The organism is Lewinella sp. IMCC34191, assembly GCF_003390935.1.
Taxonomy (GTDB): Bacteria; Bacteroidota; Bacteroidia; order Chitinophagales; family Saprospiraceae; genus Neolewinella.
Genome location: NZ_QNQZ01000004.1, coordinates 286,962 through 402,304, shown reverse-complemented (window position 1 = coordinate 402,304; position 115,343 = coordinate 286,962). Strand labels below are relative to the sequence as shown.

Below are 115,343 nucleotides of genomic sequence, written 5' to 3'. Positions count from 1 at the left end.
AAGCCGTCGCCGAACTCTTTGCTGACGCGCCCGAGCGCATGACCAAACGGCAGGAAGTCCAGCGGATCTACGAATTCGTCGCGGGTAACATCCGTTACATATCGGTGCCCTTCCTACAGTCCAACTACATCCCCCAAAGTGCCGCCAAAACCCTGGCGACCCGGCAGGGTGACTGTAAGGACGTGAGTTCTCTCTTCGTGGCTATGTGCGACGTGCGGGGCATCGAGGCCAACCTCGTTTTGATCAACACCCGTGACCGCAGCGTCCAGAATCTGTCGCTGCCGGGCATCGGCTTCAATCACTGTATCGCCCGCGTCGAACTGGACGGCGACCAGTACTACGTGGAGCTAACCGACGAAAACCTGCCCTTCGGCACCGGCGACTGGTCGGTAAACAATGCCTTTGCCGTTGCCATCCCCCGGCGGGGTGGGGCATTTGATGGTACGGCCGGTCGGATCAACCCTTCCTCCCGCGGGGTGAATGCCACCATCCGCAAGGGTAAGGTAACCTTCGACGGGAACGATGTAATCTTCGCCCTCGACAACCGGCAAGTAAACTCGGTGGCTTCTACCTACCGCCACCAGTACCGCAACGAAAGCCAGGATAACCGCAACCGCTACATGCAGGAAGCCATCAGTGGGGGGTATCCCCGGGTCGAGCTGACCGATCTGCAGTTCGGAGATGATCTCGACGATCTGAGCAGCAACCAGGTTTCCTACCACTATGCCTACCGCGTAGCGGACCCCGGCAACAAGATCGGCGGTATGTTGATCTATCCGTTAATCCTCAGCGATCGTATGGAAGCACAGCCCTATACCACCACCGAAGAGCGCAAGCTGCCGATCGACCTGTGGCAGACCTTCCAGGCCGAATACTACGAGGAAACCTTGGAGGTGATCAACCCCGAAGGCAAAAAGCTGGTCGAGGTGCCGGAAAGCATCCAGGTGAGCAACGATTTTATCGATTACGCCATCGAGTTTACCCCTACCGAGGACGGACTCCGCATCTTGCGTACCCTGCTGCTGAAGAAGGACGTTGTCGCTCCGGAGTACTACACCGATTTTCGGGAGGACATGTTCCGCATCGTGGAGGCGGATAAGGTGAATTTGGCTTATAAGTAGAGGGTGAAGCGGCTCACGGGCGGAGCTGGAGCTCCTCCACCCTGGCAGGGTCCCGGAGCTCCAGCTCCGGGCAACCAAATCAACAATACAAATCAGACCGAACGAATAGCGCAATGGGCGGCGGAGCGCAGGTAAAATGGCCGTTGTAACCGCATGCCTGCTAACCGGGTAGCAGATCGGATTACAGGTAATATATTAGCTTGATGAGAAAGCCTTCCGTGGTTTGACCAAGCTGTTATGCATCCTAATCCACTGTGAACCCGTACTCAACCCATTGACCAACCATGACACGAACCGAAAAGAAAATTACCGGCCGTGTGAAAAATGGCTTGCGGTACATTGGTGAGCACGATTTGCCCTTTTATCTAATCCTTTGGATAACATCCAGCTGTTTGTTTTCCATATGGTCTCATATAGACGAATTTGAATCGCTACCGGTCTTGCGTCCCCTATTTTTCGTGCTGGGAATAGGTGGGGTGATCTTACTCACGTCGGCTTACGTGGTGGCCAAATGGAGTCCGAACCGAGAAAGTAAAGCGTAGGTTAGTGCGCGTGCGTAGCCACCGGCAGCCGTGCACTGATGCGGAGTCCGTTTTTGCTGCTCAACAAACTACCCTCCGCATCCAGTTCCAGGTCTACCATATGGTTTACCCAGCTTTCCTCAGCGGGAAACTCGACTTTGATGTAATTGTCCGTGAAGCCGTAGAGTACACCGTCTTCCTTCCCCTTTTCCAGTAGCACCGGTCTTACCTCGCCCCGGTGTCGCTCGTAGAAGGCCCGGCGTTTCTTTTCACTCAGGATATGGAGCATTTTGTTCCGACGCCGACGCTCCGGTAGAGGAACGGCCCCGTCCATTTCCGCGGCGGGCGTATTGGCCCGCTCGCTGTAGGTGAACACGTGAAAGTAGGTGACGTCCAGTTCCTGCACGAAGCGATAAGTCTCCAGGAAGTCGTCCTCACTTTCACCCGGGAAGCCGACGATGAGGTCGACGCCGATACAGGCATGGGGCATTACCTGCCGAATATGCGCGACGCGTTCGGCGTACAGTTCCCGGCGGTAGCGACGCCGCATCCGGGCCAGTTGCTTATTGTTGCCGCTCTGCAGGGGCATGTGGAAGTGCGGGGCGAAACGCTCGCTGTGCGCGACAAAATCGATCACCTCATCGGTGCAGAGATTCGGCTCGATGCTGGAGATGCGAAACCGGTTGATGCCTGCCACCCGGTCCAGGGCACGCGCCAAATCCACGAAGAGCGCCTCCTTGCGGGGGCGTTTCCCCTCGATCACCTGGGTGCCGTTACCGAAGTCCCCGATGTTGACGCCGGTCAGGACGATCTCCTTAACGCCGCGGGCCGCAATCGCCTCGGCATCCTGGACGATCTGCGCCACCGTACTGCTGCGACTGGCACCACGCGCCAGGGGAATGGTGCAAAAGCTGCAATTGTAGCTGCAACCGTCCTGTACCTTGAGAAAACTGCGCGTCCGGTCGCCGAAGCTGAAGGACGATATGAAAGTATCCGCTTCCTTTACTTCACCGGCCTGGACGAGTCCCTTTCCGGTGCCGCCGCCGATACCATCAATGTAGTCCAGGATCCGAAACTTCTCCGCGGCTCCCAGGACGAGGTCGACCCCGTCGATCTCAGCGATCTCCGTAGGTTTGAGTTGCGCGTAGCAGCCTACGACAACGATCTTTGCCTCCTCGTTTACCCCTAAAGCCTTGCGTACTACGTTGCGGCATTTCCGATCCGCGAATTCCGTTACGGAGCAAGTATTGATCACGACTACGTCCGCCCCCTCGCTGAAGGGGACCTCCCGGTACCCCGCCCCCTCGAATTGGCGTCCGATGGCGGAAGTTTCACTGTAGTTTAGCTTGCAACCCAGCGTGTAGAAGGATACGGTGCCGATGGTGGACATGGGGCAAAATTACGGCCCTCCGCGACATTATGCACGACGGACGGATTCTTCAAAGTAGCCCAAACAACGCTCGCCGCGCTAAGGTTATATAGGGTCTTAATATCTTCAAGCTATGCGTGCGCCGTTATTCACTAGTTTGGTGTCGCTTTTCCTGTTCTTCACGTGTACGAATCCTGACCCGAGGCCGGCCAATTCACCGGAATCGGGTATAGTAGTAGATTCCATCGAGGCCGAACCGCCGCAGTACGTCATCCGGCAGAATCGGTTCTACCACCTCGTGGCCGGAGAACCCCTGGCCGATGCGGCGGATCGCTTGGAGCGAGGAACGATGAACGAGGGGGAGGGAAGCTATACCGTCTATGATATTCTGGGAGACGACGGAGAGCGAATCGGTTTCGTAGTTCCTTCCGTTACCGATTCAATGCTGATCGGTGACATTCACGTTACCACGCCCACCGCCGCCACGGAGGGAGATATCCGGGTAGGACACACCTTTGCCCGCCTCCGGATCGCCTATCCTAACGTGGAAGTGCGAGCTTCCGAGATCGCAGGCCGGACCTACGCTTACACGAAGAATAAAGCTTTCCGATTGGCGGACTTCAGTTTTTCGCAACAACAAATCGATAAGGAGGAGGTGCCTGCCGGAACGCGGATCAGCGAGATCATCATAATGGATCAGGTCCGTACGGCTCCGCTGGAGATCTAGGATGGGGCTATCGCGACGGACCAGCGAAGAAATTTGCAACAAGGTCCCTGTCTGCGCAGTTGCACCAAAAAAACAATATGGAACTATCCGGAAAAACCGCCATCATCACCGGTGCCAGCAGCGGCATCGGCGAAGCTACCGCCAAGAAACTCGCCGCCGGAGGCGCTAAGGTCGTCCTGGCCGCCCGCCGGGGGGAGAAATTGGAAGAAATCAAATCGGACATCGAGAAAGCGGGAGGATCCGCCCTCGTGGTCGAAACCGACGTCACCGATCGGGATGCGGTGAAAAAGCTGGTGAAGCAGGCCAAGGACAAATTCGGTCCCGTCGATATCCTGGTCAATAACGCCGGCCTGATGCCCCTCAGTTACATGAAAAATCTACACGTAGACGAGTGGATGACCATGGTCGACGTCAACATCAAAGGCGTTCTGCTCTGTCTGGCGGAGGTGCTGCCGGATATGACTGATCGCAAGCAGGGGCACATCATCAATATCTCCAGCGTGGCCGGCCGTGAGGTTATGCCCGGCTCGGCGGTATACTCGGCTACGAAGTTTGCCGTACGCGCCCTCAGTGACGGGCTACGCAAGGAGCTGGCCCCGAAGTACGGCATTCGCGTCACCTGTATCGAGCCCGGTGCCGTAGAAACCGAACTCCTGGATACCATTACCGACGATGAGCTGATGAACGACTTCAAAGATAGCTTCGGCAACATCGACTTCCTCGACAAGGAGGATATCGCGAATGCCATCCACTACGCCGTCAGCCAGCCCGATGGCGTACACATCAACGAACTGCAAGTGCGCCCCACTTCGCAGGGGTAAGGAACCCACGAAGTGGATGCAGCGGAGCAGGGTAGGCCGATAGAGGCAATGCTTTTACCTTTACGGTAATGTACAAGGACAAAAAGGTCGTTGTCGTTATGCCGGCCTACAATGCCGCCCTGACCCTGGAACGTACGTACCGCGAGGTGCCCCGTGACCTCGTCGATGAGGTCATATTATGCGATGATGCCAGTGCCGACCAAACGTCCGCCCTGGCCCGGCAACTCGGGGTAGATCACGTGATCGCTCACCCGAGCAACCGGGGCTACGGAAGCAATCAGAAGAGCCTGTACCGCAAGGCCCTGGATATCGGTGCCGATATCATCATCATGGTCCATCCGGACTACCAATACACCCCCAAGCTCATTCCCACGATGTGCAATATCATCGGAGAAGGTCTTTACCCGGTAGTCCTGGCCTCCCGGATTTTGGGTATGGGTGCGCTGCGCGGCGGTATGCCGAAGTATAAATACGTGGCCAACCGCTTCCTCACCCTTGTGCAGAACATCCTCATTAATTACAAGCTTAGCGAATACCACACCGGATACCGCGCATTCAGCCGGGAGGTACTGCAAACCATCGATTTTGAAGCCAATGACGATGACTTCGTTTTCGATAACGAGATGCTCTCCCAGATAATCTACCACCGCTTCGACATCGCCGAAGTGACCTGCCCGACGAAGTACTTCCCGGAGGCCAGCAGCATCAACTTCGCGCGCAGCAGCAAGTATGGTCTGGGGGTGCTCCGGGTATCGCTTATCCACCGCCTTGCCCGCTGGGGACTGAGCAAACCCGCTATTTACCGCAAGAAGCAATGATGGTGCCCCATCAGGCGGTGTAAAACTTTCCGTGCGACACGGCGTACCCCTAGATTGTAAATCGCGAATCCTATCCTCCCATGACCCCTATCCCATTCAAAGGCATTCTTTTCGATCTCGACGGTACGCTGGTCGATAACATGATGGTCCACCATCGCGCCTGGCAGCGAAAGCTGAAGGACTTGGGCCTGGAGTATTCGCTCGATCGCGTGAAAAATGAGATACACGGGGTCAATACCGAGATACTTGAACGCCTTTTCGGGGATCGCTACACCCACGAAGAACGCGTGCGGATCAGTAAAGAAAAGGAGGCGGAATACCGCGACATATTCGCTCCGGAACTGGAGACCAACACCGTAATGGGCGCGCTGGATTTCATCAAACTGGCGTACGCCGAGGATGTGCCGATGGCCGTGGGTACCGCCGGGCCGGAGGAAAATGCCTTTTTCGTGATCGATGCGCTGGATATTCGTTCCATGATGGGGCACGTTGTCCACAGTGGTATGGTCACCAACGGTAAACCGCACCCGGAGGTCTTCGAACAGGCTGCAGCCGGTATCGGCGTGGACCTGAAGGACTGCCTCATTTTCGAGGACAGCGTCACCGGTGCGCGTGCGGCGAATAACGCCGGCTGCCCGGTCGTCGTCCTCACGACGACTCACGATCGCGAGGAATTCGAGGGTCTAGACGTGGCGGCCTTCCGCGAAGATTTTCGGGGGCTGACCGTCGAGCGGCAACAAACCGGAGGCTTCCTGCTGGCCCAGTAGGCAGCCCTTTGCCGGGAGATCAGGCAATCTACTTCGCCGGTAGAAATCGCACCGCCTGAATCCTGCCCGATCGCCGGTTGCGACCATGGAGAAGCCATGCACAAACGTTACTTTGCCCATCATGTGGCGCACCTACTTCCGATCTTTCGAATCCTACCTGAAACTGACCCGGGGGTACAGTGACCACACCCTCGCGGCCTACCGAAGCGATCTGGAAAAACTACCGGCTTACCTAGAGTTGCGAGGGTGGGAAACCGGTGTCCGCGAGATCGAGCGGATGCACCTGGACGGCTTCTTACGCTACGTTGCCGAACTGGGGCTCGCCCCCCGGTCACAGGCAAGATTGGTTTCCGCGCTGAAGACGTTTTATGCCTTTCTGCTTGACGAAGGGGTAATCAATATTGACCCGACGGAACTATTACGCGCACCCAAGTTAGGCCGCAAGATCCCGGAAGTGCTGAGTTACGAAGAGGTCCGTTCGCTGCTGGGAGCTATTGATTTAAGTACTGACCACGGCCTTCGGGATCGTGCCCTGTTAGAAGTGCTTTACGCCTGCGGCTTACGAGTGAGCGAGGCGACCTCGCTGCGGTTATCCAATCTCTATTTGACGGATTCTTTCTTGCGCGTCACCGGGAAGGGAAATAAGGAGCGGATCGTCCCCATCGGGCCGGGCGCTATCAAGCACCTGGAAATCTACCTTCAACACGTAAGAAATAATTTGCCCGTCATAAACGATGAAAATACGGTATTCCTTAACCGCCGGGGAGGTGCGTTGAGCCGCGTGTCCGTCTTTACGGCGGTAAAAAGGTACGCTGTGGAGGCGGGGCTGCAAAAGCACGTTAGTCCGCACACTTTTCGCCATTCTTTCGCCACCCACCTTATTGAAGGAGGGGCGGATCTAAGGGCAGTCCAGGAAATGTTGGGTCACGAGAGTATTCTGACCACGGAAATCTATACCCACTTGGATACGGATTTCTTAAGGGAAACTATCCTATCGTTTCACCCGGCTAACAAAGCTTAAAAGAGCTTAGCGATACTCGGAATGAAAAACAGCGATAGAAGCACAACGGCCAGAAAAGCCAGGAAGAGAATGCGACCGAGATCGCCGCGGATTTCTGCTGAGTGTTTCATGGGGTTATTGATTAAAACGGTGTAGATACAATCATCTTAAAAACCCTTCGACCACGCCACAAGTTCGGTTCTGCGGCCTGTGAAAATGGCTTGCCGGGAAATTTTCCTGCCGTTACGTAACGCTTACCAAAGTGCCGGTATAAAGAGCTACGGAAACTTTAAGACCGACCGCTATGAAATACCGCATCACACTACTTATCCTTCTTCTTGCCTGTGTTTCCTTCACTGCCGAGGCACAGGGAACCGTCGAACGGGCTAAAAAGCGTACCGAAAAAAAAGCCAGCAACCGCGTCGACCAAAAGATCGACAATGAGGTGGACAAGGCCTTCAACGCCATCGAGGGGCTCTTCAAGAAAAAAAATAAGGCCGCCGAACCCGCCGAAGATTCCACCGAAGCGATGGACCCGGAAGAAGAACGGGCCGCCAACGCCGTGGCCGGCATATTTACCGGCGGGAACGAGGACTTTGAGCCCTTCCAGAACGACGAGCTCTTTACCCTGCTCATGGTCGTCACGGAAGTGAAACGCAACAAAGACAGTGAAGCCCGCATCCGGCTGGGCGCCTCCACGGATAAGATCGCCATGGCCACGGAAGATCCCGGGCAGGGCAGTTCCCACATGATCTTCGACACCCAGGATGGCAAGACCACCATGATCACCACCGACAAGCGGGGCAAGAAATCCGGCTACCGTATGCGCATGCCCAACCTCGGGAGGTTCATGGACAAGGCCCAGGAGGATATGACCGATCGCCTGGAGATCGAGCGGACCGGGGAGCGCCGCACCATTGATGGCTACGACTGTGAGCTCATTATCGTGGAGGATACCAAGGAGAATACCACTACCCGCTCGTGGATTACCATGGACATCCCCGTCAGCTCCCGGGAAGTATTCGGAACCATCAGCCGCATGATGGGGGGCAAGGGAACGGCCGGACAGGCGGGCATGCCCATCCCCCCCGGAATGGCGGATCTCATCGACGGCTTTCCCATCGAATCCTCCACCGTGGATGGAAATAAAACCTTCACCATGCACATCACCGAAATTCGGACGGGCGCGAACATCGACCGCTCTCTCTTTGAAGCCGGCGACGTGGAGATCCAGGAAATGGGATTCTAGTACGGTAGGGGGGGAGTGAATGGCTTTGCCGTTTGTGTAGCACGGTAGCGCGGAAATTCATTCCGTTCGCTACCGTTCTGCATTTAGCACTTACCGTACTACCCACTTCCCACTACCATACTACGCACTAACTTTGCGCCAAATTCCCCTGATGTCCGCTCCAGCCCCTATTCAAATGGTCGATCTAAAGACCCAGTACGAACGCATGCAGGAGGAGGTAGACCAGGCGGTACTCGACGTCATTCGCAGTGGCGCCTTCATCAACGGACCGGCCGTCAAGGATTTTCAGGCGGGCCTGGAAAGCTTCCTGCGCTGCGCGCACGTAATCCCCTGCGCCAACGGCACCGACGCCTTGCAAATCGCGCTTATGGCCCTCGGGCTCAAACCGGGTGATGAAGTTATCGTACCGGCCTTCACCTACGTCGCTTCCGCCGAAGTCATCGCCCTGCTCGGCCTGAGCCCCGTGATGGTGGACGTTGACCCCTTCACCTTCAATGTTACCGCCGAAATCATTGAGCCGGCCATAACGGAGCGCACCCGCGCGATCATTCCGGTCCATCTTTTCGGGCAGAGTTGCGATATGGAGCCGATCCGCCAACTGGCCCGCCGGCACGATATTTACATTGTCGAGGACAACGCCCAGGCCATCGGGGCCGAGTACACCTTTACCGACGGCTCCGTAGGGCGCACCGGTACCCTGGGTGACATCGGTTGCACCAGCTTCTACCCCAGCAAGAACCTGGGAGCTTACGGCGACGGCGGTGCCATCAATACGGACAGCGACGATCTGGCGGCAAACCTGCGGCGGGTAGCCAATCACGGCCAGAATCGACGCTATTACCACGACGTCGTGGGCGTAAACAGCCGGCTCGACTCCGTCCAGGCAGCCATCCTGAATTGCAAACTGCCCCACCTGGATGCGTACAACCGGCGGCGGCAGGAAGCGGCCGCGGTCTACGATGAGCGTCTCGCCGGTATCGACGGTCTGCTCACCCCCGCCCGTCTGCCCGCGAGTACCCACGTCTATCACCAGTACACGCTGCGCGTCTCCGGTGGTCGTCGGGACGCCTTACAGGAGCATCTGCAGCAGGCCGGCATTCCCAGTATGGTCTACTATCCCGTTCCGCTCTACGACCAGGCGGCTTTCCGGGGTACCGCGGCGAATAAGATCGACTTCCTGCCGGTCACGGATCAGCTCTGTAAAGAGGTCATCTCGCTGCCGATGCACAGCGAACTGGACACGGAAACACTGGCCTACATCTGCGATAGCACGCGCCAATTTTTCGCCGGTTAATTAAAACAAAAAGTTTTAAAAGGCCAACAAAATGATTGGGTGAGCCGTTATAATAAGGATAGTGAAAAACTGAAAATCACTTCCTTATGGCCCTTCCCATCGTTATGCAACAAGTCGACTCGCAGATGCTCTCCGAGATGGGTTATCTGCGCTCGGCCAGCACCCTTTTCGTCAAGTTCCGCAACAACGGTGCCGTTTACGCGTATTTCGGCGTGCCGTCGGAACATTGGCAACGACTGCGGGCCGTAGCCAGCATAGGTCGGTACATGCAGCGGCACATCTTCAAGAAGTATGCAGCCGCCCGCATCTCTGAGGGAGAAAAGCGAACTAGTTCCGAAACGGCGGAAGCAGCCTGATTCCTAGGCCGGCCCCAAACCGCGACCATTTGGTAAGGAGACCCCATGCGTCGCTGCTCTCTGATAGGGAGCAGAACATTAAGACGACTTTAATGAGGGGCTCAAAGCAAGCATACGCACGTGTTTGCTAGCATTTTGAAGAAAAACGCCGCCCAATGTTAACTCAATGTAAACTGTCGGTAAACTATGGTTTAACTGAAATCGTTGTATATTAGTACTGTTTACCTAAAGTTAACACCATGCCCAAGACCATATATAAAGAAGAGCAGCGTTTTCGCAATCCCGGGCTCATCGCGCTTTTCGCACTGATGACGCTCCTGCTGTTCTACCGCATCGGGATCGAACTCGTCAGCGGATCAACCACCTTCGACGTGATCGTCACCGCCCTGATCACCCTGGGTATCGCTTTCTGCTGGTACGGTGTCTATCACTCGCGCCTGAAAATCAAGATCAACAAAAAGCACCTTAAGGTGAAAATGAAGGGCCTTGTCGGCCGCCGCCTCAAACTGCGTGCCGATAAGATGACCTGCTGCGACTTTGTAGACGTCTCCCCCTCGGCCCGTTGGTCCGGCCTGTTCGCCAACCCCTCCTCCGACTTTAGTTCCATTGACTTCGGTGGACGCCGCGGCCTGTTCGTCGAGATGGAAGACGGCCGGTCCTACTTTATCGGTTCCGACGATCTTTTTGAGCGGCAGCACGAAATACCGTTTCAAACAACCGGTCAGGCCAGCTAAACGGACGCAGGTCGTCCAACCCGAGCACCGAAACCGCCGTAGTTATTTCTTCCTCCTCGCCTGCGTCGAAGCAGAACCCTTTTGCGGCGGAGCGCAGGTATTGAGCTGGTACTAGACCAATGAGTTCGGACCCCGTGATCCCGGTCCCCATTTCCTGAGCCAGATGGACGGCGGTGAGGTAAACACGTGCAAGGGATACACGATCCGGATCAACGACATTGCAACTCACCTGGTAGCGGTCATATTCATCGATGAACCATCCAATCGCCTTAAGGCCCGGAAAGAGTCCGGGCCTTTTTTTCGTGCCGCTCTCCCGCAGGCGGCCGGCCAGCTCCCGGGCCTGAGCGAGCGTCGCTCCGGGTGCTAGGTTGATGTTCCAGGCGATCAGGAATGGACGTGCGCCCATGATCGTAGCGCCGAGTCGGGGGTGGGGGAGAGCGGGCCCGAAATCCGGTTCCCATCCCGGTTGCCGCATCTTGTCGGCCAGCCCCTCGTATTCCCCGCGTCGGACGTCAGCCAGGTTGAACCGATCGGGTACGCTGGCACTGTTGGCGTAAAGGTAGATGGGCAGATTAAACGCTCCGGCTACGCGTTGGGCTAATACCTGCGCTCCCGCCGCCACCTCCTGCATGCTGATGCCGGACACGGGTACGAAGGGGCAGACGTCCACCGCACCGCTCCGCGGGTGCGCGCCCCGGTGCCGGCGCATATCGATCCGCTCGTCGGCCACGGAGAAGATGCGGAAGGCGGCCTCGTAGACGGCCTCCGGCTTACCCGCGAAGGTGAAGACCGTCCGGTGGGCGCCAGGACCGACATCGCGGTGTAGCAGGTAGCAATCCGGCGTCTCCCGAATGGCCGAAGACAGCGCCTCCAGGGTGTCCGGATTCCGCCCTTCGCTAACGTTTACGACACATTCTATGAGGGGATCGGCTTCGGACATGTGATTTTTCGGACCTTACGCGTTCGGCAAAGAAAAGAAAAACAACCATGCGATACGGTCTGCTCCTCCTAATGCTCACCCTGCTGGCCTGCGGACCCGACGGAGCGGCGGAAGAAAGCACCGCCACCACCGGGGATCCGGGTATCGACCGGCTGTCCGAAGCCATTCGCCAGGACCCGAATAACGCCAACCTGTACGGGCAGCGGGCCAGCATGTATTACGACCTGGATAACTTCGACTACGCGATCCAGGACCTGGAGAAGGCCCTCTCCATCGACAGCACCAACATCAATCTTCACTACAATCTGGCCGACGTTTACCTCGACTACTACCGCAGTCGCCTTGCCTTGCGGACCCTCGAGCGGGCCGTGGCGCTCGATCCCGATCGGCTGGAAACCCGCCTGCGCATCGCCGAGGCGCAACTGATCCTGAAGCAGTACGAGGACGCAACCGGTTCGCTTAACCAGGCGGTCCGCATCGACCCGCGTAACCCGGAGGCCTACTACCTGCTTAGCCAGGTGTTCGCCGAAACGGGAGATACCGTCCGCGCCATCAACTCCGCGGAGGAAGCCACGCAGATCGACCCCGACATGATCGATGCCTACCTGATGCTCGGTGAACTGCAGGCCGCCCGGGGCAACCCCCGCGCGGAGTCATACTACGATGCCGCCGTGGACATCAACCCCGACGATGTAGTTGCCATTCACGCCCGTGCCGATTATTACCGCGACCAGGGTGACCTGGATCGCGCCATCGCCCAATACCGCCGGGCGAGCACGATCGACCGCCAGTACGTAGCCGGTAATTTCAACGCCGGACTGTTGCTCATGGAGCAGGATAGCCTGCAGCGGGCCTACAATGAGTTCAATATCACGATCATGAACGATCCCGTTCACGCCCGGGCCTTCTTCTACCGGGGCTACGCCAGCGAACTGATGGATGACGCGGATGCCGCCCGGCGCGACTATGAAACCGCCCTGCGGATCGATCCGGAACTCACGCTGGCCCGGCAGGGCCTGGAACGCCTCGACGGATAAAGTCGTCGATGTCTTTCCGGTACCGGTTGCCGTCCTCGTAGGTCCAGCGGCCGGCGTCCAGGTGGCCGCCGCCGGGAATCGTGATCAGTTGAGCGCTCACGCCCGCCGCCCGCAGCCGTTCGGCGAAGCGTAGGGAGTGGTCCCGGTTTACGAAGCCATCGCGATCGCCGTGTAGTAAGAGCCATTCGCTGTCCTTCGCGGGGCCGGGGCCGTTACAGGGGCTGATCGCTTCGTACCGGCTGAACAGGATACGCGGGCGGAGGAGGTCCAGGTCCAGCGGGGCGGCAAACAACAGGGTTCTTCGGGGGCAGCGCGGCCAGCCCGCTTCGGCCCACCACTCCGGATGCAGCGCCAGCACCGCCGCGAGATGGCCGCCGGCACTGATTCCGGCCAGCTGCATCTCACCTAACGGCCGTCCCGAATCATCGGCCAGCCGGGCCGCCGCGGCCAGGGCGGAACGGCAGTCGGCGACGATATCGTCCAGGTTAGCCAGGGGCGGGCGGCGGTAACTCGGCAGCAGTACCCGGTAACCAGCCTCCAGCCAGGGGCGGGCGGCCGGTAAGAAAGCCTCGGGGGTGCCGAATGTCCAGGCTCCCCCGTGTAAATAGATCGCCCAGGGTAGATCATCCGACACCGAGGAAGCAAGCGGTTCCGCCAGCAGGAAATATTGCCGGCGCCCCTTACCGTAGGCGTGCCGACTCACCCGGGCCGGCATACGACGCCTAACCTTCCCGGTGCGGTACCAGTAGTAGGCCAGGCCGAACAGGTCGCGAAGGGCAAATCCTAATTGGCGAATCATTTGTTGGTATTTTCGTCGCTCTCCCCGGCAGCTTTCTATCCTGCTCTACAAAAACTGACGCGTGAAATTACCTTTCTTATTAGCCGCCCTGCTTTCCTTTGTTCAACTAACGGCCCAGGCGCCGGACCGGCCCACCTCCGGGGAACTCCACGCCGCCATTCAAAAACTGGGCGTCTTGGGCTCGGCGCTTTACATGGCCGCCCACCCCGACGACGAGAACACGCGGATGATCGCCTACCTCGCCAACGTCAAAAAGGTGGAAACGGCTTACCTCAGCCTCACGCGCGGTGATGGCGGGCAGAACCTCATCGCACCGGATATCAGCGAGCTGCTCGGGCTCACCCGCACCCAGGAACTACTCGCCGCACGGCGCATCGACGGCGGGCGGCAATTCTTTAGCCGGGCCAATGACTTCGGCTATTCCAAGCACCCCGACGAGACTTTCAACATCTGGGACCGCGAGCAGGTGCTGTCCGATGCCGTCTGGGTGATCCGTAAATGGCGGCCCGACGTGATGATCCTGCGCTTCGACCCCCGCGATCCCGGCTCCACCCACGGTCACCACACCGCCTCGGCGATCATCGGCCTGGAAGCCTTCGACCTGGCCGGCGATCCGACGGCCTTCCCCGAGCAGCTCGAGTACGTGGAGACCTGGCAGCCCAAGCGCGTATATTGGAATGCCTACAGCTGGGGCGGCCGCTCCCTGCCCGATCACGCCGACAGCACGAAGCTTATCGAGGTGGACGTCAACGAATACCTCCCCAAACTGGGCGAGAGTATCGCGGAAATCGCCGCCCGCAGCCGTAGCCAACACAAAAGCCAGGGCTTCGGCAGCTCCGGCAGCCGCGACCGCGCGGTCGAACAACTCGAACTACTCAAGGGAGATGATAACGACGTAGACGGTGACCCCTTCGCCGGTATCGATTTGAGCTGGGGGGCTTTGGGCGGCGGAGCGCAGGTAGAAAAGCAACTCACGGACATCGAGGCCAACTTCAACTTCGACGATCCGGCCGCATCCGTACCGGCGCTGGTTGCCCTCCACGAAACCATGCAATTGCTGCCGGACTCTTACTGGAAAAAGAAGAAATTGAACGAACTGGAAGAAGTGATCGCGGGCGCGGTCGGCCTTTACGCTACGGCCACGGTCGACCGTCCCTTCGCCACACCCGGGGACACCTTGCCCATAACCTTCGAGCTGACGAACCGCAGCCAGGTACCGGTAACCGTAAGCAGCGTAGCCGTCGAAGGAGCCGGGGATCTGCTGAATCACTCCCTGAATACTGCTCAGGATCTTGTGATGGGAGAACCTTTCCTCGATACCCTTTCCAAAGTGCTCACCTCCGAGGCTACGGACAGCGGGCCTTACTGGCTAGCCGAGGACTGGCAATTAGGGATGTACACGGTAGAGGATCAAGCCCTGCGCGGACTGCCCGAAAGTGCGGACCCCCTGCGGGCCCGATTCTCGTTGGAGGTCGACGGCCGGCAAATAGAGCTGGAGCGGCCCGTGCGGTTCCGCTATACGGATCCGGTCGACGGCGAGCAGTTCCAGCCCTTCGAGGTATTGCCCCCCGTATTCTTGGAGTTAGGCGAGTCGAGCTACCTCTTTTCCTCGGATGAGCCGCGAACCGTGACGGTGAAGGTCACCGCTGCCCAGGATGATCTGACCGGCGAATTGAGCCTGGAAATCCCCGATGGCTGGTCGGTCGACTCGCTCAGTCAGCAGATATCCGTAGACCGGGCGGGGCAGGAGCGCTTCTACTTTTTCGAACTGACGCCTTCCGCGGGCCAGTCACAGGGGCGGATCGAACCCCGCTTGAAGATCGGGGAAACGACCTACGGTCGCCGTCTCGTACGCATTGCCCACCCGCATATCCCGACCCAGCTGGCTACGCTAAACGGAGGCGCGGCGGTAGCCCGTGTCAAACTGGAAACCGCCGGTCGCACCATAGGCTACTTACCCGGGGCGGGCGACGCCATCCCCGAAGCGCTGACCTCCATCGGCCTGGACGTATCCATCCTAGACGATACCGAGGCTTCCATCGGTGATCTGCGTGACTACGACGCGATCGTGGTAGGCGTGCGGGCTTACAACACGCTCGATCGGATGTCCGTATACCAGCCCCGCTTACTCGACTACGTCAAGCAGGGGGGGACCCTCATCGTGCAGTACAATACCGATCGTCGGTTGATGATCGACGAGAAGGAGCTTGGCCCTTATCCGCTGCAATTGAGTCGCGACCGCGTAACCGTAGAGGACGCACCGGTGGAGATCCTGGCCCCCGACCATCCCGCCCTCAACTATCCGAATAAGATCACCGATGCCGATTTTGAGGGTTGGGTGCAGGAGCGTGGCCTCTACTTTCCGAACGAGTGGGCGGAGGAGTACACAGCCCTGCTGAGCAGCCACGATCCCGAGGAAGATCCCCACAACGGAGGATTGCTCGTAGCGGAATACGGTTCGGGCCACTTCGTCTACACGGGCTACAGCTTTTTCCGCGAGTTGCCGGCCGGCGTTCCCGGTGCTTACCGTCTGTTTGCTAACTTGGTTGCGCTGGGTCAAACAAAGTAACCATCATGCAACTGGGCTTCGTCACCGCAATTCTGCCCGAACTTTCGCTCGCTGAAGTACTGGAAATCGCCGCCGATATTGGCTACGATTGCGTGGAGGCCATGTGCTGGCCACCGGGTAAGGCCGAGCGCAGGTATGCCGGCGTTACCCACGTCGATACTTCTACGCTCGACGAGCGGGGCATGGATGAAATCCGGGAGCTGCAGGAACGCTTCGGCGTCTTTATATCTTCTCTCGGTTACTACCCCAATCCCCTCGGTGGTAGCGCTGCATCCCGCCGGGCCGCGTCGGAGCACCTGCATGCGTTGATCGACGCCAGTGCCGAACTGGACATTAATACCGTCACCACCTTCGTCGGTCGGGACAAGGACCGCACTATCGACGATCAGTGGGAAGATTTTCTGGATACGTGGCGACCGCTGGTCCGGCACGCGGAAGAACGGGGCGTCCGCATCGGTATTGAGAATTGTCCCATGCGCTTCACCGGCGACGAATGGCCCGGCGGCAACAACCTGGCCGTCAGCCCGGCCGTATGGGAACGAATGTGGACAGATATCCCCAGTTCCAGCTGGGGGCTCAATTACGATCCCAGTCATCTGGTGCTCATGCAAATGGACTACACCCGGCCCTTCCGCGATTACCCGGATCGGATGGTACACGTGCACGCCAAGGACCTCCGTATCGACCGGGAGCGCCTCGACCTCCACGGCGTATTCGCGGATCCCGCCTTGTGGCATACACCCAAGTTGCCCGGCCTGGGTGACGTAGACTGGGGGCAATTCTTCGGTCATTTGACGGATGCGGGCTACGACGGCCCGGTATGCGTGGAGGTGGAAGACCGGGCCTACGAAGGGAGCAAGGAGTTACGCCTGCGCTCGCTCCGGCAGAGCCACGACTACCTGCGGCAATTTATCGTTTAGTACGCCCTTCTATCGGCCCGGCTTACCTTGCGCCGGCTTCGGAGATACCGGAGCGCTAGAAAACGCAGACATGGCCCGCCGCAGAAAAAATCGCTTTCCCGAACGCATCGACAACGTTACCATAACCGGCCTCGCCGATAAGGGATTCTGCGTTGGGAAGACCCCGGAGGGTATGACGGTCTTCGTGGAAGATGTTGCCCCGGGCGACGTAGTCGACGTTCGTCCCTTCCGCAAGAAGAAAAAGGTACTGTTCACCGCTCCGTTGCGTTTCATCGAGCGGTCAGCCGAACGGGTGGAACCTTTTTGTCAGCACTTTGGCGTGTGCGGAGGGTGCAAATGGCAGCACTTCGCTTACTCCGGCCAGCTGCGGGAGAAGGAGCGGATCGTCCACGATGCCTTTCGGCGCATCGGAAAGGTAGAGGTAGAACAGTGGGATCCCATTTTGGGCAGTGAAAATATCGAATGGTACCGCAACAAACTTGAATTTGGCTGTGCCAACCGCCGCTGGCTCACCACGGAAGAGATCGGGACGGATATTGACAACGAGGTGCCCGTTATTGGCTTTCATAAAGCGGGTGCCTACGACAAGCTGATTCAGATCGAGAAGTGCCACTTACAGCACGGTCCGAGCAATGAATTACGCAACGGATTGCGTGAATTGGCCAAGGAGTTAAATGTGCCTTTTTTTGACATGCGTGAGCGTCACGGGCTGCTTCGGCAACTGATGGTCCGGACCACGACCACGGACGAATGCATGCTCGTCGTCGCATTTTTCGAGGACGACCGGGAGCGCATTACCACCTTCCTGGATGCGGCATTGGAACGCTATGGCAGCCAGATCAGCAGCCTCTATTATTGCATCAACCCGAAGGTCAATGAGTATCTGATGGACCTCGACATGGTGCACTACGCGGGTAAGGATCACGTGACCGAAAACCTGGGCCACGTGCACTTCAGGATCGGCCCAAAATCATTCTTTCAGACCAATACCAAACAGGCGGAAAAGCTCTACGCGATCGCACGAGACTACGCCGGACTGACGGGGGAGGAAAACGTTTATGACCTCTATACGGGCATTGGATCCATCGCGCTCTACGTTGCCGAACAGTGTAAATCCGTCACCGGAATTGAGGAGATTGCCGCTGCAATCGATGACGCGCGGGAGAACGCTCGTCAAAACAATGTCAGTAATACGACTTTTTACGCCGGGCAGGTACGGGATATACTGACGGATGAATTCGCCCGGAAGCATGGTGCGCCGGACGTTCTGATCACGGATCCACCCCGCGCGGGAATGCATCCGAAAGTGGTGGAAATGCTATTGCAGCTTGCCGTTCCCCGCATTGTGTACGTTAGCTGTAATCCGGCTACGCAGGCTCGCGATCTGGCGCTCTTATCGGAAAAATACGTGGTAGAGCGGGCTCGGCCAGTCGATATGTTTCCACATACCAGTCACGTTGAGAACGTAGTTAAATTAAGACGGATTAATTTGTGAACCATTCAGTTTAACCGCCCGCCCCAGGCGGTCGATGCGAGGAGACACTAAAATGGAAACGGACAACCATCAACCTTTAAAGGAGGAGTTGCTCAAGTTTGGGGTTCCGCCTGAGTCCGCCGACATATTCACCGCGGGCTTGTCCGGCAAATCCTATCAGGCCAAAGAAGAAATGTTCGTCGAGGGGGATAAGTACCCGGATGCGGCCTTTATCCTTTCCGGATACATGCGGCTATACGTCACGGATGCAGAGGGGGATATCACGACTCGTTTGCTCGCCGGTCCCGGCGATTTTATCGGTTGCATCATGGCCACCCTGTATGATCGGGAGGCACAATACACGGCGGAATGCATCACCGACTGTGAATTACTGATTGTGAATAAAAGTACCATTTCCGAAGCGAAAGAGCAGGTACATACCCGTGCCGTTCTGCAGGATATTGTCCTGCATCAGATGGTAAAATTGATGCAGGAGCGTGCGGTGATGTTGCCACTCAAGGCTACGGACCGGTACCTATATTTCAGAAAACGGTACCCCGAGATGATGGAACGGATACCCGCAGGAATCCTGGCCAATTACATTGGCGTCCGCCCACAATCGCTAAGTCGAATAAAACAAATGTTAAGGTAGACTAAATTTTTGTCGTGTTTTTAACCGATGTGAAATGGGAATCCAATAAATGTTCCCATCTTTGCAATAGATATTATAGGCTACATTGACACTTTGAACAAATCTCGGTTTTAGACCTTTTGTCGCCCGCCCCTTCTGGTGCGGGCGATTTTTTTTGCCTGCCTGCCGCTGAGGGGTCGTTTACCCTTTAGACGTTGTAGCCAACGATCAACTGCCAGGCGTTCAGTACAATTATTCCCGTAGACTAGGGAACAGTCATCATGTAAGTAGCTGATGCGGCAAAAACTCCAAAAGGAGGTTTTGATCGGCCGGCGGTGCGCGTCATATTCCAAAATACGAACGCTAACCATTGGCAGACGTGCGTGTTAAACGCGAGACAACCAGGGCCTATTGTGATCGCTTGCTCCGGTCAGCGGTTGCGGGACGCACGTCATCCCATCGACCCGAGATGGCCTTGGTAGACCCGGGTGCGTACACCTACGGTCCGCGTCGTATATTGAAACGAAGTAATCAAATCAAACATGGCCACGATACAATTGACCATCAACGGAAATCAGCGATCCGTTGATGTGGACCCCGAGATGCCCCTGCTTTGGGTAATCCGTGACGAGTTGAAATTGGTAGGTACCAAATATGGTTGCGGCATCGGCGCTTGTGGCGCTTGCACCGTCCATATAGATGGAATCGCGATGCGCTCCTGTAGTCTGCCCGTAGGAGAGGTAAAGAACAGTGCCGTCACTACAATAGAAGGCTTGAGCGAGAATGGCGACCACCCGGTGCAACTCGCCTGGCTTGAACATGACGTGCCCCAGTGTGGCTACTGCCAGGCGGGACAGATTATGACCGCCGCGTCGCTGCTCAGTAATAGCCCCGACCCGGACGATGCTGAAATCAGCGCCTCGATGAACGGAAACATTTGTCGCTGCGGTACCTACACCCGCATTCACGCCGCCGTGAAAACGGCCGCCCAAAAACTAAGCTAAGATGGCTACGAACCAAACAAATCGCCGCTCCTTCCTCAAGCTGACCGCGACTACCGGCGGCGGTCTGATGCTCGGTTTCAGCTACCTGACATCCTGCCGCAACGAACAGACCGCAAAGGCCAATCCCGAACTGGTGATGCCCGAGGAATGGGTCTCCGTAAACGCCTTTCTTAAAATAGGAGACAATGGCGTCGTGACCATCATGTCCCCCAACCCTGAGATAGGCCAGAACGTCAAAACCGCCATGCCTATGATCGTAGCGGAGGAGCTGGACGTAGACTGGAACAACGTGGTTGTCGAACAAGCCCCGCTAGACACGGAGAACTTCGAACGGCAGATCGCCGGCGGCAGCCAATCCATCCGCCACGGCTGGGAACCGCTACGGAAGACCGGTGCAACCGCCCGGCATCTTCTTCTAGCCGCCGCCGCCCAGCAATGGGAGGTGGAGATGGCCGATCTCCGGACGGAAAATGGAGTTGTCTATCATGATGGCTCCGACCGCAGTCTCGGATATGGTGAACTAGCTTCCGTAGCCGCCACCCTGCCGCTGCCGGACGAGGTTACCCTAAAGGACCCAAAGGATTTCCGCATCATCGGGAACGCGAAAAAGAACGTCGACGCGAAGAAGATCGTCACCGGACAACCACTTTACGGACTCGATATTCAGCGCGAGGGCATGAAATATGCGTCCATTCTCCATCCGCCGGTCTTCGGGCAGTCCCTGAAATCAGTAGACGATGCGGAGGCGAAAGCTCTGCCCGGTGTCCACAGCGTCGTCGTCATCGATGCCGCTCCCGAAGGGGTGCAGTTACAGTGGTCTGACGTCAATGCCTTTCCCAAGCTGGTCGCGGTAGTAGGGGACAACCCCTGGACCGTAATGCAGGCGCGCAAGGCACTCAAGGTAGAATGGGAAGAGAGCAGCCCCGCCGAATCTACCGCCGACCGACGGCTTGCGTTGGAACGCCAACTCGACGAAGGTAAAGCGGAGGTTGCCCGCCGTGACGGTGATCCGGAAGGAGCGTTCGCTGCAGCCGATCGGATCGTAGAGCGCACCTTTTATGCTCCTTTCCTGCCCCATAATACCATGGAACCCATGAACTTCTTCGCCCACGTCACCGACGAGGGAGCAGAGCTGATCGGGCCCATTCAGACGCCGGAATTTCTGCGTAAGTCGGTCAGTGCCCTGCTGGACATGCCGGAAGACAAGATCAGCATCGATATGACGCGTATGGGCGGTGGCTTCGGCCGGCGGTTGTACGGGAATTTCGGCGTGGAGGCCACGCTCATCAGCAAGGCCGCCGGTGTACCCATAAAATTGGTCTACACGCGCGAAGACGATATGACCCAGGGCACCTACCGCCCCGAATACCTTGTCCGCTACCGGGCTGCTCTCGATAGTGACGGCAACCTTACGGCTTTCCACGTGCGTGGTACGGGGGCAGGCGGGAGTCCGATATTCCCCAACCGGTATCCGGCCGGCACGGTAGATAATTACCTGGCCGAAAACCTGTCCAACGAATCTAATATTTCCACCGGCGCCTGGCGGGCTCCCCAGTCTAACTTCATCGCCGGGGCCGAGCAGGCTTTCCTGGACGAAGTTGCCGAGGCCGCCGGCAAAGACCCGATCGCTTTCCGGCTCGAACTCTTCGACCGGGCAATCAATGATCCGGTAGGGGAGGACAACGATTACGATGCCGAACGGTACGCCAACGTGCTATCGGAAGTACGCGATAAAGCCGGCTGGTCGGATGGCGACCAGCGCGGGGTGGCCGCCTATTACTGCCACAATTCCTACGTAGCTCAGGTGTTGGAGGCGGAACTCGTCAATGGCCAGCCGCGGGTCAATGAGGTTCATTGCGTAGTGGACTGTGGTATTGTCGTCAATCCCGAAGGAGCCAATAATCAGATAGAAGGAGGAATCATCGACGGTATCGGCCACGCCCTCTACGGCGCCGTTACCTTTGAGAACGGCCGACCTCAGCAGCAGAATTTCGATAGTTACCGCCTCATCCGGCACAACGAAGCGCCAAAGGCAATTCACACCCATTTCGTCGAGAACGGTATCGCGCCCACCGGATTGGGGGAACCCTCCCTGCCTCCGGTGATCGGTGCCCTGGCTAACGCGATCTATCGGATCACGGGGGAGCGGGTATCCGAGCAACCCTTTGCCGCGCCGCGTGAACTGAAAGGCTAAGTAAGTCTTCCACACGTTAGCGCAAGAAAAAGCCCGGTACGAATGGTTCGTACCGGGCTTCTTATTGTCCGGAAGGCCGTTCAGCCCGCTGCTTACAGCTTGACGAACTTCGTACTTACGCCGTAGCCGTCCTGGCTACGAACGTGGATCAGGTATACGCCGGACCGCAGGCCGGATACATCCAGCAGGGTCTGGCCACTATCGGCTGCCTTGCGTTGATGGAGAACGCGACCGGTGATATCCCTTACTTCGATGTTGACGTCACTGTCGTTGCGCTCCATAATGACCGGATTAGCAAACAGAGCCGTAGCGGCTTGCAGATTCCAGGTCACGGTTACCTCACTCTGGTTGCTCGGGTTAGGATAGACGGCTACCTCGGTCGTGGAAGAGGAAGTCAGCCTGCTAGCAGCACGAACGCTGGTTTCGGCGAAGCCGGAAGTAGCGCCGTTAGCACAGTTAGACCGGATCCGCCAGCTGTAGGAAGCATTCTTGGCTATACTAATGGACGCACTCGTACCACTAACCGTTCCGGAAGCGTAGATCGCGCCGTTTTCCAGTACTTCAACGAAATAGCTGAGCGCACCATCGGCAGCATTCCACGACATGACCAGTGTACGCCCACCCTTTTGCGTGCTGCTGGTAAGTCCCGTAGGAGCTACGCAGTCGCCCGCAGGAGGAGCACAGTCGCTGGCGAAAGAACAGTCCGGGTCGTCACAATCAGTTAGGCCGTCGCCGTCGTCGTCGATGCCGTTGTCGCAGATCTCCTGCGGTGTGGGAGGAGTAGTGCCGTCACAAGTAGCATTAATAAGGCCCGGGCGGGAAGCGGAAACGGCTGCCCACATCCGGTCTTTCTGTCCGATGGTGAAGAGGTTCATGCATTGGTCGTCGGAGTAGTCCATGTAGTTCTGGAACATGTCGGGGTAGTCCACTTCACCGCTGTTCTTGCCCCGCGGCTTACAGCTGTTCGGGCCGGGGTAGGTGCATGCGCCGCCGGTATAGTTGGGTCCACCGGCGGTGGGCGTATCGCTGACGTAGTCGTCAACGGAACAGCCACCGTCGCCCCAGATGTGGCGCAGGTTCAGCCAGTGGCCGACCTCGTGGGTAGCCGTACGACCGAGATCGAAAGGAGCGGTCGCCGTACCGGTCGTACCGAAGTAGCGGTAGTCAATGACTACACCGTCGGTAGCGGGGTTGCCGCCGGGAAACTGGGCATACCCCAGGATGCCGCCGCCAATTTCGCAGACCCACATATTCATAGCTTCGGTCGGAGTAACGGCATTACTGCCACCCGTGCTGGAAGACTTGACGGCGTCGTTGGTGCCGAAGCTGCTGCGGGAAGTCGATTTGCGAATCACCTGCGTCAGGCAAAATTCAATCTCGGTATCCGCCGCGACGGGGGTAAAGTCCGAGGGGGTGTTGCTGCGGTCGGCGTTCATTCGACGGAAGTCATCGTTTAGTACGGCGATCTGGCTGTTGATCTGGGCGTCGGAAATATTCTCCGTACTGTTTTCGTACACCACGTGTACGATTACGGGTATCGTCAGGATACCGCCGGAAAGGGCTTTCTCCATTCCGGGGTCGAATCGCTCCGTAAAGCGTTCCAACTGCTGCAACTGCAGCTCCCGGGCGGGGTTCTGGCGGATCTGCTGTTCGAGGTAATCCATCGAACCGCAGTTGCGCTGGGCGGTTGCCCAGTTAGAAAGTGCCAGAAAAGTGAAAAAGAGTAAAAGTCTAAACTGCATAGGAGGCAATTTATGTGGTGGAAAAGGTGTTACAGGGGCCACAAGGTAGAAATGAAATATGTACGGGGAAAGACCGTACCTACTATCTATTCTCCCAATAGCCCCCCTTTGCCGAATTTCCGGGAGGACTTTAACCCTCCTCCCAAGTATTATTATTCTCCGTTTTTGTTGCCATGCCAACTAATTTGAGCATCCATGTTGATTAACCATCACGCCCACACCCACTACAGCGACGGTGTCGGCGCTCCGACAAAATATGTAGAGCAAGCCTTGCAAGAAGGCTTCGATGCCTACGGGTTCAGTGACCACGCGCCGATACCTTCCGAGGACGTTGGCTCGATGTCCATCACCGATTTGTCAGACTACATCGCGGAAATAGAAAGCCTGCAGGAACGCTACGGGAAGCGTATTCAGCTGTACAAGAGCCTGGAAGTTGATTACATCCCTGGTGTCATCAGCGTAGATAGCACCCACGTTATAGCCGCCGGCTTAGATTATACGGTTGGTGCCGTGCATTACGTAGACCGGTTGCCGGATGGTTCGCCGTGGAGTTTTCAGCGGGCCAATCCGGTATTTGAGGAAGGCATCGACTCCATCTTCGGAGGAAGCCCCAGGGCCATGGTCGAGCGCTACTTTGCATTAGTCCGCGAGATGGTCGCGACGCATCCGCCTTCCGTTGTCGCCCACCTCGACCGGATCAAGAAGCGCAATGAAAATAACCGGTACTGGAAGGAATCGGAAGTCTGGTACCGAAACGCCATGGAAGAAACGCTGGAGGCAATTGCCGGTGCCGGCTGCATCATGGAAGTCAATACCCGGGGCATTTACCGGAATGAAACGACCGATACCTATCCGACCGATTGGGTAGTGAAGCGCGCTCATGACCGGGGCATCCGCTTGCAGGTGAATTCCGATGCACACCAGACCGATCAAATTTCCGGTGGTTTCACCGAAGCCTACAATATGCTTACCCGGATCGGAGCCGAAACCCTACACGTCTTTACCGGAAATGGCTTTACGCCGATTGCAGTAGAAGACGTCATGATCCCACAACCCAGCGGTCATCTCCTGGAGCAGGGCGAATAGGCCGGTGTCCGGTCTTCATCATCGATAGCGGCCAGTTTTAAGCAAAACTGACGGCCCTGCGGACGAGTTGCCCTTCCGCGGCACTCGTGTCCAATACCCCGGTATCGCCCGATGATATCTCTGCGGCATTGCCTTCGTCGGTATCGATATGCATCTCCAGTAGGTAATCCGGCGATACCCGGATCAGCACGTTTCCGAAGGTCAGACCCCGCTCGTCGTTGCGGATGGCGACCTCCACTACGTCTCGGTCCTGAACACCGAAATGGCTTGCATCGGCTGGCGTCATGTGGATATGGCGCCACGCGCAGATGAGGCCATTCTCCAGATCCACTTCTCCTTTCGGGCCGATAAGCCGGCATCCGGGTGTGTTGTCCACCTTGCCGGATTCCCGGATCGGGGCGTCGATCCCCAGGAAGAACTCGTCCGTACGGGAGATTTCCACCTGATCCACGGATCGCAGCGGTCCGAGTATCCGCACCCGTTCCAATTGGTTCTTAGGCCCGACTACCGTAACGGACTCGTTAGCGGCAAACTGGCCGGGCTGCGACAACCACTTTTTTACGGTCAGCTCGTATCCTTCCCCGAATAGCCGGTCTACCGTTTCGCGGGTGAGGTGGCAGTGGCGGGCGGAGATGGCCACCGGTATTGCCGGAAGCCGGTTCACGTCCTGCTCGTTATCGATCAGTTTGATGCACTCCTTGGCGATCGCCAGCTGTTCGTTCGTTCGTACGGCAAGTAACTGCACGCGACTGTGGGGGCGGTTGAAGGCGATTACGTCCTCCCCGGTGCTCAATTGCAGGCGCTGGTTTCGGTCTTCGTCTATTACCGCTCCGAGATAGTCGAGCCGCTGCGCGGCGCGGTGACGTACGATAGGACTATTTTCCCCGATGCCTCCCGTGAAAATAATGGCATCTACTCCTCCCATTACGGCGGCGTAAGCCCCGATATATTTACGGAGGCGGTGGCTGAATATTTGCAGAGCGAGTTGGGCGCCTTCCTCTCCATCGGTGGAACGGGCCAGGATGTCACGCATATCGTTTGATCCCGACAACCCTTTCAATCCGCTCTCGCGGTTCAGCAGGTGATCTACGTCAGCCGCGCTCATACCGGTCTGTCGATTCAGGTAGGCTAATATGCCCGGGTCGATATCCCCGCTTCGAGTACCCATGACCAACCCCTCCAGCGGGGTCATACCCATGCTCGTTTCTATACTACGGCCGAACTCGATGGCCGTCACGCTACATCCGTTGCCCAGGTGGCAACTGATGAGCCGGAGGCTGCGGTAATCCTGCTTCAGAAAGGTAGCCGCCCGCCCCGCAACGTACTGGTTGCTGATCCCGTGAAATCCGTACCGGCGTATGCCATGCTCTTCCATGAGGGTCTGCGGCAGGGCGTACGTACGGGCCCGCCGCGGCAGACTGTGGTGGAAGGAAGTATCGAAAACGGCAAAGTGGGGGATATCTGGAAAGAGGGTCCGCGCAATCCGGATGCCTTCCAAATTAACGGGGTTGTGCAAGGGAGCCAGGTCGGCTAGCGCCTCGATGTCCTTTTCAACTTGGTCGGTGATGAGGGTTGCGCAATCAAAAACATCCCCGCCGTGAACGACCCGGTGGCCTACGCCGGCCAGCTTCACGTTGCGGCTAAGTTTCTTCAGCGAACTGAGTCCGGCGTGTAAGGCCTCCGCATGCCCGGTTTGTTGCAAATGGATTTCCGTCCCGTCGCTGAACGTCAACTGTGGCGCATCCAGCAGCCTGCTACCTTCCATGTCCAATTCCACCGCTCCGGTTTGGGCATCAACAACGGAGGCCTTCAGCGAAGAGCTGCCGGCGTTCAGAACAAGTATCATCATAGGATAAGGGGGGCGTATAGGGTGTCCTATACAAAAGAAAAAGCACGCAGGTAGTTCATACCTGCGTGCTTCCGCGTAAATAGTCTCATCAGAATCCTTTAGCCAATTAAAAGGCAAATGCTAAAAGACTAAAATCGTAGCCCGTAGGGGAATCGAACCCCTCTTACCAGGATGAAAACCTGGCGTCCTAACCGATAGACGAACGGGCCGGGAGAGAGTAGTACGGTAGTTCGAAGTACATAGTACGGTAGGCGGCCCAGGCATGCAAGCCTACCGTACTACCGTACTATCTACTACCGTACTAAAATCGTAGCCCGTAGGGGAATCGAACCCCTCTTACCAGGATGAAAACCTGGCGTCCTAACCGATAGACGAACGGGCCATTTAGGAATATCCAGCCGGCATTCCGGCTTAGCGGTTGCAAAGATAGGTAGCTTCGGCAAAATCACAAGTATTCCAACAACTTTTCCTCAGGAGGCCGGCTGTTCCGGGCGATCTTTACCCCCCAGGGTATCCCGAAGCTGCTCCAACCGGCGACGAAGGGCGTTGGCCTGCTCCGCTTTGCTGCTGTTGGCGGCATTGTTGCTGAGCTCGACGATCGTATCCAATTCGATACTGTCCTGCTCGATGTGAAACCGTGTTTCCTCGACGACGGCCTCGTCGTCGAAGTTCGTTTGCCGCAGGGCCCGCAATTCACGCCGGCGGGCGGTAATGCTTTCCACCAGGCGATGCCGGTCGAGCAATTCTTTCAGTTGTTGGGCGCACTCCGCGAAGAAGCTGGCCTTGGCATGGCGCAGGCTGAACTCGGCTTCCAGTTCGCGGATGACCTGCTCGGCCTTTTGTACTTCGGTCGGATCGACGCCGGGGCTCCGGGATAGATCGTCGCGCAGGGTAGCCATGCTTTTGAGAATGCGTTCGCCTTCATCCCGGAAGCGCTCCTCGCGGTTACGGCAATCGTAGAGGCGTTCGGCTACCCGCTGGGCGAATTCACTTTGGTCGGCTTCCGGACGGCTATCTTTCAGCAGATAGCGCTTCACCGAACCACCGAGGAACACGAAACCGACGGTAAGGGCCACCAGAAAGGCCATGAAGGCGAGCGGCGGATAAACCCGTAAAAGCAACAAGAGACTAAGCACGACGATGCCGCCGATCAGGATTATACGAGTGTAGTCGGGTCCTTGTTCCGGTTTCATATTGAACAAACCGTATTTGATGCGCCGTAGTTGCGTAGTATTCGTATAATTGCCCGAGCGAGATCGCGCCGTAAACCAACCATTATGTTAGCAGCCGTAGTAGCCTGTTTTGTCATCGGGTATATCGTAATCGTCTTTGAGCATCCGCTCCGACTCGACAAAACCGTACCGGCCCTCCTGATGGGCGCGATCTGCTGGGCGTTGCTTAGCCTGGGATTCAACGCCGGAACGCTGGAGATCATCAATACCGAAGGCGAAGTCTTCAACATGATGAACAGCATCAGCGGGGAAGCCATGGAGGTCGGCCACGCCGGCGCCCACGAAGTCGCCGAGGAAGGTTTTGTAGGAGCCCTGCTCCATCACCTCGGCAAAACCGCCGAGATCCTCATCTTCCTCATCGGCGCCATGACCATCGTCGAAATCGTCGACCTGCACCGCGGGTTTGACATCCTGAAAGGATGGGTCAATACGCGCTCCAAGAAGAAGTTGCTGTGGATTGTAGGAGCCCTGGGCTTCATCCTCTCGGCCATCATCGACAACCTGACCGCCACCATCGTACTGGTCACCTTGCTGCGTAAGCTGGTCCCCGACCGCGAACAACGCATCTGGTACGTCGCCCTCATCGTCATCGCCGCCAACGCCGGTGGAGCCTGGTCTCCGATCGGTGACGTAACCACCACCATGCTCTGGATCGGGAAGCGCGTCAGTACGGCCGGCCTGATGGAATTCCTGATCGTGCCCTCCCTGATTTGCTTTGTTCTGCCGTTTGCCATCGCCAGCTTCATGAAGCCTTTCCAGGGTACCATCAACCTGGCCGCTGACGAAGACGAGGTAGACCAGGGCCGCCTGTTATCCAGCAAAACCATGCTGTTCCTCGGACTGGGCATGATCGTTTTCGTACCTGTTTTCAAGACCATTACCCACCTGCCTCCGTACCTGGGCATGATGCTCAGCCTCGGCGTGGTCTGGCTGGTTTCCGAATACATCCACCCCGAAGAAGATTTCACCGAGGAGCGGAAGGCGAAGTACTCCGCGCACAACGCCCTGAGCCGGATTGAAATGTCTTCCATCCTGTTCTTCCTCGGTATCCTGATGGCCGTAGCCGCCCTGGAAACCATCGTGGTGAACGGAGTCGGTGCCCTGCGCGCCGTCGCCGAGAGCCTGCGCGCGGTCATCCCCAGCGAAGACGTCGTCATTATCATTCTGGGCTTTCTATCCGCTATCATCGACAACGTACCGCTGGTAGCCGCGTCCATGGGTATGTACGATCTGGCGAATTACCCGATCGACGCCCGCCTGTGGCACTTCATCGCTTACAGTGCCGGTACCGGCGGTAGTATGCTCATCATCGGGTCCGCCGCCGGCGTAGCCGCAATGGGCATGGAGCGGATCGATTTTATCTGGTACTTTAAGAAGATCGCCTGGCTGGCCTTTGCTGGTTTCGCCGCCGGGGCCGTCGCCTTCATCATTATTGAATCCTTGTTCAACATCGGGGTAACTCACTAATTTTTCCACCTTGACCCGCCTAAGCCTGTTATTCTCTTTTTCCCTCCTCTTACTGCACTGTAGCCAGGAGGAAGATCTCCTGGTCGGTCAGTGGCAGGGTGCCTTGGTGACGGAAAACGGCGACAGCCTGAAGCTGGATCCCCGGGAAATCACCTTCGATTTCGGGACAGACAACCGCTACGCCTTCACCTCCACGCTTCGTTACCAGGAGGCGGGTACCTACCGCACCGAAGAGGGCTACCTATTCGCCCAGGATACCACCCAGCCCACCAATCCGGAACGGGTGGTCGCCATCGAGAAGCTCACGGTCGATTCCCTGATCATCCGGATGAACGCCGATACCTCGCAACGCTTAGTCACCCTCGTTCGAACCAGCGCTCCGCCGCCACAATAAGCTGCTGTCGCCGTAGCTCAGGAAACGGTAACCGGAAGATTCGGCGTGGCGGTAAATCCGTTGCCAGTCATCGCCTACCATTGCGGCGACCAGCAGGAGCAGCGTGGACTTAGGCTGGTGAAAATTGGTGATCAATCCGTTCACTACGTGTGGTTGGGACGCCGGCGTCAGCATAAGCTGGGTGTAACCGGTAAACGTCTCCGAATCGGATGCTTCCAATTTTTCAATTAGGGCGGCGAGCGCAGGTAGAGGCCTTATTCGGGAAAGGCTGTCCTGCGTAGCCACCCACTGTCCCAGTTCTCCCCTCCAGTCGTTGTCCGTCAATCCACGGGCTCCGAAGTAGTAAAGACTTTCCAGGCACCGCATACTCGTCGTGCCGATACTTACGATCGGGCGGTTGCTCGCCAATTGCTCCCGGATCCGGCGAAGTAATTCAATGGAAACACTGAAGTACTCCCGGTGCATTACGTGTCCGGCGAGGGTAGGGGAGGTGACGGGCTTGAAGGTGCCCGCCCCCACGTGCAGGGTGAGCGTGCGAAACTCCAAGCCCTTTGAAGATAGATTCTCCATCACTTCCGGCGTGAAGTGCAAACCGGCCGTCGGTGCGGCCACCGAACCCTCCTGGTCGGCGAAGACCGTTTGGTAGCGCTGGTTGTCTTCTCCTTCAGCTTCCCTTCCTAAATAGGGGGGGAGCGGAATCTTACCCGCCTCCTCCAACAGTTCGCCAAAGCTGATTCCCTGCGGTCCCTCCCAACTGAACCGGATCAGGAAGGTATTGTCGACACGTTCAAGTCGCTCGGCGATCAGTTGGTAGTCGTGGCCCGCATGGGTGACCGGCAGGGAAATTGGGCCGGACTTCCAGCGACGGTTGCCCCCGATCAGGCATTTCCATTCCACTGGCCCCTCCGTAGCCGACAGGGAGAGCGCGTAATCAACCGGTTGCTGGGGTTCCAGACAGAAAATCTCCACCGTTCGTCCGGTCGGGAGGGGAAAGTGAAGGCGGGCATGAATGACCCGGGTGCGGTTTCCGATGAGAAGAGTGTCCGCCGGTAATAGGTCGGGTAATTCCCGAAAGTGCCGGTCGGTAATGACGCCTTCGCTGTAGTGCAGTAACTTTGCCGCCGCCCGGTCCGATAGCGGATACCGGGCTATAAGGTTATCGGGAAGGGAATAATCGAAGTCATCGATACGCAGTTCCCGGGGGTCAGTCTTCATGCCCGCAAAGGTAAAAAAGCTCGTAAGTCTAATTTCTGCCCCCGTTCATCGAATAAAAACCGCCTCCGCCCGTACGGCATTGTTCTTTTGGGGTCGGTATAGCTACTAAATGTCTGGTATGTCCAATTTTCTGAAGATTCTTCTGGGTTCTTGTCTGGGTACGGTACTGGCCCTCGTCGTTTTGGTCCTGATCGGTTCGGCGATCGTGTCCGGACTGGCCGCTTCCGCCGAGGAAAAACCGAGCGTCAGCGCCAATTCCATCCTGACCGTTCAACTGGACGGACTCCCCGAACTCACCGGTAATCTTTCCGATGCCGATCCCTTCGCCTCCCTGAAGGGCGAGGAGCCGCTGGGCCTGCACGACGTGCTCCGCGCGATGGAAGCGGCGGCCGACGACGATGACATCAAGGGGATCTACCTCGGCAACGAACCGGCCGGTGTGTCCTTTACGACCCTGCGTAGTTTACGGCAGGCGGTCGTCAAATTCAAGGAGTCCGGCAAGTTCGTGGTGGCCTATTCGCCCTTTTACACCCAGAGTGCCTATTACCTCGCCAGCGTAGCCGACGAAGTATACCTCGGTCCCCTCGGCGTGGTTGATTTCCGTGGGCTGGGCACGCAGATCCCCTTCCTGAAGAACGCCCTCGACCAGGCCGGCATCCGCTTCGAGATCTTCTACGCCGGCGACTATAAGAGCGCCACGGAGACCCTGCGTCGCACCAGCATCAGTCCCGAGAACCGCGAGCAAACCAAGGAATTTCTGGGGGACCTGTTCGGCGTCATGCTCGAAGACATCAGCCAGAGCCGGGGTATGGACCCCGCCGCCCTCTACCAGGCAGCGAACGAAATGACCGGTTGGAAGGAAGAGGAAGCCGTTCAGGCCGGATTGATCGACGGTATCCGTCACCGTACGGAGATCGATGAGTTGCTGCACGATAAGGTCGGTTTCGATGACGACGAAAAGCTCAAGACCATCAGCCTGGATCGCTATTTCGCCGCCCGGCTCGAGAAACTGGAAGGCGGGGACGACGAAGTAGCCGTTCTGGTCGCGGAAGGGAGCATCGTAGACGGCCCCGGTAGCCTGGGCAGCATCGGCGACAAGAAGTACGTAAACGAGATTGAAAAACTGACCGAAGACGACGACGTCAAGGCCGTCGTACTCCGGGTCAACAGCGGCGGGGGCAGCGCCAGCAGTTCTGAAAATATCTGGTACGCCATAGAGCAACTGAAGGCGGCCGGCAAACCGGTGGTCGTTAGTATGGGCGACTACGCAGCCAGTGGCGGCTACTACATCGCCGCGGCGGCTGACAGCATCTTCGCCGAGCCGACCTCCATCACCGGATCGATCGGCGTTTTCCTCACTTTCCCCATTGTGAAGGAATTGATGGAAGACAAAATCGGTATTAACTTCGACACCGTCAATACCGCCCGCAACGCGAATGCCTTCAGCCCCTTCCAGGATCTTACCGAAGAGGAGAAGCAGCTGCTCAATCAGCGCACTCAATCCATCTACCAGACCTTCCTGCAGCGGGTAGCCGACGGTCGTAACCTCCCCATCGAGCAAGTCCGGGAACTGGCCGGCGGCCGCGTATACTCCGGCTTGCGGGCCCGGGAGATCGGCCTGATCGACGACTTCGGCAACCTCCAGGACGCCATCGCCTCCGCCGCCCGCCTCGCCGATATCGGAGACGATTTCGAGGTAGCACACTACCCCCGCACCAAGCCCGCCTGGGAAGTATTCCTCGAAGAATTCATGGGCTCGGATTCCGACGACAATCAAGTGGTCACCAAGATGGTCAAGAGCCAGCTCGGTGCCAAAAACTACGAAACCTTCCGCCTCCTGCGGGACATGACCCATATGCAGGAGCCCCAGGCCCGCCTGCCGATGGTTATTACCTTCTGAGAAATCTTTTGCGAATCCGGGCCGCTTCCCTTCGGGGCTGCTGAGCGGTAATGCCCCTCGCTGCGCTCGGGTAAGGTCGGACCGGAGGTCCTCCCCCCGAATAGCCGGCACCCGGTTCACTTACGGCCACGGGTGGAGAACCTCCGGTCCGACCGGGGAAGATTTTTAGAGGGCTGATCGGCTGAGCCCGGGCTACAACGCACGAACCGGCCCCGACTGCCCTTCCGAAACCGTACATCAGAATACACTTACATACCCTAAATGCACCTTCGGCGCGCCGAGATCGAGCGGATCATCCCGTCGGTGCCCGAGGCCCAGGCTGAGGGCGAAGATGCCCGCTCGGGTATCGAAGTTGACGCCGGCACCGAAGCCGATCGGATAATCGACCGGTTGATCGGGATTTTTGACGCTGCGATAGTTTCGTCGGGCGGCATCGACGAAGGTGTAGAGAAAGGCCCGCTCGCCGAGCAATAGCCGAAACTCGGCGGTGAGTATCTCGTAGTCAGTCGCAAAAAGTTCCTGTTCCTCGAAGCCGCGAAGGAGGCGGGCCCCCCCAATGCGATACTGCTCATTGGCGAGCACGGGTTGGGAGGCTACGATGGCCTGCGATCGGAAACCGAGATAGACGACCGTACCCACCAGCGGGTCGAAGTAAAAATCCAGCGCCGCCCCTATCTGGTACTGCGTACTACGTTGCGTCAGGCTGTCAGCGACCTCGCCGCTGAAATCGAGATTGCGCAAGCGGCGGAAACCGGCCGCCGCACTCACGTCCGCGGTGTAGCCCCGCCGCGGGCTGAATCGCCGGTCGGTGCGGGTACGGCGAAGCTGCAGACCGAAGAAGGAGCGATTGACACCGAGGGTGTCCGGCAACTGGCCGTTGACGAGCCGGGCGCTGTCCACCCCCGGTACGATCGTGCGGCGCTGCTGCCAGAAGGCGGACAGGCGATCGTTGCCTTCTCGTAAATAGGTCGCCGCGAGGTGCCAGTTCAGGTTGAGGAAGGAGGTATCGCGACGGTAGAGTTCCAGCTCCCCCTCGAAGCCGAAGGGCAGACCGAAGAGGAAGGGATATTCCAGTCCGACCTGCAATTCCTGCGTCTGTGGTTTAAGCTGTTCGAAACGGGCGGCGATGCGCTCCCCCTGGCCGAAGCCGTTGTACAACTCGCCGTTCAGCTCCCCGGTGATCAGCAGGTTTTCGGTTTGGTTGCTGTTCGGCAGCACGCCGATGACGAAGTCGAAGCGACTGGCCGCCCGCCGTCGGAGGGGGAGGTCTATGTAGGCGAGACTATCCCGAAAGCTGATGGTCGGCTCTCCTTCCACCGATACGTAGGGGAGCTGGGCCAGCCGGTCCCGCAGCCGGCGAATGCGGCGTTGGCTGTACGGCTCTCCCGGGACCAGTCCAAGGTAGCGCTCGAGAAAGGCTTCCCGGACGCGTACCTCCTCCGGCACCCGCACGTCACCGATGCGGATAAGCGGGCCGGTCCGCACGTCCACCGTGGCTGAAAGCGCCCCCGCATCGCTGTATTCGATATCGGTGAGGCCGACTGAAGTGAATGGATAACCATTTGCTCCCGCCCGGGAGATCATACTATCGCGAACGGCCGACCAGGACTCCGGAGCGAAACGACGACCGCCGCCGAAACGGCGTTCCCGGAAGCCGGACCGGCGGGCCCAGGTGCGCACCTTTTCGTCGCCTGGCAGGGTTAGCTCCTTCCAGGCGTAGCGCGGGCCGCGGTGCAAGACCGCCGTTAGCATATGTGTGCCGGTAGGATACAGGCTATCCACCGAAGCCTCCCAGTACGCGGCTTCCTGGTTATCGATTTGCCATTCTTCCAGGTAGGTGAGAATGGCCAGACTGTCTTCGAAGGTGTCCGGGTGCCGGTGGCGATGATCGAAGTCGGTGGCGATCACCTCCAGTTTCCACGGGCTCTCTACCTGCGCTCCGACGCAAAAAGAAAAAAGCAGGGCCAGCGTGAGCGTTGGGAGGCGCATATCAGTCCTGCAACGATCCAGCGCGGCGCCTTAGCGTACGGGAGAGGTTCGAAAGCAGGGCCATGGCGGCCAGCAGCATGGCGACGCGGGCGGTGAGGTCGCCGAAGCGGACGTATGGCGTGACGGCGTCGTTGAGCTGCATCGTCCCGTTCAGATAGCCGCGCTGGTCGTAGTAGGTGCGGCTGTCGATGTGGCCGCGCTGGTCGATGAAGGCGCAGGCTCCGAGGTTGGCGGACCGCATGATCGGCCGGCGCGTTTCGATGGCCCGCAGGCTCGCGATCCAGAGGTGCTGCCGGTGGCCGGCGGTATTGTCCCACCAGCCGTCGTTGGTCATCACGAATGCGGCCTGCGCGCCCGCCCGCACGTAGCCGGTAAAGTATTCGCCGAAGACGCTCTCGTAGCAGATCACCGGGGCCACCGCGGCCCGTTCCCCTACGAGGGGCGTCCGCTCCGTTTGGGTGCCGTAGCCGGCTACGCTTCCGCCGAGACTGTTGACCAGGGGCTCCAGGAAGAAAAGCACGTTGCGAAAGGGAAAGCTTTCGGCGCCGGGCACGAAAACTCCCTTGCGGTAGGTCTGAAAGTCGTCCGTTTCCAGGTCGATCTGTATGGCTCCGTTGAGTCGTTCCACGGCCATCTCACCGCCGTCGCGGGCCGGATAGAAGCGGACCGCCTCAGAGTACGGCTCCTCCGGACCGAAGAGGTGGTAGCCGGCATAACCCGTGACCAGGTAGCGGAGCTTATCGGCGGGCAATTCGTTTTGTAGGGCGGCGAGCGCAGGAGAAAGCAGCGGACTGGACTCGTCTATTTGTGAAAAGCTCGTTTCCGGATACACGAGATAGTCCACCGGACCATCCGACGCGGCAAGGGCGGTGCGACTCAAATTCAGAAAGATATCCAACTGGCTTTGCCCGTCGGACCGAAACTTCTCGTAGTGGGGTTCGAAGTTCGGCTGGATGGCGCTGACGCGAATGGTATCGCCCGGCGGTGGCGTGTAGGTGGCGTAGCGCAACAGCGAGCCGGCCATCGGGATAATGAGGGCGAGCGTGAGGTACAGGGGAAATCTGCGCGGCCGTGAAGCCAGATAAAAGCGCATGACCAGCCAGTTGACGGCCAGGATCCAGGCACTGCCCCCGAGTACGCCGGTGAGTTCGTACCACTGCACCAGCGAGGGGAACTGGGCGAAGCCGTTGCCGAGCGTCAACCAGGGCCAGTTGAGCTCCCAGTTATAGTGGAAGTGCTCGAAGGAGAGCCAAAAAGCGATCAGGGCCAGGTAGCTGACGCGGGGGGACATCCGGCTCGTCCAGTGAAAGAGCAGCCAGGGAACGCACATCAGCAAACTATTGACCACCACGGCGAAGAGGCCGGCGAAGAAGGCAGTGTTCGTGACCCAGAAGGTGGCCAGGATATTATAGAGCAGGAAGGCGTTGAAGCCGTGCCAGAAGACGGTGCGGGTGCGGGTTGCCTCCCGCTGCACGAGGAAGAGGGGCACCCACGCGATGAGCAGCAAAAAGGGAAAGGGGAGGTAGCCCGGAAAACCGACGCCCAGCAGGACACCGGCGGCCGTGGACCATCCGAAGCGCCGCCGGGTTGCGGGTGCGGCGTCCTGGACGACCAGCAGGCTGACCCCGGCCCACAGGGTGAGGTAAAAAAAGAGCGGGATGTATCCCCAGAGTTCCTCCTGTAGCGCGAGGGCATACATGCGGTATGCCAGGAAACCGGCGACGATCAGGCTAGCGGAGGCGTAAAGTGTGCGGGATCGCATGGCCGCAAAGATAGATCATTGCTTACCGGCCATGACCTGGCGGAGGATGGGCAGCGAGTTGATCTCCCGCATCCCCTCGATGTGGTAGCGGTAGTAGCGGAGCAGATCGGTGAGCAGGCCGCCGCGTTCGTCGCGCGTGGTGGTGATGGTGGCGAGTTCTTCGCGGTCGGCGTGGAGGAGTCGGTACATCAGGGCGCTGCGCCGTTCGTCGAGGTACTCGGTGTGGCCGGGGAAGCCGGTGATGAATTGTCCTTCCTTCAGATCGAAAATGGGCGTAGCTTCCGAGAAATCGCCGGATGGTAAAAAGCCGAGGTGAGCGGTGAGCTCGAGTAGGAAGTGCAGGTGGATATTGACCGTAGGGCCGGTGGTCGTATCGAGGTAAGCAAATGCTTCGTGGAGAAACTCGAAGAGGGAGGGGTTTTCTTCCGATTCCCGGATGCTGTTGCGGGCCACTTCCAGCATGAACAGGCCAATGGTACCGCGTTCCACCTCAAAGGGGATGCGGGTGTAAATGAGGGAGGGGCGCACTTCCTTGATGCGGGTCATATCCTTCCCCGGGCGTTCGTAGGCGATCAGCTCGACGAGATTCATGAGCTGCAGCTTACTCGCCGGGGTGCTGCTGCGGGCCTTGCGTACGCCACTGACGATGTACTTCCGTATTCCCCGCTCTTCGGTGTACACCTCCAGGATGAGGGAGGACTCTCCGTATTTGACGGAGCGGAAGATGATGCCACGGGTTTTGAGGAGCATTTGAAAGGCCGATGTTTGCAGGACGGCGTACAAGGTACGAAGGGCGGCCGGGCAGCGGGGTTCGGGGCCGATTTAGAAAGGAAAGGTGGGGGTATACGTCTTTCCCCTTGCTTCGCTCGGGTGCGCTCGGACCTGGAGGTCCTCGACCCGGGATGGTGGTGGCGGGGTTAATTACGGTTGCGGGGGGAGGACCTCCGGTCCGACTGTGCCGGGAAGGATCGCGCGGCTTCCTTTTACCCCTTGCTTCGCTCGGGTAGGCTCGGACCTGGAGGTCCTCGACCCGGGATGGTGGTGGCGGGGTTGATTACGGTTGCGGGGGGGACCTCCGGTCCGACTGTACCGGGAAGCGCAGTGCTGCTTCCTTTTTTCCCTTGCTTCGCTCGGGTGCGCTCGGACCTGGAGGTCCTCGACCCGGGATGACGGCGGCGGGGTTAATTACGGTTGCGAGGGGAGGACCTAGCCGATCGAAGCACCGCCTCGGGTAGGGGAGCACGGGTCCAGGCAACCCAGCCCCGGTTTCCCTACCTTAACAAGCCGCCATTTGGTGGCCACAACCGGTCGGCCTAAATTTGCGTTAGCAATAGTTGTCAAAGCAATTAAAATTTTACGATCATGACCCAGACCGCCCCGCACACTTCTCACCAAGTTTCTACCGACGCTTTTCCGATGAACGGAACGGATTACGTCGAAATGCTGGTCGGTAATGCCCGGCAGTCGGCGCACTTTTACCAGACCGCGATGGGCTTTCAGCCGCTGGCGTATTCCGGTTTGAGCACGGGTGTCAAGGACCGAGAATCTTACGTTTTAATACAGGACAAAATCCGTTTGGTGCTGACCACGCCACTGAAGCCCGGCACCGATATTGGTAAATTGATCGATCGACACGGGGATACGGTGCGTACCGTAGCGCTGTGGGTAGACGATTCGCGGGCGGCTTTCGCTACTGCCATCGAGCGGGGAGCGGAATCCTACTTCGAGCCAAAAGAGGAGAAGGACGATCAGGGGCATGTCGTTCGCTCCGCCGTGAAGAGCTACGGCGATACCGTACACTTATTCGTCGAGCGCTCGGCCTACGACGGCGTGTTTCTACCCGGCTTCGTGGCCTGGGAACCGGAGTACCGACCCGGCCCCGTCGGTCTGAAGTACGTGGACCATATGGTCGCCAACGTCGACGAAGGCCAGATGAATAAATGGGTGGACTGGTACGCCAACGTACTGGGCTTCAAACAGCTCATCAGCTTTGACGATAAGGACATCAGCACCAAGTACACCGCCCTGATGAGCAAGGTGATGTCGAACGGCAACGGCCGCATCAAATTTCCGATCAATGAGCCGGCTCCCGGCCTCAAGAAGTCGCAGATCGAAGAGTACCTGGAATTTCACGGCGGACCAGGAATCCAGCACATTGCCGTTGCGACGGACGATGTCGTTGACACAGTGACGCAGCTTCGCAATCGCGGCGTCGAATTCCTGCGCGTACCCGATACCTACTACGATACGCTGCTGGATCGGGTAGGGGAGATCGATGAGTCTATCGAACCGCTCCGGGAACTCGGTATCCTCGTGGATCGCGACGATGAGGGTTACCTGCTCCAGATCTTTACCCGCCCGATTGGTAGCCGTCCGACGGTCTTTTACGAGATCATCCAGCGGAAGGGCGCTACCAGTTTCGGTAAGGGGAACTTTAAGGCGTTGTTTGAGGCTATTGAGCGCGAGCAGGAGTTGCGGGGAACGCTTTAGTGGAGCTCGCTTTGCTCGCTATAGAGCTGGTGCTTCGCACTGCGCTGTAGAGCTCGCTTCGCTCGCGGTAGAGGGTCGTGCTTCGCACTTGCGGTAGAGTTCGCTTCGCTCACGGTAGAAGCTACCAGGTAGGCACTTTCGTTCTGATAGGGACGGCCGCGACCGCAGGTAGCTCTGCCGTCAAGCGAAGTGCAGGCTCTTTACCGGCGTAGCCCTCTACTACGACCGCAGGGAGATATACCGCGACCGCAGCGAGCGCTTACTCCGGTTCGAAGCCCAGGATGATGTTAAAGGTGCTGAGGTTGCCGTTTTCGGTGAGGTCAGGGTTCTTGTCGAAGCCGTAACCCCAGTCGAAACCGAGCGTACCGAACATGGGTAGGAAGACACGAGCGCCTAGTCCTACGCTGCGCTTCAGGTCGAAGGGATTGAAGTCGCGAGCGGTACGCCAGGCATTACCACCCTGTGCGAAGGCCAACACGAAGATGGTACTGGAGGGGTTTAAGCTTAGTGGGTAGCGTAATTCTACCGTGTATTTGCTGAAGATAGGCGTGGCGATCTTCCGTGACCCGCCCGTAGGGGTAGTGATGAAGTTGTTCGGCAGGTCTTCGATTTCGTAACCCCGAAGGCTGATGATATCCACGCCGGCGAAGGCGAATTGCTGGTTGTTGACGCCATCGCCACCGAGCTGGAAGCGTTCAAAGGGGCTCACGCCTACCGCGTCGTCGTAACTTCCGAGGTAGCCGATTTTGGCCTGCGTTTTGAGCACGAGTTTTTGGTCGCTCGACAGCGGGGTGTACCACTCGGCATTCAGGCGCCACTTGTGGTATTCCACGTAGCGGAAGCGTTCCTCTACCTCCTCCAGCAGGTTGGGATTATCCCGGATCCCGAGCTTGCGGTAGGGCGGCGTAGCCTGTAGCGATAGCTCGATGTTGGATCCCTGCTTGGGATAGATCGGGTCGGTCGCGGTATTGCGCGATAGGGAGAACTGGAAACTGAAGTTGTTATAGTTACCGGTGGTGACCTGTTCGTTCCGATCGGTGGTGAAGAGTTCGCCCCAGTTATTAAGGGTCAACGTCTGGAGGTTGATGCCGGTCCGGAAGACGAAGTTATCGTCGGGCCAGCGAAGGCGGGTGCCCAGGCTCACGGCGGCCTGCTGAATGATCAGCTTACGGGGTAGGGATTCGGTACCGAAGTCATACTTGTTGTAGAAGGCGGACACCGAAAGCGAGGTAGGCCGTTTACCCCCCAGCCAGGGCTCGGTCAGGCTGGCGTTGTAGCTCTGGTAGAACTTACCGTTGGTCTGTGCGCGTAGCGACAGGCGCTGTCCGTCACCCTGCGGCAGGGGATGCCAGGCTTCGCGGTTAAAGAGATTGCGGAGACTGAAGTTGTTGAACGTCACCCCCAGCGTGCCGATGACGCCGCGGCGTCCGCCCCAACCGGCGCTGAGTTCCAGCTGGTCGCTGGGTTTTTCTTCTACGGTGTAGATAATGTCTACCGTACCACGGTCGGGGTTGACGGGGGTTTCGATGCCCAGCGTTTCCTGGTTAAAGTAGCCAAGGCCGATGATCTGCCGCTGGGAGCGGATGATGTCGGAGCGGCTGAATTTTTGTCCCGGGCGGGTGAAAAGCTCCCGGCGGATGACGTGCTCGTGGGTGCGATCGTTGCCGTTGATGACTACCTTGTCGATGGTAGCTTGCGGTCCTTCGAAGATGCGCATTTCCAGGTCGATCGAGTCGCCGTCAATCGCCACCTCGATGGGGTCCACGTTGAAGAACAGGTAGCCGTTGTCCATGTAGAGCGAAGACACGTCGGCATTGTCCTGGCTGAAGCTCAGGCGGGTTTGTAGTTCCTCCTCGTTGTAAACGTCTCCGCGCTCGACGCCCAGTACGCGGGCCAGGGTTTCGTCGTCGTAGATGGAGTTGCCCTTCCAGGTAATATCCCGGAAGTAATACTGATTGCCTTCGTTGATCCGGATGTCGATGACCAATCGGTCATTATCGTCGCGGTATACGCTATCGCTGAGTACGCGGGCATCACGATAACCGAGCGTATTGTAGTACGCGATCATGGCGTCTTTATCCTCTTCGTATAGCTCGGGCTGGAACTTGGAACTCTTGAAAAGCTTCCGCTTCTCGTTCGTTTCCTTCATTTGCTTCTGCAGCTTCCGCTCCTTAACGGCATCGTTGCCGATGATGTTAATCTCGGAAATCTTCACGCGGTCGTTGCGCTTGATGTCGAAGAGCAGGCGAACGGAGTTGGCGCGGCTGGTATCGGGGATTTCTTCGACGGAAACGGTGGCATCCAGATATCCCTTTTCAACGTAGTATCCGCGAATGGCCTCGGCGGCGTTGACTTTGGCATCCTCGGTGACGATACCGCCGCGAACGATGTATTTGTTGACCTCTTCGTTGAGGTCATCGTGCCGGCCCTGCTTGGCACCGGTAAAGCTATGCCGTAAGAAGCGGGGGCGTTCCTCCACGCGGACGATGAGGAAGATGACGTCACCGATGGTCTTTTCCTCTTCGATGGAAACGTTGGTGAAAAGCCGCAGACGCCAGAGGTTCTTGATGGCGCGGGGAATGTCCGGCCCGGGGATCCGGATATCCTGGCCTACGCTCAGACCGGTCACACCGATGATGGCGTTCTCCTCCGCGAAGTATGCGCCTTCGATCTTGATGCCGCCGATCTCATACTCTTGGGGGTCGGAGTAATCGTAGACGGGGATATCCAGGGAATCGGTCTGTGCGGTCAAGGTCGTCAGACAGCCGAAAGCGAGGAAGAAAAGTAAAAAGCTAAATCTCATGCTATATCGGTTTGCCGGATCGGAGACCGGCCATCGGGGTAAGGATGGGTGCCAACACTCAGTGGTTGGTCGGCTGCTTGAGTTGTTCGCTGGTTTTACCGAAACGTCTTTCCCGTTGCTGGAAATCGACGATGGCGGCGTAGAGATCGGGTTTGCGAAACTCCGGCCAGAAGACAGGACTAAAGTAGAACTCGGCGTAAGCGGCTTGCCAAAGGAAAAAGTTACTCAGCCGGTGTTCGCCGCTCGTGCGAATGATCAGTTCCGGATCGGGGTAGGCGTGGGTGCTGAGGCGGGAGCTCAGCGTGCCCTCGTCGACGGCTTCCGGGTCCAGGCGTCCGGCACTGACCTCCGTGGCCAGTTGGTGGGCGGCCCGGGCCAGATCCCATTTGCCACTGTAATTGAGTGCCAGAATAAGGGTCATCCCCTCTCCGCTGGCGGTTTGCTCGATACCGAAGCGCAGAGCCTGCTGGGTTGCTTCGGGAAGCCCGGCGGTGTCGCCGATGGTAGCCAGGCGGATGCCGTTGTCGAGCATCATCTCCATTTCGTTGCCGATCGTGTCGACCAGCAGCTGCATGAGTGCACCAACTTCCATCTCCGGGCGACTCCAGTTTTCCGTGCTGAAAGCATAGAGAGTGAGGTAGCCAACGCCCAATTCGGCGCAGGACTCGACGGTGGCGCGTACGGCCTCAACGGCACTGTGGTGACCGAAGACGCGGGGTTTGCCCTTGCCTTTGGCCCAGCGACCGTTGCCGTCCATAATAACGCCCACGTGGTGGGGTAGGCGATCCTTATCAATACGTTCCTTGAGCTCCTGCATAGTAACGGACGCGCGAAGGTACGGATTTTTAGTACGGAAGTGGGTAGTCGCTCCCGCTGGTTGAAATTCGTACGGTAGGTATGGAGTCGGTTGGCTTCGCCATCCGGAGTAGTACGGTAGTAGCTCCCGCTGGTCGGCTGTCGGTGCCTTAATGGGGTAGACTGGCTGGCTTCGCCGTCCGGGTAAGGGGTAGGCGAGGTCATCGGATGGGTGTTATAGCGGAGGACTTCTCCGATGTTTACCGCCAGTTTCTCCTGTGCTCCGCCGACGAAAATTAGTTAAATAAAAGGTCGGCAGCGAAATTTCACTAAATTGCACCGCTATTCCGTAGATCTTACGGTTTTTTACCTTCGATTGTGCAGCGAGACTATCGCGCTAACCTTATATATGCGGCTCACCACCTTTATTACCGTCGCCTGCCTGACTATTTTCGGGAGTTTGTCGGCCCAGACCAATCTGCAAGGAGAAATCCTGGATGCGAACAATGGGGATCCGCTCATCGGTGCCAGTGTGCTCGTGAAGGGAAGCACGACGGGAACGGTGACGGATATCGATGGAAGCTGGGAACTGACGGTAAGTGGCCTGCCCATTATCCTGCAATTTTCTTACCTGGGCTATGCGCCCACGGAAGTAGAAGTGACCGACGTCGATCAGGATCTAACCATACGACTGGGCGACGACGCGGTAACCACGGAGGTGGTGGAAGTACGCGGGCGCCGCATCAGTGAAAAACAGCAGCAGGCGGCTTTGACCGTAGAAACCCTGGACGCCATAGCCATCAAGGAAACCGCGGCCGCCAATTTTTACGACGGCTTGGGTAGCCTGAAAGACGTCGACCTTACGGCGGCCAGTCTCGGCTTCAAGATCGTCAATACCCGCGGCTTCAACAGTACCAACCCGGTGCGTTCTTTGCAGATAATCGACGGGGTGGATAATCAGAGCCCGGGCCTGAACTTCAGTCTGGGCAACTTCCTGGGCGCTTCCGAGCTGGACGTGAACCGGGTGAATTTGGTGGTGGGGGCCTCTTCCGCTTTTTACGGACCGAATGCCTTTAACGGGGTGATTGCGATTGAAACGAAGGATCCTTTTCTTCAGCAGGGCCTTTCGGCCCAGATCAAGGTGGCGGAGCGGAATCTGATTGAGGGAGGGGTGCGCTGGGCGCAGGCCATCAATAATGACGAGGGACAACCCTGGTTTGCCTACAAGCTGAATCTTTTTGGCTTCCGCGCGGACGATTGGGTGGCGGATAACTATGATGCAGTTTACGATAGTCCTGCTGCGGAGGATAACCCTGGGGGGTATGACGCCGTCAATATTTACGGAGACGAGTATACTACTTCCCTTGATTTTCGAGAGAGTAACGTGCCCGGCATCGGTATTGTCCACCGCCGTGGCTACGCCGAAATTGATTTGGTAGATTACGACAGCGAAAACCTGAAGGCCGGCGCCGCTATCCATTTTCGGCTTAATCCGGCGCGAACTTTAGAGAGCACGGAAGTCATTCTCGCAACCAACTACAGCACCGGTACAACTGTATACCAGGGAGATAATCGCTTTAGTCTGCGAGGCATTGAGTTTTACCAACACCGCCTGGAGATTAGGAACCGCGATAATTTCTTCTTGCGGGGCTACGTCACCCACGAGAATGCGGGAGAGAGTTACGATCCCTATTTCACCGCCCTTCGCCTGCAGGACCGGGCGGCGCCACTGGCGCGCTGGCAATCGCCTTACCTGAACTATTGGCAGAGTAACGTGCAGCCGCGCTTTACCGGCCGCGACGACTACCCACGGGGCATCGACTATATCGGCGACCCAGAAGGCCTTAGAACAGCCCGCTCGGAGTTCTTCGCGCAACCAGAGGTCCGTGATATTTTAGTGGAGGGTAGTGAGGAAGCGCAGGCTTACGCAAATACCGGTACCGATTTTTTCAATACGCAGGATTTTTTTGAACCAGGAACCGAGCGATTCCAGGAAGCCTTCGCCGAAATTACCGGTCGATTGCCTACGGAAGGCGGGACGCGATTTTACGATAAGTCAGCGCTCTACCACCTGCACGGGGAGAAGCAATTTCCTAACCTGCTTGGCGAGGGCAGCACTAATAGCTTATCCGTCACAGTCGGCGCGAACGGTCGATTGTATACACCGAATAGTAAAGGCACGATACTACTCGATACTATGGGCCGAACGATCACGAACTGGGAAGCGGGAGCCTACGGCGGCGGCACCTACACCATCAATAATCGCTACCGGATCAGTGGCAGCTTACGGGCAGATAAGAACCAAAATTTCGATCTACTGCTGAGCCCGGCTGCTTCTGCGGTATACACGCCAAATGAACAGACTACCTTTCGGGCAAGCTTCAGCAGCGCGATTCGAAATCCTACTCTTTCGGACCAATACCTATTCTACAATGTCGGAAGGGCTATTCTTATTGGTAATCTAGATGGATTCGAGAACTTAATTACCGTGGAAAGCCTCCGGGAAGCCATTAATAGCCAGGATCTCGACCGATTAGAGCGATTCGACATCACCCCCATCCGTCCGGAACGCGTACGTACACTGGAGGCAGGCGTGCGGAGTACGGTATTCGAGAAGCTCTATTTGGACGCTACCTACTATTACAGTTTCTACCGGGATTTTATCGGCTACAATCTGGGGGTAGAAGCTACCTTCGATCCGGTAACCAATCTGCCGAACAGCGCACAGGCCTACCGGGTATCAGCCAATGCAACCGATCGAGTGACGACGCAGGGCTTTAGCCTCGGGGCAAACTATTATTTCGGCTCCTATTTCGTATTTAACTCAAATTATAGCTGGAACCGCCTAAACACCGCTACGGAGGACCCGATCATACCGGCGTTCAATACGCCGGAACACAAATACAACGTGGGAGTTTCCGGACGTAATGTTCCACTCAAAATTGGCTCCTCGATCGAAGACTTCGGGTTCAACATCACGTATAAATGGATTGACGGTTACCTGTTTGAAGGTTCTCCTCAGTTCACAGGACTCATTGAAAGCTACGGTCTGTTAGACGCGCAGTTCAACTTTACCATTCAGCCGATCAATACTACGTTAAAACTGGGCGCGTCAAATATTCTCAACAACGAAGTTTTCCAGGTTTATGGCGGTCCCAGAATAGGCCGCCTGGCCTACGTTTCCGCCACTTACAATTGGCAAAAACGGTAATTGCTTATACCCTTTAATTCAACTCGACCTAATATGATTAAAAATTTTACCCTAACCCTTGCGGTGGCCGTGCTTGCGGCTGTATCCGCACAAGCGCAACTGCGCTACGTGGACGCGGATTTCGATGTGGAGATAACGACAGACGTCGTTTACGGGAATAACATCAGCGTCCTGACCGGCGAACCGCAACCCGTAGATCTGCTTACCGACGTGTACGCTCCCTCCGAAGATACCACCGACAGTCGTCCAGCGGTAATCTTGATGCACACTGGCAGTTTCGTGCCGCCCCTAATCAGTGGCGGCATTACGGGTAGCCGTAGTGACAGTGCGGTCGTGAATATCGCCAAACGTCTGGCCGCGCGCGGCTACGTAGTTTTCGCAGCCACCTACCGTGCCGGATGGAACCCCGCCGGCGACCAGAATACTCGGACCGGTACCCTTCTGAATGCTGCTTACCGGGGCGGTCAGGATACGCATAATGCCATTCGCTGGATCAAAAAGACCGTAGCGGAAGACGAAAATCCCTATGGCGTTGATACGACCAAGCTTGTGGTATGGGGATTGGGAACAGGCGGCTACAATGTCCATACCGCCGCCTACCTGGATCGCTACGAAGAGCTGCGTGAGGATAAGTGGATTAATTCGTCAACGGGTAACATATACGTGGACGAAGCTCTAAGCGGCGATCCGCAGGGGCTTACCGAAGCACCCCTCAATACCGTGAACTATCCTGGCTATACCTCAACCTTCCAGCTGGGTGTCAACATGGGAGGTGCACTGGGGGATACGACCTGGATAGAAGGAAAAGAAACCGAACCTGCGCTAATCGGTTTGCATGTGGTTTCCGATCCTTTCGCTCCGTTTGGCAACGGTCCGGTGATCGTGCCGGTCGGCCAGGCCTTCGTGGTTAACGTCAGCGGGACGAACATCGCGGTAAGGGAGGCCAACGAAACGGGGCAGAACGACGCAATGGCACCCGCGAACGACCCCAGTCAAGTCAATTCTTCCGTATTCGGTCAACTAGCGACTTTCGTTGCAACAAGAAACGCCCAACTAAAGAACGTAACGATTGACTACCAAGGTGAGATGCTACCCTTGAGCCGCGATAATATGTATCCCTTCATTCTACCCGGTTTGCAAGCAGGACCTTGGGACTGGACCAACAAAGCTCAGCTCGATGCGCTGGTTGCAGCCGTCAACAGTAGCCAGGGGACTTCTTACGATTCCGATGAGCTGTACCAGAACAGCTTGCGCACGAATCCCGATATGAGTCAGGCAAAAGGAATGGCCTACATCGATACCACAATGGCTTTCTTTCTTCCGCACGCCTGCGAGGCGCTTGATCTGGCTTGTGCCCCCAGCATCACGGACGTAGAGGAGTTGCTGCAAGCCGATGCGGTACAATTGGCACTGGCTCCGAATCCCGCCGCGGATTACGTGACCCTGACCACCGCCGACGAGCACCTCATTCGTGACGTAGCCGTGTATTCCATCACTGGACAACGGGTAGTTTACGTCGCAGGAATTGACCAGACAAATTATCGCCTCGACCGGGGCACGCTGCCAAGAGGGCAATACGTTGTTCGGGTCAGAGTAGATAAGGGAATTACCGCACGGAAAGTATTTTTCAACTAGATTTTCCGGTAAAGCAGTACGAAGACCCCGCCGGCACCCGCCGGCGGGGTCTTTGCTATTTAATCAGATCCTTCGGCGGCGCCAAAAAGATCCCCACCCGCACGAAAGGCCGGCTCCCCGGGCTCGTTTCCAGGTCCAGGTCGATGTCGTCGGCGGGGTTAAAGCGGGTCTGCCAGGGGATGAAGACGCCGCCCTGGGCGAAGGCCCAGACCCAGGGCGCGAAGTTGTGCTCGTACTGTAGCATCGCGCGCACGCCATTGTTGCGCAGGAAGTATTGCTGCAGCTCCTCGAAGCCGCGACCGTCGGTATTGAGGGCGTAGTATTTGCTGTCGAAGGTGGCGCCGAGCAGGAAATTATTCAGCAGGCGTTCACCCACGTTGCGGCGGACGTAGGCCTGTCCAGGCAGGGCGGTCTGGATGCCCCAGTGGTCGTTGAAGGTCTTGTTGTAAACAAAGAAGGGAAGCGCGATCTGGCGGGCTTTGTTGTTGCTGTAGGTGACGCCGACGGCCCATTCTTCGTCCAGACTCACCTTCTTGCCGTAAATGAGGGCGGCACTGTAGGTACGGTAAAGACTGCCGAAATCGATCAGGCCCTGGTAGTCACCGTTCAGCGACATGCGCACCCGGCTGGACAGGTAAAAGCGATCGTCGAAGCTATAGGTGAAGTAGGCCGATAGCTTGTTGGCCTTGAGCCGCCGTTCGTCGAGCAACTGAAACAGGGTCTGCTCGTTCTCGTAGCCTTCGTAGGGGTCGTTGAAGAAGTATTTCTCCGTATCCCACTCGTAACCCAGCAGCATCTTGACGCGGGGCTTATTCAGTAAAGGAATCTTGAATTTGAAGGTGAACTGCTCGAGGTGGGTGACATGTTGTTTGCCGCCACCGATCGCATTGCCCCCGTCCCAGTAAAATTCCGGCTGGGTTTCGTAGCGGACGCTGAGCCCGCGGCTCTGGCTACGAAAACGGACGCCGGGGCGTGACCATACGGGCATGTCATCCGTGAGGGCTTCTATGTTTCCTTGCTCTAACTCGATTTGTCCGAATAGGGGAAGCGTCCCGAATAGTAAGAACAAGGAGAAGTAGCCAGCGCGTCGAAGCATATTTTAGAAGGAGGTATAGTCTGATAATAGCCCACGATCCATAACCGGCCTACGGGTATATGATGTTCAGACCTGTAGCTGGGCGTCCGCGATTGGTTGGTGAACGAACATTTACGCCCCCTACGCTTACTTTGTAAAAATATTTAATACGTGGCCTCACCCTCCCTGCCCGTCCTTACTTTGACTACCGACTTCGGTCGGGCCGATTTTCATCTTCCGCGCCTGAAGGCTCGGCTACTGAGCGCGCAAGCCGGGTTGTCCATCGTGGATATCAGCCATGAGATTCCGCCCTACGATATCGTCACCGCGGCCTTCGTATTCAATAAGGTGTGGCGGCATTTTCCCAAGGGGAGCATCCACCTGTTGCGGGTGTACGATTACTACCAGCCCAAGGGGCGCTTCCTGGCCGCCTACCACGAAGGGCACTATTTCATCGCTCCGGACAATGGAATATTCTCGCTCGTCTTTGGAGAGATTCCGGAGAAGACCTTCGTGCTGGACGGCTACCAGGCGGAGACGCCGCTGAGTGAGATTTACGCCCGGGCGGTTGGCCACCTCACCCACCGCCGGCCATTTCACGAGATCGGCGTACCCTCCACCCGGTACACGGAGCGGCTGGCCTTCCAGCCGGTGATCGGACCAAACTACATCCGGGGGGCGGTGGTCTTTATCGACCGATTCGATAACGTGACCACGAACATCAGTCGCCGAATATTCGAGGAGGTGGGAGAGGGAAGGGGCTTTCAGCTCCTCGTCAAGCGCATGCCTCCCCTCGACGGACTGAGCTTCGGCTACCACGACGTGCCGGAGGGGGAGGCGCTGTGCCGTTTCGACTCGGACGGCTACCTGGAGATCGCGGTCAATCTGGGCCGGGCCGCCACCCTCCTGAGCATTGCGGTGGAGGATACGGTGCAAATCGAATTTTTTAGCGTCAGTTGATCCCCCCGGTGTCGCTCGCTTTCGGATCCTTCCTTATACCCAGTCGTCCGTGAAGTGTTTTCGTTGTTTCTCCCGACCAAATTTTTCCGCGTTGTAGCGAGCCGAATCTCCCCGGGGTATGGATAAGGAGATCCAGTTTTCTCCCCGAATTTGCTTGGCGAGCAGTACGATCTGGCCGATGTGGTAACTGTAGTGCGCCAGCTGCCGGTTGATAGCCTCGGCCACGGTGTGTCCTTCGTTGCGAATGTAGACGATGGCGGTCAGCTGCTCGGCTTGAAGCCCCACGATGGCATTCTCCACAACTGTCCACCCCTCGTTCCAGGCCCCCTGCAGGGCCGCACGGTCGGCGAAGTCGTCGATGAACTCCGCTTCCCGGTCGCGCCAGGGCTTTTCGCCATCCGTGGTCAAAAACTCCGTCCACCGGCTTTTCATATTTCCGGACAGGTGTTTGACGATTACGGCGATGCTGTTGCTGCCGGCCTGGTCGTCCGCGCGGAGTTCGTCAAAGGTGAGTTGATCCATCGCTCGTTGGCCCAGGGTGCGGTAATACGCAAACTGCTTCCGGTAGCTGACGAAGAGTTCCTGTCCGAGATCCATGGGCTTGGTTGGGCTGGTCGGTTGCAATTTACTTTTCTCCTGCGCTTCGACGCCCTTGGTCAGTGGTTGAATTAGTGAATGAGTGAAAGACTGAATTTGGCGGGGATACTCGCTTCGCTCGTGCGCCTGCGGGTCTGGAGAAAGGGTGAATTAGCGAATGAGTGAAGGACTGAAGGACTGAATTTGGCAAGGATGCTCGCTTCGCTCGTGCGCCTGCGGCGGGGTGCTGAGCACAGATTTCGCAGATTCCTGCACAGATTCAGCACGGATTTTTCCGCATACCAATTGAATATCACAGATGGCGAACCGCTGCACAGCTTGGTAGCTGATATTGCCCATGGATTCAAGATGACCCATCTATGCTACCATGAAAATGATACGTGGCGATTCACTACTCTAAAGGTAATGAAGGACTGAATGGTGCGGGGATGCTCGCTTCGCTCGTCTGCCGCCACTGGAATGCGCACCACGAGCCGCAGGCGAGCTGCCCCGTGCGGTAGCTATTCACTAATCCAGTCCTTCAAAAATTCAGTCCTTAAATAAGACTGACGTAGTGGGGGAACATTTCCAGCCACAGCGGCCAGTCGTGCTCAATGTCGCCGCGGACGTCGAGCCAGTGGTCGATGCCCTTGCGGCGGAGCTTTTCGCTGAACTTGAGATTGGCATCGAGGCAGATGTCCCAGTTGCTGGTCCCGAGGACGATCTTCATATTCCAGAGGTGCGGATTGCTGGCGCCTTCGATGAAGTCGGTGGGGTTGTTGAAGTAGGCGTTGTCGTCGTAGTAGCCGCGGAGGAAGGGTTTGATATCGAAGGCGCCGCTCATATTGAAGAGGTGGCTGACCATTTCCGGGTGGCGGAAGGCGAAGTTGGTGGCACTGAAGCCGCCGAAGCTGATGCCGGCGCAGGCAATGCGTCCCATACCGGTGTTCCAGCGGATCTGTGGGACGAATTCGTCGGCCAGGAACTTGTCGTACTGCACGTGCCGCTCCAGCCGGTGACGGGGATGAATATTGGCGTACCAGCTGGCGTTATTGATGCTGTCGGGGCAGAACACCTGAATGAATCCGCGCTCGACGAACCAACGGACGGACTCGATCATGCCGCGGTCCTTGGCTTCGTAGTAGCTACCCAGCGTAGTGGGAAAGATGACCACCGGGTAGCCGTGGGTACCGAAAGTGAGCATTTGGATACTGTGCCCGAGGTGGTGGCTGTAGAACTCGGTGTAGGTTTCGCGCATGTAAGTAATGGTCAGGGGCATCAAGGTAGTAAACCGCCGTAATACGCCTACCTTTGGTGCGTGAAACCGGTCAACTATTTACGGCAGATTGCGGGCAGCCTGTTTTCGCGGCGAAAGCGATTGCTGCGCCGGGATTACGTCATGCCCAGCGTACACCTCGACCGGGAGGTACTGATCACGGTATACCGGCCCGCCGTACCGCCCTGGCGACTCCTTTCCCTGGTCATTTTCAACGACGGGCAGGACCTGAAGCGGATGGAACTGGGCAACCGCCTGAAGGAAATGTACCGGGAAAAACGCCTCCCCCCCACGCTGGTCGTCGGCGTACATGCCGGCAACCGGATGCGGGAGTTCGGGACGGCCGGCAAGCGCGACCACGCGGGCAACGGCGAGGCCGCCGCCGCCTACCAACGCTTCCTCATCGAAGAGTTACTGCCCTGGCTGAAGGACCACAACAACATCTACCACAGCGCCGAACGGCGCGTCATTGCCGGCTTCAGTCTGGGCGGATTATCGGCCTTCGATACCGCCTGGCACCACCCACAGGTCTTTAAGACCGCCGGCATCTTCAGCGGCTCGCTCTGGTACCGCAGCAAGAAGTACAACCCCAAATTGCCGGACGCCAACCGTATCCTGCACGATAACGTCCTGCGGCAACGCAAGCCCATTCCCAACCGCTTCTGGTTCATGGCCGGCACCGCCGACGAAACCGAAGACCGGAACCAAAACGGCGTCATCGACAGCATCGACGATACCCTCCAACTCATGGCTCTCCTCCAGGAAAAAGGATTACGGGCCGGCGAAGACATGGTCTACGTGGAAGTGGAAGGCGGTACCCACGACCCCGAGACCTGGGGCAAGGTGGTGGGGGAGTTTTTGGAGTGGGCTGTTAAGGAGAAGGGGTAAAGGTTGGAAGGGGTAAAGGGGATACGGTTGGAAGGGGTAAAGGGTGGCCCTGCTCGCTTCGCTCGTAGTGCCGCCAGTCCTTAACCCCTTAGCCCCTTAACCCCTTAACCCCTTAACCCCCTAGCCCCTTCTCTCCTTTACCCCTTGTCCGTTGTACCTTCGCGCCATGGAAATAAATTATTTGGAACTCGCCCGTGAAGTAGGGCAAATTACCCGCCGGGCCGGAGCCGAAATCCTGAAGATTTACGAATCCGATGATTTTGGCGTGGAGCAGAAATCGGATGATAGTCCGCTGACGAAGGCCGACCGGGCAGCCAACGAGGTAATCGTGGCCGGACTGAAGGAACTGAAGCTGAAGGCGCCGATCGTTTCGGAGGAGGGGAAGGATATTCCCTATACCGAGCGGGAGCAGTATACGCGCTTCTGGCTGGTGGACCCTCTCGACGGTACGAAGGAATTCATCAAGCGGAACGGAGAGTTCACCGTCAACATCGCATTAATTGAGAACGGCCGGCCGGTGCTGGGCGCGGTGTACGTGCCGGTACCCGATGACCTGTACTACTCCGCCGAAGGCCAGGGCGCTTTCCAGGACGGGGAAGGCAAGGTGAAGGCCGCCACCTTTACCATGCAGGATCCGGGTTTGAAAGTGGTTGCTAGCCGGAGTCACCTGAACGACGAGACGCAGGCCTTCATGGATAAGCTGACCAACCCCGAGATCGTCAGCCGCGGTAGCTCGCTGAAGATCGTGGAGCTCGCCAAGGGAGCCGCTCACCTTTACCCCCGCCTGGCCCCGACAATGGAGTGGGACACGGCCGCCGCCCACGCCATTCTGCTGGAAGCGGGTGGCCGCATCGTGGACGATGAGACGGGAAAAGAGCTGGTCTACAACAAAGAGGTACTGCGCAATCCGCACTTTGTCGCGTACGGAGCCGTGAGCGAGGGGCAGTTGTCCTGCTGATGGAGCCGCGGCCGTTATCCATCATTTATACGACGTTCAATGAGACGGACATTATCGAACGATCGCTGGCCAGTGTGGCCGGATGGAGTGACGACCTGCAGATCGTAGACAGCTACAGCACCGACGGTACCGCGGAACTACTTGCCGCCCGAACGGATGTGCAGCTCGTGCAGCGAGCATACAGCGGGCCCGCCGACCAGAAGAACTGGGCCATCGGCCGGGCCCGGCACGAATGGATTCTTTTGCTCGATGCGGACGAGATCGTGACGCCGGAGCTGCGCCGAGAGATTGACGATCTGCTACGCGCGCCCGATTTACAGGATGCCTACTGGATCCGCCGCAACAATTATTTCATGGGGCGGCGGATCCGGTACAGCGGCTGGCGGAACGACCGGGTGGTCCGGTTTTTTCACCGTGACCGCGCACGGTATAACGACCGGCAGGTACACGAGGAAATCCGGCTGGATGGTTTGCGCGTGGGAGAACTGTCGGGTAGGCTGGAGCACTACACCTTCAAGCATATGGATCACTTCCTCGATAAGACACGGCGCTACGCCCGTTGGAAGGCGCAGGATACCGCCGAACGTACGCCCCGCGTCACCTGGTTTCATTTGCTGATCAAACCGGGATTCCGCTTTTTTAGCCAGTACGTGCTGAAGGGAGGGTTCCGGGACGGCCGGGAGGGATTGATAATTTGTTACGTCGTGGCTTACGGCGTATTCCTCCGGTACGCTTTTTTACTGGCCGAGCGGCAAAATACGCGGGCATGAACGGCCCGCTCGCGGAGCTTTTCTCATCTTTGTAGTTTCAAATACCCCGTTTTGACACAAGAAAAGTTCGTGATCGTTGGAGGGGGCGCCGCCGGACTCGTTGCCGCGCTGACGCTCGAGGCGGCCGGGCACGCCCCCCTGCTACTCGAACGGGAAGACGAAATCGGCGGCCGCTTGCGTACCGACGTGGTTGACGGTTTTCGGCTCGACCGGGGTTTCCAGGTTTTACTTTCCGAATATCCGGAGGTTAAACGCTACCTGGACCTGGAGGCGTTGGGGGCGAGTAGCTTCCGCCCGGGCGGACACGTCCATATGCGGCAGCAGCACTTCCGCTTTGCCGATCCGCTGCGGGAACCCGCGCAGTTATTCCGCTCCGCCCTCTCACCCGTCGGCACCCTGAACGATAAGATCCGGCTGGCGCAGCTGGGGCTGAAGCTGATGCGGATAAGCCCCGAGGAGTGCTTCCGGGGCTACACCCAGCAGACTACCATCGACTTCATCTGGAAGTACGGCTTCAGCGAGCAGATCGTGGAGCGTTTCTTCCGGCCCTTTTTCGGTGGGGTCTTCCTCGAACAGAAACTCGAGACTCCGGCGGCTATGTTCCGTTTCGTGCTCAAGATGTTCGCCCAGGGAAGTGCCGTGCTTCCCGCGGAGGGCATCCAGGCGGTGGCTGGGCAGCTGGCCGGAAAGCTCAACCGGACCGAGATTCGTACCGGCGTCAGCGTCAAGCGGATCGATGGGGGAGAGGTGGTTCTGGATGATGACAGCCGGATTTCCGCCCGGGCGATCGTCGTGGCCTGCGCGCCGCATTCCTTCTTCCCGCAAATGGCGGGCAGCGGTGTGGAATACAAATTCACCACGAACCTGTATTTCTACAGCACCCGGCGGCTCAAGGAGAACCGCCTGATTAACCTGGTGGTGGATCCGACCAGCACGATCAATACCTTCTGCGTGATCGATGAGGTGGCCCCGACCTATAAGCTGAATAATCAGGGCGGCTCGTTGATCAGCGTCAGTCTCAAAGCATGCCCGGATACGGACTCGGTGGCCCAGGCGGAGCAGGATCTGCTGCGCCATACGCGCCTGCCGAACGACGCCCTGAGCTTCCTCAAGCAGTACGACATTCCCCGCGCTCTGCCGCGTCTGGAGGAGGTAGCCTACACCTCTGATGCCACGCAGACCCGCCTCATCGACCGCGTCTTTCTGGCCGGCGACCAACAACTAAACGGCTCCCTGGACGCCGCCATGCGCAGCGGTCGCCTGGCGGCGGAGGGCGCACTACGCACCTGAAGATGCTGAGAAATGAATTTCACCTGCCCGCGGGACCCAATGGGGAGCCGGCGGTATACTTCTGCGGCAATAGCCTGGGCCTGCAACCGAAGGGGGTAGCCGACCAACTGGACCGCGAACTGCGGCTCTGGAAAGAGCGCGGCGTGGAAGGCTGGTGGGGTGGTGACGAGGGCGGCTGGCTGAGCTACCACCGGCGGTTGCAGGAGGATCTTTCCGCCATCGTCGGGGCGGAGCCCGCCGAGGTGGTGGCGTGCAATGCCCTGACGGTCAATCTTCACCTGCTCATGGCTTCTTTTTTTCGGCCGACGGAGCGCAGGAAAAAGATCATCATGGAAAGTGGTGCTTTTCCGAGCGACCAACATGCCGTGCGGGCGCAGCTACAATTTCACGGACTGGACGTCGCCGATAACCTGATCGAGGTAGCCCCCCGGTCGGGAGAGGCGACCATCCGGACGGAAGATATCGTTACCGCCATCGAGGAAGCCGGAGACGAACTGGCGCTCGTCCTGTGGAGCGGCGTTCAGTACTATACGGGGCAGTACTTTGACTTGGAGGCCATTACCGATGCCGGTCGGCGGGTAGGGGCGCGGGTCGGTATCGATCTGGCCCACGCGGTAGGGAACGTTCCCCTGCAACTGCATGCGTGGCAGTGTGATTTTGCCGTCTGGTGTAACTACAAATACCTGAACGGGGGGCCGGGGGCTCCGGGTGGGTTGTTCGTTCATGAGCGACACGCGGCCGACGAGCAATTGCCCCGCCTGGCCGGCTGGTGGGGTCATCGCCAGAGCGACCGCTTCGATATGAAACCCGAATTCAAGCCGGAGTACGGCGCCGCCGGCTGGCAGGTGTCTACGGCACCCGTACTGGGGTTGGCACCATTAATGGCGAGTTTGCCGCTGTTTGCCCGGGCGGGCGGAATGGAAGCTGTACGACAACAGAGTGAATTACTGACGGGGGAATTGTACCGAATTCTGGATGCCCTTCCCGGGATCCGAATCCTCACTCCGGCGACGGCTGCCGATCGGGGGGCGCAGATTTCCGTCTATCTGCCGGGGCACCGTCCGGACCTGGAAAAGCGGCTATCTGAGCGGGGATTGATCTGCGATTACCGCCAGGATAACCTGGATGGCAGTGGCGGTGGCGTACTGCGTTTGGCCCCCGCCCCGCTCTATAATACCTTAGCGGAAGTCACCCGTGTAGGCGAATTGTTGGGGTCCGTCATCGGCACCCGTTAACGGATAAATCAGAACTTCTTTGAAAATTTTCGGTTACATTAGGCAATCAAGACACAGACAAACACATGACTATACTACTCCTAGCCGTCTTGGCGCTTATTGGCGTCTATTTGACTGGCGACTCCACCGTAAAGCAATAATTGCTTCCCTCCGGGGCTCTAGCTTCCTTCTGCTTTTGCTGAATGGCTGCGCTTCCGTTCCGGATCTACCCGACGGGAATTCATTTCCCGCTCCCCCCGCACCCGACTACACCCTTACTGTTAACTGGGCCGCCCTGCCCGGGATGGACGATTACGCCGATCGCGTCCCTGCCGATAGTCTGCAAGACCGACAGTACCAGGCGGCGGCCGACGTTTTCTTCATTCATCCGACCATCTACCGGGATACCCGGAAGGATAACGACTTGTGGAACGCGTCGCTAAGCGACCAAAAGCTGAACAAGGCGGTGGACGAGTCCACCATCCTCAACCAGGCCAGTATTTTTAACGGCGCGGGCAAGGTCTATGCCCCCCGCTACCGTCAGGCCCATCTGAGTGTCTTCTACGATGAAGGCGCCGCGGTAAAGGCCATCGCGCTGGATACGGCGTATCAAGACGTGCTGGCAGCCTTCGACCATTTTCTCAAGTACCAGAACAACGGCAGGCCCATCATCCTGGCTGCGCACAGTCAGGGTACCCTACACGCCGAACGGCTTTTGCACGACCGCTTCGAGGGCACGCCTCTGCGGGAAAAGCTCGTCGCGGCGTACCTGATCGGTATGCCCATCGAGCGGGCGGCGTACCGTGATATTCCCGTTTGTAACGCGCCCGATCAAACCGGCTGCTTCGTGACCTGGCGAACCTACCGCGAAGATTTCGAACCCGGGCCGGGGCAAGATGATCCCGCCGTAGCGGTGGTGAACCCATTAACTTGGACGACGGCTACGGGGAAGGCCCCTGCGTCGCTAAATGAGGGAGGAATATTGCTGAACTATGCGGCCGGGCCGATACCCGAACTCGTATGGGCGGAAATACGCGGCGCTGCTTTGTATACCAATAAGCCCAGCTTTTTCGGTGATATTTTCTTCCGGACCAAGAACTACCACGTCGCGGACTATAATTTCTTTTGGATGAACGTCCGGGAGAATGCGCGGGTCCGGGTGGCAAGGTATCTCGCTTCAAAGCGGCCCCCGGCCCAGTAGCAACTTTCTACCTGCGCCCCGCCGCCCCGAACAGCCCGTGCCCGGCCGGCGTTCGGAAAGGAAAAACCATGGGAAAGACGGAAAATCTATTTAGCCGGGAATCCATCGACAAGATTAAGCAGTTGACGGACGATACACGCACGTGTATGTTCTGTAGCAATCTAGGTGGCCGCCCCTTCAGCAGTGCCCCGATGGCCACGCAAAGTGTTGAAGATGACGGGACCATTTGGTTCTTCAGCGCTAAGGATAGCGACCGCAACGCCGATCTACAGCGTGAACCGGAAGCGCAGCTCATCTATAGCAGCGAGCAAAATGAGGAATACCTCAGCCTCTACGGTGACGCGGTAGTGATGTACGACCGGCAGAAGGCCGAGGAACTTTGGTCGCCGATGGTCAAGGTATGGTTCCAGGAAGGACCTACTGATCCGAACCTAAGTTTGATTCGCTTTACGCCGAAGGAAGGTTATTACTGGGATACCCAACACGGTAAGGTGGTAGCCTTTGCTAAAATGGCTGCTTCCGTCGTGACGGGGAAGACTATGGATGACGGCGTGCAGGGCGAGTTGCGGGTTTAGATTTACGATTTACGATTTACGATTGGTTCGGCTAGCCGTGCTATTTGTAATCGGAGTGCCTTTTTGACTGATCCAGATGCTGGTGTATTGACTCTTGTTCTTGGCGATGCTTATCTCGGCGCTACTACGTACATGTAGCGTTGGTGAGCTGATACAACCGACGGTGCGCTTATACCACGACCGGGAATCGAAGGGAGGTTAGGGCTAAGCGTGTGTATCCGTTTTTAAACGAGTATATACGCAAGTAAACCTTTACTTGACGATTATTGAGGGAGGCCGGCCGGAAGTTTGGTGGTGATAAACGACGTGTTTCACTAAACCAAACGACTATGACACGGGACAACCTCATTAATTACCTGGATCGCCTCTCCCAATGTATCCATCCCTTCACCGGAGAGCGGGTAGATAGCGACAGCTGCCTGCGCGAAGCACCCATACGAGCGGAAATGAGCCGGCTGGTTCGCCGGTTGCAACTTGGGCGGGTGCGCATACTGGACCGGCAGGAGATTGCGGATACCATCAGCGACTTACGGGAGTTAGGTTACGAACCTACGCCCCTGCAATTAGCTAAGGTGTTGACGGGGAGCCGGAGTATCGCCGACCCGCGACTGCGGGGCTTGATGGCCTATAAGCAGTACCGCGGGTTACTGAGTCAACGGGCAATCGTGGCCGAGCTGGACAAATTGGAAGCTAATAGCCAGCCGAGGGACCGGCCCGATGCCGAGACCCTCGAATCTACCATGTCCGACTGGAAGGCGATCGATTTCTTCATCACCGGCTCCTTTGATAAACTCGATGAAGGAAAGGCAACTGACCTGAAGCGGGAGGTGGATGAGTTGGGCCTCAGGAAAGCCGGGAGTAAACTGCCGGCGTACATGGCCCGTGCGCGGGAACGGCTACCCCGGGCTTTCGAGCCGTGGACAAAGGCAGAAAAGGCCTTATTGATCGAGGCGATGTGTTATACCAATGATCTGGAGCGACTGGCGACCATCTTCGGCCGGTCGACCACGTCCATCGAGCGGCAGGGGAAGCAGTTGATATGGGCGAGCCGGGAAAAAGCCGCGGCCTGATTAATCCATGCAAAACCCCTGTGTGTTAGCGGAGGTGATTGAGATTACGCGCATAGGTCTTGGGGGCGGGTGCCATTGGTGTACGGAGGGTGTCTTCGTAGGTCTGGATGGCGTAGAGCGGGTAGAGCAAGGCTGGATAGCCGCCGATCCGCCGTTCGGGGCACCGTCTGAGGCGGTGATTGTGCACTTTAATCCACAGAAAATTAGGCTTGAGACACTCATAAGCGTCCATTTGCAGACACATAGTGCGACAAATTCACATCCGCTTAGGGGGAAGTACCGGTCTGCGGTGTATTACTTTAGTGAAGAGCAAAGGCGAGAAAGTGAACAAATTCTTAGTAAGTTTGGTCGTGTACCCGATCAACCACTATTGACCAAGACACTTCCCTTCCGCACTTTCACTCCTTCATTACCCGAGCACCGGGACTATTACCGCAGCGATCCGGAGCGTCCGTTTTGCCGGAGATACATCACTCCGAAAATCGAGCGGCTACGGGCCAGCCAGCCGACCTTTTTTTAGCCGGAAAGCAATAAGGCCCCCAATCCTGCGGTTAAAACCCCGTTGAATCCATCATCGTGTTGTTCGGCTGCGGCCGGCGCACTATACTTACTCTCTGTTATTCCTAATCCGTACTACTCTCTATGAGCTTTTTCAAATCCCCCACCTTCAAGTACATGAAGAACTTCATCATCGGTGTCGGCGCGGCCGTCGTGATGTTGGGAGCTCTTTACAAAATCCAGTCTTGGGAAATGCCGACCATCGGTGGCGTAACCATTGACCTGCTGACCCTAGGACTCGGTGTTGAGGCTGGCCTCTTCCTGCTGATTGGTATCCTGGGTCCTGATCCCGATTACTACTGGGACAAGCTTTACCCCGGCCTGTCTAGCTACGACGGCGACGTAACCCCGCTCACCACCGGTGGTGCGGTTGCATCCGGCCCCCAGGTGGCGGCGCTGAACGGCGAAGTTGTCGAGGAGCAACTCGGCGGCATGCTCGTAGAACTGCAAACGATGTCCAAGAGCATGAGCAGCCTGAAAGCACTGCAGGAAGCCGACTTCAGCGGTACCAGCGCGCAGATCAAGCAGATGGGTAACTTCTACGCCAAGCTCAACGAAGCCATGGCCGACCTCGCCGCTACGACCGACGAGACCAAAGTGTACAAGAAGAACATGCAGCAGCTGAACGGTAACCTGACCACGCTTAACAACGTGTACGGCAACATGATCAGCGCTATGCGTGCCCCTACCGCCTAAGTATAATCCCAATTCTAAACCCTTTGGTTGCCGCTCCCGGGCGGTGATCTAAACCAACCCATTATATGTCAATTCCAAAGGAACCCCGGCAGCTAATGATCAATATCATGTACTTGGTATTGATGGCGCTGCTGGCCCTCAACGTCTCCGCTGAGGTAATGGATGCCTTCCAGACCCTCGACGAGGGCAATAAGAACAGTATCGCTACCGTCGACGAACAGATCGACGAAACCGTCGCCAGCCTTGACGATCTGCTGAAAGACGATTCCAAGGCCAAGTACCGCGTGCTCCAGCCCGCCATCGCCGAAATCCGGCAGCAGGCCGAGCAACTCGATAACTACGTCAGCCAGCTTTCCGATCAGCTCATCGATGTCTCCGGCAACAATGACGGCGTAGTAGACGAGAACGACTACATCGAAAGCCACGGCGTTCTTGCCCCTAAGGGTAAAAAGAACAAGGACGTGACCACCCGGCTTTTGGTACAGGGTGAGAGCGGACAGGTTGCCGAAGGTGAGGGCGAAGGCGAAGAGCTGAAGCGCCGCATCATCGAAACCCGTCAGGCCCTGATCGACGCCTACACCAATCTCCTCACCGAGAATGCGGAAGTGCTGCAGATCGACGACGAAGAGCGTGCCGCCCGCATCGCCAGCGTTGCCGAGAACATGCCCTTCAAGATCGACGACGAAGCCTGGCGCGAGGCTAACAACAAAAAGGTTAGCTGGGCCGACTACAAATTCGGTCACATGCCCGTTGCCGCGGTCCTGCCCCTTATGTCGCAGATCCGTTCCGACCTCAAGATCTCCGAAGCCAACCTGGTGAACGATATCGTCCAGATGGCCGGTGGTAAGCAGATCGTTTTCGACCAGTTCTTCCCTGTATTCCAGGCAGACAAGAGCTACGTCATCGGTGGTGAGCGCCTGAATGCCAAGGTATCCGTAGGTAGCTACTCCAGCTCCCTGCAGCCCGAGAACATCACCCTGCGCGTCAACGGACAGACCCTGCCCATCAAGGCTGACGGTACCGCCGACTTCAGCCTCGTGGCTAACGGCAGCCCCGGACCTAAAACCATCAAGACCTTCGTAGCCGTCAAGAACCCCCTGACCGGTGAGGTCATCGAACAGGATGGTGAGTTTACCTACGAGATCGGCACCCGCTCCGTTGCGGTGTCCGCCGACAAGATGAACGTCTTCTACATGGGTGTTGAGAACCCACTGTCTATCGCCGCCGCCGGTGTTGCTTCGAACGACGTTCGGGTAAGCTTCGGTGATGCGATCCAGGGTACCCCCGCCGGTCCCAATAAGTACATCGTCAAGGGTGTCCGTCCGACGGGTATCAACACGACGAACGTAACTGTCACGGCCAACGGCCAGACGCTGGGTACTTTCCCCTTCCGCGTGAAGCCCATTCCCGATCCGGTACCGACCATCGGTGGCCAGCAGGGTGGTGACATCGCCAACTCGACCTTCCGCGCCCAGCAGGGCCTGTTTGCCGAGCTGAAGAACTTCGACTTCGACGCCCGCTGTAACATCGCCGGTTTCAACCTGCTCTACGTTCCCGCCCGGGAGGACCCCCTGGTGTCTCAGAACCCCGGTGGTTCCTTCGCCGGCCAGACGGCCGCGCTGATCGGAAAGGCGAAGCCCGGAGATAACTACCTCTTCAAGAATATCAAGGCCAAGTGCCCCGGTGATGCCGCTCCGCGCGATCTGGGAACCATGTCCTTCACGATTCGCTAATCGTTTCGGCCCGCCGGCCGACACAAACCCACGGGCCCGTAGCTGCCAGCCAACTACGGGCCCGTATTTTGTATATCGCATACCATATCCGTCCCGAACAACGTTGGTATAAAGTCAGTATGATTAAATTTCAAACCCTCTCCCTCCAGATGAAGGCAGCTTATAACCTGGTCCTGCTTTGCCTGCTCGCGGTTTCGACCGCAGCCAACGCGCAGACCCCCACCAACTCCGAGCAGCAACCCAGCACGTTCACGCTTCCCGGCGCCGGTGAAGACAACCCCCTGATGCAGGACGGTGAATTCGAGCCGCCGATGAACGACATCGTCGAAAGTCAGTCGATCCGGGAGCGTCGGGTACTGCCCTACGAAAACCTGCGGGAAGCCGATATTATGTGGAAGCGTCGCATCTGGCGTGTTATTGACGTGCAGGAGAAAATCAACCTGCCCTTCATCAATCCGCAGCGCCCCCTGATCACGATCCTGCTGGAAGCCGCTCAGGCCGGTGACCTCCGCGTTTTCGACCCGATCGGCGGTGATAACTTCTCCATGCTGATGGACGATCGTACCCTCACCTCGATGGCCGGTGGTATCGACTCCGTCCGCGTACTCGACCCCGAGACCTACGAGGAAAAGATCGTATTGCAGGAGCGCCTCTTCGATCCCTCTTCCGTGAAGCGTTACCGCATCCAGGAAATGTGGTTCTTCGACAAGGAGAGCAGCACCATGAAAGTACGCATCCTCGGCATTGCCCCCATGATTCAGGAAACCACCGAAAGTGCCGGTCGTACGATCGAGCGTCCGATGTTCTGGGTATACTACCCCGAAGCCCGTCAGCTTCTCGCTAACGAAAGCGCCTATGCCTACGGCAACGACGCCGCTAACCGGAGCTGGGAGGACGTCTTCGAATACCGCTACTTCAACAGCTACATCACCAAAGCCAGCAACGTACTGGACGAGCGTATCGACCGTCCCGAGCGTAGCGGCCGCGAGCAGCTGCTGGATTCCGAGCGCATCAAGCAGGAGATCTTCAACTACGAACAGGATCTTTGGAGCTATTAATAGTACGGTAGTACGGTAGCCGCCCGCAGATCTTTAGCGAGGCAGATTGGACTTGGTCCGGTCTGCCTCGCTTTCGTTTTTCCCTCTCCCCCGGCCCCTCTCCGTAGGAGAGGGGAGTCCACCCGCTTTGATTTCACGAAGGGTTAAGTCTAAGCAGGTCGATTAAATATCCCGGGTCTGCCCCCCTCTTCCCCGGCCCCTCTCCGTAGGAGAGGGGAGTCAACCCGTAGTGTTTTGCGCAAGGTGGATATTACCTGGTAGAATAGGTACGGCGGGTGTACTCCCCCTCTCCATTGGAGAGGGGGGCGGGGGGAGAGGGACATTTAGCCAGCGGCTTGTTCCACCGCCAAAACCCTCGCCCCGATTAACCGGTTAGTGAAGGGTATTTCCCTTCCCCAAAAGCTCTCCCTTCTCTTGAATCCTACCGAGCAATTAGTGCAGCGTTACGCCGACAGTGAGCGCGTAGCGAAAATTCTTGACCTCACCCAGTCCGAAAAAAAGGCAGCACGGGTTCAGCTGAAAGGGCTGGCCGGAGCGCTGGAGAGCTTTCTGCTGGCCGGTAGCTACCGCAAGGCCGGCGGGCACTACCTGGTGGTGGCCACCGATAAGGAAGAGGCCGCCTATATCCAGAACAGCATTGCTTCGTTGTTGCCCAAGAAGCAGGTGCGGTTGCTGCCGGATAGCTTTCGCCGTCCACTCTACTTCGAGGTATTGGATAATACGAACGTGCTCATGCGCACGGAGACGATCAACTACCTGACCCACAGTCAGTCGAAAGGGGAGATCGTGGTTACTTACCCCGAGGCACTCTTCGAGCAGGTGGTAGCGCCGCGGGTGCTTACCGAGAGCCGCATCGAGATTACCAAGGGCGAAGATATCGACGTGGATACGATCCTGGAGGTGCTGGTGGAATATGGCTTCAACCGGGAAGACTTCGTGTACGAGCCGGGGCAGTTCAGCATCCGGGGCGGGATCATCGATATTTTCAGCTACGGCAATGAGTTCCCCTACCGAATCGAGCTCTTCGACGACGAGGTGGAGAGCATCCGCACCTTCGACCCGCTGCACCAGCTATCGGTCGAGAGCGTGAGCTACGTGAGCATCATTCCGAACATCAATACCAAGTTCGCACGGGACCAAAAGACGAGCATCTTCAACGTGCTGCCGGAGAATACCACCATCTGGCTCAAGGATTTTCAGTTGCTGCTGGACAAACTCGGCGAAGCCTTCAAAAAGGCGGACGAGTTCGGAAAGAACCTGAGCCTGATCGACGATAAAGAACTGAACCAGTTCTTTGCCAACCGCGCCTTCATCCGGCCCGGCGAGGTAATGGAAGACGTCAGCGAGAAGCCCATCGTATTCTTTAGCGACTACAAGCAGCCGGTCAAGATCGACCGAACGATCGACTGTCGCGCCAAGCCGCAGCCCAGTTTCAACAAGAACTTCGAGTTGCTCATCCGCAACCTGCTGGAGAATACCTCGTCGAATCTGACCAACTACCTCTTCACGGACAACGCGAAGCAGATCGAGCGTTTTTACGCCATCTTCAAGGACCTGAACGCGGACGTACGTTTCGAGCCCGTACCGGTGTCCATTCACGCGGGCTTCATCGACTCGGAGATGGAGGCGGCCTGCTACACCGATCACCAGATCTTCGAGCGCTTCCACCGCTATAAACTCCGCCGGGGCTTCACGCGAGACCAGGCGCTTAATCTCCGCTTACTGCGGGATTTGACCCCGGGCGACCTGGTGGTGCACATCGACCACGGGGTCGGCCGCTTCTCCGGTCTGGAAAAACTGGAGATCAATAAGAAGGTGCAGGAGTCCGTGCGGTTGGTGTATAAAAATAATGATATCCTGTACGTCGGCATCAACAGCCTGCACAAGCTGTCGAAGTACAGCGGCAAGGACGGACAGCTTCCCCGCCTGGACAAAATTGGCGGCGATCACTGGAAGAACCTAAAGTCGCGGACGAAAAAGAAAATGAAGGATATGGCCGGCGAGCTGATCAAGCTCTACGCCAAGCGCCAGGCCTCCCCGGGTCACGCCTTCCCCCCCGACGGCTATCTCCAAAACGAACTGGAAGCCAGCTTCATCTACGAAGACACCCCGGACCAGCTCAAGGCCACCAACGACGTGAAGGGCGACATGATGAAGCCCCACCCGATGGACCGGCTGATTTGCGGCGACGTCGGATTCGGTAAAACGGAGGTCGCTCTACGGGCTACCTATAAAGCCGCCGCGGATAATAAGCAGGTAGCGGTCCTTGTTCCGACCACCATCCTCGCTTTGCAGCACTACCGCACCTTCAAGGAACGCCTCGATGAGTTCGGCGTAACCGTAGACTATATCAACCGCTTCCGCAGTGCCAAACAGAAGACCGAGATCTTCAAGCGGCTGAAGGAAGGCAAACTGGACGTGCTCATCGGTACACACGCCATACTGAGTAAGCGGGCGGAATTCAAGGATCTGGGTTTGCTCATCATCGACGAGGAGCAGAAATTTGGCGTGAAAGCCAAGGAAAAGCTGCGCGCGCTACAGGTGAACGTCGACACGCTTACGCTCACCGCTACGCCCATTCCGCGTACGATGCAGTTCAGCCTGATGAACGCACGTGACCTATCCGTGATTCGCACGCCGCCACCGAACCGGCAGCCCATCCATACCGAGGTGCGGCAATTTAACGAGGAGGTGATCCAGGAGGCGATTCAACAGGAGGTGTACCGCGGCGGACAGGTGTTCTTCGTCCATAACCGGGTAAAGAGCCTGACGGATATCGTCACCATGCTGCGCAAGCTTTGTCCGGACGTGCAGTTCGCCGCCGCCCACGGGCAGATGGACCCGAAGGAACTGGAGCAGACCCTGATCGAGTTTATCGACCGCAAATACGATGTACTGGTCTGCACCAACATCATCGAAACGGGCCTCGACATCGCCAACGCCAACACGATCATCATTAACAACGCCCATCAGTTTGGTCTTAGCGATCTCCACCAGCTGCGGGGCAGGGTAGGGCGGTCCAACAAAAAGGCCTACTGCTACCTGATCGCACCTGCCCTGAGCGTACTGACCCCCGATGCCCGAAAGCGCCTCCGCACCTTGGAGGAATTCAGCGACCTGGGCAGCGGCTTCAACATCGCCATGAAAGACCTTGACATCCGTGGCGCGGGTAACCTGCTGGGCGGCGAGCAGTCGGGCTTCATCGCCGATATCGGCTACGAAACCTACCAGCGCATTTTGGAGGAGGCGGTACGGGAACTGAAGCAGGGAGAATTCAAGGACGTCTTCAAGGACACCATGACGGAGGGCAGCGACTTCGTCCGCGACGTCACCATCGAGACGGACACCGAGATGCACATCCCCACCGCCTACGTCGAAAGCACCCAGGAGCGGCTGCGCCTGTACCAGGACCTCGACAACATCGAGGATGAGGAAAAACTAACCGCCTACGCTAATGGCCTGAAGGACCGGTTCGGCCCCATCCCCCCCGAGGTCAGCGAGCTCTTCGACGGACTACGCCTCCGCTGGCTGTGCCGCGAGCTCGGCTTCGATAGGGTTGTACTGAAGAACGACAAGCTGATGTGCTTCTTCGTGGAGGATCCGCAATCGCTCTACTACGATTCGGCCATCTTCAAAGCGGTCAGCGGCATCATCGCCACCGAGGGCAAGCTGCGCGGCCTGCGGCTCAAGCAGACCCCCCGCCGGCTGGCGATGATCAAGGAGCGGGTGTTCAACCTGACCCAGGCGCAGGACGTGCTGCAGGCGCTGGCGGAGAAGGTTACGGAAGTCAAAGAAGAAAAGGAGCTCGCCCGGTAGGAAGGTGTCTCCGACAGCGAAGTACGATGCAGTCTCCGGCTGCGAAGTAAGCCTCTCTGACACAACCCGTGAAAGGGGGCAGGCGCAAACTGCATAATGATCACTAAATAAGGTTTAGGTGTAGTATGGGGAACCCATCCAGAAGGTGTCTTACCAGCCCCTTTCCTGCGCTCCGGCGCCCCATGTTTCATCCAGGTAGTGTCAGCGGTTATACGGTACGTAAAGTTTTTGCGCCGGGGCGCAGGAGGAAAGGTTAAATCCGACGAAAATGCCATCAGGCCCAGCCAATCCCCTTACCTTCGGACTACACTCACTATAGTATTTTTATGCGCTCAATATGCACGCTGGTGCTGTTCGCGACCATTTGGTCGGGAGTGGCGGGTCAGAGTTTGCCCTTCGAGATAGGAGTTCTGGATCTAAACACCGATGCCGCCCCGTACGGCATAAAAAGCCTGACCGAATCTAGCGACCGGTTCCTTTTTACTAATGATGACGGCTGTGTATACCGCGGCTATCCCGACGGAAAGACCGAGCTTATCTTATGCTCGCAGAGGGGCGAGGTAGACCTCATTACTAGCGGCAAATTTGGAAGTTTAGTAGCTACCCGCGAGGAGAGCAATGAGGGACTATTTCGCCAGTATTTCTACATTCCATACCGGAATGGGGCAGCGGTAATACATCTCATAGACGGCGACAACTCCTTCAGTCTAGGTATAGAGATTGGCAACAAGCTACTGTTTAGTACGAGAGACAGTTTGTACGCATTTGATGAACTCACCAGCGAAAGGGAAGTGCTAGGGCCGTACCGTGGTGTTCCGACCGCTACCTATGGCGAGCGCATGATTTTCCGGTCCGATAGTTCGCATTACGCACTATTACCCTACAAGTACGAACTTGTGGTAACGGACGGGACGGCCGTTGGAACCCGAGTTGTTGATCGGAACCGTGTAGATCACCCCAATCGGATGCTGACCAACGGGCGTCAAGTATTTTATCACCAGGACGATGGTATTTTGCGGATCTCCGGTTCAGACCCCTATCGTCCCGTTCGTATTGAGCTGGAAGACCTCCCTACCCTAAGTGAGTCTGCCTCGTTCCAGCAACTCTATACGCTGGATAGTTCGGTCTTACTCGGCATAAATAATTTTGGTAGCGGCTTTCAATTTTACCGTTTGGCGTCTCCATCCGATTCGGTAGCGAGCCGAATCCAGACCGGAGAAGCAGAGGCGACGGGGGAAGAGGTTTATTTTAAGTCTACCGTTTCTCTGGCAAAGGACTATCTGCTACTGCGAGGAACGGGGGAACACAATGGGAAACTATACGTCACTAACGGTTTGACCTCGAAGGCGACGATGATCTACGACCGTCCGATACCCGAATTCTCCGGCCACTCCGTCTCGGATTTCACCGTCATCACCGACACGAGCAGTACGCTTGCTATGATGGTTATCGACGGGGCTTGTTGTTTGAATAGCTACACTAGTTACGACGTCTACGATTCGCAAATTAATCCTGCCGAAATCATTGACTCCGGCAGGGTATGGGGGGCATACTATCTCCGCCGACTTCACATTTCGGATGATCTCGTACACCTCTACGACGCCGCAACCACCGGAGGGAAATCTATGATGTATGATCGTAGCAACCGTAGTATGGCAGCTCACCGGGGCGAAATGAAAGCGAACTTGGCCGCCAAACCTGCCCTGCGTAACGTTGCTGGATTCGCTTACGTCAGCGGTGAAGTCGATGATGCACACGGGATATTTAAGATCAGTGAAACTTCCGGCACCCTTGAGTTCCTTCAGTTCACACAGCGGGAAGACGACTTCCGAAACCTAAACAAAGAATTGTTTGCCCTGGGAGGAAAGGCGTACGTTGTTTCCGCGCTCAAGGAGTCTGGCGCAGTCCTACAGCGTGCGGATGGTGGTGCCTATATGACGGAAGTTGCCGATTTGGTCTTATCTACCGCAAGTTCTAACATTCAGGAAGTAGTGCAAACGCCGGAGCGGTTGTACATGACGTCGGGGACGGAACTGTACGCGCTTCACGGTGGCCGGGTTCGAGAATTCGACCTCGATACGGAGGCCTTCTATATCGGAGAGTATGTAGGCACTTACGACGGAAACGACGTCTTCTCTTCGTTCACCCACGTTTCCATTCCGCAGTCCAACACTTACATTCCCGTACAACTGTGGAAACGGCCCTCGGGCTATGGCAGGCAAGGTGCCGTTTTACTAGGAAAGCATTTATATCGCTGGGGGAGATACGTCTTTCCCTCCACCACCTATTACTTGCATCGGGTAGACTTGGAGACGGGTGAAATTGAAACGCTGAAATCCATAGCTTTGAGTGAGTTAAGGGGGGGCTACCCTACCTGGATGGGTATGCTGGGAGATAAAGCCTACGTAACCTGGAATGAAGAGGGCCGATTGGACCTATTCGAGATTGATGCGGAGAAGAATTCATTTATACGGACACCTGCTTTCGCCGAAAATTCTCCCGTGGGAGGAGTCCACCAGATCGGGGAAGCGCTGTACTGGATATCGGAACTTGCCGCTGAAAACAAACTAATGCGATTCGACGGCCCCTCGCAAACCGTGAAAACGCTGTCCAGTCTCGAGAGAGGAAGTCTGTTTGACAAGATCTACAAGTTTGGCGATCGGCTATTAGGAGTTAACGGCAACATACGTGACCTGGTGACCGGGGACACCCTATACGCTAATGGCGGTACCCACGGTAACAGCGTGGACGAGCACCGTAAAGTCGGCGATCGTCTGGTCTTTTCCACCCGGAGTGAAACGGCGGTTCTCTATAGCCTGGATGTCAATACGGGATCGGTCAAGCCCTACCGCAAACTGGAACGGTACGGCCCGGCCAGTTATCACGTCGTAACGGATATCATTGCTGCGGGAGACCGGCTGATCACCAAAGAAGAGTGTGGTCCGCACAGATTTATGGTCTACTACGAGAGTGAGACGGCGCGACCCTTGTTAATAGATACCATCCTTCACCGCGGGGGAGGACCCTTTCCCCTTCAGGAGTTTGCGGGCAAATTCTATTACCCAAATTACCGACAGGGTCTCGGCGTTGAGCCCCATTATTTCGACCTTGAGCCCACTACCCGTATCACGGGTACGGTTTACCTGGATGAAAATGAGAATGGGATTAGGGACGCGACGGAAATGCTGGTCCCTAGTTTCCGCCTGACCTTCATCTCCGAGCGAGAAGACGACGTCTTCGCCGGACCGGACGGACGTTTCACCTATCTGGCTCGCCCGGATACAAAGTACACAATTCAGACGGGTGATGCCGTATGCTATGAGCCGGTAAATGCCCAGGGGCAAACCACGCTGGATCTAACGAAAGACGGGAGTCGGACGGTGGACATTGGCGTGCGCTACACCGGTCGGGCACCGGAAACGACCGGGTACCTTGAATCCGGAATTATTCGCTGTAACCGGGAGGTACCGTTTTGGCTTACGGTGTACGAAGACCGGCACTGTGGTGCGGACGGCGGGCAGGTCGCAATCCGACTTCCGGAAGAGATTTCCATCGTTTCCTTGGACAATGACTATGTAAGGGCAGGGGACGGTTGGGTCCGGTGGAGTTACTCGGACCTGAATCCTGCCCAGCAATTTCAGGTAAACCTAGAACTACGGATGCCGAGTGAGGAATACGCGGGACAGGAGATTCGGATTCCAGTTGTCTTGTACGATGCCCAGGGGATACCCTTGCCGAATGCGGATACGCTGTATTACTCCGCCTTCCTCCGTTGCGCCATCGATCCGAACGACAAACTCACCCGGCCCCGCCGCCCGGAGGAATCCAACTCCAACTATACCCAGCTAGACGAAACGATCACCTACACGATCCGCTTCCAGAATACCGGCAACGACACAGCCTTCACCGTACGGCTGGAGGATAAGCTTTCCGGTGACCTGGATTGGGAAACTTTCAACCCTATCACCGCCAGCCACAACGACTACCAAGTGACCCTGCGGGAGGGCGGCAACCTCGAAGTGCTCTTCCCCAATATCCTACTACCTGACAGCAACACCAACGAGCCCGCCAGCCACGGCTTTTTCACCTTCGAGATCATGGCGAAGGAGGGCTTAGATGACTTCACCGCCATCGAAAATACCGCTGGCATCTATTTCGACTTCAACCAGCCGGTGATTACGAATACGGTGAAGAATACGCTGGTAGAAACGCTAGATGCGGACGCCGACGGCTACTACTTCTTCGAAGAGTGCAACGATGCCAACGCTGCGATCAACCCCGGGGTAGAAGACATTGCCGGCAATGGTATCGACGAAAATTGTGATGGGGTGGACGGGACCACGGCGGTGCTCAATTTCAGCAGTACGATCCTGGAGCTGGCACCGAACCCGACGGGGGACGCGGTGCGGTTGCGTCTGGCCAATCCGGGCGCGTATCGCTACGCGGTTTACAATACGCGGGGGAGGCTAGTAGCTGAGTCCGCGTTTCGCGCAGAGGCGCGTATTGACCTTTCGGATGCGCCGGCGGGGGTGTACCTTTTGCGTATCACGGACGAGGATGGGGCGGGGCTGACGCGTCGCCTGGTTCGCTACTAGGCCGGCGCCCGTTCGGCGCCCGGTGAAAACCACGACTAGATTACGTCAACATCAAGAATTTTTGGTTAATGCTCCGTATCATTTGGTTATGTATGTTTTTGGTTTGCCTGTGGACACGGGCGAGTGCGCAGGACCTTCCCTTTGAGATTCAAGTGGAAGATCTGAATACGGCACCCATCACGCCGCAGTTTGAAATCGGTTTACGCGAGAACCATTACCACCTGGTTGCCGATGAGGAGTGCGTCTACTATGGTTCCCCTACCGTCCAACCAGAACTTATCCGCTGCTTCTCCGACGCGAAGGTCTACACCCGTCGGGACGGGAGGAACACCTTCCTCATTGTCAACCGCAGTGTGCCTACGGACTCGACCTATATTTTCTACGCCACCGAAGACAATCCTAAAGTGTTCGCTCCCATAGTTTCGGAAGCCCTGGCGCTGACGCCGGTGTATGCTGAAGCGGACGGGAGAATGCTAATGGTAGATTCAGACCATAGACTGTATGTGGTTTCGGTCGAAACTGCATCGCTGGTGCAACTTTCCGAAGACCTGGGCGCGAGCCCCACTGATCTGCGGGTAGAAGGGCATTTCGGGGACGTCAGTCTCTTCACCGTCGCCAATCGACTCTGGATCACCGATTGGACGGCTAATGGCACGAAAGTTATCCTGGATACCACACTGGACTATAACATCAATTTACCAAACCGGGTGGGTAATGAGATCGTCCTACAGGCTGCTGACCAAAGCCTGTATCGCTTTACCGTCGGTGCGTCAGATGAGGCGGAATTGTTCTATAGTCCCCCCGCGGTCACGGACAGCTACGGTGCCGATGTGCGGGCATTCCATAGCCTGATCGGTACCGATACGCTAATTTTTAGTGCCCGGCAGGAGGGGGCGAAATACGCGATCAGGAGATATGTGTTTGGAGCGGATAGCAGCGAGATTCTGCGCATCGGGGAGGGGGGGGAGCCACTCGTAATAGGCTCAAGTACCTCGATGGACCAACTCCGGTACTCACAACGCTTCGTCTTTTCCCAAGTTGACGGACTGCCGGAAGCCATGCTACTGAGTGACGGCAGCGATGCCGGTACTCGGGTCATCGACCCCCAGTGGAATACCGAACACTCCCTTTTTACAAGTTTTGTCGAATCCTCCGAAGGCGACATCTTCGTAGCAAAGCGGCACGCGGATACAAACATTATCGTACGGCTTCCCCGGGCCGACGAAGTACCGGATACGGTAAACGTCAACGGCGTTGCGCTAGGGCCCCGCATCTACGATATTGCCCAAACGGAAGAAGCGATCTATTTCAGCGACCCGAATGTAAGCGACACCCTGAACCGACTCGACAAAGCTACGCTTACGATCAATCCGGTGGCTGAAATCCGCTATGGCCTCTTCGGCCGAAGAATGCTGAGTGGGGAACGCCTGCTGGTTACGCCTAACTGGGGCGAACCGTACCACCAGAGCCTCGTTGTGTACGACCTGAACGTACCCGAAGTACGCGAACCGACAATTCTGATTAACGGGTGCGTGAGCCGGAGGTTTCTGGACTTCGGCGAGGATCGCTTTTTCGTCTGCGAAAGGTCAGGCGGTGAAACGGATTTCTACCGTACGGACGGTACAGTGGAGGGCACCGAGAAGGTCTACGGTATGTTCAACCACACCGGGGATGCTACCGTAAGTAGCCTCCACGGCAGCGACACGGAGCTGTACTTGTACGGTGAAGACCGGCTCTTGCGGTACCGGGACGATTACCTGGATACCCTGCCCGGAATTGTCAGCCAACCGCCGGGGCAGTACCTCGGTATGGCCGCCGGGGAACCGGTGTTCGTCCGTGATAGTCAGGTTGTTGTCTTACCTGATTCCAAGCGGGCATTCTCACTCGGTGCCTACGGCCATTCCCAGCCGGTCATCCAACGGGAGAGAATTTACTGGACGAGCGTGGTGAATGACTATGATGGCTGGTATTACCAGGGGCAGAATACGGATCTCATGGAACTAGATCCGGCACAAGACTTCGGAGCGGTCACTGTTCATACCCACGAAGGCGTGAACGGAAGGGAAGCACTGGCGATAACGGCCTTCGGTGACTCCAAACTTTACTATAACGCCGAGGCAGAGCTCGGAACCAAAATGAATTGGTTTCGTCGCGACCTGAACCTGTTGTATTCTCTCTACGATAAGGGCTCGTACGGTGAGGGGGTGGCGGGCACGCAGGTGCGAAACGGATGGATATACTTCAGTGCCCTGAACCCCGATGGCGACCGCAAAATTGTCCGCATGCAACCGGAAGGGCGTACCCAAATACGGGCCGATCTGTATGCGGATGAGCGTCTAATCTATGTTTCCCCCGACGACCATTTCGTAACCGACCGGCGCATCATCGATGACCGGAACGAGAATGTTCTGCTGGTTCTCGAGGATGATAGGCGGATACGTGACCTGGAGTACTTCGGGGAGAAAAGCTACCTGCTCCAGATAGTAGAGAGCGGTCAGGTGGGGTATTTCCTGTGGTCGGACGGTCGGGGCTTAAGCGAGTTACTGCGTGAGGCGGGCCCCCTCGATGAAGTACCCGTACCGGTGGGCAATCTCGTGCGCTCGGGCAAAACGGTAATGCTGGAACTCGCACGGGAAGGCTACCGGGAATTCTTTCTGTACGACGGCGAGAAGGAGGCATTATATGAGATTGGAAAGGTTGCGGAGGGCCGGCTGCCTTCCGAATTGGGGCAGCTTAGTGCGGTAGCGGGCCATACGTTTTACTATCTCTTCCCCCATCCCGTCTACGGTCTTTCGCTTCATTACTTCACGCCGCCCGGGGGAAGCCTCGTAAAGGGGAGGGTGTTCGCGGATCGAAACGGAAACCAGCAACCGGATCAGGACGAAGAAGGTATCGCCGACTATCGCGTCGTGGCCGAGGGATCCGTCACCTACTCTACCTTTACGGACAGCTCCGGATACTACGAACTTTCCCTCCCCGCGGAGGAGCAGGTGACGGTACTGTCGGACCTGCAGGGCTGCTATGCTTCGTCGGGAGGAGAAGACCTGACCTTCGAGACCGTGGCCGACACGGTGATCGTGCATGATATCGCCGTGGTAACCGAAGGGACGGGCGTTGGCCTGGGGCCCTATCTTGCTTCCGCTCCGGCGCGCTGCGGGTTCACCGTACCCTTTTGGCTGACGGTGACCAACGAGGGTTGTCAGCGACAGGGGGGAACCGTGAGTCTGGAACTCCCCGAGGAAGTGACCTACATCGGAGCCGACCGGCAACCGACCGATACCGTAGGGAGGGTTCTCACCTGGGCTTACGGCGACCTGCCCCAGGGAACCGAATATCGGATCCGCCTGGAACTGAAGATGCCCAATGAGGATTTTACGGGGCGGGAAATACCGATCCTCACGCACACGCTAACCACCGACGGCGAAGGACGGGCAGTCCGCGATACGTTCCTGTACGATGACGTGCTGCGTTGCGCCATCGATCCTAACGACAAGCGCGTCTGGCCCCGCAGGGCCGAGCAGTCGATGTCGAACTACACCCAGCTGGACGAGCCGCTGACCTACATGATCCGCTTCCAGAACACGGGCAACGACACGGCTTTTACCGTGCGGCTGGAAGATAAGCTCTCCGACGATCTCGACTGGGATACCTTCCGGCCCCTGGCCAGCAGCCACGATTACCGGGTGAGCCTGCGGGAGGGGGGTAACCTGGAGGTCCTCTACAAGAACATCCTGCTCGTGGACAGCCTCACGAACGAGCCGGAGAGCCATGGCTTTTTCACCTTCGAGATCCTGGCCCGCGAGGGACTGGACGAATTCACCGCCATCGAGAACACCGCCGGCATCTACTTCGACTTCAACCGGCCGGTGATCACCAACACGGTAAAGAGCACCTTGGTGGAATCCCTGGACGCAGACCGGGACGGCTACTTGTTCTTCGAGGAGTGCAACGATCTGGACAGCCTGATTAACCCGGGTATGCCGGACATAGCCGGCAACGGTATCGACGAAAACTGCGACGGGGCGGACGGAACGACCGCGCTGCAGACCTTCAGCAGCAGCATCTTGACGCTGGCGCCGAACCCGACGGGGAACGCGGTCTGGCTGAGATTGGCCGATCGGGGGAACTACCGCTATGCGGTGTACAGTATGCGCGGCCGGCGGGTAACGGAGGCGGGTTTCCGGACGGAAACGCGTATCGATTTGTCGGATTTGGCGGCGGGTGTGTATCTGCTGCGCGTCACGGATGAGAGTGGGGCAGGACTGACGCGGCGAATCGTTCGCCACTAGAATTTCACCTGCGCTCCGTCGCAACTAAGATCAGAGTATGCGAATATTTTTTACTTTTTTCCTACTGTACGCTCTCGGCCTATCCGCTCAGTTGCCCTTTGCCATCGAGGTGGAAGAACTGAATAGGGGAACCCATGCCCCCGGGGTGGGGATTACGACGGTGGGCGATCATTACTACCTCGCCGCGGATGACGGTTGTTTTTACTACGCCGACCTGACGACGAGGCCCCAGGAATTAGTGTGCGATGGAGGGGATGCAAAATCACGCTACTGGCGGAATGAAGACCTGTTCATTATCTCGGCCAGCTCCGTATCCGATAGTACGTTCGTGTACTACATCAATAGCCAGGATCCCCGCAGCCTCGTCACGGTGTACCGGACCACGGATCAACTACAGGGGATCCGGGCAACCGGGGAGGGGGAGTTTCTCATCATTCGCAACGGAGAGGAGTTAGTCAGTCTGGATAGGAGTGGGAAGCTTAACGGCCTAAGCCAAGCCTTTCCCGCCGAGGAGCCGGTACGGCTTCAGTTTGGTTATCAGAACGCGGTGGTGCTGACGATGGGAAGCTCGATCTGGATCACCGACATGACGCCAGAGGGTACCAGGAAAATTTATCAGTCAGCGTTTTCCGGCTTTAACCTTCAATTCGGGGCCTTTGACGGTAGCATTTACTGGAACCTCTACGACACCGATCTATACCGCTACCGTCTTGACGGGGAGGAAGGCTCGGAGATCATCTACTCCGTTCCGAACCGGGGGGATCGGTACACTTACCTGGCCAACTTCACGGCGAACGATTCGAATCTGATTTTCTCCAGTTGGGAAGAGGTCGGGTATCGGATTAATCGCATTCGCAAGGGCGTGGACTCGGTGGAGGCCTTCAGATACGGACCCGAGCAAGAGATCATTGAGACATTCGGGTTTAAACACATGCAACGGCTACCGGGCGGGCGCCTGATCTTTTACGGTTCTTATGACTATGCGGGTCAACTCATAATCACGGACGGTACGGAGCAGGGTACCCGCTTCCTGAACGAATCCAAGGTCTCAACGCGCGATCGGGACCGCTTCGGTGCCTTCGAGACCCGGGAGGGGGATATACTCTATCTGACCGATGAGTCCTACACCGGTAGCCCGATGCACCGGTACGAGAGCGCGAAAGATGCCAATTTCCCGGTGGAGGTCGATGCGGAATACCTGGGCTTTCTGCGCAGCACGGGGATCGAAACCGACGATGCGGTGATGTTCTACGCAAACAACCAGGGGCAAATACAGAAGTACGACAAGCGGACCGGTAAATATTTTGACTATGCGCGAGTGAGCCAGCACGGACTGGGCACCTTCGTAACGCAGAGCGGCTATCTCCTGATCGGGCAAGGGGACGGCCAACTGGCCGGGCTGGATCTGAGCCGCGGTGAACCGACGGAGCCGGTCGTAATCGCCGAGGGCTTTTCTCGGATTCAGCGGCTTGAACTGGAAGGTGAGCCCTATTTCATTGCCACGCGGAACTCCGAGGGGGCTTATCTCTACCGCACCGACGGCACACCGGCGGGGACGCAGGTAGTCTACCGCCTGTTCGATCGCAGTGGAGATGCAGCCGTTACCGGGCTGTTTCCGGACGGAGAAAAGCTTTACGCCGTAGAGGAAGGCCGCTTCCATACTTACCAGGATGGCCAGCTTACTTCGGGGACGCTTCCCACCGGAGATGCTCCCCCTACGCGTTACCTGGGTTCCCGCGACGGCATACCCGTGTTTGCCGGGGACGCGGATATCTTTATACCGGACGCGCCGCGCGCGCTCGGATTTGGCTCCACTTACCGCTATAACCCTGCGGTGCTCGGTCTGGACTATGCTTATATGCTGGTGTACTACGGCAACACGGTGGTGCGGCACGGCTCACTCGTATCCAATCCTCTGTACTCGGAATACGGTGTGCAAACCGATTTTCCGCACGACAACTCAACGGCGGGGTACTACGATATACAGATGGTGAGGGCGGGCGACAATCTCTATTTCACGACGCCGGCCAGTACGGGGGATGAGATGGTCTGGTGGCGCTACGGAATGCGGACGAAAGTCACGGAACTGGTAGACGAGGCCGTACTGGACTATGCAACGAATGCACGGCGAGTCATTGTTTACGACGACATCATTTACTACGCGACGGCTACTGAACGGGGGGATGGACTGTTGCGCCGGGCTACGCTGGACGCTCCTCCGACTACGGTCGTTGAGATGGAGGAAGGAGAGTCACTCGTCGAGATCATTTCCTTCGGAGAACTGGACCTGGCCGTCACCAGCCGACAAATCGTGGAGGCCCACTCGGGAAGGCTGCTCTTCGCCGCACCGGCCGGGGTGACCATTCGGCGGGCCGCGGCTGTGGCGGACCGCCTGCTGCTGTCGGTTGCTACCGGTGAAACGGTGAGTTTCGCGAAACTGGACCACCGGGGGGCGAAGCTCGACCCCTTCGAACTGGACCGGCCGGGCCTAGCCGCCCGGGATCTACAGGACCATATTGCCGTACTGGGCCGGCAGGCAATGTTTACCTATCTACGGACCGACGGGCAGCGACAGTATATGCTCTACGACGGTGAGCGGGATAGCTTATACTCGATCGGAACGAGTCCTGCTCTGCGAATCAGCCAGCGGGCGGCCCCCATCATTACCACCTTTCAGGGTGAATTCTTCTATATGTACGTTGACGAGGAGAAGGGAGCGCAACTCCACCACTTCCGCCCGGCGCTCACCGCCGAACTCTCGGGTACGGTCTATCAGGATGAGAACGAAAACGGGATTCGGGACGAGAGCGAGGCAGCCCTGGCAAACCAAGCTGTCGTGGTCGAGGGGGGTGACCGGAAGATCACTGGCTACACGAACGCGGAGGGGACCTACCGCTTCCGGCTGGACGTCGGTGGGGAGTACACGGTCTGGTTGCCGGGGGATGCATGCGTCGAGCGCTTCAACCCCATTCTGCGGAAGGAAGTGACCCCGATCAATGACGCCCCCCTCTTTCACGACTTTGCCGTGCCGCCAGCGAATAGTACTTCTGCCGTGATGGTGCGCATGGACAATTTTTCCATCCAGTGTGGTTTCACGGAGTCGTTCTGGATAACGGTTACCAACGAGGGCTGCCAGGAATTAGCGGGTGGGGAGGTCACGCTAGATTTGCACCCGGCCGTCCAGTTCGTGTATACCGCGGACGAAGTCCAAATTGATGGGGACAGTAGCGTTCTCAATTGGAGTTACGGGAGTCTATATCCGGGAGAGCAGTGGACTACTTACCTGGAACTACGGATGCCGAAGGAAGAGCTTACCGGACAGCAGATTTCGATGGAGGTGAGGGGACAAGCTAACGGCCAGGAAGAAGCGGTCACCCAGGACACTTTTCAGTTTGCCGAGGTCTTGACCTGCGCCTTCGACCCCAACGATAAGCGCAGCTGGCCCCGCCGCCGCGAAGAGACCAACTCCAATTATACCCAACTCGACGAGGCGATCACCTACATGATCCGTTTCCAAAATACCGGCAACGACACGGCCTTCACCGTGCGGCTGGAAGACAAGCTCTCCGATGAGCTGGACTGGGATACCTTCAAACCCCTTGCCGCCAGCCACGGTGATCTTCGCGTGACCCTGGCCGAAGGCGGCAATCTGGAGGTGCTCTTCCCTAACATCCTGCTGCCCGACAGCACGACCAACGAACCGGCGAGCCACGGTTTCTTCACCTTCGAGATCACGGCGAAGGAGGGGTTGGACGACTTCACCGCCATCGAGAATACCGCCGGTATCTACTTCGATTTTAACCAGCCGGTCATCACCAATATGGTGAAGAATACCCTGGTAGAAACGCTGGACGCGGATCAGGATGGTTACTACTTCTTCGCGGAGTGCAACGACCAGAACGCCGCCATTAACCCGGGTGCAGAGGAAATCCCCGGCAACGGCGTGGACGAAAACTGCGACGGGGTGGACGGGACTACTTCCCTGTCGACCTTCGCGGCCAGGATCGTGAAACTAGCGCCCAATCCGACTCGAACCGCGGTGATGCTTACGCTGAGTAACAATGACCTTTGCCGTTACGAAGTCTACGGTCCGCAGGGACAAGGGGTGCGCCAGTCGGAATTTCAGGGAAGTACCCGGATCGATCTGAGCGATCTTCCGTCCGGGATGTATTTCCTTCGCTTATCGGATAGCAAAGGAGGGAGTTTGATGCGTCGTCTTATCCGGCAATAGGGGCGGCGGAGCGCAGGAAATAAAGGTTAAATCCAACGGAATGGCCTTTGTCACCGACCGTCTATCCTATCTTCAGAGCACACTCACTATACATATTGTATGCGCCATTTAGCTATGGGGCTGCTGTTTTCGATCTTTTATTCGGGAATGGCGGCTCAGGAATTTCCCTACGAAATTCAAACGATCGACCTCAACCGGGACTTAGCTCTTTATCATATTCGGGGTGTTTATCCTACACCGGGCGGTTTTTACTATCTCGATGCGGCAGAGAATTGCCTCTACTACACGGGGATGGAACAAGAGCCGGTTGCCGTTGCCTGCGGGCTGGTGGCCAGCCAACGCCCGGTGGCGGTCACCGACAAGGCCCTTGCCGTTTACCATTACGACCGATACCTGGAAGATTACGTTGTCGAGTACTTTTCCTTCAGTAATCCGACCGAGCCAACGCAGGTGCACCAGGGTAGACCCTACTTCGACCTGCAAGCGGTGGACGATAAGTTTGTCTTCTTCACTGCGGACGAACGGCTCTGGGCCACTGACGGCCACGTGGCCAAACCACTGCTCGGTACCGATACGATACCCAACCGGATCAATAGACTGAAGTACCATCATTACAACGGTAAGCTTATCATCGTCAATCCGCAGGGGGGCGTATACCTGTCCGATGGTACGGCTTCCGGAACCGCCTTACTATTCAGCGGGGAGGGGGTTACGGAGGTCAACCTAGCAGGGGATGCCATCTACATCAGCGACGGGGCGAAGGTATACCGCAATGGTACCGGCAGACCCGAGGATACACGGTTGGTTTACGAAGGCGCGCCGAATGACGCATACGTAAATGCCATACCGACCTACTTCGTGAACGGTGGCCTGATCATCGTGGACGCGGACGCCAGCGGAAGTTACCTGATGCGGTACGATCCAGTCGGGGGAGCAGTCGACCGAATTACCTTCGGACCGGATGGAAGCGGAACCATTCCCAGCCTTGCGTACGGAAAATACCTGGCGACGGACGAGTATCTTTTCTTTCGCGGAAAAACGGGAGGAAGAGACGATCAGATATGGGTGACGGACGGTACCGAGGCCGGCACCCATATGCTGCGTAATTTTTATGGCCAGTCAAGCTACCGTAACCGAGGGTGGAAGTTTACGGAGGTGGCCAGTTTTGGGGACGGTAAGGTTATCTTTCTTACGGATGAGACGGGCTTCAGCCTCAGCTTTTCCGTATGGATATACGATCCCGCGGTTGACGCGCGATCCCTGATTTCGGATGGTATTACCCCTTACTGGGTAAAGGATAAGATTCACGAGTCCGATCGATTCATCTACTTTGCCGAATCCAGTCATAAGCGACTTACCAAGTTTGATAAGGCCAACCATCGCTTCTCCATCATCACCGACGATTTCGACGGTGCCAACACGACCGTCCGAACCTTATCCGACGGCAAAGTATTCCTTTCCGGTTCGCAAGGAGATCAGCGCGGGTTGATGGTTTTCGATACGCAAACGGAAGACGTATCTTTTATTTCCCTGCCGGCGCCCGCCCGGGACAGGAGAACGAACGTGCAGGACTTTGTCCGCTTCAACAACACCCAGTATCTACTTAACTATTCCGAGCACTTTGGCGTAGAGCTATACCGGACCGACGGAACAGCGCAGGGTACGGTGTCCGTTCGGTCGCTGGGGCACAAAACGGGAGATGCCGGTATTTCAGCCTTTCTTCCTTATGAAAACAAGTTGCTTATCTCCGCCTCTTCCGGTGACTATCTCTTCGACGGCCTTCCGGATCCGCCGCAACTACCGGATGACTTAGCCTTTACACCTGACCGGATTCTTGGAACCTGGAATGGTCAGGCCGTATTGGCCGGGCTATACAACATTTATCTCCCGGAGGAACGGCGCCAGGTAGACCTATACGTATACGCACCGACTGACGAGACACTATCCTTTTCTCCGATGGCCCGGATCGGCAAGTTCGTCTACCAGATTCAGTATCACTTTACGAATTCAGCAAGTGGATATTTGGAGCTGGTGAAGGCGGACCTAGGAACCGGAGAGGTTCGTATCCAAATGACCACCACCTTCGATAACCGGCCGAATTTTCATTTTCTGCACGCCGTAGGCGACCAGCTCTATTTTCACTGGCCAGGCGCTGATGACCGCTTTCGGCTATACAGCGTTGATCCGACTGGTGCCGATTGGCAACTGACGGAAATACTGGATACGTACCGGCAAAGTGGCCCAATTATCGTGCAGAACGGTACCTGTCGGTTCCTGGCCGAACGCAACGACGGTACCGCAACCGTGTTTAAGCTGGAGCCGGAAGCGGGTGTAGTTTCCATTACGACTTTAGACCCGGAAGAACGCTTCGTCAAAATGTTGGACCTGTCCGGTGTGGAAATGGTCGTTACGAGCCGGCGTATTTTCGACCTCGAAACAAGAGAACCCATCTACACCGTCCCCGATGCCGGGCCGGCTATCGTGCAGGTCGATGTCGTGGGGGAAGAATTCTTTATTGCTCAGCGTACGGGCACCGTCCTAAACCACCTGGTATGGAATCCAGCGCTGGGCAGTCTCCGGGAACTGAATGCACCGCTGGATTTCAGTGGGGCGATCAAGGACGAGAAGTATACGGCCGTAATTGGGAATACGGTGTTATTCGGAGGGGCGATAGACGACGGCTATATCTACTACTTCTACGATGGCGATGTCGGGCGGGCCGTTGAGGTGGAGTACCTTTCACCCGGCACACTCATCCCGCGGGGGGCAGGCGTAGTAGCCTTTAACGGGACGTACTACTACGGAGGCAAAGATAAAGATAAGGGTGCCGAATTGCGGTACTTCACCCCTCCGTGGGCTAGCCGGCTGCAGGGTGTCGTTTATGCGGACAGCGATGAAGACGGAGCGCGATCTTCCGGAGAATCGGGACTGGCCGGTGTCAAAGTCGTCGCTTTACAGGGAGAGAAATATCGGTGGACCTACACCGATTCTACCGGTGCTTACACCCTCGAACTCACCCCGGGTCAGGAATATGCCGTCACGGTAGCAAATTCATCGTGTTATGAAACTACGTCCGCCGGGGATTCCTTCGTTTTTCCAGCGGCTTCGGATACATTGCTATTTCACGATTTCGGTGTACGAACCAGCGGTGCCGCCGCCAGCGTAAGCGGAAACCTCACTTCCGCCCCCGCCCGCTGTGGTTTTACCGTCCCCTTCTGGTTGACGGTCACTAACGACGGCTGTATCAGTGAGGCGGGGCAAGTTCGGCTGAATCTGCACGAAGAATTAACGGTAGTATACACGGACCGTGAACCCGCGAGCAATGCTGACGGCGAACTGGTATGGAATTTTGCGGATCTCGGTCCCGGTCAGCAATATCAGATACGGCTACGGTTACGCATGCCTAACGAAGACTATGCCGGCCAGCCCATCGAAATGCCGGTGACGACGTCCGCCGTTGACGCCAACGGCAACGAGTTTTCCAACAGCTTCCTATACGACGACGTCCTCCGCTGCGCCATCGACCCGAACGACAAGCGCTCTTCGCCCAGCCGCCCCGAAGAGAGCAACTCCAACTATACCCAGCTAGACGAGGAAATCACCTACACCATCCGCTTCCAGAATACCGGAAACGACACCGCCTTTACGGTATTCCTGGAGGATCAGTTGTCGGACAAACTGGACTTCGACAGTTTTCGCGAGGTGGGGTCCAGCCATAACGGTATACCGAGCGTGACCGATCAGGGAATGCTTGAAGTGGTGTTTAAGAATATTCTGCTCCCTGATAGCACAACGAACGAACCGGCCAGCCACGGCTATTTCACCTTCGCGATCCGGGCCAGGGAGGGCCTGGAAGACTTCACCGCCATCGAGAATACCGCTGGTATTTTCTTCGATTTCAACCAACCGGTGATCACGAATACGGTGAGCAATACCATGGTGGAAACGCTGGACGCTGACCAGGACGGCTACTTTTTTTTCGAAGAGTGTAACGATACCAACGCCGCCATCAACCCGGGCGCCGCTGAAATCCCGGGTAACGGCATTGACGAGAACTGTGATGGCTCAGACGTGTCAACGTCCCTTCCCACCTTCGCCACCCGCATAGTGGAAGTGGCTCCGAACCCTACGGGAGGAATGGTCGCCATCCGGTTGGCGGACGATATAGCCGTACACTACACGCTGCTGGATGCCCACGGGCGGTGGGTAAAGCAAGGACACTTCGTCGGTAGTACATCCCTGAATATGAGTCAGTTACCGGCGGGTGTGTACCTCGTCAGGTTGGTGGACCGGCAGGGGGGTAGCTTCAGCTTGCGCTTGGTGCGGTACTGACTTACCTGACGACGTAGTCGGTGAACAGTTCGTCTTCGGGAGCGGCCAGATAGCGCCCGAGGTAATTCGGCTCGTAGATCCAGCCCCAGGCCTTCTCAAACTCCGTGTACATCTCGGAGGGAACGGTTGATTCCGGGAAGTAGTAGTCGCGGGTTTCTTCGGAATCGATCAGCCAGATGTAGCTGAATTCCCCCGCCTGGGGCCCGTTCAGTTCCTTCAGGAAAATAACCTTCGAATCGGGTAGGGCATCGGACCGCGTCGGGGCCCAGTAGCGATGGATAAAGCTCTCAAAATCGCTGCGATCCACGCTGTCGAGCAGCAGGATCTGGTGGAAACCCCAGATGGTTCCCGGTTTGAACCAGTCCTTCTTGATGGGGTCACCGGCGTCGATGATGAGGTAATCCGTGCCGTCGTCTTCATCTCCTTCGGAGGTAGTGGCAGTGGGGGGGCGGGAGTCCGGGCGGAGCGTCAGTTGGACGCTTTCGTCTTCGTGGCGGCCCCGCTCACCGCGGAGGAAAGTCACCGTGGACTGGCCCTTTGCCTGTAGGTCGCGGTCGGCGGCTGATTCCGGCAGAAACCGCATATTCAGGACCATTCCTTCGCGAAGGGGCGATTCGGCAGGGTTGGGTTCCTGGGAGCTGACGGGTGGGGAGAGGAGTAGGAGAGCGCCGATGATAACGGCGGTACGGTTGCGTAGATCCATGACTTCAAGTAATTAGGGTAGGTAATCGGGTTCCGATGGAAGTCTGGGGTCTGGTACCTAATATAGGGGTATGGAGGATGGGTTGCAAGTACCTGTCCGTTAGTAAAGGCTTTTTTACCTGCGCTCCGCCGCCCTAAGCTTGTATTTGCACGTTCCGTGCGTAGGGAAACGGACCGTCGGGGAGGTAATCCGTAAACGTTCGTTAATTGGACAATGCCCCGTGCGGAGCGGTCGTTACAGAAGAACCGAAGGGATTAGCCCCGACGGATATCAGGTTCGACCATGGCTAGGACCGGCATTTGCCGCGTCATTTGGACGGACCGGATAGTATTCGAGGCACTTAGAATAGAACGCATTATTTCCGGATAAGTGAATAATTCACTGATTCAGAGAGATGTGTCTCTTGTCTCTATCCATTTGGCTAGGGGAATCAGTAGAGCTTACTCCGGAGCAAATGATTGCCCATGGTTCTACTTTTACGCAGTGTTTTCTTAGTGGTCATGATTTCGGCGGGAGCACAGCTCCTGGGACAGGATCCCTTTTTCTCCCAGTTCTACGCCAATCGCGTGTACCTCAACCCTGCCTACGCGGGGCTGGAAGCCGGTACCCAACTCATACTCAACTATCGCGACCAGTGGTTCGGCCTGCCCGACGCCACCGGTATGCCCTTTCAGGGGGGGTACCGAACGTACAATGCGACGCTGAACCAGCGGATGCCCTGCTTCAAAGATATCGAGCGTGCCACCTTCGGCATTGCCGGTTCGGTGTTTCAGGACGAGACGGGCGCTGCCCCGCTCAAGACGACCGGCGTGGGGCTGGCGGCTGCTTTCGAGTACGCCTTCATCAACCCCGACCTGAAGATCAGCAACGGCCTCTCCCGGCTGGACATGCGCATGGGTGCTCAGCTGAGCATGATGCAAAGCTCGATGGCCAGTGGCGACTTCATCTTCTCCTACCAGCTCGATCCGGTGACCGGTGTGGTCGGTGCCGCGAAGATCATCGACGTAGCTACCGGGCCCTACATGAACATGAACATCGGCGCCATGGTGCGCGGCTCCTGGAACCACGGTTTGCAGGACTATACCATTTTCACCCTCGGTGCCAGCCTCTCCAACGTCAACCAACCGAACGTAGCCTTCGACGAAGAAAGTGCTAACGTGAACCTGCCGCGCCGGACCACCCTGCACATGGGCCTGACGCGCCGGGTGAGCTCGATGAAGGGAACGCGGAGCTACACGCCGACGTCGATTGCCCCGCAGTTCCGTTGGGATAGCCAGCTGGGCGGCAAATTCAACCTCTACACCCTCGGGTCTTACCTGCTGGGTAAGGGCCATTACACGGGAATATTCTACCAGTTCAATACGCCCAACCGGCCCGCTACCAACAGCGGTGACCCGATCGGCGGCCGCAACTCCAGTACCCTGATCCTTTCCTACGGCATCGATGTCCGGTCGCTGCTCGACGTGGGCCGCCGGTGGCGGGACCGCGCTACGGGCTGGATCGTCGGCTTCTCTTACGACCTGCCGCTGAGCGGGGTTAATGCCTCCGCCTCGGTAGGAACCGTCGAGGTGAACTGCCGAATCATGCTGGCCGACCTCAAATCCAAGTGCCGCATCCTCGGCAAGAACGAACTCTATAAGGGCGCCACCTGCCCCGTAAGCTTCTAGAACGACACCTTTTCCCCAGATTGAAAATTTCTGTTTATGCGGATTTTTACACTATTACTCTTCACGTTAACGACATCTTGGATATTCGGGCAAAGTTGCCCGGCTGATTTTGACTTTACGGCCACCAGCTGTAATGAATATCAGTTTACGCCCCGTAGTGGCGCCGCAGGAACGTATAAATGGAATTTCGGCGACGGGTCTTCTTCTACTAAGAAGAACCCCACGCATATCTTTGGCGCCGATGGCAGCTTTGACGTCACCCTGATTACGGGGGGAAGTTGCGTGCCCGATACGGTAACCCGGACGGTTTCGGTCAGTGCCTCCGACGTGCCCGACGCCTCCATCGAGAGTGTCGGTATTTACAATTTCGTAAACTGTGCGCCGACTGACGATCCCAGCTATGAGCTGCGCATCAATAATACCTCTTCCACGGCGTCGACCAATATCTATTATATCGTCGACTGGGGAGACGGTTCCACGCCCTACGAAGGGGCTACGCTGCCGAACCTGACGAAGCACACGTATACTTCCGTCGGGCTCTATGATATAAAGGTGTCGGTACAAGGGGGCAACGGCTGCTGGGCGAAGAAGACCTTTGAGTTTTTCTACGGCAGTAACCCCGGTGGTAACATCGTTCCGGTAAGCAACCAGATCGCGTGTGTACCGGAAAACGTGGAGTTCCGGATTTCGGGAACGGAGGATAACCCCCCGGGAACGATTTACAAGATCTGGGTCAACGACGGCAGTGGCGATACCACTTACTTCAACCACCCGCCCCCGACGAACTTCAGCTACTACCTCACCACCAGCCCGTGTGAAAGTGATGAGACGGCTAACAACTACTTTAACATCTACTTCGAGGCCACCAACCCCTGCTTCACGCAATCAGGGGGTACCATCATTCGGGCCAATAAGGCCCCGGAAATGGACTTCGAGGCCGACGACGTAGCCTGTGAGGGTGGGGTAGTGGAAATCCGCAACAATTCCGAGCCGGCCCTCTATGCGGTTGGCAATACCTGTAGCTTCGAGATGCTGACCGAATGGTCGATCAACGCCGACCCCTCGAAGTACGAGATCGTAGCCGGGTCCCTCAACGACGAGAATGGCCTGGACATCCGCTTCAATGAAGCCGGAGAATACGTGATCACCCTGAACTACACCCCGAAGTACAGCAACGCCTGTACCTCCCCTCCGATGACGCAGACGATCTGTATCCTGCCGGAACCCGAGGCCAGCTACGATGCGGTAAACGCCGATCCGGAAAGCTGTACCCCGTTGACCCTGGACGTAACCAATACCTCCAATACCCTGGAGACCTGTGGTGCCGAAGCGACCTACGAATGGATGGTCGAGTACCTGCCCTCGGACTGTGGCGACGGAGACGGTGACTTCACCGTGCTGGAAGGCTCCGGTAAAGACGGGTTGCACGGACGGGATCTGAAAATCCAGTTTGAATCCGCCGGTATCTACCGCCTGGGCCTGAAGACAGAAAACGAGTGTGGCCCGGACGAGTACTGGGAAGAGTTCGTGGTAGCCGAGGCACCGCTGGTCGAGATCGAGCCGATCGAGGATGTGTGTTTTGACGGCCCCATCACCGTTACTCCTACCGCGAACATCAGCCTGGACTGTACCGATCCCCCGGCCTTTACCTGGGATTTCGACGGTGGCAAAGGCGGTGACCGGAACAGCCTGGACCCCGGACCCGTAACCTTCGACGCACCGGGTGTATACACCATTCGCCTGCGGGTCAGCAACAGCTGTGGTACCACGGTAGTGACCGAAACCTTCGAGATAGCCGCGGCACCCGACCTGCCGGAAATCATCGTGACGGAAGAAACCTGTGAGTCCTCCAGCATTGCCGCCGATCTGGCGGGAAGCGGAAGCGGCCTGACCTTTTCCTGGACGGGCCCCGACGGGTTTACCTCCGACCAGGCCGAGTGGAGCATTCCGAACGCCAAGCCGAAAAATAACGGTGACTATACGGTTACGGTCACGAACGCTACGGGCTGTTCCAGCACCAAGACGTATAACGTGGTGGTCAATCCCGGTGCGCCCATCGACGTAAACGGTGGAGACGACGTGGAAATCTGCTCCGGTGAGTCGGTGACCCTGACGGCCACCGGTGGCGCCAGCTATACCTGGACCGGTGACCATCTCTCCGGTTCGACCGGTTCTTCGGTTACTTTCAGTCACGACGTGCCGGGGGTATACACCATCGAGGTACTCGGCATCGACCCGGAAGGCCGGTGTGACGCCACCGATGAAATCAAGGTGACGGTGCACGCTTACCCGGTCGCCGATGCCGGTGACCCCCAGATTGCCTGTGTTGACGAAAAGATCGAACTGGAAGGATCGCCCTCCAGCAGAGCCCTCAAGGGTACCTGGTCTGGCGATTTCGTGACCGAGGATGGCGAATTTAAAGCCCCCGCCGCCGGAACCTATACCCTAACTTATACCTATACCAACGAAGCCGGCTGTAGTGACTCGGACCAGACTACGGTTTGTGTACGCGATGAAGCGGTAGCTGATTTCACCCTTCCTGAAGCCCTGGGCTGTATGCCCGCCGGACTAGCCCTGCGCCCGAGCAACCTGACCTCCGCCGTCACCGCTTGTGACGTAGCCGAAATGAGCTGGACGATAGCCGCCGCCAAGAATGCCTGCAGCACCGGCGGAATTGCCTTCGTGGAGGGTACCGACGCCAACAGCTTCGAACCCGTGATCGAAATCACCGAAGCCGGTAATTACCTCCTGACCCTCACCGTAACGAGCGCCTGTGGCACGTCAACCCACACCGAAAAGGTAGCGGTGGGCGAAACGCCGGTGATGGAGGTCAGTCCGATCGACACGCTTTGTGGCGCCCAGGACGTGACTTTCGCCCCCCGCGGCGGATACTGCGACATCGAAACCACCACCTACACTTGGGAATTCCCGACGGCGTCTCCGCCATCGACCTCGACGCGCCTGCAGCCACTGCCCGTGCGCTTTGAGAAGGGGGAGCATACGGTAACTCTGACCGCCACCAACTCGTGTGGAACCCACACGGTGACCGAAACCTTCGTAGTTGCCGGTGACGTAAGCGTAAACATTGATATTTCGCAAGACGAAGTTTGCCGGGACGGTGGTGCCACCATCGCGGTGACCAACAATAGCACCGGTGATATCGAGGGAGTGAGCTGGAACGTCATCGCCCCCACCGGCGATGTCTTTGCCACCTCCAGCGAGCGTTCGCCTACCTTCTCTATTAACCCGACTACCCCGATGGGATCCTACCGGATTGAGGCCGTCCTGGCGGTTGCCGGATGTAGCGACATCACCTGGGATACCCTAGTACTGGTGGGCGGCACGCCCGAATTGACGATCGACGAGATCGCTCTGGGTTGTGGAGGAAACAGCTTCGTTCCCGTTGCCAACTATGACGCGGCCGTAGACATGATCGATTCCGTCCGCTGGACCTTCCCCGCCGGAAGTGTTCCGGCCACGTCGAGCGATCTCGCTCCCGGTGAGGTGACCCTAGGAACCTACGGCAACGGCCTCGAAGTGAGTCTGACCGTATACAATGCCTGTGGTACGACCACCGTCACCGAAACCTTTGACGTCGAAGAGCCCGCCGTAGTCGACATTGACTTCGACCGCAGCGGCGTTTGTCAGGGAGAGACGGTATCCATCACCAACAACAGCACCGGCGCCGGACTAACGTACAGCTGGTCGGTGAGCCCGGCCGCTGACGTTGTCATCAGTGACGCCAACGCCGCCGCCCCTACCTTCACCTTCAACGGCGGCGTAGGAACCTACACCATCACGGCTACCGTATCGGACGGCGTGTGTACTAATGAGACCATCGAGCATGAGGTATCGGTAGCGGTACTCCCCGTTGTTACGGTGACGGAAATCGACGATGCCTGTGGACAGGTGCGCGTTCGCCCGACGGTGGATTTTGGAATAGATGCGTCTTTGATCGATTCCGTCCGCTACATCATTACCGGTGTAACCGGAGCGAATGCCGGCGTGACTATTTATCACGACGAGCCCTGGGGGCGCCACTACGACGTGCGCGAAGCCGGCGATTACCTCTTCACCGCCATTGCCTATAATGGCTGTGCGCTCGACGGGGTATCGGCCGAAGAGCCCTTCACCGTACTGGACGGTCCTCCGGTAAGCTTCACGGTAGATAAGGACATCACCTGTAGCGAAGGCACCATTACGGCCACGAACACCAGTGCGATCACCAAAAATCCGCGTTTCTACCTCCTGGACGCTTCCGGTAATACGGTTGCATATGAGAGTCGTTCGCCGGCCACCTTCACTTTCCCCAGTTACATGCTGGCCGGAGAATACACGATTCGCCTGGAACTGGACGATAAGAAGTGTGGTACCGGATTCGAGGAAACGACCGTCTATCTGACGGGAGAACCCGAGGTCACCCTGAACGCTATTCCCGATGGTTGTGGCTCGGCCACGGTGAACCTATCGGCTACGCACACCGATTCTACTCTCCTGACCGGAATCAACTGGCAGATCCGTGACGGCTCCGGTACCCTCGTATACGAGGACAATACCTTCAGCCCGGCCGCTACGACCCTCGGTGCCGGTGATTATACCGCTACGGCGACCGTAACCAACGACTGTGGTACGGATCAAAGCCAACGGACCTTTACCGTCGTACCCGGAACGGCTCCCACCTTCACGCTGGACGTGACCGAAACCTGTGCGGGCGAATCCGTGACGGCTACGAACACGACTAGCGGACTGAGTGACATCAGCTTCTACCTGTTCGACAGCGAAGGCAACCAACTGCTGGACGTCAGCGACTCCCCGGCTACTTTTGTACTCGGTCCTGCCTTCGCACCCGGCACCTACACCATCCGGATGCAGGGCGAAAGCGCCGACTGCGGCGGTGGAACCGTTTCGACGGAACTGACCTTTGACGTAATGCCCGCTCCGAGCGTGATCGTCGATCCGGTAGCCGACGGATGTGGGCTGCTGGCCTTCACGCCTGCCGCGACCGTAGAGAACGCCACTTCCATCGAGTGGGAGATCGTCGATGCCCTAGGTGCTACCGTTTATACGGATGCATCCTTCACTCCGGCCCGGGCGAACCTGCCCGCCGGCAACTATACCCTCACCGCTACGGTAGCCAATGCCTGTGAGAGCGCCAGCGATGCCGTTACTTTCGAGGTAACCGAGGGCGAAAAGCCCGTGATGGCGCTTGACAGCGATAACATTTGTGCCGGTGGTAATATCGTCGCTTCTAATGTCAGTACCGGTCTGACGGACATTGCCTTCACCGTTACGGACGCCGGTGGCGCCACCGTAGCCAGTGGTAACGGCTCCCCGTTCACCTTTGGCAATACCCTGCCGGCGGGAGACTATACCCTGCGCATGGAGGGCAACAACGCCAGTTGTGGCGGACTGATGAGCATCGATACGCTCGTCACCGTTGCCGAACGGGCGACCGTCAGCCTGACCCCCGTAGCCGACAAGTGTGGTACCATCACCTTCACGCCCGCGGCTACCTATGAATTTGCCAGCGCCATCAGTTGGGAAATCCGGAATGCTTCGGGAAGCGTGGTCTACAGCGACGCCACCTTCAGCCCGGCTGCCGTGACCCTCGGCGGTGGTTCCTACACCCTTTCCGTAAGCGTCAGCAATGGCTGTGGTAACGCGACCGATGCGGTCAGTTTTGCCGTATCCGGCGATATAGCCTCGAGTGTGTCATTTGACCTGGATCGCGACCAGAAGTGTGAGGGATCGTCCTTCACCGTTACGAATACGAGCACCGGTCTGAGCAACGTAGCCTTCACGATCATGGATCGCTGGGGCAACGCCATCGAGCAGTCGACCGATTCGCCCTTCACCTTCGGAGACGACCTCATGGCCGGAACCTACACCGTACGGTTGACGGGGGACAGCGATGCCTGTGACCGCGCCAGCGTCAGTAAGGATACGACCATCACCATCCAGTCGGAACCCCTGGTGAAGGTCGATCCGGTTGCCGACCAGTGTGGATCGGTCACCTTCGCGCCCTCCGCCCGCATTACCGGTGCTGCGGTTATCGAATGGACGATCCGCAATACGGCCGGTGAAGTCGTCTACACCGATGTAACCTTCGATCCGGCGGAAGTCACGCTCACCCGTGGATTCTACACCCTGGTCGCCGAAGTGGCTAACAACTGTGGTATTGCCGACGATGCGACCACCTTTGAGGTCACCGAAGGGGATAGCCCGGAGTTCACGCTAGATAACACCCTGGCTTGTTCGGGTACTACGATCACGGCGACGAATACCACTACCGGATTGACCAACTTGGTCTTCACCGTTCTTGACCAAGCCGGAGCAACCGTAGCCAGCAGCAATACTTCGCCCTTTACCTTCGGCGACGACCTGCCGCTTGGCACCTACACCGTCCGGATGGAAGGCACCAGTGCCACCTGTTCCTCCGGGACCGTATCTATTGAGCAAACGGTAAGCGTGGTAGACCAGCCTACCATTACCATCGCCCCGGTTGCGGATGCCTGCGGTGCCGTTACGGTATCGCCATCCGCCACGGTTACCGCGGCTTCCGGTATTCAGTGGACGATCCACAATGCGTCCGGAGAACTGATTTACTCAGACGATAACTTCGAACCCGGTCTGATCACCCTGAGCGCGGGTACCTACGAACTGGCCGCCGAGGTGACGAACGACTGTCATGCGGCTAGCGATGCGGTAAGCTTTACCATCGATCCGGCACCCACTCCCGTGGTGCGCCTCGATACCGACAATACCTGTGAGGGCCAGATCATCACGGCCAGGAGCCAGAGTACCGACCTGAACAACCCCCGGTACACGGTGATCAATGAGTCCGGCTTTACGGTAGCCACCGGAGCCGGAGCATCCTTCGATTTCGGTCCGGGGCTGGCACCCGGTAACTACACCCTTACCCTCTCGGGTACGAGTGCGTCGTGCGCCGGTACCGCCGTTTCGGTGGACACCACCGTCATCTTCCGGGCCAGGCCCGTCGTAAAACTGGATCGGGTTGCGGGCAACTGTGGCTCCGTCACCTTTACTCCTTCCGCCAGCTACACCTCCGCAGAAGGCATTCACTGGGCTATCCGTGATGCGGCGGGCCGCCAGGTATACGCTGACGTGACCTTCGACCCCGCCGAAGTGACGCTGACTCCCGGTTTCTATACGCTCACCGCCGTAGTGTACAATGACTGTGGCAGCGACGACGATGTCACCTCCTTCGAGGTAGGCAGCGGAACCGAGCCGACCTTCAGCCTGGACTCCGAAAACGTCTGTGAGGGACAAACCTTCACCGTAACCAATACGACGACGGACCTGAGCAACCTCAAGTTCACGGTACTTGATGCGACCGGCGCCACGGTGGCCACGGGCACTTCGTCTCCCTTCATCTTTGGAACCAGTCTATCGGCCGGTACGTACACCGTACGCATGGAAGGCAATAGCTTATCCTGTTCAACCGGAGTAGTCATGCAGGAGCAGGATGTCGCTATCCTGTCACTCCCGACGGTGAGCGTGGATCCCGTAGCGGAATCCTGTGGCCGTAGTGATTTCATTCCTACCGCCACCACGGAATATGCCATGGCCATGGAATGGGAAATCCAGGACGAGATGGGAACCACCGTTTACACGGACAACCGCATGAACCCGAAGCGGGCCGATCTGCCCGCGGGCGAATACACGCTTATTGCCCGGGTAATTAACGACTGTGGAAGGGCCGAAGACCGTACTGCCTTCACCGTTAACCCCGGTCCGGTCGTCAACTTCAGCCTCAACAGTTCCGCCATCTGTAGCGGAGGAAGCATTGTCGCGGTCAACCGTTCTACCGGTGACATCGACGACGTGACCTTTGACGTACTCGATGCGGATGACAACGTGATCATGACGAGTACCGACGAGACGGCCACCTTCACCTTCGGTGAGGAGCTTGCCATCGGTACGTACACGATCCGACTCACCGTTAGCAGCCTGACCTGTTCGCCGGTAAGCAACCGGACCACCATCACCCTGGGTCGCTCGCCGAACATCGTGCTCGACCCGATTCCGGACCAGTGTGCCCCGGCGGAAATTCAGTTATCCGCTACCCATACGGATCCTGCCTACATCAATTTCATAAACTGGCAAATCCGCAACGAGAACGGACAGCTGGTGTACAACAACGACACCTTCGATCCGGTACCGGATAGCCTCTACGAAGGAACTTACTACGTGACCGCAACCGTCGCCAACGAATGTGGCGTCTCCCGCAGCCGCGACACCTTCAACCTGCTGAATACGGTGACCCCGGTTCTGAACGTCGACCTGGCCACAATCTGTGCCGGCGAGACCTTCACGGCCAGCAACGGCACCACCCACCTGAATGACGTCGCCTTCACCGTAACCGATGCCACCGGTGCCACGGTAGCCAGCAGTACCACTTCGCCCTTCGTCTTCGGTGATGACCTGGCTGCCGGGTCCTATACACTGCGCATGGAAGGTAACAGCTCGATCTGTGGTAACGGACTGGTCATCGATACGGTATTGACCGTCTCCGCCGGACCGACCGTACAGCTCGATCCCGTAGCGGATGTGTGTGGTAGCTTGACCCTTACCCCCGGTGCCACCATCACCGACGCGATGGCCATTGCCTGGAAGATCGTTGATGCTACCGGCTTGCCCGTTTACGCCGATGATACCTTCGTACCGCAGGAAGTCGTCCTGGAAACGGGAACGTATACCCTAAGTGCCGAAGTAACCAACGACTGTGGTAGCGAACGGGATGAAGTAACCTTCACGGTTACCGCCCCGGAAGCGCCGACCTTCACGCTCTCCAGCGAGGATGCTTGTGAAGGTGAAACCATCACGGTTACCAATACCACTTCCGGACTTACCGACGTAACCTTTACCGTCCGCAACGACCTGGACGGCATAGTTGCCAGCGGTACCGGCTCGCCCTTTACCTTCGGTAACCGCCTGGCGGGTGGTACCTATACCGTAGCCATGACGGGCAAGCGGACCGACTGTAACGATGCCTCGGTAAGCACGGATACCACCGTCACGGTGCGTCCCGCCCCGACCGTCGAACTGGCATCGGTGGCCGGAAGCTGTGGGTCGCTGACCTTCACCCCGAGCGCCGACGTTTCGGACGCGACCACCATCAACTGGACTATCCGCAACGGCAGCGGAACGGTTGTCTATACCGACAATACCTTCACTCCGCAGAGTGTAAGCCTGGGAGCCGGTTTCTACACCCTGGCCGTCGACGTGGCCAACGACTGTGGCATCGCCGAAGACCTGACGTCTTTCGAAATTACCGAAGGCACCGCACCGACCTTTGCCATCGACACCGAAGAGGTGTGTGGCGGCGGAAGCTTCACGGTAACGAATACCACGCCCGACCTGGCTAATCTATCGATTACGGTACTTGATGCCGACGGCGCCGTAGTGGCCAGCGCCACCACTTCGCCCTTCACCTTCGGAGCTGATCTTGGCGCCGGTGCCTACACCGTCCGGATGGAGGGGGAAAGTACCAGCTGCCCGGCCGGCCCGGCGAGTGTCGAACGGACCGTCACCGTATCGGGTGCTCCGAGGATTGTCGTGGACCCCGTTGCCGATGCCTGTGGCTCGCTGACCTTTGCGCCTTCGGCTACGACGACCTTTGCGGATGCTATTCGCTGGTCAATCGCCAACGGTGCGGGAGACGTACTGTACACGGATAACTCCTTCGATCCGGAGCAGGTTACCCTCGGCATCGGTAGCTACGAGATGACTGCCACCGTGAGCAATGACTGTGGAACGGCAGACTACGTCGTCACCTTCCAGGTGCAGTCGGGCACGGAGCCGGTCTTTTCACTGGATACCGATGAAAGTTGTGAGGGTACCACCTTCACGGCCACCAACCAAACGGCCAGCCTCGCTTCGCCCCGCTTCACGGTGGTGGATGAGGATGGTGCCACGGTCGCCTCCGGAAACGGAAGCCCCTTCCGCTTCGGCGCCAAACTGGCTCCCGGTTCCTACACCGTTCAGATGGACGGATTCGACACGGCCTGTGGTGATACCCCCGTATCTACCCAGAGCGCCATCGTCATCTTCGCCGATCCGTCGGTGAGCGTCGACCCCGTAGCCGGTACCTGTGGATCCCTGACCTTTACCCCCTCGGCTGATTTCGATCAGGTGACGGCTATGGACTGGAAGATCCGCAATGCCGCCGGCGATCTGGTGTACTCCGACGCCACGCTGACTCCCGCCGAGGTGACCCTCGGCCCCGGTTTCTACACCTTACTTGTCAGCGGTACGAATGACTGTGCCGCAGCCAGTGACTTCACGACCTTTGAAATTACCCAGGGTAGCCCCGCTACCATGGCGCTGAATACCGACGACGTCTGTACCGGAGAAACGGTGACCGTCACGAACACCAGCACCGACCTGGCCAACCTGCGGTTTACCGTCACGGATGCTGACGGCCTGACCGTAGCCACGGGCACCAGTTCGCCCTTCACCTTCGGAGCTGATCTGGCCGCCGGTACCTATACCGTCCGGATGGAAGGGGAGAGTGTCTCCTGTGCCTCGGGCACCATCGGTACCGAAGCAACCGTGGTCATCAAAGCCACGCCGACCGTTCTGGTGGAGGCCGTAGCCGATTTCTGTGGTGAATCCGACTTCACGCCCCGCGCTACGCTGACCGATGCCGAGACTATTCTCTGGCAGGTCGCGGATTCGGACGGAGCAACGGTTTACACCAATGCCACCTTCGACCCGCTGAACGTCAAGCTTTCCGCCGGTACCTATACGCTTAAAGTGACGGCCGGCAACGACTGTGGCTCGGCGACCGACTTTACTGAATTCACGGTAAGCCCCGCTCCGGCGGCTAACTTCTCCCTGAGCAGTTCGTCCGTCTGTACGGGTGGCAGCATCACCGCGACCAAGCTTTCCGGTGACGACGTGACCGACTTCACCTTCACGGTGCTTGATAGCGACTTTAATGTCGTGGCTACGAGTAAGGATTCGCCGGCTACCTTCACCTTCGGGGAAGACCTGCCCGTTGGCGAGTACATCGTTCGCCTCGACGTCTCGAGTGCCACTTGTGCCCCCGCTACGAACAGTGCCCGGATTAAAGTGGGTGCCCTGCCGACGATTGCGCTCCTGCCTACGCCGGATAATTGTGGACCCGCCCAGGTGCAACTCTCCGCTACCCACAGTGACCCTGCCCGCATCAACTTCATCAACTGGCAGATTCGTGACGACGCCGGTAAGTTGGTCTACAACAGCGATGCCTACGTGCCGCCCGTTGCGGATCTGGCCGAAGGCACTTACCACGTGACCGCCATGGTGGCGAACGAGTGCGGCGTAGTACGCAGCCGGGATACCTTCCACCTCTTCGAAGCTCCCGAGCCCGCCTTCACGGTGGATACCGACGTGGCCTGTCAGGGAGGTACCGTAACCGTGACCAATACTTCGGAAGGCGACGTGACCGACTTCACCTTCTCGCTGATCGATCCGATGGGAACCACGATGCTGACCAGCAGTGCGTCCCCCGCCACCTTCTCCATCGGAGAAGCGCTGCCCGACGGGGAGTACACGATCCGCCTGGCCGCCGGTAACCCCGAGTGTGCCCTGGAAACCGCCGAAACCACGATCACCGTGGGTGGAGCGCCAACCATCGAGGTGATCGCGCAACCCGACTACTGCGGACCCAATACCGTAAGCCTTTCCGCCGCGCACACCGGAGCTTCCAGCATCGCCTGGAAGATTACGGATGCCAAAGACCGGGTGGTCTTTGAAAGCAATGTGGAGGATGCCCCCACGCTGAACCTCAACCCGGGTACGTACGTCGCAGCCGCGACGGCCACTTCCGGTTGTGGATCGGTAACCGACCGCGATACCTTCCGCATCTTCGCGGAGCCGACGCCTTCGTTCACCGTAAGCAGCGACCTCGTTTGCCAGGGTGGAACGCTATCGGTAACCAACACCTCCACGGGTGACGTTACGGACTTCACCTTCGACCTGGTCGATCCTGCGGGAATAACCGTACTGACCAGCAATGCCTCTCCGGCCAACTTCACCATTGGTGCCGGAATGGCTAAGGGGACCTACACCCTGCGCATGACCGCCGGTAACCCCGAGTGTGGCATGAAAACCGATGAGATGACCATCACGATCGGCGGTGTTCCTACCGTGGATGTGCTGCCGCAGCCGGATTTCTGTGGCCCAACCACCGTATCGCTGTCCGCCGCTACCGCGGGTGCCAAGCGTATGGAGTGGCTGGTTACCAACGCGGCCGGAGCCACCGTCTTTGCCAGTAATATTCCCGACGGGCCGACGCTCAATCTCGAACCCGATACCTACATCGTAGCCGTTACGGCCACCTCCGACTGTGGTACGACGGTCGACCGGGATACCTTCCGCATCTACGACGATTCGACGCCCTCGTTTGCCGTGGACAATGACATCGTCTGCCAGGGAGGGACGCTGCGGGTAACCAATACCTCCAGTGATGATCTGACCGACTTTACCTTCTCGCTGATTGACCCTATGGGTACGACCCTGGCGACCAGCCAGTCTTCCCCCGCAAACTTTGCTATCGACGAAGGTTGGGCCAACGGTGAGTACACCCTGCGCCTAACCGCCGGTAACCCCGAATGTGGCATGCAGGACATGGATGCCGTGATCACGGTGGGAGGCGTACCGACCATCCAGCTGACGGCTCAGCCCGACTTCTGTGGCCCGACCACGGTAGCGCTTTCCGCCGCCATCAACGGAGCGAATAGCGCCAGCTGGACGATCACCGACGCTAACCAGGCTACGGTCTTCGAGAGCAATATTCCGGACAATCCGACCCTCAGCCTGGCCCCTGGAACCTACCTGGTTACCGTGAACGCGGCTTCCGACTGTGGAACCACCGTAGCACGGGATACCTTCCGGATCTACGCCGAGCCGGTCGCCGATATCGACCTTTCCGCAACCAACCTCTGTCTGGACGGTAGCCAAACCGTAACCGTAAGCAACCGCAGCACGGGAGCCGATCTGACCTACGACTGGACCGTTACCCCGGCCGGTGCCGTAGCGATCGACAACCCGAATGCCGCCGAACCGACCTTCACCTTCACCGGTGTCGGTACCTACGAGCTGAGCGCCGTCATTAGCAATCCTTCCTGTGATCCGATCACCTGGACGGGCAGCGTAACGGTGAAGGAATCGGTTGAACCCGTACTCACCTACCAGGATCGTTTCTGCGAGCAGGTCGATCTCACTCCGATCGTGAATTACGGCGGCGGTGCCGTCGACAGCGTACGCTGGACCTTCCCCGGCAGCGTGGGTGATCTGACTTCGAGCGATCGCTTCCCGCGTGCCATCCCCTACCGCGAAGCCGGGACCTACGTCTACAAGCTGACGGTATTCAATGCCTGTGGCGAAAGCACGGTAGCCGATACCATCCACATTGATTCCACGCCCGAACTGACCATGGGTGGCCGTGACACGGTCTGTATCCTGGACGGTCTGTACGTACTGACCAGCCCAACGCCCGCGGGCGGTAGCTGGATGGATGCCGACGGTCGGGCCGGCGTAGTGACCGCCGACGGAAACTTCGACCCGGTAGCCGCCGGAACCGGCGTGACCGTGCTGGAGTACACCTACACCGACGGCGCCTGTGCCGTAACCGGTACCCGTGAGGTATTCGTGATCGAAGAGCCCGAGGTAACCGTAGCCGAACCGGTACTGGATGCCTGTGAGAGCGATACTTACTTCGTCCTCTCGAATGGTAATCCGATGGGTGGCTGGTACGAAGGCCCCGGCGTGATCGACCGCAGCGGTGTAATGGATCCCAGCAGCCTCGGCGCCGGAACCTACACCCTGACGTACTACTACCGCCCCGCCGGTATGACCTGTACCGGATCGGTTGACTTCACGGTCAATGTCCGGCCCGGACCGATTGCCCAGATCGACGCCCCTAACTACGTCTGTATCGACGAGCCGGTGCAGTTCAAGCAAACCGGTACCGGTGGTGTCAGCTATGTATGGCGCAACTCTGATGAGCCGCCGGTACGGGTAGCGAACCCCGTGTTTACCTTCCGCACCCCCGGTATTCATACCGTGACGCTGACGGCTTACAATGAGTTTGGCTGTGCCCACGAAGTCGTGAAGCACGTCAACGTGACCGGAACGCCGGTCGCCCGCTTCGAAAAGGAGCAAGACGTAGCCTGTGACGATGTACCCTTCACCTTCTACAACAATAGCCAGGTGTTCGGGGAAGCCGTCTACTTCTGGGACTTCGGCAACGGCCGGACCAGCAACAGCGAGAATCCCGCCCCGGTCCTCTTCGAGCGTGGTAGCGTGGACACCACCTACCTGGTCAGCCTGACCGTAACCAACGACTGTGGTACCCATACCTACAGCGAAGAGGTGACCATCACCACCGAGCCGGTGGCTGCCTTCGAGCTTAGCGAGGAAGCCGGTTGTTCGCAACTGAACGTCAGCTTCGACAACCAGACCGCCGGTACCCGCAATAAGTACAAGTGGTTCGTAAATGGCGAACTGTACTCGATTGAAGCCACGCCGCCCGCCCGCTCCTTCGTAGCCCAGGGTGCGCAGAACGCCGCGTTCGACATCACGCTGGTGGCTTATAACGCCTGTGGCAGCGATACCCTGACCCGGACCGTGATCTCCAAGCCCAACGAACTCCGCGTGCGCTTCAGCGCCGACGAGCGTACCGGCTGTGATCCGTTCACTGTTCAGTTCCGTAACTTTACCAGCCCCGACAGCCTGGTAAGCTACGCCTGGGACTTCGGCGACGGCTACTCTTCCGACGAGGAGAACCCCGAGCACACCTTCCGCAATACCACCGACGCGGTGAAGACGTACAACGTCACCCTGGTCGCCGACAACGGCTGTGTCCAGGATGAGATCACCCTACCGGTGACCGTCTACCCCGCACCCGACGTTTCCTTCGAGGTGGCCAGTGCAACCTGTGTAGGCGACAGCGTCTTCTTCCGTAATACCTCCGGCCGCGTGACGGACTTCGTCTGGACCTTCGGCGACGGTAATACGGTGAAGGACGTCGAGAACCCCGGCCACGTGTTCCCCGGCCCGGGAGAATATACCGTAACCCTCTCGGCCAAGGTCGAGGGAGCTGACTGCCCCGGTGTCTTCAGCCAGAAGATCACCATCCGCGAGGCCCCGCAAGTGGACCTGACCGCCGAAAACGTAGTGGGCTGTCCGCCCCTGCAGGTCGACCTGAAGAACCTCACCGAATCCGGCGCTTACTACAGCTGGGACTTCGGTGACGGGAATACCGCCGTCGGAGCTGAACCCCGTACCCACACTTACACCACGCCTGGTACGTATGAGATCACCCTCACCGTTCGCGATGAGTCTGGGTGCAGCAACGACGCGGTATTCTCTTCGGTCGAAGTGCACGCCGTTCCCGAAGTGGAATTCGCCGCCGACGCCAGCCAGGCCTGTGGCGTACCGCAGACGGTCTGCTTCACCAACAACACGACCGGTGGAACGGGCTACAACTGGGACTTCGGCAACGGACTCACCTCCGGACTGAACACCCCCTGTATCACCTACACCGAAGCGGCTACCTACAACGTGACGCTGAAGGCCACCAACGAGTTCCTCTGTGAGGCCACCGCTTCCGCACCGCTGTACATCTACGGTGAGCCCGTAGCCGAGTTCAGCATCCCCGATACCGCCGCCTGTGTTTCCGGCGAACTGCCGTTCACGAGTGAAAGCTCGAATACCGACTTCATCAAGTGGACCTTCTCCGACGGCTACGTTTCGGAAGAGGAAGACTTCAGCCGCCGCTTCGAGCAGCCTGGTTTCTACGATGTCACTGTGATCGCCGGTAACGGCAGCGGATGTGCCGACACGGCCACCTTCACGGAATTCGTCGAGATCTTCCCCCGCCCGCTGGCCGACTTCGACTACGACAACGCCGAGGGTGAAGTGATGAACACCATCCAGTTCACTGACCGCTCCAGTGCCGATGCCGTCCTCTTCGGATGGGACTTCGGTGACGGCTACGGCAGCGACGAGATGGATCCCGTACACCGCTATGTATCCGGCTTCGACAAGACGGTCTACCACTGGGTCGAAAACGTGTACGGCTGTCAGGACACCGTTTCCAAGAAGGTCGACCTCGAGATGCTCGTCGGTCTGTTTGTCCCCAACGTCTTCACCCCCGAGGATAATACGATAGAGGAGCAGGACGTCTTCAAGCCCAAGGGCATCGGCCTGGAGGACTACTACATCGCGGTCTACACCCGTACCGGTCAGCTGGTCTGGGAGTCGGAAGCCATCGATGCGGAAGGTTCGCCCACCGAAGCCTGGGACGGCACCTTCCAGGGTCTCCCCGCCAAGCCTGGCACCTACGTCTGGCGTGTCCACCGGGCCAAGTTCCGCAACGGTCGTGGCTGGACGGGCATGGCCAACGAAACCGGTACCATCGCCAAGACCGGCTACATCACCCTCCTTCGGTAGGCTATAGGGGCGGCGGCGCGCAGGTAAAAACTGCTCCCTGAACCGGAAGTAATCCCGGTAAGTGATTCGTCACTTACCGGGATTTTTGTTTTCCGGGGGGGCATCTCCTGCCAGGGTTTTACCCTCTCCTAGGGTTTCACTCCCCTGCCCGGGTATCACCCCCTCCCAGGGATTCACCCTGGGTTATGAAGGTTTGACCGCGCTGCGGTCTTTTTGTTCTCGTTGTTTTCTCCTGCCAGGGTTTCACCCCGGATTATGAAGGTTTGACCGCGCTGCGGTCTTTTGTTCTCGTTGTTTTCTCCTCCCAGGGTTTCACCCCGGGTTATGGAGGTTTGACCGCGCTGCGGTCGTTTGTTCTCGTTGTTTTCTCCTCCCAGGGTTTCACCCCGGGTTATGAAGGTTTGGCCGCGCTGCGGTCTTTTGTTCTCGTTGTTTTCTCCTCCCAGTGTTTCACCCCGGGTTATGAAGGTTTGGCCGCGCTGCGGTCGTTCGTTCTCGTTGTTTCCCCTCCTGGGTTTTACTACGGGTTGTGGGGGTGACCCCGCTGCGGTCGCTTGTCCGTACGAAGGTAGGAGCTGCTCACCCCTGTGAGGGACTGCAGCGCAGTCCAAGCTCCGTTACCCGGTGCGCAGCTCCGGGGTCCCCCCCCGCAGGGAAAAGAAACTCGTTGGCAAGACAGCTTGCTCCGTTCCGAAAAGCATTATACCTGCGCTCCGCCGCAAAAATTCTTCTGAGACGTTTACGTACCTTAGTCGTCCTTTCCGCCCGGTGTAGGGCGACCCCAAGGAACGTCGATCGAGTACTATGAATATGACCCCTCGCTTTATCAATAGCCCGCTCGTGGCTGTCTTCGGCATGCTGCTGACGACCGTATTTGCCTGTCAGCCAGACGATCCGAAACGGGCGGTAGACGACGGGAGCCGGCCCGAAGAGAATCGCTTCACCACCACCGTGCTCACGGAACCGGGTGCGTTGGACGAGCCGATGGCCTTCACTTTTCTCAGCGACGAGGTCATGATGCTGGTGGAGCGCAAGGGAGGGGTAAAGACCTTCGACGCCGCCAATCGCCGGATGAAAACGGCCGGCCACATCCCGGTAAATACCATTTACACGAATAAGGAAGGCCAGTCGCGCCCCGCCGAGGAAGGGTTGATGGGCGTCGCCGCCGACCCCGACTTCGCCGAGAACGGCTGGGTATACATGCTGTATGCCCATCCCGACGAGGCCAAGCACGTGCTATCGCGCTTCGACTACGACGGGGATAGCCTGCAAATGGACTCCGAAGTGGTCGTGCTGGAGTACGATGCCCAGCGCGAGGTCTGCTGCCACACCGGCGGCGGCATCACCTTTGATCGGGAAGGAAACCTCTATCTCACCACCGGCAACAACACCGCCAACCCGCCGATCGGCACCTCCAATCTGGACGAGCGGCCCGGTCACGAAACCTCCGACGACCAGCGCACCGCCGGCAATACGAATGACCTGCGCGGCAAGATCCTGCGCATCCATCCCGAAGACGACGGTAGCTATACCATCCCCGCGGGTAACCTCTTCCCCGAAGGGACGGAAAAGACGCGGCCCGAGATTTACACGATGGGGCACCGAAATCCCTGGCGCGTGAGTGTCGACAGCGAGACCGGCTACATCTACTGGGGCGAGGTCGGGCCGGACGCCTCGGAGGATTCCCGCTACGGCCCCCGGGGCTACGACGAGTTCAACCAGGCCCGGGAAGCGGGCTTCCACGGCTGGCCCTACTTCATCGGGGATAATATGCCCTATATCGATTACGATTACGCTACCGACTCGGTGAGCCAGCCCTTCGACGTCAACAAGGTGGTGAATAACTCCCCGAATAACGACGGCCTGACTGAACTGCCCGAGCCGTTGCCCGCCTTCATCTGGTACCCGTACAGCTACTCGGAGGAGTTCCCGCAGATGGGTAGTTCGGGGCGGAGTGCCACGGGCGGACCGGTGTTCCGGCAAGCTGACTTTCCCGACACCGATTATCGCTTCCCCAGCTACTACGAAGGCAAATGGCTGATGGTGGAATTCATGCGCGGCTGGATCATGGCCGTGGAAATGGACGAGAACGGCGACTACGTTGGCATGGAACCCTTCCTGCCGGAAGAGAATTTCAGCAGCGCCATCGATATGCAATTCAGCCCCGACGGCCGCCTGTACGTACTGGAATACGGCTCGGCCTGGTTCCGGGGCAATGAGAACGCACAGATCAAGCGGATCGAGTACAACGGAGGTAATCGCCCGCCCGTCGTGGTAGCGAGTGCCGACCGGACCGCCGGCGCCCTGCCGCTGGAAGTTGCGCTTTCCGCTGAGGGGACCGAAGATTACGACGAGGACGAGCTGGACTACCGCTGGACGGTCAGTTCGGAAAACGGCTATTCCGAAGAGTTCGACGAACCGAATCCGACGATTACCCTGGAAGAAGAAGGTGCCTATACCGCCGAGCTGGAAGTCAGCGACCCGGCCGGCAACAGCGACCGGAAAAGCTTCCAGCTCCTTGCGGGCAACGCGCCGCCGGAGGTGGACATCGTGCTGTCCGAAGGCAACCGCTCCTTCTTCTTTCCGGGCAGTGAGCTGCGGTACGACATTCGCGTGGCCGACCCGGAGGACGGCTCCGTCGAGGGAGGAGAGATCAGGGCGGACGCCATCGCCGTTAACTTCGACTACGCCCCCGAGGGCTACGACCCGATCGAGATCGCCCAGAACCACGTGAGCAGCGACGAGTGGGTCATCTACCAGAAGGGCAAGGATATGATCAAGGAGAGCGATTGCCTCTCCTGCCACCGGGTGGATGTCTCTTCCGTAGGCCCCAGTTACCAGGCCGTGGCGGAAAAATATCCTAATACGCCGGAGCAGAAGGCGATCAGCGCCAGGCGGATCATCGAGGGAAGCGTCGGCCTCTGGGGCGACCACGCGATGAGTGCCCACCCCGACCTATCGGAAAAGGACGCGATGATGATGGTGGATTACATCATGAGTCTCGACCAGCCGGCGCCCAACCGGCAAAGCGTGCCGCTGCGGGGAAGCTACGTAACCGATGTGCCCGCCGCCGAGAACGGTAAGGGGGGATATCTGCTACGTGCGGCCTATACGGACGAGGGCCGCGGCGAGCTCGGGTCCCTGACTTCGGAAAAGATCATCGCGTTACGCAATCCGGTGCTGGTAGCGGAAAACGCGGACTACAAAGAAGGTACCCAACTCATGACCACGCCGCGTCGGTCGTTCAACATCGTGGAGGACGGCGGTTTTGTCGGTTTCCGTGACCTCGATTTGACCGGGATCGGCGAGATCGAGATCGTCGCCGAGGCCAGCGATCGCTCCGGGGCGGCCGGTGGCACCATCGAGGTGCGGCTGGATAGTCCGGACGGAGAGGTGGTCGGCCAGACCGAAAAGGTGGTCCACCGCGAGCTGGACTTCGAAGCCGAATTTCTGAAGCAGCAGCAAGCCTGGGTAGCCGGCGGCAAGCGCGGGCCGGAGCCCAATATCCGGCTAATCCAACGAACGCTGAAGCCCTCCTGGTCCATTCCCCTGGGCGACGCGGAAGGCCTGCATGACGTCTACTTCGTCGTGCGCAACAACGACACGAAGCCGGGGCAGATCCTCGTCACGCTGGAAAGCATAGAATTCAAATCCGGTAGTCAGCTATCGCGGTAAGCATCAATAGCAAAAAACACATCGATCATGCATACGAAATCTTCCCGTCGCCATTTCCTGCGCACCACGACCGCCGCTGCCGGTGGCCTCTTACTGGCGGGCCCCGCCCTCCACGCCGCGCCGGCCATCATCCATCGTTACCGCAAGCCCGATTCGAAGATCAACGGCGTCCAGATCGGGACCATCACCTACTCCTTCCGCAGCATGCCCGATCAGAGCGCGGAGGCTACCCTGGGTTACGTGACGGACGCGGGAATCAGCGCCATCGAGCTTATGGGAGATCCGGCCGAAAACTTCGCCGGCGCCCCGGAAAGCACCCTCGACCGGAGTAAGATGTACGGGCTGATGCGCCGCCAACGCGACGGGGAAATCTCCGAGGACGAAAGCAAGGAACTGGCAGCGATGCGCGCCGAAGCGGAAGCCTACGGAAAGCAACTGACCGAGTGGCGGACACAGGTGGGTATGGACAAGTTCCGTCAGTTACGCCGCATGTACAACGATGCCGGCGTGACCATTTACGCCTATAAGCCCAGCGCCTTCGGCGTGAACAGCTCGGATGAAGAAATAAACTATGGCCTGAAGGCCGCCAAGACGCTCGGCGCCAGCCACGTAACCCTGGAGCACCCGGGCAACGACCAGCATACGGCCCGGTTGGGTAAACTGGGACAAAAGCACGGCGTACGGGTAGCCTACCACGGCCACACCCAGCAAACGCCTGACTTCTGGGATACCGCCCTGCAGCAGAGTCCCGCCAATGCCCTGAACTTCGATGCCGGCCACTACGTCGCGGCCGGTTACGACCCCCGCGAGATCGTGCGCAGCAAGCACGCCAGCATTTCCAGCATGCATACCAAGGACCGTACCACGCCGGCTAACGGGGCGCAAAACCTCATGTGGGGAGAGGGCGATACGCCGATCGGCGAAATGCTGTCCATGATCCAGCGCAGTAAAATGAACTTCCCCGCCACCATCGAACTGGAATACGACGTTCCGGAGGGCTCGGATGCGGTTAAGGAAGTGGCGCGCTGCCTGGAGTTTTGCCGGGAAGCGCTGTCGGCTAAGTAGAGGCTGACTAGGACTTGCCGGCGTGCTGCTTCTTACGATCGGCCTCGAAGTTCCGCTCCGCCAGACCGGCGTAGGTAGCGTACAGCTCGTCGCATTCCCGATCGATGGTCACGTCGCCGATGGCGTTGCGGGAAGTGGTTGGCTTAATCAAGTCATCGCGGGCCTGCAGCAAATCGGCTGCCGCGATACCGGTGACCTGGCTGACGCGCTCCGCCCAGTCGGTCTTGCCGTGATCGACGATATCCTCGTACAGTACGGCGCAGCCCCCGTAGAGGTACAGGTTCAGCAGGTTGGTCTTGTAGGTATCCAGGTAGATATCCTTGAGTTCGCTGAAGGACCCGCCGCTCTTAGCCACCGCGCTCATCGCGAAGGTGTTGAATTGGCGGACGGTAATGAGCAAACGCACGTCAAAGCCCGCGCGCTTCATGTGAATGGGCAGGTACTGCGAGAGCGGCGGGTACTTGATGTAATCAACCTGGCTAAGCAGCTCCTTCATGTTCGACTCGATCTTGCGCTGCTGGCGGGCCGCGAAGCTGTCCGAGACGGGTTGGGCCATGCGCGCGCGCTTGAGGTACTTATAGTTGTCGATCATGATATCGTGCTCGTAATCGCCCGAGCCGCGAAACCACTCCCGGTCGCGGGGGAAGCCGAAGTCGGCACCGGCATTCGCCAGGATTGCACAAAGAAGCGTGGTGCCGGTACGTTTGCCGCCTGCGACGAGGTATTTCATAGAGATTTGGTGGATTGATGGTTCGGGGCGAGGGATAAGCCCGGAGATGGAATAACGCGCCCGGGCCGGTCAAAGATATAGATCGGGTAGCATTAGGATTCTGAGCGCGGATGAGAAGCTTTCCACACTTTCTACTGTAGCCGGCTAACCTATTGTCTCACTCTGTGACAATAGCGATATATTGTGCTCTATGCGCATTCTCCCGTCTCTCCTTTGCCTGCTGTACCTGTCGCTGGCCGCCGGGCTTTCCGCCGCCACCGTGGACACCATCCCTATTCCGAGTGCCGCCATGGGCAAAACGTACAAGGCCGTCGTCGTACTGCCGGAGACGTACGCTGGTAGCGACGCGAACTATCCCGTTCTGTACCTGCTGCACGGCGGTATCGGCCACTTCGACGATTGGGTCAAAAAGCTACCCGATCCGACGATGCTTCCGCGAATTGCGGACGAGAACGGTCTCATCATTGTGATGCCGGAAGGGGAAGTATTCAGCTACTACCTCGACAGCCCGGTGCTGCCCGAAAGCCAGTTCGAGACCTACATCACCAAAGAAGTCATTCCGGCCATAGACGAACAATTTCGCACCGTAGCCGGCCGCGACGGGCGCGTCGTTACCGGATTATCGATGGGCGGCTTCGGCGCACTCTACCTCTCGGCCCGGCATCCCGACCTGTTCTGCGCCGCGGGCAGCATGAGTGGTGCCCTGAATACCGACCTCGAAGGATGGAAGCTTCCGGAGCAGGGAATGCGGGACGTAGCAGGGGGCTTCGCGTATATTCTGGGCCCAAAGGAAGGAAATGAGGATATCTACCAAGAAGCAAACGTGCTGACCTACGCCGACGCCATGGCTACGAACGACGTTGTCCTCACCTTTGACTGCGGCGTGGACGACTTCCTCATCGAGCCGAACCGCAAGCTGCACCGCTTACTCATTGAAAACGGCACGCCGCACAATTACGCCGAGCGGGCCGGTACCCATTCCTGGAATTACTGGGGAAATAGCCTGCCGTACCACGTGCTCTTTTTTCGGAAGGTGCTGGAGGAGAAGGGGACCCTGGTGAAGAAATAGGAAGGGAAATCCCGGAAACCTGAGCGGCAATCACTTCCCCTTTGCCTGTAGTCGTTTGACTAATCCCTGCAAGGTGAGCCCCTGCACCACGATGGAGAAGAATACGACGATGTAGGTGATGCCGAGGATCAAGTCCTTGCTAATTTCCGGCGCCAGGCTGAGGGCCAGGGCAATGGAGATACCACCCCGCAATCCGCCCCAGGTCATGATAACGGCGGCGTTCTCCTCGAAGTGGAAGCGGTGCTTCAGACTGGCCACCAACAGCGACAGGGAAGCGTAACGGGAAAGTACCACGATCAGGATAGCGAGTACGCCGGTGATCACGATGGCGGTGGTGAATTCCACCTGGACGATAAAGAGACCCACCAGCAGGAACAGAACGGCATTGAGCAGCTCGTCCACCAGTTCCCAGAACTTCACCAGGTAGTCCTGGGTGATGTCCGATACCCCACCGCGGTGCTGTACCCCGCGAACCAGCATGATACCGCCGACCACCACCGTCAGCGGGCCGGAAATATGTAGGGTATTGGCCAGGGTGTAGCCACCCACTACCATCGCCAGGGTGATAAGGACCTCCGTCTGGTAGTGGTCGATGGTCGCCAGCATATAGGACACCAGCCTGCCCAGCAGGTAGCCGAGGATCAGTGCCCCGAATACCTCCTGTACGAATAGCAGGGCCACGGAGGCTACCGTCACCTCCGCGTGATCCCCCGAAGGCATGGCTATGTTGGTCAGGATAAGGAAGACCACGTAGCCCAGTCCGTCATTAAAGAGGCTCTCCCCCGCGATTTTCACCTTCAGGGACTCCGGCAGGTTCGTATGCTCCAGGATGCCCAGCGTGGCTACGGGATCGGTAGGGGAGATGAGTGCTCCGAAGATCAGGGCGTGCAGCAGCGGGATCGGTGAGCCCAGCAGGTCCAGTGCAAAATACGTAAGCCCGCCTACGAGGGAGGCCGAAACCAGCGTAGCCCCGAAGGCGGAAATGAGGACCGGCCACTTTTGCGCCCGGAGTTCTTCCGGGTCCAGATTGATGGCACCGGCGAAGAGCAGAAAGCTGAGGATGCCGTCGAGGAGAACTTCCGAGAAATCAATTTGGCTAAGCAAATTCCGGTCGTAAGCCAATATTCCAGGATTGAACTTCCCAACCACTAAAACACCCAGGGAAAAGATCATGCCGACGATAAACAGCCCGATGGTAGCCGGAATTTTAAAAAACCGGGTATTCAGGTAATCGAATACGGCCGCTACGACAACCAGGATCGTAATAAGGTGGAAAATGCTCATAGGGTGTGGGGTGATTCGGGAACGTAATCGGATCTATTTGCCGGGGCTACTGTTCCGGAAGGTCGTTAAAAACCGTGGCGCTATCGGGCATCGCGAAGAAGTCGTCGGGCAGGGAGGGCCGGAACGCGTAGTCGGTCACGTCGATATCCGTAATGTGTTCGCCTTGACCTCCATCGGTCCACCAGTACGTATCGTAACCGGCCGGAAGGGTAATGCCGTCGACCTTTGTCTTTCCAATGATGACCATGAGCTTTTCGGGATTGTGGCCCCCGTCCGGGAAGTACCCGGGGTAGGACACGATGTAGCGCAGGGCGTCGAGCTGCCCCGTTTCGGGGTTCAGGTAAAGTACGTAGTAGTCATCGGGTGCGTCACCGGTACCGTCGGCGAAGGTGACTTTCACCAGTTCATACGCCTGCCCGTTTAAGTCCCCGGCGGGCAGGGATTCAAACCGGACCCCCTCGTCGGCGAGTACGAAGGGCAGGCCCACGAAGTAGTAGGGCGTCAGCGACCAGAAGCGCGGGCTCATACCGGCCACCCGCTCGCCGGTCAGCGACCAGGCCTGCTGTCCGTCGAAGCCGAACCGTTGGGTAGTATCGGTAGCCAGGTAGTGGACGGCCCGGCTGCGGGCGTAGTCATTGTACGCGAACGTATTCCGCGGGGAGCCGTCGTCGAGCGGCTGGTAATTGAAGTGGTAGTACAGCGGACCGTTGCCGTACCAGGTTTCCAGTCCGCCGTGGGCCTCGATGGCGCGCAGGACCCGGCTTCCCGCCGAATCGCCCTCCATGCGTTCGTAGGCCCCGGCGATCCGTTCCGCGTAGGGATCTTCCGGGATCCCGGCAGTCTCCGGCGGTGTTTCCGAAGCCGGTTCGTCCGTACATCCGGTGAGCAGGAACAGGAGGAGGAAATACAGTAGGGGCATTTTGGCTGACTTTATTAAACAGGACGCGGTATGGACGACAATGTTCTCGTTCGGGCCGGTGTCGCGGCCACCGTCAACTTTTCCGCCGCGGCCATTGTCTAGTACTCCGATGCGATACGGTGCACTAAGTCTGGCATTTTACCTGGTTCTTCTCGCCCTGACCCCCTGTCAGGACCTGGAGACCACTCCGCTTGCTGGCTGTGACGGTTACAGCCTCCAGAACGATCACGATACCCCGGACCACCACGACGATTGTACCCCGCTCTGCGTGTGTTCCTGCTGCGGGGTGCTGGCCGATACGCCCCCCGTTCTGGTGGCCTTGGCCGTAATGCAACCGCTGCCGCCCCGCGGGCAATCCAATCCGGTTTACGTCCCCGCCTGGAAGCTTATTGATTTACCCGGCCGGGACATCCAGCCTCCCCGAGCCTAGTCAGTCCTTCCGCGGGATAACCATGCCCGCCCGACACGTATCGGTCTGACTAAGCTTACTTTACTTTTATGTTTGACGCTATAATCGCCTATTCCGTCCGGAATAAGCTGGTGATCGGAATAGGTGTACTGGGTCTCATCATCTGGGGGATCTACTCCCTCCGGCAGATTCCCATCGACGCCGTTCCCGACATCACCAACAACCAGGTGCAGGTCATCACGACCTCCCCCACGCTGGCCACCCAGGAGGTGGAGCAGTTCATTACCACCCCAGTGGAGCTGGCCCTGCAGAACCTACAGGACCTGGTGGAGATCCGATCCATTTCCCGCTTCGGGCTATCGGTCGTGACGGTCGTCTTCGAGGAGTCCACGGATATCTACCTCGGCCGCCAGCTGGTCAGTGAGCACCTGCGGGAAGCGGAGGCCAACATACCCCCCGGCCTGGGAACGCCCGAGATGGCCCCGATATCCACCGGTCTCGGCGAGATCTACCAGTACGTACTGACCGTCGATTCGGAGCACGAGGGGGAATACTCGGATATGGACCTTCGGACTATCCAGGACTGGATCGTGCGCCGCCAGCTGTCGGGCATCGAAGGGGTAGTGGAGGTGAATACCCTGGGTGGTCTCCTCAAACAGTACGAAGTGGCCGTTGACCCCGATCAGCTTAAGGCGATGGGCGTCACCATCCCGGAAGTTTTCGCCGCCCTGGAAAACAGCAACGAGAACACCGGCGGCGCCTACATCGAAAAGAACCCCCGCACCTACTACATCCGTACTAACGGCATTGCCGGAAGCCTGGAGGACATCCGCTCCATCGTGGTGGCCGTACGGGGCGGCCGGCCCATCCTGGTGGAAGACGTCGCCACCGTGGGCTTCGGGGCCGCTCCGCGCTACGGGGCGCTGGTCCGCAACGGCCAGGAAGCCGTCGGGGGCCGGGTGATGATGCTGCGGGGTGCCAACTCGGCCGCCGTTACCGAGCGGGTACGGGAGCGGGTGGGGCAGGTGCAAAAATCCCTCCCCGAGGGCGTCTCCATCGAGCCCTACCTGGTACGGGACAAGCTCGTATCCACCGCCGTGCGCACCGTTGCCACCAACCTCATCGAGGGCGGCCTGATCGTGGTGTTCATCCTGGTGCTGCTGCTCGGTAATTGGCGGGCGGGGCTGATCGTCGCCTCGGTGATCCCGCTGGCGATGCTCTTCGCGATCTCCATGATGAACGTACTGGGCATCTCCGCCAACTTGATGAGTTTGGGGGCGATCGACTTCGGCCTGATCGTGGACGGGGCGGTGATCATCGTGGAGGCCATCGTGCACCGGTTGCATAATTCCCTCTCCCCCGGCCCCTCTCCAGAGGAGAGGGGAGAGCTGAGCCAGCAAGAGATGGACGACGAAGTGACCACCGCCTCGGTCAAGATCCGCAGTTCGGCGGCCTTCGGGGAGATCATCATCCTGTTGGTGTACCTGCCGATCCTGGCGCTGGTCGGCATCGAGGGGAAGATGTTCCGGCCCATGGCGCAGACCGTCATGCTGGCCATCGCCGGCGCGCTGATCCTGTCGCTGACCTACGTGCCCGCCATGTCGGCCCTCGTCCTGAGCAAGACGATCACCGTTAAGCGGACCATCGCCGACCGGATAATCGGCTTTTTCCAGCGGCTGTACGCTCCCGTATTGCGGGCGGCACTTCGCTTCAAGGTGCTCACCGTCGGGGCGATTCTCCTGCTTTTCCTCGTCAGCATCTGGCAATTCACGCGGCTGGGGGGCGAATTCATCCCCACCCTGGAGGAGGGCGACCTGGCCATGCAGCAGATCCTGCCCCCGGGCACCTCCCTGGCCCAGAGCGTGGAGATGACCGAGCGGGTGCAACAGCGCATCCTGGAGGAGATCCCGGAGGTGACGGACGTGGTCACCGCCATCGGCTCGGCTGAGATTCCCACCGACCCGATGCCGGTGGAGACCGGCGACTACACCTTCGTGATGAAGCCCCGCGACGAGTGGGTCAGCGCTCCCGATCGCCAGGGCATGTTCGAGGTGATCGAGCAAGTGCTGGCGGTATTCCCGGGCATCGGGCTCGAATTTTCCCAACCGATCCAGCTGCGCTTCAATGAGCTCATGACCGGTACCAAGGCCGACATTGCGATCAAGCTGTACGGTCCGGATATCGACCTGGCCTACCGCAAGGCGCGGGAGGCGGAGTCGATCATCTCCGAACTGCCGGGCACGGGTACGGTCACCGTGGAGCAGACGACCGGGATGCCGCAG

General features: G+C 58.0%; 68 protein-coding genes and 2 tRNA genes (2 of these 70 cut by a window edge). 49 read left to right on the top strand and 21 right to left on the bottom strand.

Annotation, left to right across the window (positions count from 1 at the left end):
• Window positions 1-1,121, top strand: the end of a protein-coding gene (locus DRW39_RS10820) for a DUF3857 domain-containing protein (RefSeq protein ID WP_116107044.1). Its footprint begins 2,629 nt before the window's first position; 1,121 of the gene's 3,750 nt are visible here — the last part of the coding sequence; its start codon lies beyond the left edge, outside the window; the stop codon is at window positions 1,119-1,121.
• Window positions 1,122-1,664: 543 nt separating this feature from the next.
• Here the strand turns inward: DRW39_RS10820 and mtaB are convergent.
• Window positions 1,665-3,032 carry a tRNA (N(6)-L-threonylcarbamoyladenosine(37)-C(2))-methylthiotransferase MtaB gene (gene mtaB, locus DRW39_RS10815; RefSeq protein ID WP_116107043.1) on the bottom strand — a complete coding sequence of 456 codons (1,368 nt, stop codon included), beginning with the start codon at window positions 3,030-3,032 and terminating at the stop codon, window positions 1,665-1,667.
• A 112-nt stretch (window positions 3,033-3,144) separates the two neighbouring features.
• Between mtaB and DRW39_RS10810 the strand changes: the two genes are divergently transcribed.
• From DRW39_RS10810 to DRW39_RS10770, 9 genes are all read left to right on the top strand, one after another.
• Window positions 3,145-3,738, top strand: coding sequence for a hypothetical protein (locus DRW39_RS10810; RefSeq protein ID WP_157976048.1), 594 nt, complete (start codon window positions 3,145-3,147; stop codon window positions 3,736-3,738).
• A gap of 77 nt (window positions 3,739-3,815) precedes the next feature.
• Window positions 3,816-4,559: an SDR family oxidoreductase gene (locus tag DRW39_RS10805; RefSeq protein WP_116107076.1), complete on the top strand. Its 744-nt coding sequence runs from the start codon at window positions 3,816-3,818 to the stop codon at window positions 4,557-4,559.
• 68 nt (window positions 4,560-4,627) lie between these two features.
• Window positions 4,628-5,377, top strand: coding sequence for a glycosyltransferase family 2 protein (locus DRW39_RS10800; protein ID WP_116107041.1), 750 nt, complete (start codon window positions 4,628-4,630; stop codon window positions 5,375-5,377).
• Between the two features lie 80 nt (window positions 5,378-5,457).
• On the top strand, window positions 5,458-6,144 hold the full coding sequence (locus DRW39_RS10795) for an HAD family hydrolase (protein ID WP_116107040.1): 687 nt from the start codon (window positions 5,458-5,460) through the stop codon (window positions 6,142-6,144).
• Between the two features lie 121 nt (window positions 6,145-6,265).
• Entirely contained in the window at window positions 6,266-7,165 is a 900-nt protein-coding gene (gene xerD / locus DRW39_RS10790) for a site-specific tyrosine recombinase XerD (protein ID WP_116107039.1), read from the top strand.
• 283 nt (window positions 7,166-7,448) lie between these two features.
• The gene (locus DRW39_RS10785) at window positions 7,449-8,393 is read left to right on the top strand and encodes a DUF4412 domain-containing protein (protein ID WP_116107038.1); all 945 of its coding nucleotides are present in this window, start codon (window positions 7,449-7,451) and stop codon (window positions 8,391-8,393) included.
• Window positions 8,394-8,544: 151 nt separating this feature from the next.
• The gene (locus DRW39_RS10780; protein ID WP_116107037.1) at window positions 8,545-9,687 is read left to right on the top strand and encodes a DegT/DnrJ/EryC1/StrS family aminotransferase; all 1,143 of its coding nucleotides are present in this window, start codon (window positions 8,545-8,547) and stop codon (window positions 9,685-9,687) included.
• 86 nt (window positions 9,688-9,773) lie between these two features.
• Window positions 9,774-10,043, top strand: a complete 270-nt coding sequence (locus tag DRW39_RS10775) for a KTSC domain-containing protein (RefSeq protein WP_116107036.1) — start codon at window positions 9,774-9,776, stop codon at window positions 10,041-10,043.
• Window positions 10,044-10,282: 239 nt separating this feature from the next.
• Complete coding sequence (locus DRW39_RS10770; protein ID WP_116107035.1) at window positions 10,283-10,777, top strand: hypothetical protein; 495 nt, start codon at window positions 10,283-10,285, stop codon at window positions 10,775-10,777.
• On the opposite strand, the gene ftcD is transcribed toward DRW39_RS10770, so the two are convergent.
• On the bottom strand, window positions 10,707-11,717 hold the full coding sequence (gene ftcD / locus DRW39_RS10765) for a glutamate formimidoyltransferase (protein WP_116107034.1): 1,011 nt from the start codon (window positions 11,715-11,717) through the stop codon (window positions 10,707-10,709). The genes DRW39_RS10770 and ftcD overlap by 71 nt on opposite strands.
• A 47-nt stretch (window positions 11,718-11,764) precedes the next feature.
• Here ftcD and DRW39_RS10760 point away from each other — a divergent pair, with 47 nt between their 5' ends.
• Entirely contained in the window at window positions 11,765-12,754 is a 990-nt protein-coding gene (locus DRW39_RS10760; RefSeq protein ID WP_116107033.1) for a tetratricopeptide repeat protein, read from the top strand.
• Here DRW39_RS10760 and DRW39_RS10755 read toward each other — a convergent pair.
• On the bottom strand, window positions 12,714-13,553 hold the full coding sequence (locus tag DRW39_RS10755; protein ID WP_116107032.1) for an alpha/beta hydrolase: 840 nt from the start codon (window positions 13,551-13,553) through the stop codon (window positions 12,714-12,716). The genes DRW39_RS10760 and DRW39_RS10755 overlap by 41 nt on opposite strands.
• A gap of 61 nt (window positions 13,554-13,614) precedes the next feature.
• Between DRW39_RS10755 and DRW39_RS10750 the strand changes: the two genes are divergently transcribed.
• The 6 genes from DRW39_RS10750 to DRW39_RS10725 all read left to right on the top strand — a co-directional run bounded on the left by DRW39_RS10750 (window position 13,615) and on the right by DRW39_RS10725 (window position 22,345).
• The gene (locus DRW39_RS10750) at window positions 13,615-16,122 is read left to right on the top strand and encodes a PIG-L family deacetylase (RefSeq protein ID WP_116107031.1); all 2,508 of its coding nucleotides are present in this window, start codon (window positions 13,615-13,617) and stop codon (window positions 16,120-16,122) included.
• 5 nt (window positions 16,123-16,127) lie between these two features.
• Window positions 16,128-17,042, top strand: a complete 915-nt coding sequence (locus DRW39_RS10745; RefSeq protein ID WP_116107030.1) for a sugar phosphate isomerase/epimerase family protein — start codon at window positions 16,128-16,130, stop codon at window positions 17,040-17,042.
• A 70-nt stretch (window positions 17,043-17,112) separates the two neighbouring features.
• Window positions 17,113-18,537 (top strand): 23S rRNA (uracil(1939)-C(5))-methyltransferase RlmD, encoded by a 1,425-nt coding sequence (gene rlmD / locus DRW39_RS10740; protein WP_116107029.1) that lies wholly within the window; start codon window positions 17,113-17,115, stop codon window positions 18,535-18,537.
• Window positions 18,538-18,589: 52 nt separating this feature from the next.
• Window positions 18,590-19,168 carry a Crp/Fnr family transcriptional regulator gene (locus DRW39_RS10735; RefSeq protein ID WP_157976047.1) on the top strand — a complete coding sequence of 193 codons (579 nt, stop codon included), beginning with the start codon at window positions 18,590-18,592 and terminating at the stop codon, window positions 19,166-19,168.
• Window positions 19,169-19,689: 521 nt separating this feature from the next.
• The gene (locus DRW39_RS10730; protein ID WP_116107027.1) at window positions 19,690-20,151 is read left to right on the top strand and encodes a (2Fe-2S)-binding protein; all 462 of its coding nucleotides are present in this window, start codon (window positions 19,690-19,692) and stop codon (window positions 20,149-20,151) included.
• Between the two features lies 1 nt (window position 20,152).
• On the top strand, window positions 20,153-22,345 hold the full coding sequence (locus DRW39_RS10725) for a xanthine dehydrogenase family protein molybdopterin-binding subunit (protein ID WP_116107026.1): 2,193 nt from the start codon (window positions 20,153-20,155) through the stop codon (window positions 22,343-22,345).
• A 92-nt stretch (window positions 22,346-22,437) separates the two neighbouring features.
• Here the strand turns inward: DRW39_RS10725 and DRW39_RS22235 are convergent, their stop codons facing one another.
• Window positions 22,438-24,087 carry a M43 family zinc metalloprotease gene (locus DRW39_RS22235; RefSeq protein WP_157976046.1) on the bottom strand — a complete coding sequence of 550 codons (1,650 nt, stop codon included), beginning with the start codon at window positions 24,085-24,087 and terminating at the stop codon, window positions 22,438-22,440.
• A 195-nt stretch (window positions 24,088-24,282) separates the two neighbouring features.
• On the opposite strand from DRW39_RS22235, the gene DRW39_RS10715 reads away from it, so the two are divergent.
• Window positions 24,283-25,173, top strand: a complete 891-nt coding sequence (locus tag DRW39_RS10715) for a histidinol-phosphatase (RefSeq protein ID WP_116107025.1) — start codon at window positions 24,283-24,285, stop codon at window positions 25,171-25,173.
• 37 nt (window positions 25,174-25,210) lie between these two features.
• Here DRW39_RS10715 and DRW39_RS10710 read toward each other — a convergent pair whose 3' ends face one another.
• The 4 genes from DRW39_RS10710 to DRW39_RS10695 form a co-directional block, all read right to left on the bottom strand.
• The gene (locus DRW39_RS10710; protein WP_116107024.1) at window positions 25,211-27,022 is read right to left on the bottom strand and encodes an acetate/propionate family kinase; all 1,812 of its coding nucleotides are present in this window, start codon (window positions 27,020-27,022) and stop codon (window positions 25,211-25,213) included.
• A gap of 137 nt (window positions 27,023-27,159) precedes the next feature.
• Window positions 27,160-27,231: transfer RNA gene (locus DRW39_RS10705), tRNA-Glu, on the bottom strand.
• A gap of 101 nt (window positions 27,232-27,332) precedes the next feature.
• Window positions 27,333-27,404 (bottom strand) — tRNA-Glu (locus tag DRW39_RS10700).
• An 88-nt stretch (window positions 27,405-27,492) separates the two neighbouring features.
• Window positions 27,493-28,215 carry a hypothetical protein gene (locus DRW39_RS10695; protein WP_157976045.1) on the bottom strand — a complete coding sequence of 241 codons (723 nt, stop codon included), beginning with the start codon at window positions 28,213-28,215 and terminating at the stop codon, window positions 27,493-27,495.
• A gap of 84 nt (window positions 28,216-28,299) precedes the next feature.
• On the opposite strand from DRW39_RS10695, the gene nhaD reads away from it, so the two are divergent.
• Together nhaD and DRW39_RS10685 are read left to right on the top strand one after the other, a co-directional pair.
• Window positions 28,300-29,721, top strand: a complete 1,422-nt coding sequence (gene nhaD / locus DRW39_RS10690; protein ID WP_116107022.1) for a sodium:proton antiporter NhaD — start codon at window positions 28,300-28,302, stop codon at window positions 29,719-29,721.
• A gap of 10 nt (window positions 29,722-29,731) precedes the next feature.
• Window positions 29,732-30,115, top strand: coding sequence for a hypothetical protein (locus tag DRW39_RS10685; protein ID WP_116107021.1), 384 nt, complete (start codon window positions 29,732-29,734; stop codon window positions 30,113-30,115).
• Here DRW39_RS10685 and DRW39_RS10680 read toward each other — a convergent pair.
• Complete coding sequence (locus DRW39_RS10680; RefSeq protein ID WP_116107020.1) at window positions 30,074-31,330, bottom strand: S-adenosylmethionine:tRNA ribosyltransferase-isomerase; 1,257 nt, start codon at window positions 31,328-31,330, stop codon at window positions 30,074-30,076. The genes DRW39_RS10685 and DRW39_RS10680 overlap by 42 nt on opposite strands.
• A gap of 118 nt (window positions 31,331-31,448) precedes the next feature.
• Between DRW39_RS10680 and sppA the strand changes: the two genes are divergently transcribed.
• Window positions 31,449-33,230 (top strand): signal peptide peptidase SppA, encoded by a 1,782-nt coding sequence (sppA, locus tag DRW39_RS10675; RefSeq protein WP_157976044.1) that lies wholly within the window; start codon window positions 31,449-31,451, stop codon window positions 33,228-33,230.
• 237 nt (window positions 33,231-33,467) lie between these two features.
• Here the strand turns inward: sppA and DRW39_RS10670 are convergent, their stop codons facing one another.
• From DRW39_RS10670 to recO, 3 genes are read right to left on the bottom strand one after another with little or no spacing between them, the layout of a single operon-like run.
• Entirely contained in the window at window positions 33,468-35,219 is a 1,752-nt protein-coding gene (locus tag DRW39_RS10670) for a hypothetical protein (RefSeq protein WP_116107018.1), read from the bottom strand.
• 1 nt (window position 35,220) lies between these two features.
• Window positions 35,221-36,981, bottom strand: coding sequence for an apolipoprotein N-acyltransferase (gene lnt, locus DRW39_RS10665; protein ID WP_116107017.1), 1,761 nt, complete (start codon window positions 36,979-36,981; stop codon window positions 35,221-35,223).
• A 15-nt stretch (window positions 36,982-36,996) separates the two neighbouring features.
• Window positions 36,997-37,731, bottom strand: a complete 735-nt coding sequence (gene recO / locus DRW39_RS10660) for a DNA repair protein RecO (protein WP_116107016.1) — start codon at window positions 37,729-37,731, stop codon at window positions 36,997-36,999.
• A gap of 612 nt (window positions 37,732-38,343) precedes the next feature.
• On the opposite strand from recO, the gene hppD reads away from it, so the two are divergent.
• A complete protein-coding gene (gene hppD / locus DRW39_RS10655) occupies window positions 38,344-39,471 on the top strand; it encodes a 4-hydroxyphenylpyruvate dioxygenase (protein WP_116107015.1) in 1,128 nt (375 codons plus the stop codon).
• Window positions 39,472-39,730: 259 nt separating this feature from the next.
• Here hppD and bamA read toward each other — a convergent pair whose 3' ends face one another.
• Together bamA and DRW39_RS10645 are read right to left on the bottom strand one after the other, a co-directional pair.
• Window positions 39,731-42,274 carry an outer membrane protein assembly factor BamA gene (bamA, locus tag DRW39_RS10650; protein ID WP_116107014.1) on the bottom strand — a complete coding sequence of 848 codons (2,544 nt, stop codon included), beginning with the start codon at window positions 42,272-42,274 and terminating at the stop codon, window positions 39,731-39,733.
• Window positions 42,275-42,332: 58 nt separating this feature from the next.
• A complete protein-coding gene (locus tag DRW39_RS10645) occupies window positions 42,333-43,091 on the bottom strand; it encodes an isoprenyl transferase (RefSeq protein WP_116107013.1) in 759 nt (252 codons plus the stop codon).
• Between the two features lie 387 nt (window positions 43,092-43,478).
• Here DRW39_RS10645 and DRW39_RS10640 point away from each other — a divergent pair, with 387 nt between their 5' ends.
• Both DRW39_RS10640 and DRW39_RS10635 read left to right on the top strand, forming a co-directional pair.
• The gene (locus DRW39_RS10640; protein ID WP_116107012.1) at window positions 43,479-46,280 is read left to right on the top strand and encodes a TonB-dependent receptor; all 2,802 of its coding nucleotides are present in this window, start codon (window positions 43,479-43,481) and stop codon (window positions 46,278-46,280) included.
• 33 nt (window positions 46,281-46,313) lie between these two features.
• Window positions 46,314-47,915 carry a T9SS type A sorting domain-containing protein gene (locus DRW39_RS10635; RefSeq protein WP_116107011.1) on the top strand — a complete coding sequence of 534 codons (1,602 nt, stop codon included), beginning with the start codon at window positions 46,314-46,316 and terminating at the stop codon, window positions 47,913-47,915.
• Window positions 47,916-47,970: 55 nt separating this feature from the next.
• Here the strand turns inward: DRW39_RS10635 and DRW39_RS10630 are convergent, their stop codons facing one another.
• Window positions 47,971-49,011 (bottom strand): hypothetical protein, encoded by a 1,041-nt coding sequence (locus tag DRW39_RS10630; RefSeq protein ID WP_116107010.1) that lies wholly within the window; start codon window positions 49,009-49,011, stop codon window positions 47,971-47,973.
• A 150-nt stretch (window positions 49,012-49,161) separates the two neighbouring features.
• Here DRW39_RS10630 and DRW39_RS10625 point away from each other — a divergent pair, with 150 nt between their 5' ends.
• Complete coding sequence (locus DRW39_RS10625) at window positions 49,162-49,950, top strand: S-adenosyl-l-methionine hydroxide adenosyltransferase family protein (protein WP_116107009.1); 789 nt, start codon at window positions 49,162-49,164, stop codon at window positions 49,948-49,950.
• A gap of 33 nt (window positions 49,951-49,983) precedes the next feature.
• Here DRW39_RS10625 and DRW39_RS10620 read toward each other — a convergent pair whose 3' ends face one another.
• Window positions 49,984-50,547, bottom strand: a complete 564-nt coding sequence (locus DRW39_RS10620) for a DinB family protein (protein WP_116107008.1) — start codon at window positions 50,545-50,547, stop codon at window positions 49,984-49,986.
• A gap of 535 nt (window positions 50,548-51,082) precedes the next feature.
• The gene (locus tag DRW39_RS10615; RefSeq protein ID WP_232830123.1) at window positions 51,083-51,805 is read right to left on the bottom strand and encodes an alpha/beta hydrolase-fold protein; all 723 of its coding nucleotides are present in this window, start codon (window positions 51,803-51,805) and stop codon (window positions 51,083-51,085) included.
• Window positions 51,806-51,844: 39 nt separating this feature from the next.
• Here DRW39_RS10615 and DRW39_RS10610 point away from each other — a divergent pair, with 39 nt between their 5' ends.
• The 17 genes from DRW39_RS10610 (at window position 51,845) to DRW39_RS10530 (ending at window position 85,076) form a co-directional block, all read left to right on the top strand.
• Window positions 51,845-52,690, top strand: coding sequence for an alpha/beta hydrolase (locus DRW39_RS10610; protein ID WP_116107007.1), 846 nt, complete (start codon window positions 51,845-51,847; stop codon window positions 52,688-52,690).
• Between the two features lie 166 nt (window positions 52,691-52,856).
• Window positions 52,857-53,648 carry a 3'(2'),5'-bisphosphate nucleotidase CysQ gene (gene cysQ / locus DRW39_RS10605; RefSeq protein ID WP_116107006.1) on the top strand — a complete coding sequence of 264 codons (792 nt, stop codon included), beginning with the start codon at window positions 52,857-52,859 and terminating at the stop codon, window positions 53,646-53,648.
• Complete coding sequence (locus DRW39_RS10600; RefSeq protein WP_116107005.1) at window positions 53,648-54,418, top strand: glycosyltransferase family 2 protein; 771 nt, start codon at window positions 53,648-53,650, stop codon at window positions 54,416-54,418. Before cysQ ends, DRW39_RS10600 begins: the two co-directional genes overlap by 1 nt.
• A 51-nt stretch (window positions 54,419-54,469) precedes the next feature.
• The gene (locus DRW39_RS10595; protein WP_116107004.1) at window positions 54,470-55,708 is read left to right on the top strand and encodes an FAD-dependent oxidoreductase; all 1,239 of its coding nucleotides are present in this window, start codon (window positions 54,470-54,472) and stop codon (window positions 55,706-55,708) included.
• Window positions 55,709-55,710: 2 nt separating this feature from the next.
• Window positions 55,711-56,943, top strand: coding sequence for a kynureninase (kynU, locus tag DRW39_RS10590; RefSeq protein WP_116107003.1), 1,233 nt, complete (start codon window positions 55,711-55,713; stop codon window positions 56,941-56,943).
• A 175-nt stretch (window positions 56,944-57,118) separates the two neighbouring features.
• Entirely contained in the window at window positions 57,119-58,123 is a 1,005-nt protein-coding gene (locus DRW39_RS10585; protein WP_116107002.1) for a DUF3089 domain-containing protein, read from the top strand.
• A 68-nt stretch (window positions 58,124-58,191) separates the two neighbouring features.
• Window positions 58,192-58,698, top strand: coding sequence for a pyridoxamine 5'-phosphate oxidase family protein (locus DRW39_RS10580; protein ID WP_116107001.1), 507 nt, complete (start codon window positions 58,192-58,194; stop codon window positions 58,696-58,698).
• A gap of 329 nt (window positions 58,699-59,027) precedes the next feature.
• Window positions 59,028-59,768: a hypothetical protein gene (locus tag DRW39_RS10575; RefSeq protein ID WP_116107000.1), complete on the top strand. Its 741-nt coding sequence runs from the start codon at window positions 59,028-59,030 to the stop codon at window positions 59,766-59,768.
• 7 nt (window positions 59,769-59,775) lie between these two features.
• Window positions 59,776-60,288 (top strand): peptide-methionine (S)-S-oxide reductase, encoded by a 513-nt coding sequence (locus DRW39_RS22895; RefSeq protein WP_116106999.1) that lies wholly within the window; start codon window positions 59,776-59,778, stop codon window positions 60,286-60,288.
• 122 nt (window positions 60,289-60,410) lie between these two features.
• A complete protein-coding gene (locus DRW39_RS10565; RefSeq protein WP_116106998.1) occupies window positions 60,411-61,022 on the top strand; it encodes a GldL-related protein in 612 nt (203 codons plus the stop codon).
• Between the two features lie 65 nt (window positions 61,023-61,087).
• Window positions 61,088-62,755, top strand: a complete 1,668-nt coding sequence (locus DRW39_RS10560; RefSeq protein ID WP_116106997.1) for a GldM family protein — start codon at window positions 61,088-61,090, stop codon at window positions 62,753-62,755.
• A gap of 119 nt (window positions 62,756-62,874) precedes the next feature.
• Window positions 62,875-63,813: a gliding motility protein GldN gene (gene gldN / locus DRW39_RS10555; protein WP_232830121.1), complete on the top strand. Its 939-nt coding sequence runs from the start codon at window positions 62,875-62,877 to the stop codon at window positions 63,811-63,813.
• Between the two features lie 375 nt (window positions 63,814-64,188).
• A complete protein-coding gene (mfd, locus tag DRW39_RS10550; protein WP_232830120.1) occupies window positions 64,189-67,629 on the top strand; it encodes a transcription-repair coupling factor in 3,441 nt (1,146 codons plus the stop codon).
• Between the two features lie 326 nt (window positions 67,630-67,955).
• A complete protein-coding gene (locus tag DRW39_RS10545; RefSeq protein WP_116106996.1) occupies window positions 67,956-72,224 on the top strand; it encodes a T9SS type A sorting domain-containing protein in 4,269 nt (1,422 codons plus the stop codon).
• A 68-nt stretch (window positions 72,225-72,292) separates the two neighbouring features.
• Entirely contained in the window at window positions 72,293-76,513 is a 4,221-nt protein-coding gene (locus DRW39_RS10540; protein ID WP_116106995.1) for a T9SS type A sorting domain-containing protein, read from the top strand.
• Window positions 76,514-76,550: 37 nt separating this feature from the next.
• On the top strand, window positions 76,551-80,744 hold the full coding sequence (locus DRW39_RS10535) for a T9SS type A sorting domain-containing protein (RefSeq protein WP_116106994.1): 4,194 nt from the start codon (window positions 76,551-76,553) through the stop codon (window positions 80,742-80,744).
• 99 nt (window positions 80,745-80,843) lie between these two features.
• Window positions 80,844-85,076 carry a MopE-related protein gene (locus DRW39_RS10530; RefSeq protein WP_116106993.1) on the top strand — a complete coding sequence of 1,411 codons (4,233 nt, stop codon included), beginning with the start codon at window positions 80,844-80,846 and terminating at the stop codon, window positions 85,074-85,076.
• Window position 85,077: 1 nt separating this feature from the next.
• On the opposite strand, the gene DRW39_RS10525 is transcribed toward DRW39_RS10530, so the two are convergent.
• A complete protein-coding gene (locus DRW39_RS10525; protein WP_116106992.1) occupies window positions 85,078-85,779 on the bottom strand; it encodes a hypothetical protein in 702 nt (233 codons plus the stop codon).
• 464 nt (window positions 85,780-86,243) lie between these two features.
• Here DRW39_RS10525 and DRW39_RS10520 point away from each other — a divergent pair, with 464 nt between their 5' ends.
• The 4 genes from DRW39_RS10520 to DRW39_RS10505 all read left to right on the top strand — a co-directional run bounded on the left by DRW39_RS10520 (window position 86,244) and on the right by DRW39_RS10505 (window position 108,650).
• Entirely contained in the window at window positions 86,244-87,446 is a 1,203-nt protein-coding gene (locus DRW39_RS10520) for a PorP/SprF family type IX secretion system membrane protein (protein ID WP_116106991.1), read from the top strand.
• A gap of 36 nt (window positions 87,447-87,482) precedes the next feature.
• Window positions 87,483-103,910, top strand: a complete 16,428-nt coding sequence (locus DRW39_RS10515; protein WP_116106990.1) for a PKD domain-containing protein — start codon at window positions 87,483-87,485, stop codon at window positions 103,908-103,910.
• Window positions 103,911-104,720: 810 nt separating this feature from the next.
• Entirely contained in the window at window positions 104,721-107,585 is a 2,865-nt protein-coding gene (locus DRW39_RS10510; RefSeq protein WP_198664843.1) for a PQQ-dependent sugar dehydrogenase, read from the top strand.
• 27 nt (window positions 107,586-107,612) lie between these two features.
• The gene (locus tag DRW39_RS10505) at window positions 107,613-108,650 is read left to right on the top strand and encodes a sugar phosphate isomerase/epimerase family protein (RefSeq protein WP_116106988.1); all 1,038 of its coding nucleotides are present in this window, start codon (window positions 107,613-107,615) and stop codon (window positions 108,648-108,650) included.
• Between the two features lie 7 nt (window positions 108,651-108,657).
• Here DRW39_RS10505 and DRW39_RS10500 read toward each other — a convergent pair whose 3' ends face one another.
• The gene (locus DRW39_RS10500; RefSeq protein ID WP_116106987.1) at window positions 108,658-109,380 is read right to left on the bottom strand and encodes a hypothetical protein; all 723 of its coding nucleotides are present in this window, start codon (window positions 109,378-109,380) and stop codon (window positions 108,658-108,660) included.
• Between the two features lie 190 nt (window positions 109,381-109,570).
• On the opposite strand from DRW39_RS10500, the gene DRW39_RS10495 reads away from it, so the two are divergent.
• Window positions 109,571-110,449, top strand: coding sequence for an alpha/beta hydrolase (locus DRW39_RS10495; RefSeq protein ID WP_116106986.1), 879 nt, complete (start codon window positions 109,571-109,573; stop codon window positions 110,447-110,449).
• A gap of 30 nt (window positions 110,450-110,479) precedes the next feature.
• Here DRW39_RS10495 and DRW39_RS10490 read toward each other — a convergent pair whose 3' ends face one another.
• Window positions 110,480-111,733 (bottom strand): cation:proton antiporter, encoded by a 1,254-nt coding sequence (locus DRW39_RS10490; RefSeq protein ID WP_116106985.1) that lies wholly within the window; start codon window positions 111,731-111,733, stop codon window positions 110,480-110,482.
• Window positions 111,734-111,779: 46 nt separating this feature from the next.
• Window positions 111,780-112,652 (bottom strand): DUF6503 family protein, encoded by an 873-nt coding sequence (locus DRW39_RS10485; RefSeq protein WP_116106984.1) that lies wholly within the window; start codon window positions 112,650-112,652, stop codon window positions 111,780-111,782.
• Window positions 112,653-112,761: 109 nt separating this feature from the next.
• Here DRW39_RS10485 and DRW39_RS10480 point away from each other — a divergent pair, with 109 nt between their 5' ends.
• Together DRW39_RS10480 and DRW39_RS10475 are read left to right on the top strand one after the other, a co-directional pair.
• Entirely contained in the window at window positions 112,762-113,082 is a 321-nt protein-coding gene (locus DRW39_RS10480) for a DUF6660 family protein (RefSeq protein ID WP_116106983.1), read from the top strand.
• Window positions 113,083-113,150: 68 nt separating this feature from the next.
• Window positions 113,151-115,343, top strand: partial view of a CusA/CzcA family heavy metal efflux RND transporter gene (locus tag DRW39_RS10475; protein WP_116106982.1) — the 5' portion only. Its footprint extends 2,133 nt past the window's final position; the window shows 2,193 of its 4,326 coding nt (coding positions 1-2,193); its start codon is at window positions 113,151-113,153; its stop codon lies off the right edge, out of view.

What these genes read in the sequence shown, in the direction of transcription:
- mtaB (WP_116107043.1), bottom strand. Translation starts at nt 3,032, where the DNA reads ATGTCCACCATCGGCACCGTATCCTTCTACACGCTGGGTTGCAAGCTA.
- DRW39_RS10810 (WP_157976048.1), top strand. Translation starts at nt 3,145, where the DNA reads ATGCGTGCGCCGTTATTCACTAGTTTGGTGTCGCTTTTCCTGTTCTTC.
- DRW39_RS10805 (WP_116107076.1), top strand. Translation starts at nt 3,816, where the DNA reads ATGGAACTATCCGGAAAAACCGCCATCATCACCGGTGCCAGCAGCGGC.
- DRW39_RS10800 (WP_116107041.1), top strand. Translation starts at nt 4,628, where the DNA reads ATGTACAAGGACAAAAAGGTCGTTGTCGTTATGCCGGCCTACAATGCC.
- DRW39_RS10795 (WP_116107040.1), top strand. Translation starts at nt 5,458, where the DNA reads ATGACCCCTATCCCATTCAAAGGCATTCTTTTCGATCTCGACGGTACG.
- xerD (WP_116107039.1), top strand. Translation starts at nt 6,266, where the DNA reads ATGTGGCGCACCTACTTCCGATCTTTCGAATCCTACCTGAAACTGACC.
- DRW39_RS10785 (WP_116107038.1), top strand. Translation starts at nt 7,449, where the DNA reads ATGAAATACCGCATCACACTACTTATCCTTCTTCTTGCCTGTGTTTCC.
- DRW39_RS10780 (WP_116107037.1), top strand. Translation starts at nt 8,545, where the DNA reads ATGTCCGCTCCAGCCCCTATTCAAATGGTCGATCTAAAGACCCAGTAC.
- DRW39_RS10775 (WP_116107036.1), top strand. Translation starts at nt 9,774, where the DNA reads ATGGCCCTTCCCATCGTTATGCAACAAGTCGACTCGCAGATGCTCTCC.
- DRW39_RS10770 (WP_116107035.1), top strand. Translation starts at nt 10,283, where the DNA reads ATGCCCAAGACCATATATAAAGAAGAGCAGCGTTTTCGCAATCCCGGG.
- ftcD (WP_116107034.1), bottom strand. Translation starts at nt 11,717, where the DNA reads ATGTCCGAAGCCGATCCCCTCATAGAATGTGTCGTAAACGTTAGCGAA.
- DRW39_RS10760 (WP_116107033.1), top strand. Translation starts at nt 11,765, where the DNA reads ATGCGATACGGTCTGCTCCTCCTAATGCTCACCCTGCTGGCCTGCGGA.
- DRW39_RS10755 (WP_116107032.1), bottom strand. Translation starts at nt 13,553, where the DNA reads ATGATTCGCCAATTAGGATTTGCCCTTCGCGACCTGTTCGGCCTGGCC.
- DRW39_RS10745 (WP_116107030.1), top strand. Translation starts at nt 16,128, where the DNA reads ATGCAACTGGGCTTCGTCACCGCAATTCTGCCCGAACTTTCGCTCGCT.
- rlmD (WP_116107029.1), top strand. Translation starts at nt 17,113, where the DNA reads ATGGCCCGCCGCAGAAAAAATCGCTTTCCCGAACGCATCGACAACGTT.
- DRW39_RS10735 (WP_157976047.1), top strand. Translation starts at nt 18,590, where the DNA reads ATGGAAACGGACAACCATCAACCTTTAAAGGAGGAGTTGCTCAAGTTT.
- DRW39_RS10730 (WP_116107027.1), top strand. Translation starts at nt 19,690, where the DNA reads ATGGCCACGATACAATTGACCATCAACGGAAATCAGCGATCCGTTGAT.
- DRW39_RS10725 (WP_116107026.1), top strand. Translation starts at nt 20,153, where the DNA reads ATGGCTACGAACCAAACAAATCGCCGCTCCTTCCTCAAGCTGACCGCG.
- DRW39_RS22235 (WP_157976046.1), bottom strand. Translation starts at nt 24,087, where the DNA reads ATGCAGTTTAGACTTTTACTCTTTTTCACTTTTCTGGCACTTTCTAAC.
- DRW39_RS10715 (WP_116107025.1), top strand. Translation starts at nt 24,283, where the DNA reads ATGTTGATTAACCATCACGCCCACACCCACTACAGCGACGGTGTCGGC.
- DRW39_RS10710 (WP_116107024.1), bottom strand. Translation starts at nt 27,022, where the DNA reads ATGATGATACTTGTTCTGAACGCCGGCAGCTCTTCGCTGAAGGCCTCC.
- DRW39_RS10695 (WP_157976045.1), bottom strand. Translation starts at nt 28,215, where the DNA reads ATGAAACCGGAACAAGGACCCGACTACACTCGTATAATCCTGATCGGC.
- nhaD (WP_116107022.1), top strand. Translation starts at nt 28,300, where the DNA reads ATGTTAGCAGCCGTAGTAGCCTGTTTTGTCATCGGGTATATCGTAATC.
- DRW39_RS10680 (WP_116107020.1), bottom strand. Translation starts at nt 31,330, where the DNA reads ATGAAGACTGACCCCCGGGAACTGCGTATCGATGACTTCGATTATTCC.
- sppA (WP_157976044.1), top strand. Translation starts at nt 31,449, where the DNA reads ATGTCCAATTTTCTGAAGATTCTTCTGGGTTCTTGTCTGGGTACGGTA.
- DRW39_RS10670 (WP_116107018.1), bottom strand. Translation starts at nt 35,219, where the DNA reads ATGCGCCTCCCAACGCTCACGCTGGCCCTGCTTTTTTCTTTTTGCGTC.
- lnt (WP_116107017.1), bottom strand. Translation starts at nt 36,981, where the DNA reads ATGCGATCCCGCACACTTTACGCCTCCGCTAGCCTGATCGTCGCCGGT.
- recO (WP_116107016.1), bottom strand. Translation starts at nt 37,731, where the DNA reads ATGCTCCTCAAAACCCGTGGCATCATCTTCCGCTCCGTCAAATACGGA.
- hppD (WP_116107015.1), top strand. Translation starts at nt 38,344, where the DNA reads ATGACCCAGACCGCCCCGCACACTTCTCACCAAGTTTCTACCGACGCT.
- bamA (WP_116107014.1), bottom strand. Translation starts at nt 42,274, where the DNA reads ATGAGATTTAGCTTTTTACTTTTCTTCCTCGCTTTCGGCTGTCTGACG.
- DRW39_RS10645 (WP_116107013.1), bottom strand. Translation starts at nt 43,091, where the DNA reads ATGCAGGAGCTCAAGGAACGTATTGATAAGGATCGCCTACCCCACCAC.
- DRW39_RS10640 (WP_116107012.1), top strand. Translation starts at nt 43,479, where the DNA reads ATGCGGCTCACCACCTTTATTACCGTCGCCTGCCTGACTATTTTCGGG.
- DRW39_RS10635 (WP_116107011.1), top strand. Translation starts at nt 46,314, where the DNA reads ATGATTAAAAATTTTACCCTAACCCTTGCGGTGGCCGTGCTTGCGGCT.
- DRW39_RS10630 (WP_116107010.1), bottom strand. Translation starts at nt 49,011, where the DNA reads ATGCTTCGACGCGCTGGCTACTTCTCCTTGTTCTTACTATTCGGGACG.
- DRW39_RS10620 (WP_116107008.1), bottom strand. Translation starts at nt 50,547, where the DNA reads ATGGATCTCGGACAGGAACTCTTCGTCAGCTACCGGAAGCAGTTTGCG.
- DRW39_RS10615 (WP_232830123.1), bottom strand. Translation starts at nt 51,805, where the DNA reads ATGCCCCTGACCATTACTTACATGCGCGAAACCTACACCGAGTTCTAC.
- cysQ (WP_116107006.1), top strand. Translation starts at nt 52,857, where the DNA reads ATGGAAATAAATTATTTGGAACTCGCCCGTGAAGTAGGGCAAATTACC.
- DRW39_RS10600 (WP_116107005.1), top strand. Translation starts at nt 53,648, where the DNA reads ATGGAGCCGCGGCCGTTATCCATCATTTATACGACGTTCAATGAGACG.
- kynU (WP_116107003.1), top strand. Translation starts at nt 55,711, where the DNA reads ATGCTGAGAAATGAATTTCACCTGCCCGCGGGACCCAATGGGGAGCCG.
- DRW39_RS10580 (WP_116107001.1), top strand. Translation starts at nt 58,192, where the DNA reads ATGGGAAAGACGGAAAATCTATTTAGCCGGGAATCCATCGACAAGATT.
- DRW39_RS10575 (WP_116107000.1), top strand. Translation starts at nt 59,028, where the DNA reads ATGACACGGGACAACCTCATTAATTACCTGGATCGCCTCTCCCAATGT.
- DRW39_RS22895 (WP_116106999.1), top strand. Translation starts at nt 59,776, where the DNA reads ATGCAAAACCCCTGTGTGTTAGCGGAGGTGATTGAGATTACGCGCATA.
- DRW39_RS10565 (WP_116106998.1), top strand. Translation starts at nt 60,411, where the DNA reads ATGAGCTTTTTCAAATCCCCCACCTTCAAGTACATGAAGAACTTCATC.
- DRW39_RS10560 (WP_116106997.1), top strand. Translation starts at nt 61,088, where the DNA reads ATGTCAATTCCAAAGGAACCCCGGCAGCTAATGATCAATATCATGTAC.
- gldN (WP_232830121.1), top strand. Translation starts at nt 62,875, where the DNA reads ATGATTAAATTTCAAACCCTCTCCCTCCAGATGAAGGCAGCTTATAAC.
- DRW39_RS10545 (WP_116106996.1), top strand. Translation starts at nt 67,956, where the DNA reads ATGCGCTCAATATGCACGCTGGTGCTGTTCGCGACCATTTGGTCGGGA.
- DRW39_RS10540 (WP_116106995.1), top strand. Translation starts at nt 72,293, where the DNA reads ATGCTCCGTATCATTTGGTTATGTATGTTTTTGGTTTGCCTGTGGACA.
- DRW39_RS10535 (WP_116106994.1), top strand. Translation starts at nt 76,551, where the DNA reads ATGCGAATATTTTTTACTTTTTTCCTACTGTACGCTCTCGGCCTATCC.
- DRW39_RS10530 (WP_116106993.1), top strand. Translation starts at nt 80,844, where the DNA reads ATGCGCCATTTAGCTATGGGGCTGCTGTTTTCGATCTTTTATTCGGGA.
- DRW39_RS10525 (WP_116106992.1), bottom strand. Translation starts at nt 85,779, where the DNA reads ATGGATCTACGCAACCGTACCGCCGTTATCATCGGCGCTCTCCTACTC.
- DRW39_RS10520 (WP_116106991.1), top strand. Translation starts at nt 86,244, where the DNA reads ATGGTTCTACTTTTACGCAGTGTTTTCTTAGTGGTCATGATTTCGGCG.
- DRW39_RS10515 (WP_116106990.1), top strand. Translation starts at nt 87,483, where the DNA reads ATGCGGATTTTTACACTATTACTCTTCACGTTAACGACATCTTGGATA.
- DRW39_RS10510 (WP_198664843.1), top strand. Translation starts at nt 104,721, where the DNA reads ATGACCCCTCGCTTTATCAATAGCCCGCTCGTGGCTGTCTTCGGCATG.
- DRW39_RS10505 (WP_116106988.1), top strand. Translation starts at nt 107,613, where the DNA reads ATGCATACGAAATCTTCCCGTCGCCATTTCCTGCGCACCACGACCGCC.
- DRW39_RS10500 (WP_116106987.1), bottom strand. Translation starts at nt 109,380, where the DNA reads ATGAAATACCTCGTCGCAGGCGGCAAACGTACCGGCACCACGCTTCTT.
- DRW39_RS10495 (WP_116106986.1), top strand. Translation starts at nt 109,571, where the DNA reads ATGCGCATTCTCCCGTCTCTCCTTTGCCTGCTGTACCTGTCGCTGGCC.
- DRW39_RS10490 (WP_116106985.1), bottom strand. Translation starts at nt 111,733, where the DNA reads ATGAGCATTTTCCACCTTATTACGATCCTGGTTGTCGTAGCGGCCGTA.
- DRW39_RS10485 (WP_116106984.1), bottom strand. Translation starts at nt 112,652, where the DNA reads ATGCCCCTACTGTATTTCCTCCTCCTGTTCCTGCTCACCGGATGTACG.
- DRW39_RS10480 (WP_116106983.1), top strand. Translation starts at nt 112,762, where the DNA reads ATGCGATACGGTGCACTAAGTCTGGCATTTTACCTGGTTCTTCTCGCC.